Source organism: Macrococcus sp. CoH-51_TC_04 (genome assembly GCF_058188655.1).
This window is the reverse complement of the sequence record NZ_JBVGOY010000005.1, coordinates 57,672-142,807: the sequence shown is the minus strand read 5'-3', so window position 1 is coordinate 142,807 and position 85,136 is coordinate 57,672. Positions and strand designations below refer to the sequence as shown.

Sequence of the window (85,136 nt, the reverse complement as noted above, 5' to 3'; positions counted from 1 at the left end):
ACCTCCGTATAAATTCATTTTAATATGAATTCAACGAAAGTGTTTTTATTTTACTCCCATATCATGGGGTTAGCGCATATACAATAGCTGGTTTTTGTTAAACTATTTATCATCTACAACGATATACGTTGCTTTAATAGGTCCGTGAACACCAACAACAAGTTTCATTTCGATATCTGCTGAATTTGATGGTCCCGTGATCAAATTAATGCATGTAGGGAAGTTTTCTTGGTCTTCCATCATAGCATTCATCTGTTGCGCAGCTTGTGTAAACCTTGGCACAATTGTAGATTTAGGGACAATGGCTATATAAGTCGCAGGAAGTAAACTTACACTACGCCCTTTACCTTTATCCGCATATAATACAACCGTTCCACTCTCTGCAAGTGTTGCATCACTGAAAGTAATCCCGACATTCGCACGTTCTGCGACTTGTAAGTTCTCAGCACCTTTTGCTTCATCCCAGATAAAGGCATCATGCGCTTCTAAATCGATTCCAAAATCAGCGAAACGTTTGTCGTTCCATGCAATAACTTCCCCGTTGCCGTATTTATCAATAACTTGTTTCAATGTTTCATTAATATTATCTGTCGTCGTTTCAACGAGATCAGTATGAATGAAGTTACATTGCTGTCTTAAAACTTCTAATAGTTCGTCTTGCGTAAGACCTGTAAGCGTCTTATCTTGAGGACGATATTGCCATTCTGGACGTTCTACATGCTGCGGCATTTCACGCTGTAGATTTTTAGAGATGTTACTTAAGAATGAACCTTTATTATGAATTGTGCCTCTTTCCATTATTTCGCACCTCTTTTCAATCTTTTTTGCATCCAATCGCGGAAGTTTTCATCATCCGGCATTGGGAAATCACGAGAATTTGTCCATGCTTGTAAAGGCTTAGGACCTTTAGTAATCATACCTTTATCTTTGTTTTCAAACGGAGACATTAATGCTGGTGCTGCTTTAGTACCGTATTTAAATAAAGTTGAATGACTAGCTCCTTGTGCAAAACCTTTCATGACAAGACGTTCTGCAACTGGTGACATATGTTCTTCCTCAACAATAACACGTCTGTGTTCAAGCAATAAGTCATGTAACGGGATCTTAACAGGACATGCTTCAGTACAAGCACCACATAATGTAGAAGCATATGGTAATTCTTTGTACGTGTCATATCCACCAAGTAATGGCGATAATACCGCTCCAACTGGTCCTGGATAAATCGAACCATATGAATGACCACCTGTTTGACGATAAACAGGACAAACATTTACACAAGCAGCACAACGAATACATTGTAGAATAGATTGGAATTGCGTTCCTAAAATTTTAGAGCGTCCATTATCAACAATAATTAAATGGAACTCTTCCGGACCATCAATTTCATCTTCCGCACGTGGGCCTGTTAAAGTTGTCACATAACTTGTTAATTTTTGTCCTACAGCCGAACGCGTAAGCATTGATACTAATACTTCCAGTTCTTCATGTGTAGGAACTAAACGTTCCATACCCATAACTGTAATCTGAGTTTTAGGTAATGTTGTTACCATACGTGCGTTACCTTCATTTGTAACTAGGCTGAATGAACCACTTTCTGCAACACCGAAGTTACATCCTGTAATCCCGACATCAGCAGAAAGAAACTCTTCACGTAACTTTTGACGCGCAAATAACGCAAGTTCTTCCGGCTGACTTGATTTATCATATCCAAGTTTTTCTTTGAAGACCTTTTCGATTTGCTCTTTATTAAGATGAAGTGCAGGTACAACGATATGTGAAGGTGGATTATGATCATCGACTTGAAGAATATATTCTCCTAAGTCTGTCTCGATGACTTCACATCCTACCGCTTCCATCGCTTCATTCAGACCAATTTCTTCAGTTACCATTGATTTTGATTTTGCTACTTTTTTAGCATTTTTGTCACGTAGTACTTTTTGAACATATTGATTGGCTTCTTCTGCTGTTTCAGCGAAGAATACATGACCACCTTTAGCAGCGACATTCTCAGAAAGCATGTTTAAGTAATAGTCAAGGTTTGCAAGCGTATGTTGACGAATCTCTTCAGAATGGTCTCTCCACTCTTCCCAGTTTCCAAGGTCCTCTTGTGTTTTAAGCTTGCGTTCTCTTAATCTATCTTGCGCACTACTGACAGCACCACGCATAAATTCATCTTTAAGTTCAGTTTTAACTGCTTGCTTAAACGTTTCGTTACCTATTCTCATACTCATCGTGTAGTCACCGCCTCCACTTGGTTATTTAAGATTTCAATGATATGTACAGCTTTCACATCAACACCACGACGTCTTAATCTACCATCAATATTCATCAAACAACTGCAGTCTCCACCAACTAAATAATCCGCACCACTTTCAACGATGCAATCTACTTTTTCATCTACCATTTCACCTGAAACATCGCTCATTTTAACAGCAAATGTTCCACCGAAACCACAACAGTTATAGTAGTTAGGTAATTCAACAACTTCTAGTCCTTCTACTTCATTCAGAAGTTTAGCAGGCGCAGTCACATTCCCTAACAGGCGTGTCATATGGCATGATGGATGAATTGTAGCTACACCATCAAGCTTTGCGCCTACATTTGTAATACCTAGCACTTCTACAATGAACTGCGTAACTTCATACGTTTTATCTGCAAGTTCCTGTGCACGTGCTTGCCACTTTGCATCGTTTTTGAATAGATCCGGATAATGTTTAAACATCGTTACACATGATCCTGAAGGTGCAACGACAACTTCTGATTGCTCGAAAGCTTTAATCATATTCTTCGCAGCTTTCTTCGTTTCCTCGTGATACCCTGAGTTATAAGCAGGTTGTCCACAACATACTTGTGCTGCCGGGAAATCTACTTCACATCCCAGTTTCTCTAATAATTCTACTGTTGCAATACCCACACGTTTTTCGAATACATCTACTAAACATGTACTGAATAAGCTTACTTTCATAGTTATACCCCCAAATTTTTTTCAGTGTGCCCACAGCTGAAATTAACCAGTCATCATATGACTCGGTGACCAATAGTTCTATTCTATTGCAACGTTTTTCTAAAAGCAAGTGACAAAATTATATTTTATAATGCGCTATTAATACTTCTTCCACATCTTCCAGGTGTTTAAGCATTTTTTTCTCAGAAAGTTTTATATTTCTATTTTTTATAGCCAGAAAAATCTCTGTATGCTCATTAAAAAGCTTTTCAATTGATTTTTCTTCATTAAATAACCAAATCTGTCTCGTTTCTTTCATCACTGTCTTAATTTTATCTGATACTTCTACTAACATATGCTTTAACAATTTATTATTAGAAGCTTCTGCAATAGAAAGATGAAAGTTTAAGTCGCTTTCTTCGCCTATTTCCCTGTCATGCATTGCCTGTTCCATTTGTTTTAATGTATAGTGTATCGCTTCCAATTGCTGTTCGGATCTATGCATCGCAGCTGCTCTGACAGATCCAATTTCAAGCACTTTACGCACTTCAAGGAGATCCTTGATATCTTCCTTGTCATATAGCGCTATTTCAGGTGTAAATGCAGAGGTTTCAATCGCTTTAACAAATGTACCCTCACCATGCTTTATTTCCAACAGCCCAATCACACGCAATGCATTTAGCGCCTCACGAATAGAGGCCTGTCCAACACCGTATTCTTTAGACAAAGCTTGAATTGAAGGCAGCTTGTCTCCCCTACTATATTCTCCGTTTTTTATCTTCTCAGTAATTACTTCGGCAATCTCTTCGTATAATTTCTTGCGTTCTAATTTCCCCATATATATCCCTCGCTATTTTAATACCTTTATTATACCAAACTATAGAATATAAAAAATAACAGGTAACGCAATGCGTCACCTGTTTTCGATATGGTATATACGCGCCTCAAAAGGCTGAAAAGTAAATATGTCCTCAGATCTTTCTTCTTTCTGATAGTTATAGAGTACAAGGGATTCATCACTCATTTTAAGCGATTCATCTTTTTTCAACGTCACTTTGTCGTGACTCAAATTTCCAATGATTATAAACTGATCACCTTCATACGTTCTCGTATATGCAAATACTTTAGTATCTTCAGGGTAGATTAAATCAAATGTCCCATATGTTAATGTAAGATGTTTTTTCTTAAGCTGGATTAACTGCTTATAGAAATTTAAGATGGAATTTTCATCTTTCTCTTGTTTAAATACATTGATATCTTCAAAATTTGGATTTACTTTAAGCCATGGTGTTCCTTTCGTGAATCCCGCATTTTTCGTATCATCCCACTGCATCGGAGTTCTCGTATTGTCTCTTGAGATACGTCTTAGCATCTCAATCACTTCTTCTTTAGGTACACCTTTTTTGAGTTCTTGATTATAAATATTCTTTGCATGTACATCATCGAAATCTATAATATCTTCAAATGGGTAGTTCGTCATACCTATTTCTTGCCCTTGATATATAAATGGTGTTCCTTGCTGCAAGAAATATACAACAGCATGACTTGTAGAACTTTCATACCAATATTCTTCATCATCTCCCCATGTAGATGACACCCGTTGACGATCATGGTTCTCAATAAATAGCGCATTCCATCCTTTATCCTCAAGTCCTTTTTGCCAGCTATTCAGAACATCTTTATACCCTTTAATATCAAAGCTCTTACCTACGTTATGATCCCATAGATTTAAATGTTCAAATTGAAAGACCATATTGAATTTGCCGTTCTCTTCACCGACCCATTCTTCTGAGTCTTCAATCGTTACACCATTGGCTTCACCCACTGTCATAATGTCATATTTATCAAATGTATTTTCTTTAAGTTCCTGCAAGTACTCTTGAATACCTGGTTGATTCATATGTCCTTCGAAAGATTCTGCGTAGCCCAGCTTATCTGCTCCAGGCAAATCTCCCTTATCAAAACTTTTCTTAATATGACTAATCGCATCCACCCTGAATCCATCGATACCTTTGTCCAGCCACCAGTTCACCATATTATATATCGCTTGGCGCATGTTTTCATTTTCCCAGTTTAAATCTGGTTGCTTTCTGCTGAATACGTGCATGTAATATTGATTTGTCGTTGCATCGTACTCCCATGCTGATCCTTCAAATATACTAGCCCAGTTGTTAGGCTCTTTATCATCTTTGCCATCTTTCCATATGTACCAGTCACGAAATTCATTATCTTTACTCTTCTTCGCTTCTACAAACCAGCTGTGTTCGTCACTTGTATGATTAATGACAAGGTCTAGAATCAATTTCATGCCTCTTGCATGTACTTCATAAAGCAAGCGATCAAAGTCTTCCATTGTCCCGAAATCTCGCATAATCTCTTGATAATCACTAATATCATATCCATTATCATCATTAGGAGACTCAAATATCGGGCTCACCCATATGACATCGATACCTAGATCCTTTAAATAATCGAGCTTCTCCGTGATACCATTGATATCACCAATTCCATCACCATTAGAATCCTTAAAGCTTCTTGGATAGATTTGATAACAGACCGCTTCTTTCCACCATTTTCTAGTGCACAAAATGATAACCTCCTATTGTTGTTTATAAATTTTCTGTTCTTCAACAATCATGTCATCCGCAATCTGACGAATTTCATTCATATACTTACTGATAGCTTGTAATACCGGAAATGCATTGCTAATTCCAACTTCAAGCATAGATGTAACGACCATCGAAATCGGATTCACACTTTTTATTTTAAAGGAACTTCTTAAAAGCTGCACGATTTTAGTAAGCGCCATCGCTTTGCTCACCTTTTTATCCGAGTTTTGTTGTTCAAATTCATCAATTAATTCCTGAATTGTAATGCATTTTTGTGCATGTTCAATAATGTCTTCTTCCTGTATTTTAAAGTGCTCCATTATAGTGCGCTCTAATGATTTATAGTTCGCTTTCAAAAGGATAGTTTTAAAGCTTGGCGTAAACAATTTAGGAAAGGCGGATTGGGTCTTATAATTTAAATAACTTTCTTTATATTTATTGTCTTGATATCGACTAATAAATAACGCTTCTTCAGTCACAAAGATTTCGTCCAGCACGTATTTTAACGAATCAATACCCGTATGATCTACTACGCTTGTAAATGTATAAGATTGTTTTTTATGGATTATTTCTTTCATCATCACATTAAGTTCTACATCTTTATCACGAATTAACGCTTCTTTATTATCTTCACCTTGCACATCGATTAATGTATCCACTTTATTGTATATAAAAGTAATGTCTTTGCCTTGCTTCGCTAAATATTTAATTATTTCTATATCTACTGCTTTTATCTTACTCGAAAATACATATAGATAATGCTTTATATTTACATTCTGAATAATTTTTTTATATTTTTTTACCGTCATAACTTCCGTTCCAACACCTGGAAAATCAACAAGATAACCATAATCATTATAAGCATAAGCTTTAGTATCAAGCGTTGCATCAGTTTGAACAGATATATATGCTTTACTCTCACAAAGCAAGTTGATAAGCGCACTTTTTCCTGCATCAGGCTGTCCAATAACTCCTATCTTATCGTTTGACCTATTTCTCACAAAAGACGTATACGCACTTATTAATGGATGCTTATCCATCATACCCACTCCACTTCATTCTTTTAATATACATTCCCTTTTGCATAATATATTATGCATCAATATAATATTTTATACTATTGAATTAATGTGGGGGCTATAGATTTTTTCTCATCAAATAAAGAAAATATGGTGCTCCTATAATGCTTACGAGAATACCCGCCGGTATACCTGCAGGAGATATGAGAAGGCGTCCCACCATATCTGCAAAACTGAGTAATATTGCACCAATCACGATTGTCACCGGGATAAAACGTTCATGTCTTGCACCAACAAGTTGTCGTGCGATGTGGGGGCTTATCAAGCCTACAAATGCGATACTTCCACATACAGATACAGCACCTGCACATAATAAGACTGAAATAATCACCGCATTACGACGTTCTACTGATAAATTAACACCAACACCTGTCGCTACATGATCATGAGTATTCAATATATTCAGTACCGTTAATTTTTGCATAATATATGGCAGACAGATTAACAATATTACCCCTAGCATGATTACAAATGACCAACTGTCTCCCCAGATTTCCCCGCCAAGCCATTTCGATATAAACTCTACATCTTCTTTATTAAAAGTTGAAGTCAGCATCATCATCGCACCGCTAAGAGCAGTAGAAAGACCGATTCCTATAAGTATCATCTTTACCGGATTAATACCTGTTTCTTTATCATAGCTTAATTTAAGCACGACACCGATTGTAATCAAAGCGCCCATCATGCTAAAAAGAGGTAACACATAGATAAAGTTGCTACTATCTACAGGTATAAATATCATCAACAGCGCAATGAAGAAGCCACTCCCTGCATTGATTCCCATTATCCCAGGGTCCGCAAGAGGATTCTTCGTAATACTTTGCAAAATGGCACCGCTTAGAGCAAGTGCGACGCCTCCCATTATCGTAATGAGTAATCTCGGCAATCGAAACTCATAAAGAATCATAGTTTCTGTTTCATCACCAGCTCCAAATAATGTGCGTAAAAAAGTATTGGGGGCCATTTTAAAGTCGCCTGTTGTCATACTGATGATAATCACAATAAACAATAATATTATAAGTGCAATCATCACGAACCACTGTCTTGTTATCTTATTTATGTTCACATCGTCCCATCCCTTCTGACAAGATATATAAAGAATGGAACACCGATAATCGAGACAATCGCTCCAATAGGTGCCTCACCTGTCTGACGTGCAATAATATCCGCCCAAACTACGAAGATTCCACCGAGTATCGTTGTAAATGGCAATAACTTTCTATAATCAATACCTACAAGCATTCTAGCAATATGGGGAACCATTAACCCTACAAAAGCAAGGGATCCGACTAAAGCAACGGCCACACCTGCAAGTATCATCGTGAGCACTGAGAATAACACTCTCGTCTTTGATGTATTTACGCCTAATCCTGCAGCCATTTCATCTCCTACACTTAAAATTGTAAGCTGTCTACTGAAGATAAATAATAGCAACAGCGTAATCAGAATCACCGGTGCTGCATAAAATATATGTTGCCACGTTGTTCCTGTTACACCTCCGCTTGACCATAATAAATTGCTTTGGTTCGTCTTAAAATATATCGAAACTCCCTGTGCAAGTGCGGTCATCAATGTACTTACCGCTGCTCCCGCTAAAATAATTTTCATCGCGTTAAATCCTCCACGCTTTGAATTTCCCAGCATAAGTACAATTGTCCCACCGATAATCGCACCTATAAATCCTGATAACATAATCATTATAAAGTTTGCACCTGGTACTATCGCAAACATAATACTGATAAATAACAATGCCCCCGCATTCAGACCGATAAGTGCTGGATCTGCAAGTGGGTTTCTCGTTATTCCTTGCATTACTGCACCACTACAAGCAAGGCTCATTCCAACAAGCATCGCTGCAACTTCACGTGGCATTCGAATTTCGCGGATGATGTTATGGACCTCACTATTATTATAATGAAACACAGCTTGAACGACTTCGTAGAGGCTATAATTTTCTGAACCTAACATAAAAGAAAGTAACAACGTAATAACTAAAAAAATCATTGATAATAAAAGCCCTGAGTAAAAATAATTTTTGAAGAGGTAAGTTCTATTCATGATTTCGAGCTACGTCTTTCATATAATGTCTGCATAGTAAATCATAAGTCACAAGCATCGGTTTACCGTTACGCGGGTCATTAGATATCTCCGCATCAATATTAAATACTTTCGCCAATATATCTTTCGTCAGAACTTCTTCTGGCTTACCCTCTTTAATAATCTCACCTTCTCTCATTGCAATTAAATGATCAGAAAAGCGAATTGCCTGATTAATATCGTGAAGCACCATAACGATTGTGCATCCTTCTTCTCGATTCAATGTTTGTATAAGCTCCAGTATTTCAAGTTGATGTGAAATATCCAGATACGTTGTAGGTTCATCAAGAAAGATAATATCCGTCTTTTGTGCAAGCGCCATAGCAATCCATACGCGTTGTCTCTGCCCCCCTGACAAATCATTTACATTACGTGTTTTATAGTCCCATGTTCCAGTCACACGAAGTGCCCAGTCAATTTCCATCTTATCTTCAGCTGATAGACGTCCGAATCCTTTTTGATATGGGAACCTACCATAACTTACAAGTTCCTCTACACTTAGACCATCTGTTACATCGGGTGACTGAGGAAGTACTGCAATTTTCTTAGCAACTTCTTTAGTTGATTGCTCGTGAATACTTTTTCCATCAAGTATAATTTCACCTGTCTTCACGGATAATATACGCGATAAGCCTTTAAGTAATGTAGATTTACCACATCCATTTGGACCGATGATTGATGTGATCTTATGATCTGGAATGGAAATGTCCAATGATTTTACAATTTCTTTATCTCCGTAACTGATTGTTACTTTATTCCCTTGTAATCTGCTCATGATACCCAACTTTCTCTCTTATCATTAATTGATAATGATTATCAATATTGATATTTTAATGTATAATATTTATTATAGCAAGATTGAGCAGAAAGGAACTGAGAATATGAAAGATGTAACAATCATCGGCGGAGGCCCAGCTGGATTATATGCAAGTTTCTATGCAGGATTAAGAGGTCTAGATGCCCGAATAATTGAATATAATGATAAGCTTGGAGGCAAACTCAATCTCTATCCAGAAAAGATTGTATGGGATATCGGTGCCACAACACCTAAACCCGCAGCATTACTAATGACAGACTTAGTAACTCAAGGTAAAACCTTTCGTCCCGAAGTGAATCTCAACGAAAAGGTAATCAATATAAAAAAACACCACAGTCATTCATTTGAAGTGATCACTAATAAGCACTCTTATTTTTCTCGTAGTGTTATTATTGCAATTGGCTCAGGTATTATTAATCCGATAAAATTAGATATTCAAGATGCGGAAAGATTTGAAATCAATAATCTTCATTATGTCGTCCCTTCCCTCACAAGATTTAAAGATAAGGACATCTTGATATCTGGCGGAGGAAATACTGCAATTGACTGGGCGAGAGACATAGCACCTTATGCTAATAGTGTACACATCATTTGTCGCAAAGAAGATTTCAAAGGCCATGAAGAAATGGTCAATCAATTAGATCAGCTAGGTGTCATTAAGCTCAATAACCAATGGATACATTCTTTTAATGCTCAAGATGACTATATCACTTCTGCAGTCATCAAAAAACAAGATAATACTATTTATACTTTAGCTGTAGATGAAGTCATTATTAATCATGGTTTTCACATGGATTCCGAACTCCTTGATAAAAGCGATATCAATCTTCATCGTGCAGATAATTTTTATATTGCAGGTAATGCAGATGGCAGTACAAATATCGATGGTATTTATGCTATCGGTGATATATTGAAACACGATGCAAAAGTGAATTTAATCGCCGGTTGCTTTCACGATGCTGCAATAGCAGTCAACAAAATTAAATCATATATCGATCCATCTGCTGAACAGTATGGTGTCGTTTCAAGCCACAACCCCTTATTTGAAGAAGAAAATAAAAATATCAGAGATGCTTTCATTCATTCCGATACATCCTTAGGCTAAGAAATATCTCTTCTGTCAAAATAGATCATAATCACAGTAAAACCCGACTGTTGTGTTATTAACACATCAGCCGGGTTTTATATTTAGCGCATTAATCTTCTGTCATAAATCCGTTACCAAGTACATCACGTACATCATGTACGACTACGAATGCCTGCTCATCAATTTTTTTAATCATACGTTTCGTACGTGTTAACTGCAGCTTATTGATTACACAATAAAGTACATCTGTTTCTCTTTTAGAATAATAACCACGGCCATTCAAAATTGTAACACCTCGCCCGATATCTTCATCCAGCATCTTCGCTATCGGATCTGGGTTTTGAGAGATGATTGTAATGGCTTTCTTAGGGTTCAATCCTTCGATCATTACATCCATCGCCTTTGTGCCGATATATAAACTTAGCACAGTTAGTAACGCACGTTCTACCGAAATAACAGTTAGTGATAAAGCTACAACAATCAAATCAAAGAACAGTAGCGCATATGAAGTGTTTACATCCAGATATTTATGTGCAATTCTCGCTAAAATCGTAGTTCCTGCAGTTGTACCACCAACGAGAACAATCATTCCAATACCTACACCAATGAGAAACCCTCCAAAGATGGTACTTACAAGCACTTCTTTAAGATGAAGTTGTAACGGCTCTGTAAGCTTCAAAAATACAGAAAGCGAAATAATAGAAATAATCGTTAAAATCATCGAACGTTTAGATAAAAATTTAAATCCCACAATAAGCAAGACTACATTCATAATTAACGTCGTAATTGCGGGTGACCAACCAAACTTATAAAGGAAAATCAATGACATCCCAGTTACGCCGCCTTCACCCAAATTTGCAGGAATAATAAATACATTCACTGCAAGTGAGAAAATTAATGAACCTAATATAACGAAGAAAATCGATTTTGCTGAGATTTTCATATATATCCTCCTTTTTGTCATAATCACTGTTAATAAGCTTAACTAAAATTTAAGTCACTTTCAACAGTGATACAATAATTCTCTCCTTATAAAAACCCCAAACAGTAATAGAAGGAGAAATTTCCTCATACCGTCCAGGGTTTATCCATTGCATTCAATTAATCATTGATTAAATTATTTAGCTGAAAAATGGTGTTTGAATCGCTTTTAAAGTTTCTACTGATTTTGCAAATTTTTCTTTTTCTTCTGTATTTAATGGTGTTTCTAATACTTCTCTGATGCCGTTTCTGTTAATAATCGCAGGGACACCGATATATACATCGTCATGGCCATACTCACCATTTAATTTCGCAGATACTGTCAGTACAACGTTCTCATTATTTAAGATTGCTTTAGAAATACGCATTAAGCCCATTGCAACACCGTAATAAGTGGCACCTTTAGCTTTAATAATTTCGTAAGCCGCATCACGCGTATTGACAAATATTTCTTCTATCAGTTTCTGTTTTTCAGGATTTTCATTTAAAATATCATAAAGTGAATTACCTGCAATATTTGTACCGCTCCATACCGCTAATTCTGAATCTCCATGTTCACCGATAATATAACCGTGAACACTGTTAGGAGAAACGTTAAACTCTTGACTTAATAAATGTCTAAAACGTGCAGTATCAAGTATTGTACCAGATCCTATAACTTGATTTTCTGGTAATCCAGAGAACTTTTGGACAGCATATGTTAATACATCTACAGGATTCGTTGCAATTAAGAAGATACCGTCAAATCCACTTTTCATAATCTCATCGACAATGGATTTAAAGATTTTCATATTCTTACCAACTAAATCTAGTCGTGTTTCTCCAGGTTTTTGTGCTGCTCCCGCACAAATAACAATTAAAGATGCATCATGACAATCTTCATACGTACCATATTTAACTTGCATTGGACTCGGTGCATAAACGACACCGTGATTCAAGTCCATCGCATCACCTTTAGCTTTATCTTCATTAAGATCGATGATCACAAATTCATCACAAGCACCTTGGTTTAACATCGCAAATGCATAACTAGATCCTACTGCACCATTACCAACAAGAACTACTTTATTGCCTTTAAATTTTTCCATCTTTATCTCTCCTTTAATAATAATTGATTAAAGTACTAAACTAAGTGCGAATGTCCAAATACAAACAAATACAAGTAATGCAATACTATATTTCAATGTCATACTTAATAGCTTCGATTCTTGACCAACTTCACCAACAGCTGCAGTAGCAATCGCTATAGATTGAGGAGAAATCAACTTCGCCATAACACCACCTGCTGTATTCGCTGCAACAAGCAACGCTGGATTTGTGCCAATCGTATGACCTGCTGTTGCCTGGATAGAAGCAAATAGAACATTGTTATTTACAACAGAGCCTGTCATAAATACCCCAATCCAACCGAGTACAGGTGAAAGTAGCGGGAATATTGATCCTGTTTTGGCAATGGCCTGACCCATCGCTACAGTTAAACCACCATAAGTTGTTAACTTCGCAATCGCTAAAATTGCACAAATTGTAATAACTGGTATCCATAGTTCTTTAATTGTTAATCCAAGTAATTCAAATGCTTTACCAAAATTGATTTTAGGTGAAGTGACGATGGTAATTAGAACTGCAAGCAAGATCGCTGTCCCTGTCGCTCCGATTAAATCTAGTTTCAGCATTACACCTTTTTGCAATGTTTCATTGAACGTTCCTGGCATCTGGAATGTCAGAATCGATTTCTGTAATATGCCACCTTCTGCAAACAGTGCTTTAAATGCAGGTAAGCTCCATAAAAGTACAAGTGCTGTCAAGAAGATGAAGGGGCTCCAGGCTGAGATAATCTCCTTAATAGGATGATGTGCTGTTTCAACTTGATCATCTGATAATCGGAATATATTCTTCGGCTGCCATTTGTTACAGAATATCGCCAATGCTGCCATCGCAAGTAAAGATGGAATAATATCTGCAAGTTCAGGTCCCATAAAGATTGTAATCAACACTTGTGTAACTGCATAAGTTAAACCTGAAACTAAAATTGCCGGTAAAGTTTCTTTAATTCCTTTCATACCATTTAATACAAATACGAGGATAAATGGAATAGCAATATTTGTTATAGGGAGTGTATACACGGTCATCTGTGACACGTCCATTGCCGTAACGCCACCTTTTAAGCCTAGTGTATTCACTATTCCTACCGGGATACCGATTGCTCCAAAAGCTCCAGAAGCGGCATTAGCAATCAAACAGAACATCGCAGCTTGAAGTGGCTTAAATCCAAGTTGTACAAGTAACACTGCACAAATTGCGATAGGCACTCCAAACCCAGCTGCACCTTCAAGGAAAGAATTAAAACAAAATCCAATAAGCAATAACTGAATGCGCTGGTCAGGTGAAATTCCAGAAATAGAATCTTGAATAATCTTAAACTTACCACTTTCTACTGACACTTTATAAAGCCATACTGCCATAATAATGATGTAACCAATCGGGAACAATCCTTGAACAACACCTTCAGTTACGCCTCCTGCAGCGACTGCTCCAGGCAATTTAAAAACGAATAAAGCAATAACTGCTGTTACTACAAGCGTAATCAATGCTGCATTTATCCCCTTCATTTTAAAGACGGTTAAACATAACAAAAACAAGATAATCGGTACTGCTGCAACGATAGCTGATATTGCTAAGTTACCGAATGGATCAAACGAACTGACAAACATAAGACATTCTCCTCTTCCTTTAATATAAAATAATCATAATATCATGAAATGAACTGTTGTATTTTATTTAAATATTTTTTATCACAGTTTTATAATACTACCTGTATAGAGGGATTGCAATAGTTTTGTGATTATTTTCACAAATAATACAGAGAAAGCGATTCCAATCAGATTAGAGATTTTACTTTATATATTTACGATAATCAGCTACTTAAACATAAAGAAATAAATAAAGAGGACTGAGACTTAATGTCTCAGTCCTAAATTTTCTTACCAAGTAAATAATCCAACAAATGCTGCAGACAGTAATGATACTAAAATACCTGATAGTAACATCATCGGTACATATTTACTTACGAAATCAGAAGTTTTCTCATTAACAATACCTTTTAAGGTTCCAATGATCATACCAATAGTTGAGAAGTTAGCGAATGAAATCAAGAATGTTACAAGTACTGCTGTCATATGCGGTGAAAAAGATTTTAGTTGATCTTTAACCCCTAACATAACAACAAATTCATTAGTGATAATCTTTGTGGCCATATGACCACCGACAACTTTCGCTTCTGCCCAAGGTAGACCTAAAAGCATCGCAAACGGCGCCATAATCCATCCTAAAATAATACTTAATGTTAAATTACCTGGGAATAATCCTAATAGCATATCAATAAAATGCGCTAATGATACAAATGCGATTAAGAATGCGATAATAATTAATATTAATTTTCCTGCTCCAAGTACTGAATCCCCTAAGAAGGAGAAGAACGGCTGACGTTTTTCAGCTTTAATTTCAACAACATAATCTTCTTCAGGAGTTAATTTAACTGGATTTAAGATTGTCGCTATGATGATTGCATTGATTATATTTAAAGGAATTGCAGTTAATACTAATTCTCCAGGCACCATAGAGATATATGCACCAACGATAGAACCTGAAATACAGCTCATAGACATCAATGCAATGGTAAGGACACGTGCTTCGTTCATTTGTCTTAATTGTGTATTAGATACCGCTAAAGCTTCTGTATTTCCTAAAACCATCATCTCAATAGAATAAAATGATTCAAATCTCGGTTGCCCTGTAACCTTACCGATTACCCAACCCATCCATTTAATGATAAATGGTAATACCCCGATATACATTAAAATATCAAAAAGCGGTACTACGAAAAGAATAGGCAGCAAAGCTGAAACAGCCATATCCATCTTACCAGGACCAGGTGCAGTAAAGCTTGCAAATGGCATTCCGATACCAAAATACGCTGCTTGTAACATCCAACTAAACGCATCTGCTACTTTTTGAACACCGATTCTGCCGTATGGGAATTGTGTAAAGAACCACGCTAAAAATAAATTAAGCACTAACATGATTATGATTGATTTCCAGTCGATGTTCTTTTTATCACGAGAGAACAAGAATGCAACAAGAATAAAAACTAAGATACCAACAATGTTCAATATTAAATAAGTATTCATCTTTTCCACCTTTAATTTAATTTTACTTTCATGATTATAACATTGTTTTTTTGATTTAAGCACACTTTTTCACAATAAAAAACGAACTTTTGTTCGTTTATATAAGCTTTTTAGTCTAAAAATCGAATATTGAGGCATTTTGGCTAGCGATAGTATAAGTAACATTTGCTTTTTTATTTTTATAATATAAAATTTATAGTCTTCAATAATTATGATAGAATAAATCTATATTTTTAATAAATAAATCGAGGTCAAAGAATGAAAGTTTTAAACCGTGTCTTATCATTTTTAATAATTTTTTTATTTTTATTTTCATACCCAGCACTCGCTAAAGAACCTTATGAAATTGCAAATGATGCTGGAAATTATATTGATGCATCATATAACCCTAAAGGAACTATTGTAATAGCACAAAAAAATGGTCAAGTACTCTATTCAGATGATATCGATACGAAATGGCCCCTTGCTTCAATGTCCAAATTGATGACACTATATCTATTATTGCAGGAAATGGATAAGGGTGAGATCACTTACAGTACTAAAGTTAAAGTAACGGATAAATTTTATAATATTTCAAAGTTACCCGCATTAAGTAATAACAAACTGAGATTAAATGCAGTTTATACCGTTGATGAACTTATGCCAATCATGCTGACAAATTCAAGTAACGCAGCTACATATATGTTATCCAGTCTCGTAACAGAAAATGATTCTGAATTCATTGATATGATGAATCAAGAAGCTAAAAGACTCGGTATGAACAGTACGAAGTTCTATAATCCTGTAGGTGCACCTAATAACTTGCTGAATGAATATAAAGCAAAGAAATATCCGCAAAATGAAGATAATATATCGAGTGCTAAAGATTATGCGATACTATGCCAGCACCTCGTGAGTGAATATCCAGAAATACTGAAATATACGAAGAGCGTCAATGTTACTGTAAAAAAAGGTACCATCGATGAAGAAACCTTTCATACATACAATCATTCATTAGAAGGCGCTAAACTTGGGTATAAAGGGGTTGACGGTCTTAAAACAGGTTCGAGTGATACGGCCGGCTTCAATACCGCAATAACAGGTACGAAAAATGATATGCGTATCATACAAGTGATGATGGGTGTCGAAAGCTGGTACGACCCACCAGCAGAATTTAATAGAAATATTATGGCCAATGCAATAATGGACAAAGTATATAATGAATATGCATATAAGAAAGTACTCGCTAAAGGCGTACATACAATTAATGGTCAAGAATTATATGTGCACTCAGACTTATATGACATTGTTAAGAACGATACAAAAGGATCATTCCAGTTTAAGGATGGCAAACTTTCTTATCACTACAAACGTGCATTTGTCTCAAATGAATACCATGCTCCAACTGTTAAAGCTGAGGATAACAAGAAGTATGAACAACGTCTATTCTTCCAGGAAAATATGTGGTGGATTGTTTTAGTAAGTACTGTATCCATTATTACTGGACTATTGTTACTGTTGTATTATTACAAGCCACATCTCTTTAGAAATTTATGGGATGAGTAATAGGACACTGTCAACTTAAATAAGAAAGCATTATAATCCGTATCTAAAAGATGCATCTCAAGTATGATGAGATGCATCTTTTTCATGATATTCTTTTGAAAAGGGAGATTTATAATGAGGCAGCTCTAAGTATAATAAAAAGAGGTTTCTTTTATTTGTCGTATATTGCATTAAATTTCAATATTTTCCACCCAAATAGCTCTAATACTTTGCGCAAGAACGGTACATGTAATAATGATAACGATAAATGGAATAATCGAACTTTCCCCCATCACACCAACTAGGGGTGATAGTATACCACCAATTAAGAACTGCATTAGTCCCAATATTGCCGATGCACTGCCAGCACCCTGATTCTGTACTTGCATTGCGATAGAAAATCCAGTCGTTCCTATCATACTAACCGGTGTAATCATCAGGAAGAATGCAGCACATAGCATCCATACCGGAAGATGGAGCACCAACACTATTACTGTAAGTATCATGCCAACGAACTGAATATTTTGTCCTAGCTTCAATATCTTCAGTTCATCCATTTTATTTACAAGTTTAGCGGTTAACTGACTGAATACAATTAAGCCTATGCCATTCAATGCAAATAAATAACTGAATTGCTGTGCATTCATATCATATATTTTCTGGGTAATAAATGGAGACCCAGCAATATAGCTGAACAATACACCATATGTTAGTGATTGAAGCATCAACATCGTCACAAATGCTTTATTTGTCAGCAATAATTTAAAGTCTTTCCAAATTGATTTCAATGCGCCTTCATTCCTGTTATATTTCGGTAAGCTCTCCTCTAAAGTAAGTGCTAAGAGTACCATCAATACACCATAAATTGCTAAAATATAAAAAACAGTATGCCATGTAGATATGCTCAATATAACGCCACCAAGTACGGGAGCAAGAACAGGTGCAAGTCCATTAACAAGCATCAGCACTGCTAAAAACTTCGTTAAATCTTTCCCTTTATATAGATCACTTGATATCGCTCGTGACAGTACAGCTCCTGCACCACCACAAAATCCTTGAATAAATCTAAAGAAAATAAGCCATTCTATCGTAGCTGCACGCGCAGCAAAGTAAGAAAATAAAGCATATCCAATAAGTGCGATAAACAACGGTTTCTTTCTCCCTGTAACATCACTGATGGGTCCTACTATAATCTGACCTACTGCTAAACCTATCATACATGCAGTCAGACTGAGCTGAGCATAGGAAGCGCTTGTGCTAAGATCATCTGCTACACGTGGTAAAGCAGGCAAATACATATCTAATGATAATGGTCCAAAAGCTGCTAGTAATCCTAATGTTAATATGAGTATGAGCTTATTATCTTTCTTCATATACTTCCTCCAATGTTTAATATAAATTACTATACTAGATTTCCTACAGTAAGCATATGATTTGTTTAATCATCCATAAAAAGGGTAAATATAGATATAACCAATTTATTGAAAGAAGGTATATTATGACGAACGTAATCAATGAATTACACACAGATTTATATATAAATGGAGAATGGGTAACAACCCAGGACAAGAAAGATGTCATAAATCCGGCAACTGGTGAAACAATTGCACAAATCGCACAAGCTAACGAAGCACAAGTAGAAGAAGCGATTCAAACAGCTCATGAAGCTTTCTCTGGCTGGAAAGCACTTGAACTTAAAGAACGTGTTACTTATCTCCATAAAATTGCTGACTTATTAGAAGAAAATGCAGATCGTCTTGCTGAAATTATGACGTTAGAACAAGGAAAACCTTTGAAAGAATCTAAATTAGAAGTACTTTCAGGAGCTGAAAGCTTTAGATGGAATGCCGAAGAGTCACGTCGTCTCTACGGTGAGCTTATCCCTGCACCAAACAATCATAAATATGAAATTATTTATGAACCAATTGGAGTCGTTGCGGCGATTACACCATGGAATTTCCCATCTGGTATGATTACACGTAAAATTGCACCAGCACTTGCAGCAGGAAATACAATTGTTCTTAAACCTTCAGGAGATACTCCTTTATCAGCGCTCGCGATATTTGAATTATTCGAACAAGCAGAGCTTCCTAAAGGTGTAGCAAATATTGTTATGGGCAGTTCTAAAGAAATCGGTCAGGCATTTACTGATTCTAATAAAGTAAATAAGATTACTTTTACCGGTTCTACACCTATTGGTAAAGCATTATACGAGCAGTCAGGCCAGACTTTAAAGAAAATGTCTCTTGAGCTTGGAGGCCATGCTCCATTTATCGTTCATGAAGATGCTGATATCGAGGCAGCTGTAAAAGGTCTAATAGCTGCAAAATTCCGTAATAATGGACAAGTTTGTATTGCACCTAACCGAATATTTGTTCATAGTTCTATTAAAGATAAATTTATGGATAAGCTTGTTCCTGAAGTGGAAGCACTTAAAGTTGGCAATGGCTTAAATGAGGAAAGTGATATCGGACCATTAATTCGTGAAGATGCTATTGATAAAATCAAGCAGCAGATCGTGAATGCTACAGATAAAGGGGCAACACTTGTCACAGGTGGTCATAGACTTACTGAGGGTGAGTATTCAAACGGTTTCTTTATACAACCTACTATATTAGATCATGTTAATAAAACAATGGATATTTTCTATGAAGAGACTTTTGGACCTGTAATTCCTATCATTACATTCGATACGATCGAAGAGGCTCTCGCTATGGCTAATGATACAGAGTATGGTCTTGCAAGCTATGCATATGCAAGTGATAGTTCTATTATTCAGCAAATTTCTAGAACTCTAGAATATGGTATGGTCGGAATTAATGAAGTTGCAATCTCAAATCCAGAAACGCCATTCGGTGGTGTAAAACATTCAGGATTTGGTCGAGAGAATTCTCATCTCGGTATTAAAGAGTATGTAACAGCAAAATTTGTAAATACACAATTTCTATAAAAAAAAGATGGCTTCTATGCCATCTTTTTTTATTTACAAAAGCTCTGTATTCTTTTATACTTATATAGTTAGTTAGGCTAACTATATAAAAGAGGTGGTGACTTCCTATGACAAGAGCACTACAGCAAATGCAATTATTTGATCACATCCTTGCTCTAAGGAAAGCATATGTTGATCATATGAACAAATCGTTAATTCAGTTCGGTCTGTCCTCCGCTCAATGGCTTGTCCTAAAAATTATTGTGCTCAAACAATCTACGACACTAGTAGAAATCGCTAAGCTACGTAATATAGAAAAGCCCACAGCAACAAAAATAATTCAGTTTCTTATTCAATACGAATTTATTGAGAGTACAGTTGGACAAGATAAGAGGTCCAGATTACTTACCCCTACCGCTAAAGGACACACAACTTATGAAGAGGTCATGATAATGATAGAGACTGTTCAAACCAATTATTTAAAGAATATCGATTCTGACACATTACTCATTATTAACGAGGCACTCTCGTCAATTGAAATTACTGAAGAATAGAAAGGATTTGTTATATTGGAAGAAAAATTATGGACTAAACCATTTATCATGGTTTCTTTGATCAATTTTATATTAATGTTATCAATGTTTTTATTACTTGTTACAATCGGTGGATACGCAGTTGACGAGTATCATGTCTCTACGAGTACTGCCGGCCTCGTATCTGGAATCTTTATTGTCGGGAGCTTATTCGGAAGATTCTGGGCTGGGAAAAATATTGACATTTTAGGTCAAAAGAAAGTGCTCGTAATTGGCGTACTCATATTTACGATTACAACTGCCCTCTACTTCGCATCGTTCAACTTACCATTACTTCTTGCAATACGTTTTTTAAATGGGATGGGCAATGGCATTGCCTCTACAGCTACAGGGACCATTGCTGCATTTATCACGCCAATAAAGCGCCGTGGCGAAGGTATCAGTTACTTTAGTATGAGTACAGTGATGGCAACTGCTATTGGACCGTTTTTGGGATTATCATTACTTCAGGTTATTTCCTTTAGACAACTCTTTATTTTCTGTTTAGTCCTTGCAGTTATCGGACTATTAATGGTGCCTCAAGTTAAAGTGAACCACGAAGTAAAATCTATGAACTCACACGCGCCGAAAGGCTTCCATGTTTCAGATTATATCGATCGTAATGCAATCCCTATTTCAATTGTTGTTCTTATTTGCTGTACAGCATATTCAAGTGTACTCAGCTTTATTTCATTTTTCACAAAAGAGAACAATTTGATTACTGCAGGAAGTTTCTTCTTCCTTACTTATGCACTAGTTGTACTGATATCCCGTCCAATCACAGGTAAACTTATGGATAGAAAGGGTACGAATATCGTGATGTACCCATCACTCATCTCCTTTTTCCTTGGATTATTGTGTTTAAGTATCACGCATGCTTCCTGGACTTTAATATTAAGCGCTGCATTGCTAGGATTTGGATACGGCAACTTTCAGTCTATTGCACAAGCAACAGCAGTTAAAGTTACAGATCATGAAAAGATGGGTCTTGCAACGAGTACATACTTTATCTTTTTAGACTTTGCGCTTGGATTCGGCCCTTATATATTAGGACTATTTATCCCGATGCTTGGGTTGCATGGCTTGTATCGTTACATGAGCATCCTAGTAATTATCGGAATGGTTGCATATTATATGCTGCATGGCAGGAAGGCACATCTTTATTCTTAAGTTTTTTCATATCTCTTTACTCTAGTTGCAAATTACTGCACAATATAATTTAGGATTAAATTTATGGATGTGAACAATTTGAATATATTTTTAACGGGTGCAACCGGTTTTGTCGGAGCACAACTAATCAATAAGCTGCTACAGAATAATAATCATCATTTGTATATTCTATATCGTGATGAAGCACGTAAGAATAAATTAATTACTAAGGAAAATGAAAGTCGCCTCCACTTTGTTCAAGGTGATATCACCTCGCCTAATTGTGGTCTTGACAAGGATGTTATAAAGCTTCTTCCAGAAATGGATTACTTTTATCATCTTGCAGCATTAGTGAAATTTGATGAAGAACTGCGCAACGATCTATTTAATATCAATTATCATGGAACATTACACGCACTTAACTTGGCAAAGGATTTAAATACAAAGCATTTCTTATACGTATCGACAGCATATACTGTCGGCACAAACGAGTATGCTAAGGAAATACTACATCCAATTGGTACACCAGTAAATAACCCATATGAAGAGAGTAAGATTAAAGCTGAACACGCAGTCGCTGAAAGCGGATTGACATATTCAATTTTACGACCTGCGATTATTATCGGAGATTCTGTGACTGGTGAAGCGGACTCTAAGTTCACGCTTTATGGCTTTATGAAAGCTTTGAAAGTATTTAAACGTAAGATGGACCGTAAAGGATTAATTGGCAAACAGCCATTTCGCTTATTCGCAGATGATAATTGTACATCGAACTTAGTTCCAGTTGATTATGTCGTTAAGGTACTGGCGCATGCTATCTTACATGCACAGCATGAAACAATTTATCACATAACGAATAATAATCCCCCAGAAAATTTAAAGGTGCTTGCAATGATTAAAAATCATTTAGAATTTGACACATTGACTGTCGCACCAACATCAGCACGTTCTACAATGAATGCTGAGGAAGCTGTGCTTAATGGCTTCATCCATGTATTTGAACCATATTTCAAGAAATCTATCGTATTTGAAGAAAATAATACAAAAATGTTGTTAAGCGAAGTAAATGAAACGACACTACAACTTACAGACGAGAATCTAGATTACATTATCGAAGTTTTCTTCAAATAAAAACAAGAATGGAATTAGTTTCCATTCTTGTTTTTTAAATTGTTCTTTTCTTTGCATAATTACGATAATAATCTTTAAATGTGATAAATACCTTTCTTTTCTCATCGTAAAGTTTATATTTAATTGTCTCCAGACTTTGTTTAAATGTGATTGTCGTTGCATACTGCAGTGGTTTAACTTCTTCGTGTGCAGTTTCGAGATAGTAATTTGGAATTCTCGGACTTAAATGATGCACATGGTGGAACCCAATGTTCCCTGTTAACCACTGCAATAATTTTGGTAATTTGTAATACGAACTCCCTTCAACTGCAGCTTTAACATAATCCCACTCTGAATTCTCTTCGAAGTACGATTCTTCAAATGTATGCTGAATATAGAACATCCATATACCAAGCATTGACCCGATAAACATAATCGGTAGAAATACCGCTGCAAAGAATGCAAATCCAAAGTACCAGATAATAGATCCATACACGACCAAGATTGCAATATTATGAAAATACGTATTTAATTTTTCTTTCTGCTTAGCACCTTTACTATTAATTCTGTTTGTAACGAACAATAAATATATCGGCCCTAAAACAAACATAACAAATGGATTACGATACATACGATAACCACGTTGCTTCCACTTACTTGCCGCTTCATATTCATCAATGGTCATCATCCATATATCACCGATCCCCTTCTTATCAAGGTTGCCGCTTGTTGCATGATGAATATTGTGTTCTCTGCGCCATTGCTGATACGGAAACATCGTCAAAAATCCAGTAAAATTTCCCATTGCATCGTTCCACTTCTTATTCTTAAAGAACGAACCATGACAACAGTCATGAAATATAATAAACGTTCGAACTAGGAAGAATGCTGCCACAATACTAACAGCTACTGATATCCATGGAGAAACACTGTAACTTAACATACTTATCGCTACAAGTACTAAATAAGGAACCAGTGTATTTAGCACCTGGACTAAACTTATTTGTAGTGCGGATTTCTCATAAGGCTTAACCATCTTTCTTAACATTAACTTTTTGTCTCTTTCCATAAGTCACCTCTAAATAAAATAATAATGAAACCACGATACCGAAAAGGATTGTCAGTTAATATTATTACCTAGTACTAATTTTATTACTACTCTATTATAACGTTTATTTTGAATAATAAAAGTAAAAAATAGCATATCATCGATTTTTTCGATGATATGCTATTTTAAAATTGTTATATGAATATATATATACTTACACATAGTTTATATCTAATAAAATTATTATATTAAAATAATAATTTTAGCCACCAATATAATTCATATTTATTTTCTTTTTCTTTCTTTGCCTCACAGTTTCGGCAGTACGTTCATCAGAATAACGATCCTGACGCACAGACCATAGTGCAATAAGCTTGTCCTTCAACTCCTGATCTGTCGCACCGCTTCTAATAAATTCTTTCAAGTCATAACCATCTGTTGCAAATAAACAACCAAATATCTTACCATCTGAACTTAAGCGTGTTCTTGTACACGTTGAACAAAATGATTCTGACACGCTTGTAATAAATCCGAGTTTTGCGCCATTATCATGAACATAATATTTCGCAACTTCGCCAAAGTATTTCGGTGGTTCATGCTTAATATTAAAATGCTCTGAAATATGCGTTATCATTTCCTGTTTCGTAATTACTTTATCAAAATTCCAGCCATTGTCATTACCAACATCCATAAATTCAATAAAGCGCAATGTTATTTTTTTATCTTTGAAATACTTGACCATCGGAATCATCTGATGGTCATTCATACCTTTTTGTATCACCATGTTCACTTTAACTTGTAAACCAATAGATACAGCGTGATCAATTTGTTCTAATATTTGATCCGCACTGATACCACGTCCATTTACCGCTTCAAATGTTTCATCAAGCGCGTCTAAACTGACATTTATGCGACGTAATCCAGCATCATATAATGCTTGTCCGTGCTTTTTCAGCAACAAACCATTCGTCGTTAAACCGATATCTTCTATACCTTCTATCGCTTGGATTTCGCGTATTAAGTCCGGTAAATCTCTACGCAATAGCGGCTCCCCACCTGTAATCCTTACTTTCTTGACACCGAGCTGTGCATATACTTTTGCAATACGCGTCAACTCTTCAAAGGACAGTAATTCATCTTTCGGCAGAAAAACATAGTCATCACCAAATATTTCTTTCGGCATGCAATATGTACAACGGAAGTTACAGCGATCTGTTACAGAAATACGCAGATCTCTAATCGGGCGCCCTAATTTATCTGTTATTTGTTTCATTTGTCACCCTCCTTACGTTCTGTAAATCAGTCTTTGTATTAATATTAGCATACCATTCGCTTTCGTCGCTTACTTCTGAAACAGGAACAAACTGTGCCTCAACCGTCAATTGTTTTAATGCATAACGCTTTTGTTTCATACTCTCTTGTATAACAGGTAGTAACGAACGATGATAAATCGCAATTGTGCGATGTACTTGTAAGTCATCCTTATAACACAGCGCATTTACATTTCGTGTATTAAAACAACTAATAAGATAGTCTATTGCTTCTGTTGTTATAAACGGTGTATCAACAGAGACGACGAAGTAACTTTCTGAAATACACGTTTCCATTACAGTGTATATGCCTGACATCGGGCCACAATCCGCTTCGATATCCGTTACTACGTGCATATCGAGTTGCTTCTCTTTAATTTCCTCTTCAAAGTATGAAGTCCTCTGTTTATTCGTGCTCAGAACAATGCACGATACGGTACTTTCTTTAAATGCTTCATATACATGCTCGTAAAATGGCTTACCATCGATTTTGTGAAGGGCTTTATTGCTGCCAAAGCGTGTAGAAGCACCTCCTGCTAATATAACACCGATCATTTAGCCACCACTAACAGGTGGAATTAATGCGACAACATCATCATTATGAATTACATCTTCGTCGCGTACAAACTCTTCATTAACAGCGATTTGAAATTGCTCATCACGTATTACCGGATACGTTTCATATAAATGCTTTCTAAACTGACTTACTTTAACAGGCTCAGCAAACGAAAACTGATCTTCTGTGCGATCCAGTTTTGCTTTAATATGTGCAAAATATAATACTTTCATCATATCACCCCTTATAATTCGGATGGTAACCTCTTTGGCCACCAATCCACTGTTCTCCGTCTTCCCATATTTCTTTTTTCCATATCGGAACAATCTCTTTAATGCGTTCAATCGCATATTCATTTGCTGCATAACTATCTTTGCGATGCGGACTCGATACACAAATCACCACTGCTATCTCTGATACTTCAAGATTACCGATACGGTGAGCAATACTTACTATCGTCTCCGGCCATTTCACGTTTATTTCCTGACCGATCTGTTCTAATTTTTTCTCTGCCATTGGAATGTATGCTTCATATTCCAGATACTCTGTTTTAACACCTTGTGTCCATTCTCTTACGATACCGGTAAACACACATACTGCACCTTGATGTGGCGTTACCGTCATCTTTCTATAATGTTCAACATCAATCGGCATCGTTACGACCTCAAATTGTTTCACGTGTATCACCTACCCAACTTTGTATGAATTTCTTTATCACTTGTTCACTATCAACGGATGTATCTACCATCAGTTTAATATTTTGTAACTGAGATAGCATCTCTTTATCTTCAGCATTGTTGTAAAGCACAATTTTATCGTAATGTGCCTGCTTATAACCTTCTACTAGCACAATATCCTTACACGTTACTTCTTCATCGATAATAGTCTGGAGTTCAATCGATTCATTCTTTCTTAGCTTATGAATATACGCATATCCCTGGACGATGCTTTCATCTGCTCCGTTCTCTATATATGTTATATGATCACGAGTTCTTGGAATATCTATTTCCTGTCCACCAATTTCACCGTGATGTTTAATAACAGACACTTCATAATCGAGTGTTTTCAATTGCTTAATAATACGATTCATCGTTGTTGTTTTTCCAGACTTTTTAAATCCAACGACTTGCAATACTTTTACCATGATGAATCCTCACAAGAAAGTTCTGTTAACAGGACATCTACAGTGTCACCTTGTTTAAACCCTCTCGTTCCCCCAGGTAAAACAATCATGCTATTGCTTTTTGCGATGCCGATCACTGCATTACTCTTATTAAATCCACTCGGCGCTACCGTCATATTACGGTAATCTAAATCCGCTCTTATAAATCTTGTAAATGGATTTGCTTTCGTGAAGTCTTCTGCAAGCGTTGCTTTAACCACAGTCGGATATACTTCGCTCTGACCCATCATTTTACGCAGTACAGGCTTCGTATATAGCTCAAACCCCGTGTAACAAGCGCTCGGGTTACCTGATAATCCAAAAAGAAATTTGTCATGACTTACCGCTACAGTTGTTACACTGCCTGGTCGCATCGCAACTTTGTTGAATAACACTTCTGCTGAAAGTTTGTTATATATTTCAGGCATGAAATCGAAGTCACCGACACTCACACCACCCGTAGTAATTACGATGTCATGTGCATCCAGGGCATCACGCACTACTTCGTATAGCGCATCGAAGTTGTCACCATGAACACGATAGTCTTTCACTTTAATACCCATCGCTTTACAAAGTGATGCAATCATCGGTCCATTTGAATTTCTAATTTTCCCTGGTGCAAGTGATTCATTCATTTCTACAAGTTCTGATCCAGTAGCAATTAGTGCAACAGTCGGCTTATGGTAAACGTTCACGTACTCATACGAGAAGGTCGCCAATACTGCGATTACACCTGCAGTAATTTGCGTTCCTTTCGGAATAACAACTTCACCTTGCTTACATTCTTCACCCTGCCTTGAAATATTTTCACCAGGTGTAAATGGTTTTCTAAGCGTAAAACCCTTTTCTATGAGCGACGTTTGTTCAAGCATAACGACAGCATCTGCACCCTCTGGAATTGGCGCACCAGTCATGATACGTACTGCTTCGTTGTCTTTTAGTTGTGCGTCACTTACATGTCCGGCACCGATATGATCGATAACTTTAAATGCCTTACGCGCATCACCACTTGCACCTTCTGACGCTTCACTTACAATCGCAAAGCCGTCATATGGCGACTTATCAAACATCGGTATATCATATGTTGCAATAATATCTTCAGCTAATGTATAGCCTAAACTATCGGTGTAATACTTATTCGTTACTATTTTATATTTAGCATGCTGTAAACATTTATCTATCGCTTCTGTAACTGGAATGGGTGTACGTTTTTCAAGCATCGTTATCCTACTTTCTCTAAATGTAGTATGATAGTTATAGTATACAAAAAGGAAGTGAAATGATGAACAATTTAACACACTTTAATGAACAAGGACGCGCTAAGATGGTAGATGTATCAGATAAACCTACCTCAACACGCACTGCTGTTGCTAAAACTTCGATTAAAGTAAACGCAGTCATTTATGAGCAAATCATCAACCACAAGAATAAAAAGGGCGATGTGCTTGGCGTGGCACAGGTGGCAGGTATTATGGCTGCAAAGAACACCGCACAAATTATCCCGATGTGTCACCCACTAAATTTAAGTGGTATCGATATTGCCTTTGAATGGGATACGATTGACGGTTATGAAATATTAATCACTTGCACCGTTAAAACGACCGGACAAACAGGTGTTGAAATGGAAGCTTTAACGGGTGCAAGCGCGACGGCACTTACAATATATGATATGACCAAAGCAGTTGATAAAGGTATGATTATCGGTCCAACTTATCTCGAACATAAATCTGGTGGCAAAAACGGCGATTTTAACCGTTAATTACTTATTAAGCTCATGCACAATGTGATGAATCTCTTGTGTAATGAGCTTTTTCATTGCGAGATTTACAGCACCAACTGATCCTGGTATCGAGAAAATTACGGTATTATCTTTCGTACCACATAACGCACGTGAGAGCATCGCTCGTGTACCTACATCTTCTGTATAGCTTAAATAACGAAATATTTCACCGAAACCTTCCAGTTCTTTATCGATAACAGACTTCACTACTTCAATCGTAACATCACGTTTTGCAATACCTGTTCCACCTGTCGTAATAATGACATCCACTTTATCATGCAGTAATTTCATAATGCTCGCTCGAATATCAGCCTGGTCGTCTTTAGCGATCAAGTAATGTTCACGTGAAACATCGATTTCAATACTTTTTAAATGTTCAACAATTGCCTTTCCGCCCTTATCCGTAGCATAATCTCTCGTATCACTTACTGTAATGACACCTACATTTAATTGTTTACGCACATCATTTGAATGTTCCATACTAATCGCTCCTAACCAAATAGTTGATGATAAACTGTCTTGCCTTCCGCCATCGATTGAACTTCATGAATAAGCATACGACCACCTTTAAACCGTACAATCGGATAGCCGTTAAAGTTAAACCGAATAAAATAAGGTGTTTCCTGGACGGTAATAGACAATGATTCTAAATGTTTTAACAATTCTTCATCACTAAACTGTGTGGTAATTTGAACAGTATCTCTCCCGCATAACATCGTTTCATGTGTACGTTTATGCAGTTCTGGATATGTTGCTTGTCCTCCGCACGTCATACACTCATCATCATACATACGAGAAAATTTAAGGGCTGTATGATCCATCTGCCATACATCACCAAACACTAATTTCGCATCAAACGGTGTCCCTGTTAATAACTTTAACGCATACGCCATCTGAAAGCTCGTTGCCATACTTACTGCAGGTTCTATAACACCTACTGTATCACAGGTTCTATTCATGATTGGTAACATACCCATCACACAATTAAAACACGGTGTTTCACCTGGAATGAACGGACATGCCACATAAGTCGACTCTACACACGCACCATAAATCCATGGGATATTATATTTATAAGCGAAATCGTTAATTAACAATCGCGTTTCAAAGTTATCTGTTGCATCTAATATACAATCACATTGCAAAAACGCCGCTTCTAGAAGCGGCGCATCAAGATGATCGATGTAAGTTTCGATTTGTATATCACTTCGGATTGCTTTTAATTCTCTTTCACAAGCAATCACTTTAGGTGTCGAATCAACTGCATCTTGTTCCTTAAATAGTGATTGTCGTTGTAAATTAGAAAGCTCAACATAGTCGCGATCAACAATCACAATTTTATTTACACCGCACCTCGCCATGGATTCTGCAAGATGTGTACCAAGTGCACCGCACCCTACAATCCCGACAGTCTTTTGAGATAATCTCTCCTGACCCTCCTGGCCGATACCATAAAATTTTATTTGTCTGTCATACCGCATATGTCATCCCCTAATTTCTGCCTTCTTTTTTGTCCATCCAGAACATTGTTATTAATGCAATTATACCAAACACTGCAAGGAAGGCAAAAGCTGGCTTGTTTGTACCGAAGTTTGCTGCACAAGCGGCAATAACTAGTGGCGGAAAGAATCCACCTAATCCACCCATCATCGAAACAATACCGTTAACAATACCTGCTTGTTTAGAGTAATATGTCGGAGCCAATTTAAAGATTAAGCCATTTCCTAACCCCGCACATGCTGAAATAACTAAACATCCGGCAGTAAAGAAAGAGATTTGATGGTTAATCGAAAGCATTGCTGCACCAATAATAAGACCAACAAACACAACTTTAAGGACATCCATAGCACGTAACTTGTCACCCAGCACGCCACCAATTGGGCGTAGTAATGTGGCAATCGCGATAAATATACCTGTACGTATTCCTGCATCAACTTTATCTAATCCAAAGTTATTAACCAAGAAGTTCGGCAAGAACAATCCAAATGCTACAAATGAACCGAATGTAATGAAGTACCAGAAGCTCAGTAAATACAGTTTATACTCTGGTAATACACCTTTAATTTGATCCATTAATGGTTGTTTTACTTTCGGCTCATCTTTATCTCCTAATAAGAAGTTCAGTAGCGCAAATAATGCCATAACTACTAAATAAGATTTAACAGTGTTGCTCCAGCCAATTGCATTCGCAAGCGGTGGTGCTGCGAACGCTGATACAGCAGTTCCGATATTCCCCATTCCATAAATACCATTCGCTAAACCATGTTTTTCTTTCGGGAAGTATTTCGGTACACTCGTAACACCTACAGAGAAGATTGCGCCCCCAACACCTAAGAAAAGGCCTGAAATCATCAGCATCGTAGTAGACTGTGCTAAACTAAGTAAAAATACTGGAATCAATAAGAATATAAACGAGAATAAGAATACCTTTCTTGCACCGATTAAGTTGGCATAATAACCAAGTGGGATACGCAAAACTGAGCCAAGAATAACTGGTATCGCTAAAATAATTGCTTTCTGACTTTCTGGAATGGTAAATTCTTGTGACATAAATGGCATAAGCGGTGCAATGATTGTCCATGCCATAAACCCTGCAACTAAACTTAACGTCTGTAAGGGTAACTGTACTTTACTTGTTGATTTGTCCATTTCTTTCACCTTTTTCATTAGTTTGTGATTTACTATACAAAACTATTGTAAGGCGATTGTGATACATTTAACATTGGGGAATTCCCCCTATAACTGAGTCATTTCCCTATATAAAGAGAGAACTAGAACTCTTTCAAGTTTTAGTTCTCTCTTTATATAATCTTTGTATTCAATACCTCTAGAAGCGTTTCTTCATCTTTTATCTTAAATACCTTTTCCGCCATTGTGAACAGTACACTCTCTTCCTTATACATGTGCACCATACAAATTTCGTAACCTTCGTTCAAATCATTCAACAGGAGATTAATATCTTCTACACTCAGTTCCATCATATTTGTAACACCGTTAAAGTGATTAAAATATTGTGCCATCTCATCATGCTCAGCTTCAATTGTCAGTATTGGACCTTGATCTGTTCCAATATAACTTCCTAGAACAGGAAAGAAAAACTGCTCTTCTTTTGCCTGGTGCTTATCAAGTACCGGTAAAAACTCCGACACTTTTTCTTTTAATAACTTTAGTTTATGATATTTTGAAAGCATCGCTTCTGTAGCTTTCACATCCATCATGATTTGATACCATTCATGTAATAGTGAACGCATCAATATGTGTTCATTCTCTAAAATACGCAGTGCTTTCATCTTTGTTTGAAATTGCATCGTGTCACTACCTTTTTTAAAATTCAAGTAATTTTTTCTTAAGTGCGTATTCTACAAGTTCCGGTTTACTTTTAAGCTCTAGCTTATCCATGATTCTTGCTTTATGTGCTTCTACAGTTTTTACTGAAACATATAACATTTCAGCTATTTCTTTTTTACCATAGCCTTTCGCAATTAAAGGTAATATCTCTAATTCTCGTTTTGTTAATATTTTTAAATGATCATTTTTCGCTGAGTACTCTGTATCATGGTGTATTAATTCATGCACGAGTGACGTTGCCATCTTAGGATCGATATAAGTTCCCTCTTGATAGACCGTTCGCACTGCTTTAATCAATTCTTCGTCTGGAGCATTTTTCAGAATATAGCCGTTTGCACCATTTTTGAGAACATGAAACAAATACTCTTCATCATCATACATCGTCAATATCAGTATCTTTGTCTCAGGAAATGCCTCTTTTATTTTACCTGTAGCAATTAATCCTGATTCTCCTGGCGGCATACTTAAGTCCATAATCAGTACATCTGGTTTATATTGCGAGACCATTTGGAAAGCTTCCATACCATCTGCTGCTGTTGCAACAACTTCCATATTGTCTTGATAGTTCAAAATCATCGAGAATCCCGTACGCACAACTGCATGATCATCTGCAATTACAATCTTCATATTTATCCCCCTAGAGTGGGATGGTTAACGTTACAAACGTACCTTTTCCTGTTTCGCTATTAATCTCAACATACCCATTGACGATAGCCGCACGTTCTTGCATACCAAAGAATCCGAGTCCGGATCCTTTTGGTGTATCTCCTGGTGTAAACCCATCTCCACTGTCGCTAATTTCTACTGTTAATTCGGTTTCATCTTTTTGTATAAATACATTTACTTCATCGACATTCGCATATTTTAAGGCATTCAGTATTGCTTCTTGTGTAATTCTGTATACTGCTGTTTCTATCTCATTAGAAAAACGAATGTTGCCTATATTCTCATCCATATTAACTTCAAGACCATAGCTCTTTTCAAGTTGCTTAAAATGAGAGTTAAATGCTGCTACTAAACCAAGATCATCTAAAGAAGAAGGCCTCAACTCTAAGGATAGATTGCGTATATCATCCATTAGTCGTGCGATTGAACCTTCCATCATCTGAAGATGCTTCTCTTTCTCTTCTTCAGTCTTATATTTCATCAAACGAATGTCAACTGATACATTAAGCAACTCTTGAATCACACTATCGTGCAATTCTCGTGAGATTCTTTTTCTTTCATTTTCCTGCGCACTAATAATTTTTTGTGTAATTGTTTTCTGATGAAGAATTTCCTGCGTTTTTATTTGCTGGGAAATATTTTGCAATGTCAGTACTTTAGTGCCGTTATTTTCTTTTAGCACGACGTAAGATGCTGAATACGGTTTAGGCTCCCCATTTTCATCTTTTAGAAATAATTGAAACGACTGATTATTTTGTTCACGTTTAATAAAACAGTCTTTGCACTCCATTATTGCATTTTCACTTGTAACTCCTAAACATGTGCGACAAAGATTTCTTGTCAGACCATCAATATTGTCATGTAAATCAATCACTTTTTGAGCGGCTTGATTCATTGTGAGTATATTGTTCTTTTCATCTATAAATATGATGAGTTCATCGGTATCGTTATAAAAGGCATCAACCAATCCATCATCATTTATTTCACGCTCAAGTTTCGACACTATTGATCACATCCTTACAATAAAAAGTACCGAGTCCTTGCTCAAGACTTTTTTTGAGCTGTTCATGCATCGTTAAAGTAAACGGACGTTTACTTCTATTCCCAATAAGAAGTACAGCTGCAACTTTATTGTATTTCCATAATGGTACAGCGATAAAACTCGTTAACTTTTCAAAACGAATAATTGGAAAATCAAATAGGTGTGCATTCAAACTACTGGATTCAATATCAAGCTCAATCCAGTCTCGCCCTGTTTTAATTACGATACCGGCGACACCCTTACCTTTTTTTAGTTCAATCTTCTTGTAACGTTCATTTGTTTCACCCGAAACATGGCGCCAGTGAATATCTGTCTGTAAAATTAAATCAGAAGGCATCGCGAGTCCGATAAAATCTACATTCAGTGATTCTCTAAGCTGGTCTATCATCGCTTGATAATCATGCATCATTTACACTCCTTTGCCTTCTGATTATAACTTATTATTTATGTTTACGATATATAATGTGACTGCGTCCGACATAGTTTACAGGTACACTCCATACATGGACAAGACGAGTAAATGGCCACAATGCTGTAATTAAGAATCCTGTGATTACGTGAATCTTGAAAGATAATGGAACACCTTCCATATATCCTGCTTCAGGTCTTAATATTAATAATCCGCGGAACCATTCAGAGATTGTATTACGATAATCAAAGTCTGGTAATGTAGCATTCGTTACGATTGTTGAATAACAGCCGATAAATACGATGAATAGTAATAGAAAGTTAACAAGAATGTCTGATAACGAGCTTAGCTTTCTTACGTTTTCATTTGTTACACGACGTGCTGTCAACAATAACATACCAATAAGCGTGACGATTCCGAAGATGCTTCCGATATATACGGCACCGATATGATATAAATGATCACTCACACCAATTGCACGCAACCAGCTTGCAGGAATACCTAGACCTACGACATGCCCTAATATAACCGGGATAATTCCTAAGTGGAATAAAATACTCCCCCACATCAACGACTTCTTCTCTACAAACTCACTTGACTTTGCCGTCCATGAAAACTGATCATATTTAAACCTAAAAATATGACCAATAATAAAAATCGCAATACACGCATAGGGGAATATTACCCACAATAATTGATTACCCATTTAACGTCACCTCATTCTCATCTTTAATCAAACATGCCTTACATGTTTCTCTTATCGCCAAGATTAAATGATAATATGGGCTCTTAATATGTTCTAATGCTTGCAGCAGATTATACGTACCATCTTCAATGACCATTAATAACAACCCCATGCTTTCCTCTGCACGTTCATCTCCGCGCCAATCCGCTGCATAAATAAATTCACACATTAATGGCAAGAAGTCTGACAGTTCTGATGAAGGCATTTCAAGTCCAAACATTTCATACAATACTTTAAGTCGTGCAAGCATTTGTCCGCGTTCTTTCTTATCCTGGAATTTAACATATGTCATGTATAACGTCGTCTTCTTTTCAAAGTCAAATGTCGACGTATACACTTCCTGAATTTCAGACAAGCTAATTTCATGCATATTATTCCAGTACTGATTGATTGCTTCATAAGCAGGATGATCCTCTGCAAACACCCCGTCGAATTCTCTTGGATGAAAATTTAATTTTTCTGGGTAAATGAGCTGGTGACTAAAGAATCCAAATGCACGTTTATAATCATAAAGTTTATTTAAATCAATCACGCCAAATACCTCCATAGAAGTTATCTTCATAAACTTCTTTACCAGACTTACCAGCAGGTACTGGACCACAACCGTCACAATCTGCGCCGAAGTTATCGCTTGTATAACCCTCGCCACCTTGAGCGCTATACGTATTCATGTATCCTTCTTTATGTGATGTCGGGATGACAAAGCGGTCTTCATGCTTTGCAATTGCAAGTAATCGATACATTTGTTTCACTTGATGCGCTGTCATGCCGATACGGTCTAAACGTGACGCGTCGAAGTCTTTACCACTTGAAACGGCTCTCATGTAACTACGCATCATCGCCATACGTTGCAACGCTTCTTTTACAGTTTGTGCATCTCCTGCGGTTAACATGTTTGCTAAGTATTGAATTGGTAAACGCATCTCTTCAATTGCAGGGAAGATCATATCTGGGTTCTTGATAGAATCTTTACCTTCAAAGTAGTTCATAATCGGACTAAGTGGCGGGCAGTACCATACCATTGGTAATGTACGATATTCAGGGTGTAATGGAAATGCGAGTTTGTATTCAATTGCAAGTTTATATACTGGTGAGTTTTGTGCTGCTTCAATCCAGTCTTGTGCAATACCATCACGCTCTGCCTGAGCAATCACTTCTGGGTCATGAGGATCTAAGAATAAATCGAGTTGTGCTTGATATAGATCTTGCGGATCCTTTACAGTCGCTGCTTCTAATACACGGTCAGCATCATACAGTAATACACCTAAATAACGCATACGTCCCGTACATGTTTCAGAACATACTGTCGGAAGTCCTGCTTCAACACGCGGGAAACAGAAGGTACATTTCTCAGCTTTGTTCGTTTTCCAGTTGAAGTAAACTTTTTTATAAGGACAGCCAGTCATACAATAACGCCACCCACGACAAGCATCTTGGTCTACAAGTACGATACCATCTTCATCACGTTTATACATTGCACCGCTCGGACAACTTGCCACACAAGATGGATTTAAACAATGTTCACATAGACGTGGTAAGTACATCATAAACGACTGTTCAAAATTGAACTTAATTTCTTCTTCAATCTTTTGAATGTTTGGATCTGTTGGTCCTGTGATGTGCGCACCAGCTAAGTCATCTTCCCAGTTCGGGCCCCACTGTAAGTCCATTTTTTTACCTGATACTAATGATTCAGCCGTTGCGACTGGTGAATGCTTTTGTTCTTTCGCGTTCGTAAGATTAGCATAATTGTAAGTCCATGGCTCATAATAGTCTTTCATTTCAGGCATATCTGGGTTATAGAAGATTTTCCCTAAAGCAATTTTAGAAAGTTTAGAACCTGATTTAAGCTCTAATTTTCCTTTGCTGTTTAACTGCCAGCCACCTTTATATACTTCCTGGTCTTCCCAGCGCTTCGGATAGCCGATACCTGGTTTTGTCTCTACGTTGTTAAACCACATGTATTCAGCACCTGGACGATTCGTCCAGGTACTTTTACATGTAATACTACATGTATGACACCCGATACATTTATCTAAATTCATTACCATTGCGACTTGTGCTTTAATCTTCAAGCCAATCAACCTCCTTCATCTTACGTACAGCAACGTAAACATCACGTTGGTTACCAATTGGACCATAATAGTTAAATCCGTAACTAATTTGTGCATAACCCCCAACAAGTTGCGTTGGCTTCAAGTGAATACGTGTTGGCGCATTATGTGAACCACCACGCGTATCTGTAATTTCAGACCCTGGTGTTTGAATATGTTTATCTTGTGCATGATACATGAACATCGTACCGCGTGGCATACGGTGAGAAACCACAGCACGAGCTGTAACAAGTCCATTACGGTTATATACTTCCAACCAGTCGTTATCGTTAATGTTATGCTGTGCTGCATCTTCATTGTTGATCCATACTGTTGGACCACCGCGGAATAATGTTAACATGTGTTGATTATCCTGGTATGTTGAGTGAATATTCCATTTACCGTGTGGTGTTAAGTAACGTAAAACCAAACTATCTACGCCACCTTTAATCTTCTTATCTTTCGTGCCAAATACCATTGGTGGTAATGTCGGTTTGTATACAGGCAGTGATTCACCAAATTGCTGGAATACTTCATGGTCAATATAGTAACTTTGACGCCCTGTTAACGTTCTAAATGGAACGAGTCGTTCAATGTTCGTCGTAAATGGTGAATAACGACGACCTAATTTGTTCGAACCTGGGAATACCGCAGTTGGTATCACTTCACGTGGCTGTGCTGTAATGTTCTGGAATGTAATTTTCTCAGCTGCACGTTCTGCTGAAATATCCTTTAATTCCATACCTGTTTGTCGTTCAAGATCTTCATATGATTTTTGTGATACATGGCCGTTTGTTGCCGATGAAACGTTCAGAATAACATCTGCAACGCGTTTTGCTGTATCAATTCTTGGCAATCCATTTTTCACTGTATCATCTTCATACGTACCCACCATCGAGCGTAATTCATCGTATTCTTCTTTAACGCTGAAACTTACGCCGTGCGCGCCTACTTTACCATTCTCCAGCAAAGGTCCTACTGATATATATTTGTCGTACACTTCCGTATACGTACGATCTACAATCGCAAATCCTGGCATCGTTTTACCCGGAACTGCTTCTACTTCACCTTTAGTCCAGTCACGAACAATGCCCATAGGTGTAGAAATTTCTTGCTGTGAGTCATGTGCAAGTGGTGCAGTGACAACGTCTTTGAATGTACCTTTTAAGTGACGTTCTGACATTTCAGAGAACGTCTTCGCGATAGATTTATAGATATCCCAGTCACTTCTTGATTCCCAAAGTGGATCTACGGCTGGATTAAATGGATGAACGAACGGATGCATATCTGTAGAAGATATATCATGTTTCTCATACCAAGTCGCAGCTGGTAATACAATATCTGCGTAAAGTGGCGTTGTCGTCATACGGAAATCAAGTGCTATTAGTAGGTCCAGCTTACCTTCAGTATCTTCACGCCATACGACTTCTTCAGGCTTTTCTGTTTCATTAGGTTCAGCAAGTAATCCATGCTTTGTACCTAATAGATGTTTCATAAAGTATTCCTGTCCTTTTGCTGAAGAAGAAATTAAGTTAGAACGCCATACGAATAATGTTTTCGGATGGTTCTTCTTATTATCGGGATCTTCTACTGCAAATTTCGTTTCACGTGATTTCACGCTTTCAACTGCACGTTTTAATATTTCTTCATTCGTAAAGTTGCCGGCTTCACGCGCATCTTCTCCGAACAGTAAACTGTTCGTATCAAACTGCGGATATGATGGTAACCATCCCAGACGTGCAGCAAGCACGTTATAATCTGCTGGATGCTGATGTTTTACATTCTCTGCAAGTGGTGATGTTAATGCATCTACACCAGATTCTTCGTATTTCCATTGATCAGTAGCAAAGTAGAACCAGCTCGTTGCGTTTTGTAATCTTGGTGGTCCTTGCCAATCTTTTGCGAATGCAATTGTGGACCATCCTTCAATCGGACGACATTTCTCCTGACCGACATAATGTGCCCAGCCTCCGCCATTTACACCTTGTGTTGCACATAATGTAACTAAGTTTAATACTGAACGGTAAATTGTATCTGAGTTAAACCAGTGGTTTATACCCGCGCCCATAATAATCATTGAACGTCCACCAGTGTCGATTGCATTTTGTGCAAATTCACGTCCAACTTGAACAACGATGGATGGTTTTACACCTGTAATCTTCTCTTGCCAAGCTGGTGTATAGATAGAACTTTCATCATCATAATCTTTTGCTTCTAAATCTGTGTTAAAACGGTTTACACCATATTGAGACAACATTAAATCATAAATTGTAGCAACATATTGTTCTGTACCATCATCAAGCGTGACTTTCTTCGCTGCAATCGGACGTTTGAATGTTCCATTACCTGCGTTATCAAAGAACGGGAACACAACCTCAACAACTTCATGACCTTTATCTTTAATAGTCATTGCAGGATCAATTTTTGTACCGTCTGCTGTTTCTAATTTAATATTCCATTTCACATCTTTTTCCCAGCGTTGTCCCATCGTACCGTTAGGCACAACGATTGATTCCGATAAATCATCATATACGACTGGTTTCCACTCACTATGCTCAGAAGTATCTCCTAAATCACTCGAACGTAAGAAACGTCCTGCTTTCAATGTATCTTCATGTTTATCTAACATAATTAAGAACGGCATGTCTGTATATTGTTTTGCATACTCAATAAACATCGGTTCCTGACGTTTTTCATAAAACTCATCAAGTATTACATGTGTCATACCCTGTGCAAGTGCTGCGTCGGTACCAGGATTCGGTGCTAACCAGTTATCTGCAAACTTAACATTTTCAGCATAGTCTGGTGCTACTGATACAACTTTCGCACCTTTATATCTAACTTCTGTCATAAAGTGAGCATCTGGTGTACGTGTTAGTGGTACGTTAGAACCCCACATAATAATATATCCGGCATTATACCAGTCACTCGATTCTGGAACATCTGTCTGCTCACCCCAAATTTGCGGAGATGCTGGCGGTAAATCTGCGTACCAGTCATAAAACGATAACATTTCCCCACCCAGTAACGAGATGAAACGCGCACCTGATGCATATGAAATCATACTCATCGCAGGGATTGGCGTAAAACCTGCGATACGGTCTGGACCGTATTTCTTGATCGTATAAATTAATTGTGCTGCAATAAGCTGTGTTACTTCACGCCAGTTCACACGGACATGACCACCCATACCACGTGCTTGTTTATATGCCTTCGCCTTTGCTTCGTCTTCTACAATTGACTGCCAGGCACGTACGGGATCTCCAATCGTTTCTAAAGCTTCTTGCCACATGCGCCATAACACCCCGCGAACATAAGGAAACTTAATACGTAACGGACTATACTCATACCATGAAAATGAAGCACCACGTGGACAGCCACGAGGCTCGAATTCAGGCATGTCCGGACCACATGATGGATAGTCGATTTGTTGATTTTCCCATGTGATAATGCCGTTTTTAACGAAGACTTTCCATGAACATGAACCTGTACAGTTTACGCCATGCGTTGTTCTTACAACTTTATCGTGACTCCAGCGCTGACGGTACATCTTTTCCCATTCGCGACTTTTCTCTTCTAATACTGACCAATTTCCATTGAATTTTTCTGTTGGTTTAAAGAAACGTAATCCTGTTCCAATTGCCATTTATAACACTCCTTTTAGACATTCGCCCTCTTACTTTAGATTATGAAACTTTTCACAAGTTAGAGCCATTGGGGAATGTCCTAAAGTGTGTAGGGGAATCCCTATAGATAACCGTTTAATAATATATTCAAAATTTTTATTTTGAAGCAATTGTCAAATACGTTATGTGCTTAATTTGATATGATATAACTAAAGGGGGAATCATAATGACGCCTGAAGTTTATGTTACAAATAATATATTGAAGTATAATCGTGACGGATTACGTGAGGAGCATGATCAGATTGCAACTGAATTCCCATTAACGATTTATATCAATAACGAAGAATTCGCAACAATAGTGTGTACACCTGATTATATGAAAGAACTTATCATAGGGTTTCTAGCCTCAGAAGGTGTGATAAGAAAGTTTAGCGATATCGAGAAATTCCATCTTGATGATTCTAAAGGACTGTGTCATATTACACTTACGCGCGAGATACATTCAATTCATGCAAATCACTCAAAACGTATGATCAGTTCTTGCTGTGGGAAAAGCAGACAGTTTTATTTTGTTAATGATATGCAAACGTCTAAAGTATCTACAACTGAGAAGACGATTACGCCAAGTGAAGTCATTCGTATGATGCAGCATCTTCAAAGTGAAAGTAAAGCATTTCAAGTAACGGGAGGCCTGCATAACGCAGCAATCAGCGATGGCGATGCCTTCCACTTACACCGCACAGATATCGGTCGACATAATGCAATGGATAAACTATATGGGCATTGCATATTAAATCGCATCCCAATTAAAGATAAAATATTAATATTCTCGGGTAGAATCTCTTCTGAGATACTGATAAAAGCCTCTAAAATTGGTGTAGGGATAATATTAAGTAAATCTGCTCCGACAGATCTTGCAATTAAGCTTGCCGATGATTTAAACATTACCGCAATTGGATTTATAAGAGAGGATAGCTTTAATGTATACAGTCACCCCGAACGCTTAATTATATAAATTTCTGCATAATAAAAAGCGCCGATTAAGCGCTTTTTATTATATATTTAAACTTCTTTTTATTTGTGGGTTCTTTCTTAAAGATACAGCAAGTAGTGCTGCAAGTAATGCTTTAATAAAATCTCCTGGCAAGAAAACCAATACAGAAGTATAAGCTTTCATTAGATCCATTTTTAAGTTTTGCGCCATGAATGCCCCACCAATTAAATTACATAAAATTGCACCGATAAGCGCATTAACAATAAATACTTTCCACACTGAAAAGTGTCTCATCTTATCTGTAAATAAGCCGATTAAATAGGCAACAATAATATATGATAATAAATAGCCACCTGTCGGACCGAAAAATAATGCGAATCCTCCGCGGCCACCAGATAATACAGGTGCACCCACTGCTGCAAGCAACAAGAATAATAATACAGCAAACGTACCTTTCTTACGTCCTAACAAACAGCCTGCCAGCATTATGCTTAAATTTTGAAGAACAATCGGAACAGGCAAACCAGGCACAGGAATCGGAGGGATAATACCCATCGCAGAGATTAAAGCTGCAAACATTGCGATAATCACTAAATCTTTCAATTTCATTTCTTAAACCTCATTTCAACAGAATAAACTTATTCTACACTATTCGTTAACCTTTTAGTACAAAAAGTTAACAATGGATATAAAAAAATAGCTGGAATATCCAGCTATTCATCATTTCAAATTCATTAACTTGTCTTTCAGAACTTTTCTTTGATGTTCTAAAGAAATTGGATCATTAAACCAGAAATCTTCAGAATCATATTCAACGAGGCGGTTATTTTTAACTGCATCCATGTTCTTCCACAAATTAGATTCAGTTACTGTATTTGTAGCAGACCCTGCATCACTTGACACGAGTACAATATCTCCTGCATAACTACTCAAACTTTCAGAAGAAACTTTCTTCCATCCTGTCGGTTTAACATCTTTAACAATTTTATCCTGCATCTTCAAGTCAAACGCTTGATAAATAATTTCTGATCCACGGCCCCAGTTATCGCCATACACATAGATTTCTTTTTGGAAGAACTGGAAGATAGAATAAGTTTTATCTTCACCAAGATGTTTTTTAATTTCTTTACCATCTTTTTTCGTCTCTTTATTCCATTTATCCACAAATGCTTTTGCTTCTTTTTCTTTACCAACAATTTTTCCTAATAATTCGTGTACTTCTAAATAATCATGCTTTGTATATGTAAAAGGAATTGTTGGTGCAATTTTTTCATACTTCTTATTATCTTTATCAGTATCAAATGAAATAATTAAATCTGGTTTTAGTTTAGCGACTTTCTCAACATCGCCTGGATTTAACTGTTCTACACCCTTAAGCTTCGGTTTTAATATATCAGATTGGAATGCATATTGATCTGCTCCAACCGGAGTAACACCTAAATCAATTAAATTCCCAACATAGCTTGCACCCATAACAACGATACGTTTTGGTTCTTTTGGAATTTTTATTGTTTTGCCGCTATCTGTTTTAAATTCTACTGTTGTTTCTTTTTGCTCTTTCTTGCTATCTTTATTCCCGCATGCTGCGAGCATGATAATACATACGATGAATAATACTAATATTTTTTTCATTACTTTCCCTCCAATTGATATTGATTATCATTACCAATTAATTATATGAACAATCATTGACAAAAGCAATATCTTTTTTATATCTTTTATTACATTGAATTTCATATATTCTATCTCTATAATCGAGGTAATATGCAATTTAAGGAGGGCTATCATGAATAATACGACAAAAGGCATCATTCTTGTTACATTAGGGGCAATATTCTGGGGTGTAGGCGGGACAGTATCACAACAAATGTTCCAGACTTTTAAACTTCCTCTTGATTGGTTTATTACTGTAAGATTAATATTCAGTGGATTATTCTTATTGCTACTTGCTGTTATTAGAAAACAAAATATTTTCAACCTCTTTAAAGATCGCTATACTATGATACATCTCATTATATATTCAATATTTGGAATGCTTGCAGTACAGTATACTTTTCTTGCCTCAATAGAAGACGGAAATGCTGCTGTCGCTACTTTACTACAGTATTTAGCACCTATTGTCATTTTAATTTATTTGCTTAGCACACGTAAAATTAATTTTAGGTTGATTGATTTTATCGTCATCGCTGTATCTACATTCGGGACTTTTCTACTTCTTACAAGTGGTAATATTAATAACGTTGTCGTCCCACCCAAAGCCATCATCTGGGGATTGCTCAGCGCAGTGGCAGCTGCATTTTACACAATGTATGCTGGACGACTATTTGTTCATAATAAACCATTAGTTATTATTGGATGGGCAATGCTCTTTGCAGGAATATTTATCAGTCTTTTCAATAGACATTGGTATATTAACCCTTTTGCGATGGGAAGTGTGGCCATCGGATATTTAATCTTTGTGATTATCGTAGGAACTGCACTTGCATTCTTCTTATATTTATTAAGCGTGAAATATATCGATCCACAACTTACTGCATTACTTGGATGTATAGAACCACTTACCGCTATTATCGTGAGTATCCTTTGGCTGAAACAGCCATTTAATTTTATTCAGATTATTGGAATGATTATTATATTAGGTGTCGTCCTCTTTATATCCATCATTAATTCTAAAGAAAAAAAAGTACAAAAAAACACATGAAATCAATGCGTTAATGCGCATTGATTTCATGTGTTTTTAATAATTGAGTCACAATATTGCGTTCAACAGCATCATCCATCGGTGGATTATGCAGGCCTGCTCTCATCGACCTTAATATTCTTTCTAATATTCTTGTACGTTCCAGGCTCTTTGCCCCTAATACGCGCATTGCTAAATCAATAATTTCAAGTCCATTATTGACAATGATATGTTTTGACAGCTGGAATGTAAGTCCGAGATGTTCTGTCTTACCTTCCAAGTGCATATCGCATGCATGATAAATGAAATGACGAGACTGCATCATCAGCATCTCCATTTTAGCGAGTTTATCCTGAATATGAGGAAGTTCACTGATGGTCGTCTGCAAAGAGTTTGGTTGATACGTTTTACTGAATTGTACTGCTTCATCTAGCGCACGTTGTGCAAGACCGAGATAAACTGCCGGAATATGCATCAACCATGGATTCGCAAGCTTTTCTTTATTAATTTCAACTCTGTTGCGTTCATTGATGTTCACATCATTAAAAATGACATCATGGCTAGCCGTTGCACGCATCCCTAACGTATCCCATGTCTCAACGATTTCAATACCAGCACTATCAGCTGGGACATAATAGAACCCCATAGCAGACGCTTCAGTATCGTAAGCTCCTACAAGCATGTGCGTCAGACGATGACTCATGGATGCAAAGGTCTTAGTGCCATTAATTACATACTTCTCTCCAGCATGTACCGCATTCGTAGATGGACGACCTCCTCGCGTCGGGCTTCCCATCTCGCTTTCGGATACAACGCGATTCGTGATTGCACCCTTTTTTACGTCTTCAGCAAATTGCAACATCATCTCTTCCGACCAGAGGTTTAACTCAAATACTTCTCCCACAACACCAAGATGCCAACCAATGGATAAGGCTGTTGATTCATCATAATATCCAAGTAAAGACTGAATCACGATAAGTTCTTTAATATTACACCCAGCACCACCATGTTCAACAGGCAAAGTTAGCATGTGATACTCATGTTTAATCAACCAATCGATAAGCTGATTGTTAAGCACTCCTTTTTTATCAGCTTCTGCGGCCGTTCGTTCTAACCACTCTCTGTTTGCTTCGAATAATGCTTTCCATTTTAATTCGATGCTGCTTTCAAGAAATAATTCATTTTCCATTGCTGTCATTCTCCTCTCATTGAAATTGTAACACTTTTATTTACAACTATCATTTTCGATAAGCGTGTATTCATATAATCATATATAATGATATTAACAAATTAACAATTAGGACGAAAAATATGACTTTATCCAGTTTATTAAATGACGAAAACTTTATATCACCCATAATCATCTCGCTCAAAGTCGCAGTGAGTGCAACAATATTAAGTTTCGTATTGGCACTTTTATTACATTATTTATTATCCAGGAAATATTTTAAAGGAAAGACGATTTTAGAAGCTATCATTATGATGCCAATGGTACTTCCTCCAACCGTTGTAGGATTTTTACTGCTCATCTTATTTGGTAAACAAAGCGTAATGGGGAGATTTATAGACCTACTCTTTCACCAGCCAATTATCTTTACAATTTATGCCGCTATTACCGCATCTACTCTTGTCGCTTTACCATTAATGTATCAATCAATAAAAATAGGTATAGAACAGATTCCGGAAAATTTATATCATGTTGCCCAGCTTGATGGCGCTTCAAAGTTTCGCATGTTTACACATATTACTTTACCTTTATCGAGAGCGGCCTTGCTAACTGGAACTTTGTTAGCCTTTGCACGCGCAATCGGAGAGTTCGGTGCAACACTTATATTCGCCGGCAATATACCTGGTGTTACCGAGACGATGCCGACAGCAATATATGTAGCAATTGAAAATAATGATTTGCATCTTGCATACGCCTGGGTTTTCATAATGATTGTGATGTCATTCTTCATGATGATCGCCACACAACGATTAAGAAAATAATAAATCTCTATAACCCTACACTTTATAATACCTTTGCTTGAAAGAAGATAGCATTGTAAGGTAGACTGAAAGTGTTCAAATATATTTATTAAAGGAGAAAATATAATGTCTAAATCAACACCACACATTAAACCAGAAAACAATCCAATCGCAGAAACAATTCTCTTACCTGGAGATCCACTTCGCGCTAAGTTTATTGCAGACACATATTTAGAAGACGTTGTTCAATTTAATGAAGTACGTAATATGTTCGGATACACTGGAACTTATAAAGGAAAGCGTATCTCAGTTATGGGTACTGGTATGGGGATTCCGTCTATCGGCATCTATTCTTATGAATTGATTCATACCTTTGGTGTGAAAAATTTAATTCGTGTAGGTTCTTGTGGCGCAATGCAAGAAGATATTAACGTATACGATATTATCATTGCTCAAGGTGCATCAACGGACTCTAACTACGTGGCGCAATACGGACTACCTGGTCACTTCGCACCAATCGCTAACTTCGATTTACTTGCACGTGCGAAACAATTAGCTGATGAAAAAGGTGCTGTCAGTCACGTTGGTAACGTATTATCATCAGATATCTTCTACAATGCGAATGAAGACGCAACTGATAAATGGCGTTCAATGGGCATCTTAGCTGTTGAAATGGAATCTGCAGGATTATACATGAATGCTGCTTATGCTGGTGGAGACGTTCGTGCACTTGGAATCTTCACAGTAAGCGACCACTTACTAACACACGAAGAAACGACACCTGAAGAGCGTCAAACATCATTCACTAATATGATGGAAATCGCATTAGAAATCGTAGAGTAATACAATAGATCAATAAGCCGATACTTCTAAGAAGTATCGGCTTATTAATTAGAGTTTCTGTTTTAGTTCGTATAATTTATAAAACGGGCTAAGGGGTAAAATAAAGTCTCCAATATATTCTTCAATATGTGCATTGAAGCCTTTCTTAAATTTAAGTACACCATAATCTTCAGCATCTTCAGTGAATACACCCGTTACACCATAAAAATTATAAGTTTTTAAATTCAGGCTCTTGGCATACTTAATCATTTCAAACATCATATTATAGGGCCCCATAAATTGATTATACTTAGGATTAGAACCACTTGATAAATAATATAATTCATGTTCATTATGAATATACAATGCACTTGCTAAGTGAAGAATTCTGCCATCTGTCTGCTTTAAAGATTCAATTTCTGCAACTTTCTTCTTCTCTTTATCAACTGCTTTGGAAAGCTGATCAACTTTATTACGTAATTTTCTGAAGCCAGGGTTTTCATCCAACTTCAATTTCTCTTTATTATATTCGTTTTCTTTCTGTTTTAAATCTTTATGCAGAATATCAAGATGCTCATCTAAATCAATGTAACTTAATACAAGCCTACATTGATCTTTGTATATCTTTTGCATCTTAACGAAGTAATCAAAGTCTCTGAACGAGAAACCATGTTTATCTTCAGCCATCTGAAATAATTCAAAGAATTTATCTGTTTCTTCAACCGATAAATCTCTTAAACGAACACCCATCTCATACGTTTTCTTAATGTTACGTCTCGTTTTATATTCCATTTCCTTTAATAATTCATCTTCAGATTTACCTTCAAGATTAAGCACTGATAAGAATCTGGCTTGTGAATCATTAGAATACCCAACTGGGAATCCACGATGGTGGTACCCTAAACCTTCCATCTGTCCAATAAAGCCTTCCACATCATTTGACTCCGTAATATTACCGTCGTGATCTCTATAGTTCATAATAATATGTGGATCTATCAATGCAAATAAACCATTATGTGATTTTAAATACTTTCTTAGCTCTGTGTAGAATAAATCAACAAGCACCTTATTTGAATAATCCATCACAGGACCACGATGCGAGTAGAAATAGTTAAAGTACTTAAAAGCGCGTGCACTCGTTAATAGACATGCAGCAAGTACTTCATCTCCCTCTTTAACCCCAACAATATGTACAGGTTCATTATGCTCAACTTTATAATCGTAATGAATTCTTGATTGTGTGTAATGACTGAAATGCTCATTCACAAAGGATTCAAATTCATCTGGTTGTAACTCGCAAAACTTCATCTTGTACTCCCTCTCTATTTAACTGTTTATTATTAATATAACATTCACCACATGAAAACGACAGAGATACCATATACTCTGCTTTGAAATCATTTATTTAATATAACTTTGTAGAAAGTCAGTAAAAACTCGCAATTCTTCAGCATTTAAATTCACCATCTTAATCGGTCCAATATCGAACGTTATAGTCAATGTATCCTCTTCACTTGCAACTCCGTGAATTTCATGCATGCCAACCACTCGTTCATAAACACGCTCTCCCATATCAACATTCATAAATAAACGTTCACTTGTTGCAATGTACGCACCCTGCAATTCACTCATACCATTAGGTGTCGGGAATAATACCGTCCCTTCGATTTCTGGTCCTAATTGTTCCGTTGGAAATAACTCTTCTTCTGATATTTTTCTAAATTGTGCCATAATATCCTCCTAAAATAATTTTTATTTGTTTTAAATATACCCTTTTCTATCCTATTTATGATATCGATTTGTTTTAAATCACTTAAAATCGTTGCCATACCTATTTGTTTTCGTTTTATAAACCTAAACATTTGGGTTATATTACTTTTATACAGAATTATATGGAGGCTATTATGCAGCAATGGATTATGGATGTCATGGAACAGTTCGGTTACTTTGGTGTGTTCTTACTCATCCTACTTGAAAATGTGTTCCCCCCGATTCCATCAGAAGTTATATTAACGTTTGGCGGATTTATGGTTGATCAGTCCCCAAAACTATCATTTGCTGGAATGCTCATCGCTTCTACGCTCGGCGCAGTTGGAGGTGCAGTCATCCTCTATTATTTAGGTCATATCCTAGGCCTCAGAAGAATAGAAAAGATTATCGATAAATATGGTTTCATCTTAAGACTCGACATCGAAGATATTCATAAAGCAAACAAATGGTTCAATAAATATGGTTATACAGCAGTATTCTTATGTCGCTTTGTTCCCCTTATCAGAAGCTTAATCTCTATCCCGGCAGGACTCAGTCAGATGTCCATCGTTCCTTTCATACTCTACACAACAGTCGGAACAATTATCTGGAATGCCGTTCTCATATACTTAGGTATGGCGCTTGGACAGAACTGGGAGAAAGTACTGCAATATTTTGATATGTACTCTAATGTACTTTATATCGTAATGGCAATACTGATAATTGCAGTCGTTATCTATCTGTATAAACGCAAAAAATAATTACCATTTCATTAACATGGTAAATTAAAAAAATATGTGCTATAGTTATATCAAATCAATCGAATATCCTAAGACTTATGTCGAAGGGGAGTAGCTAAGGGGTAACCCGATTATAATGTCGTCATTACGGAGTACACACTTCCGGCATTATAAGAATGTACATTCAGCGAGACCTTTGCCAATACTTTTTGGCATGGGTCTTTTTATATTCAAAATTTAAGGAGTGAACATATGGATCCAAGTATTTTATTAGCATATGCATGGGTAATTGTCGTATTAGTATTATTAGAGGGGTTGCTAGCAGCAGATAATGCCATCGTAATGGCAGTAATGGTAAAGCACCTACCTGAAGAACAAAGAAAGAAAGCTTTATTCTATGGTTTAGTCGGTGCATTTGTGTTTAGATTAATTGCACTATTCTTTATTACAGTACTTGCGAAGTACTGGTGGATACAAGCAGCTGGTGCAGCATACTTGCTATTTATGTCCGCGAAGAGTTTACACACATACTTTAAAAAGAAAGATCACACAGATGATCCATCCGTACCGAATATTGCTGAAGAAGAAGGTAACGAATCGAAAGGCAGCGGTTTCTGGATGACTGTACTGAAAGTTGAGTTCGCAGACATAGCTTTTGCAATCGACTCAATGCTTGCAGCAATCGCAATTGCTGTTACACTACCTCACGTTGGTCCGGATTTTATGGGACTTAATGCAGGACAATTTGCAGTAATGTTTACGGGAGGAATGTTAGGTGTTATCTTAATGCGATTCGCTGCAACATACTTCATCAAGTTGCTTGAGAAATATCCAGGACTTGAAGCAGCAGCATTCGCTATTGTAGGATGGATCGGTGTGAAACTTGTTGTACTGGTGCTCGCACATGATTCGATACACGTATTACCACATGATTTCCCACATTCATTACCATGGCAGTTAATCTTCTGGGGTGTACTACTTTCAATATTAGCAATCGGCTTTATTACGAGCGCAAGACAGAACAAGAGAAGTCATTCATAATGAAATATGATATTCTATAGGCAACAAATGATATGAGAGAATCGTACTCTATAAAGACTATGATAAAACCCCAACATTTATATGTTGGGGTTTTATCGTATCATCAAATTCTGATAATAGACTCCTTTTCTAATAGTCTTATCTGATTTTTTACATATTCAATATTTTCCTCTTCTATAATATCAAAATCAGGTTCATCCAGAATTTGAAGAAACTCTTCTAATAATTCTATATCGTTAAAAGATGTAAGCTCTAACGAACGCCAGTAATGATAATAAGCTGCATCATATGCATCAACTTCATAGTTGAAATGAAAATGGTAAATACTTGCGACCATTTCATGATATTCTACTTCATCTTTAAGATGTGCAATATTTGATAAGTATTTCATCAAATAATAATCTTGTACTTCATGTTCCATAAAATACATAAGTACATCATTTAACTTTTTGTCCATAATCATCTCCTGCACTTCTTCAGGTAAACGTTTAAGAGCTATATGGAATGTATTCATAATGTTAACCTCATTTTTACCGACTTCAATATGTGACTGTCAAAATCATCTTCAAATTCGTCCTGTACTAAAAAACCAAATTTTTTATAAAAATTATAGCCAACCTTATTTTCTTTCTCTACTACAACGTCTATAAACTTTATTCCTTCCATCTGTGAAATTCCATGCTTTATAAGCGTGCTACCTATCCTTAAATTTTGGTAGTCCGGGAGTAAGTAAATAGCAGCCAGTTCAGCTATACCATTCTCATCTGGTTTGCTGAAATTTGCAAAGCCTACAACTTGATCTTCGAATTCTGCTACATACATTTTCGTCAACGCTAACCTTTTTTCTAACATAGATGAACTGTAGGCCATCTCTAAAAAATTATCTTGTATATGAAGCGGTATTATTCCTTCATATGTATCATGCCAGCTGAGTTTTGCAATGTGTTGTATCTTTGGAATATCATCTTCAGTCATACTTCTTATTTTAGAATTCATGCTATCCTTCCTTATATCTTTATAATTATTTATAAAAGTTTATTTTATGGTTAATCTATACATATTGAGTTGTTGGAATGACAGGCATGTCTTAATCTTTCTTCTAAGTATTTGATATTATAAATTATTAATATTTATATTTTTGTAAGCAAATACAAGCCACTAATCAAGCCGCTTCTTTATTTCACTAACGCTAAAGCACATTCCCCGAGAAATGTTTTAGATACTGTAACACCTGTTTCTGTTTCGTTCAGTCGGATATATCCTGCTGATTCATAGTCTTTAAGATAATGCATCAGACTTTCTTCTGTCATCTCTGCATATTCATGTGCCATTAAATTTCTAAGTCTGTCTAGTGTAAGTTCGACGTCTTTATAGATTTCAATCGTATACATTACATATTTGAAGATATGCACTTCTTTATGTGCGATTTCGTTCTCTATATCTAGTGATTCCTGTTCATCGATTTCTCTTAATATTTCTTCAGATGTCATGCGTTCTTCTTGTAATCTACCCATCGTTACTTGTTTTAATTGTGCTTCATCTATATCATCTCGTTCACCGTTACTCATATTTTCACGCAGTTCAGCGTGTTCATCTAGCAATGCTGCTAATTGTTTTTCATTTATTTCATTCATTTTTACATCCCCTTTCTTTTTCTATTTTATCATTTAAATTTAGAAGTTTGAATTATCAGCCATTGAGTGCTATTCTTAATTACATAATCGAATATGGCTAGGGGTGCTCTTAGAGCTGAGAAGACTTTGTCTGACTCTCATAACCTGATTTGGATAATTCCAACGTAGGGAAGCAGTTATCATTTATATAATTATAAATATTTATATATTTTTTATATATTTTGACCACCCGTAGTTTGTTTGCGGGTGGTCTTTTTTTGGAGGTTGCTTATGTTTTATATGATTACACCATTCGTGGAACCGAGTGATGCTGTTATACAGTCGATTGTGGATGTAGAAGCTTTGATTGATGGTGTGATTCTACGTCTAGATGCGTGTGATGATGCGCTGGATGTATTTATTATGCAGTTGAAACGGCACATAGATCCTTCTAAGATTATTGTGCATAATACACCTCATTTGATGATAAAGCATGGTCTGACACGCATCCATTTTAAGGAGCGTGCTGGTGATGCGATAGTATTCAAGCAACAACATCCTGAATTTCGTGTCGGTATGAGTGTGCACAGTGAGGACAGCGTGCGCCTGATTGATGGCGTGCTTGATTACTGTATATTCGGTCACGTCTTCCCTACGCCTTCAAAGCCAGGTCTCACACCTCAAAGTGCGTCTGTAATTGGCACAGTACTTTCATATGATATCCCGATTGTTGCAATCGGTGGTATCGATGAACATACGATACATCAGCTTGATACTCGATTTAGTGGATTCAGTGGTATTCGTTTGTTTCAGCATAAGGCACATCTTGAGCACGTTCGAAAGGAGTGGTTATTACGAAATTCGATGTCTTAATTATCGGTGGCGGCATTATTGGCCAGAGTATATACTATCACTTAAAACAAGAAGGTATTTCGATTGCCATTATTGATGATTTTAGTAGATGCAGAGCGACGCATGCTGCTGGCGGTATGCTTGGTGCACAAAATGAATTTTATTCTGATTCCCCTCTCTTCCAGTTTTCTATGGAAGGGCAACGTATGATGAAAGATTTTGCTGATGAATTGGCACATTTAGGTTATGTAATCGATTATCAGCAGCATGGTTTATTAAAGATTGCTTCACATGGCGAGCATGAATCTTTACTTCAACAGTATGATTTTCTTAATGCACAGTTTAAGACAACAGAGTTAGTTAAAAATCGTTTGGATGAGTTTGCACATGGTTATATCCGCAATCATGACCTTGCGATGTGGATTCCGACAGATGGACAAGTCAATGCTGTTAAATACCATCAGGCACTCATGACATTAAATGAAGATGTTACGTTTATTCACGATCGCGTAATAGACGTGAAAGCAAATGATGGATTTAATGTGCGTACCAGCTCGCAAACATATGAAGCACAGCAAATCGTCGTTGCAGCAGGTATGTATTCAGGCGACATCCTTAAATCTCTTGGTATCCATCTTGAAATGCACGGTGTAAAAGGTGAAGTGATGACGATACATCACCATACATTAGATATGAAAGAGACATTGTTCCAGACAAATGGGCATTATATCGTACCGAAGTCAGATGATTTATATGTGATAGGTGCAACGACATCGATGAATGGTGACAACACAGTAAGTGAAGAAGGTATCGACTGGCTAAAAGAAATGACGCTGGACCTATTACCAGAACTCATGAATGGTGAAATTGTCGATAGCAGATGCGGCTTTCGTCCCGATAACCCACTGCAGCGACCAGTAATCGATGAGGTCCGTGATAATCTATTTGTCGCAACCGGTCATTATCGTAATGGCATCCTCTTATCGAAGATTACCGGAGCACTGATGCATAAACTTATGTTCGATAAACAGCATCCGCTTGCAATGAAATATAAAGATCATTTTAAACTGGAGGATATACATGAAACTATACTTAAATGATGAATTGTACGAAACACAAGAAACGATGCTTGTTCCATTTTTAGAAACTTTGAATATCGATTTAAAGCGTGCGGTTATCGTAATCGATGATATGCCCGTACAAAAAGACAAGTGGGATGAGACTGAAATTAGACCAGAACAACGATTAGAATTATTAGAATTTGTAGGAGGCGGTTAATATGCTAAAGATTGGACCAATAGAACTTGAATCGAGACTCATCCTTGGTACAGGAAAATTTGAAAATGGTGATATACAGCGTGAAGCGGTAGATGCAAGCGAAACGAATGCATTAACGTTCGCTGTGCGACGCATGAACCTCTATGATAAAGACTTACCGAATCCATTAGAATCTGTTGATTTAGATAAATATATTACATTCCCTAATACAGCCGGCGCTAAGACTGCAGAAGAGGCTGTAAAAATTGCTGAGATCGCCCGAGCTGCAGGGATGTGCGATATGATCAAAGTTGAAATTATCGGGGACGGTAAAACATTATTACCCGATGCGATTGAGACGTATAAAGCGTGTGAAATTCTGCTAGAGAGAGGATTTATTGTCTGTCCTTACATTCAATGTGATGTTGTACTTGCGAAGAAACTTGAAACGCTTGGTGCACATGCAATAATGCCACTCGGCTCACCTATCGGGACAGGTCTAGGTGTTAATGATGCCTTGAACTTAAGCTATATTATTGATGCCATCAGTGTACCTGTTATTGTAGACGCAGGTATCGGTTCACCAAGCGATGCTGCATATGCGATGGAGCTTGGTGCAGATGCCGTGCTATTAAATACTGCCGTGAGTCACGCGAAAGACCCTGTGAAGATGGCTGAAGCGATGAAACTCGCAGTTCATGCCGGTTTCCTTGGCGCTGCTGCCGGGAGAATCCCTAAGAAATATACAGCACAAGCATCGAGCCCTACGGAAGGCCTGGAATTTCTATGAGTCGCTATGACAGACAAATAAAAGCATCACAGTTTGGTGAACAAGGTCAGGACAATCTTTCAAAGTCTAAATTTCTTATCATTGGTGCAGGTGCGCTCGGAAGTACAGTCAGTGAAATGCTTGCACGAAGCGGAGCCGCAGAAATCATTATATGTGATATGGATATTGTAAGTTTGTCTAATCTTCATCGACAAAGTTTATATGATGAAACAGATGTTCACCAATATGAATTAAAGGTGGATGCTGTAAAACGTCATCTTTCCCGTATTAATAGTGAAGTAACAGTCACCGCTATCCCCGAAGAGATTACAAGTGATAACTTGAAGCAACTGCTTGAAAAGTTTCAACCAAAGATTGTGATTGATGGTACAGATAATTTTAATACACGTTATGTCATCAATGATATTTGTCACCAACTTAGAATACCTTGGATATACGGTGCTTGTCTCGGGTCTAAGGGAACAGTCTATGCCATAGATTATTCAGTTGCATGTCTACGTTGCCTACTACCCGACCCACCGGATACAGGTCAGAACTGTTCATTAGAGGGAATACTCCCTCAAACAGCACATCTTACTGCTAGCTTACAAGTTTCAGAAGTAATGAAATATATTGCAAAGGGTCGCTTCTCTAATCACTTCATTACATTCGACAGTTTTAATATGAAATTTAAATCAACAGAGGCAACATTTTTCCGCAATAACAACTGTAAAACATGTGGAACGCATGATTATCCAGCTACTACGAGCAATACTCACTATATGACTAAGATGTGTTACGGTAAATACTCTATCAAGTTGCCTAGTAATATCTTCCATAAAGAAATACCAAACACTGTAAAATCAACACCTTTATTTAAAATAATTAAAGTAGATCATGTAACTGTACATTTGTTGAAAGATGGACGTATTATCATTTATGATGTATATAGTAAAGCAGAAGCAAAGTCAATCATTTCTAGCCTTTTCACTATATCAGTATAATTTAATAGGTAAAATTATACTCCTCCTCCTTAAGTAGATTCAATGTTTTTTAAATTTATAATAAGAATGGTCACATAATTACAAATCAATTGTATTTTACAGTGTCATTTGTTATATTAGTATATGCTATTTCAAAATTTGACAATGCCAAATGAATGATTTTTTTTACTATACTAATATAAAGAAGGAGATTAGATGAAAAACGCCTTTCAACTCTTTTTACATGATTTAAAAAACATTAAACGTACACCTTCGTTTATCATACTATTACTTGGATTATCAATCTTACCGTCGTTTTATGCGTGGTTTAATTTGAAGTCTTCTTGGGATCCATACTCCAATACAGAATATTTAAAGGTTGCTGTCATTAACCACGATACTGGCGCAGAGGTCCAAGGCAAGAAAGTAAATGTCGGTAATCAACTCGTCACCAACTTAAAAGAAAATAAAAAGTTCGGATGGGTATTTACAGAAGATTTAAAAGAAGCGAATAAACAGCTAGAATATGGGAATTACTATGCTATCATTCATATTCCAAAGCATTTCTCAGATGACGTTACGAGTATACTTCGCAAAAAGCCAAAACGTGCACATATCGATTATAAAGTGAATCAAAAAATTAATGCCATTGCACCTAAAATGACTAACGCAGGGGCAACAGCCATCACACAATCACTGAACGAAAAATTTGTAGATAGTGCAACAAAAGCGCTACTCGATGAAAGTAATCGTGTTGGAATTAAGATAGAAGATAAATTACCACTTTACCATAAAATTGAAAACTCAGTATATGAAGCAGAAAAAGCAATTCCTGAGATGCAAAAATTTAAAAAAACAGTCAATAAAATTGATAGCCATCAAGGTGATATTACAAAATACGCTGATGAGTTCTATCAACTCAGTGAGTTTGAAGGCAAAATCAATGATGGTGCGGGAAAATTAATTAAAGCAAATGAGCATGCCGCAGATATTAACGCTGCTGGGCAAATGATCATCAATATTAATAACAATATGCCCCAAATTGAAAATGCGCTACAAAAAGCAAATACTATTGAGCAAAAGTTCCCACAAATCAATGATGCTGTCGCTAAAGGCATTCAGGCTACGAGCACAGCTCAAAGTGCAATCACTGGTGCACAAGGTGCAATGCCCGGAGTACATGAAAAAATTAGTAATGCTCAAAACGTAACACAAGGTGTACAAGGTGCAGCAGGTGAAGCCGAACGATTACTAGAAAATAGTACCGAATCTAAGACTAAAAATAGCACAGAGACATCTCTACCTTCAGGTGAAGAACCTTCTTCTGAACAAGCATCTTCAGAAAATGCAACAATAGAACAACCCTCAAGCGAAAAAAATGTTAAAGAGGAAGCAAAACAGACAGAAGCTTTAAAAAAACCAGATCTATTACCTGCTAAACAAGCATTAAATGATGGGTTGCTTGCCATCAGTGAGTTAACGAAAGAAGAAGCTGCAGCGACGCAAGATACTATCAATCAGCTTGATGAACTGAGCAAACAAAGCCCAGGAAGTTCTGAGGTTCTTGCCAAAAATATTGAAGTGTATAAACATAATTTAGAACAATCTATCGCTTACTATAATGAAGTGATCAAACTGATGAATCAGGCTGAAAAGCTTGGACTTGGGGATACATCAAAGATTAATGCACAGTTAAATCAATCTATCGATGCTTTGACAAAACTTAATGCATCACTAGACACAACTTTAAATGGTGCACGAGGTAATGGTAAAGTAAGTTTTGACAATAGTGCTATCCAAAACGCTTTAAAAGCACTCTCGTCACTTGAAGCATTTGCAAGTGCTGATATGAAGCAAATTCTTACAGATGGATTAGCCTCTATTGACAGCAACCTGGATACGATAGCTGGGAAGCTATCAAACGCTAGCCAATTTGCGAATGATGTAGATCGAATACTGGCTGATGCTGTTCAAATAACAAGTAATGCACACGAGACACTGTTAACGATTAATGCTGAACTTCCGGCATTAGAACAAAAATTCAGCCGTATTAACCAGACAGCTCAGGCTAACTTCCCTACCTTTAAATCTAAAGTCGGAGAAGCATCAAATTTTGTAGAAAGCGAGCTCCCGTCTGTACTAGGAGATCTAAATCGTCTAAGTAACTTTGCTGCAAAAGATTTGCCAAGTGTAATGGCTAAGTACAATGAAGCTTCAAAGTTATTACAGAACAACTTACCAGGTGCACAAGATAAGATTCATGAACTTGCGGTATTCTCGAATGAAGAACTACCAGGTATCGAAAAAGAAATTAAACAAGCTGCTGATAAGTTTAGAGAGCTTGATAAAAATGATACGTTCAACAAATTAATCAAATTATTACGCAATGACCTTGAAGATCAATCTGATTACTTTGCTGAACCGATACAACTAGATGAAACACAAGTATTCCCTATTCCAAACTATGGGTCTGCAAGTGCTCCATTCTATACAGTACTCGCTTTATGGGTAGGTGCGCTCTTAAGTGGTAACTTATTGACGACTGAACTTAAAGATAAATCTCTCATCGGTAAATTCTCACTTAGAGAATTATATTTAGGGCGTATGATCTTATTCTTATTACTGAGCGTTGCTCAATCTACAATTGTAGTCTTAGGTAATCTCTTTATTCTGGATGCTTATGCTAAGCATCCGGTATACAATGTTCTATTCGCAATACTTGTGGGACTTGCATTTACAATAATGGTCTATACTCTTGTGAGTTTATTAGGAAATATCGGTAAAGCTATCGCAATCGTTATTATGGTATTGCAAATTGCAGGAGGCGGGGGTACATTTCCGATTCAAGTCACACCTAAATTCTTCCAGACAATCCATCCATTCTTACCATTCACCTATGCTGTAGATTTGCTACGTGAAGCGGTCGGAGGAATTGTTCCTGAAATTGCATTCACTAAACTCGGTATGCTCTATTTAATTGCTGGCTTAACGTTTGCATTTGGCTTAGCACTCAAACCTAGATTTGAACCGATTAAAAAAGGGTTTTATGCAAGAAGTAAAGCAAGTAATCTTGTTGAATAAATTATATTAAAGCTCGGACAGTGAACTGCTGTTCGAGCTTTTATAGCTATATGTACTTTGTTATAATAGTAATTATTATGTAGGAAAGGGTTTTTTAATGAAGTATCAAAATCATATTCTATTTAAATTAATCATTACAATAATAGGTTCATTTCTAATTGCAGTAGCATTCAATTTGTTCTTATTACCTCACGGAGTGCTTAGTAGTGGTGTCAGTGGTATTGCATTGTTGCTGCATATATTAACAAATTTTGATGCAGGAGTCTTAAATTTACTGCTCAACATACCCCTGATATTTCTTGGGATATGGAAATTAAATCGTTCTATTATTGCTAATACTGTACTCAGCGTAATATTTATCTCTCTCTTTATGACATTTATACCTATCACTAAAGTCTCTCATGAACTTTTTGTGAATGTTATATTCGGCGGCGTCTTAGTCGGCATCGGGGTTGGTATCATATTAAAGCATTCTGGTACTACTGGCGGCATGGATATTGTTGCCATGATTATTAGCCAGCATAGTAATATGTCTATAGGGCTAGTCATGACAATATTAAATGGTATCATCATTCTTTGCTCTGGTTTCTTCTTTAACTGGAATATTGCTCTATTAACCCTATTATCTATTTATATAACGGGTAAGACCGTTGATATGATTTTCACTTCTCATATCAAGCTGACTGCTACAATTGTAACGTCTAACGTCAATGCTGTTAAACAAGGACTAATCGACGAAATTTATCGCGGTATCACCATCACTGAAGTAATAGGGGGTTACTCTAACAATAAGCAGCATATGATTACGATGGTGCTCACTCGTTATGAGTTGCCTGAAGTGATTCGTATCGCAAAAGAGAATGATCCTAAATGCTTTATTAATGTATACCAAACGACAGAAGTCCATGGCAATTTTGCGAGAAATAGTTAAATAAAATAATCCATAAGCTTAAATCGCTTATGGATTATTTTTATGGTTATTTCCTTGTCAGTTTTCCATCATTCATTTCATAAATTTCATCGAAATATTCTAATAAACGATGGTCATGTGTTACAACGATACCTGCTTTATCTTTTGATTTCACTTCTTCTCTTAATAACTTGATTACTTCTATGGCTTTCTCGCCGTCCAAACTTGCTGTCGGTTCATCTGCTAGTATAATTGAAGGGTTTGTATATAATGCTTTTAAGATTGCCACGCGCTGTCTCTGACCGCCTGAGAGTTCATTTGGTAATTGATTCAACACTTTACTTAAACCAAGATGTTCAAGCTCATGCTTTAACTCTCCCTCAGACATATGATCTTTCTTTACTTTATCCAGCAATTTAAATTGATCTTTTACTTTTAAGAAAGGTACTAAGTTAGAAGCTTGAAGAATAAATCCAATTTCGTTCAATCTTACTTTGGAGCGCTTCTTTTCACTAAAGCTTGAAACATCTTTTCCGTTGATGATTATCTCACCTTCTGTAGGACCTTGAAGCAAACCTGCAATCGTCAATAATGTGCTCTTTCCAGAACCTGATGGTCCGATAATTGCAACGAGCTTCCCTTTATCTATACTAAAATCTACTGGTTTCAACGCCTCAACATATGTTTGCTCTTTACCAAAGCTTTTACGCACTTGTTTCATTTCAAGAATCATATTATCCCTCCTACTCTATCGTCTTAAGGGGATCTACTTTTCGAATCGAGCGAATCGAGAAGAGTCCACCGATGATTGCTGTAATCATAATTGTTAATCCAAAGATTGCGATTTTATCCCATTCAAACTTGATCGGCACCACGTCAGGTATAATCATAGCTGTACCTATCGTCAGCAATAAGGCAATCAATACTGCGATAATTGATAGAATAAGTGTTTGAATCATTAATGATTTTGCGAGAAAACTGTTGCTAATGCCTTGCGCTTTAAGCAAACCAAAGACAGGCTCTTTCTGGATTGTAATGACATATAAGAATATACCGATAATAAATGCTGATATCGCAAATAAGAAATAACTCATAATATCCAGTGTCAACTTTTGTTCTGTGTATCCAGGAAGCTTTTTGATAAAATTTTCTTTCTCAATCATTTGTAGATCGTTATCGATCACTTTATCTTTAAACGCTTTATCTTTAACAAAGAATGCATTTTCTTTACCTTTTAATTTATTCATAGATAACTGGTCTAATGTAGCATCATTCGCATATAATACTGCTGCAGCATTATACTTTGAGTTTTGAGTAAAACCGACAATCTTTAAATCTTCATCGCTCCCTGCGATATCTAGCGTGTCACCAAGCTTAAATCCTTTCGTTTTAAGGGAATCATTGGCAACGACTTCAAAGTTTTTATTAAACAGTTTTCCTTCTGTCACTTTTGGTTTTAAAAACTCATTTTTCTTTATTCCAAATAGCAATGTATTCTGTTTATTATTGCCTTTAGCAATAATGACAGGTAAATTTTTTACACCTGCGACTTTATCAAATTTACCCTCTATAGCATCTTCATCCATAATCGACTGCGCAACGTTCTGATTTGATTCTTTTGTCACAATCACCGCGTCAGGATTCCATGTGTCAATAGCTTCACGGTTCATTCCCATAAGTCCATTAGAAAGACCAGAAATTAAAAACAGCAAATAGGACACAAGCACGAGTACACCGATAATCAGACTAAATTTCAATTTGTTATGTATCACTTCTTTCCACGCTAAAAACATTGCCTACCTCCTGATATATGTCTATTCATATCATACTACTTATTTTAATTTTGCATAAGAATTTCCACCTAAAAAAACCGAGACATATTTGTCTCGGTGTGTGAATTGATGATATATTTTTAATTTTTATATCTAATTGTTAAAGGAGAATACTTGTTAATATCGGAACGATAACAACCACTACAACACCTACAAGAACGAGTGCGATACTTGCCATAGACGTTTCCGTTTCTCCTAGTTCTGTTGCTGCTGACACACCTAGTGCGTGTCCGCTCGTACCAAGTGCAAGACCTCTTGCAATTGGATTAGAGATTTTGAAGAAACGCAGCATTTTATTTCCTAGGGCATAAATAATCACTGCATTTAGAATAACTGCCAATGATGTCAGTTCTGGCACCCCACCAATACCAGCAGATACTGGTAAAGCGATCGCTGTTGTTGCTGCTTGAGGTAACATTGATGCAATAATCTGTGTACCAAATCCAAATAGTTTTGCTACTCCATATATACCTAACATCGCAGCCGCTGTACCAAGTGACAAACCACCGATGATATGTAACCAATACTTTTGTAATACGTCGCGCTTTTTATAAAGAGGAATCGCGAAGCAAATCGTTGCAGGTTCTAAGAAGAAGCTAATAATACTTCCACCTTTACTATAGGTGTCATAGCTGATACCTGTTATAGATAAGAATGCAATCCCGAACACCATTCCGACAAAGAGTGGTGCAAATAAGAAAAAGCCATTTGTTTTCTTGAATAAATATTGACCTAACATAAAAGGTAATATCGTTAATAATATTCCGAAGTATACAGAGTTAATACCTAAATGGTCAAGTAATGTCATATTAGCGCACCTCTATTCCTTTTAAGTTTTTTGTTTCTTTTGGCTCTTCTACTTTTGATTCTGTCATCTTCACGATTATCTGAGAGAAGAATCCTGTACATAATAGTAATAATAAGGTTGAGATAAAGATCAGACCTAATATTAATATTGGATTTTCAGCTATTAGTCCTAATGATTTTACTACTGAGATTCCTGCTGGTACGAACAACAGTCCGATATTATCTGTAAGTGCGGTTCCAACGGTTTCTACTTGCCCGAGCTTTATAATTCCAGTACATAAACAGATGAAGAGCAGTATAAGTCCGATAACTGATGCAGGCATTGGAATTGGCATGAAGCTTTCAATCATCTTGGAAATAAGTAACACAACTGAGATTACTGATACTTGATGAAAGAAATTATATGTTTTTTCTTTTGTCATTTTAAATGACCTCCCGTGTTTTATCTTGAGTACATCATACCGCTTAAACATTGATTTGTGAGAGCTTTCACGATGAAATGCAAAAATCATATGCTGAAATGCAAAAAAATAGGACTCAAATTATTCGAGTCCTATTTCGTGCTTAAATTGCTTTATATATGATCTTGAAACCTGTAATTTTATGTCTTTCGTCAACTTCACTTGATAGGTGTAATTAAACCATTGTTCTGCTGACTTAATATGATGCTTGTTAATAATACTAGATCGATGTATGCGCATAAATACATTCTCTGGAAGCTTCTTTTCAAATGCACTTAATGGTTCATGAATCGCATATTCTGAGTTTACAGTGACGATATTTAATTGCCCTTCTTCTACATACAAGGCGATAATATCCTGTATATTAATGACATAGATTTTGTCATCGATCTGTATCGATAAGGTTGGCAATTTCGACTCTTGATTTGTGTTTATAGATGAGACTTTTGCTTTATTAAGTGCTGCCTCAATACGCTTTTGTTCGAATGGTTTTAATATATAATCTAATGCATTCAATTCAAACGCCTTCACAGCAAAACTATCATGTGCTGTAGCAAAGACAATCTTAGGCGGATGCTTCATCTTGTTAATCTTTTCAGCAAGTTCAAGGCCACTTTCATCAATCAAATTGATATCCAAAAACAACAATTCATACGTTTCTGATAATAATGAGGTCAATGTTTCTTCTATAGAATCCGCTTCATCAATAACTAATGTACCATCAATGTTATTGAGTAAGTAACGCAATTCATTTCTTGCCAGGGGTTCATCATCTACAACTAATATTCTCATGCATCTTCCTCCCTCTCTAAAGGTATAGATGTATAAAATTTAGTACCTGTATCACTTGTCGTGAAATTCAGTCGCGCATTGCTATTATACAATCCAATAAGACGTTTATTTAAGTTCTCAAGTGCGCTCCCGGTCCCGGAAGTAGACGCAACTTCATTGTGTCCGATATGCACGCGTTTTTCTTCCGGAATACCAAATCCATTATCTTCTACTGATATTTCAATTGTCTGATGTCCTTCTTTCACCTTTACGTAAACATCGTTACCAGACTTTCTATTATGAAACGCATGTTTAAATGCGTTTTCAACTAATATTTGAATGATAAATGGCGGCACTTTTGCATACTTTAACCCTTCATCTATATCAAAATGAATGTTAAAACGTTCGGGAAATCGTGCTTGTTCCAGCGATAAATAAGCTTCTACTTGTTGAATTTCTTTTTCAATTGTGATGCTCGTGCTTTTTGCGCCTTGTAAATTCGAACGGAAAAAGTTACTTAAATTAAGCAGAAGTTCTCTTGCTTTCTCGCTATCTACACGGATAAGCGCTGATATTGTATTCATCGCATTAAAGAAAAAATGTGGATTCACTTGTGCTTGTAATGATTTAATTTCCGCGTCTTTCAATAATTTAGATTGCGTTTCTATTTCACCGAGTTCAATCTGACTTGAGAATATATTCGCTAATCCTTCAGCAAGGCGTCGTTCGACATAAGTTAATTTATTGCTATCGGTAAAGTACAGTTTTAATGTGCCTGTTACTTCGTTATGTACGTATAAAGGGATAACAATCGCACCTTCAAGCGGGCATCCAGGATGCGTACAACCAATTTCATGCCTATTATGTGCTTCTTTAATTTCACCGGATTTAATAACTTGTTTCGACAGGTCAGTAATAATTTTCTTGCGCGGCACATGATGATCACTTGCTGCTCCGACGTGCGCTAATATATCCGTCTTATTAGTGATTGATACAGCCGATACTTTCATTAAGTCTTTTATAATTTGCGCTGCCTGTGTCGCAGATACTTCATTCAATCCAGCTCTGAAATAAGGTAATGTTTGATTCGCCAGGTTCAATACATCATGCGTCTGTACAGCACGCATACGTTGTTCCTGCTGAATTGTAGAAATAATAATGGACAAGAATATAGCAACACCCAAACTATTAATCAGTATCATCGGTAAAGCAATGAGTTTCACAATATCTAAGGCATATTCTGTATTCGAAGCAAAAACAATGATACAGATCATCTGAATAACTTCCATAATTGCACCGAGTATTACTCCAGTAAAGACATTAGGATAACGATTATTTTTCATCGCACGATAACCGAAATACCCCGAAGCAAGACCAATAAGTGCCGATGATACAACATATGTATATGCATCTATCCCACCAATTAGATAACGAGTAATTCCTGATACAATCCCAACTCCGATACCGACAATAGGTCCACCTATTAAGCCCGCAACACTTATTGTAAGTACGCGTGTATTCGCAATAACTGCATCGTCTGATATCCTACTGAATATCTGGCTTGATAATATTTCATTATTACGTATTTCAACACCTGTAAAGTTGGATACAGCTGCAAATAAACCAAATACGATTAATAATTGTATTTGAGAAGATAACTTTGAGCGTTCAGACATCATCTTCTTAAAGTAAGGGACGTTCATCAATAAATATGCGACAATAATAATCAATCCAACACGCTCTAACAATAGAATAAACAAACTAAACATAATATACCTCCACCATCATTATAACGTGAACAATTAGAGCTTGTCAGAAAAAGAAATATTATTCCCTATTTTCTTCGAAGTTAATAAGTGCTTCATATATGAGCGACACCATACGTTTACTCCCTGGATACTCAAGATGTATACCATCAGGTGCAAAGTATTCTGTATGGCCCTGTGAAGTTTCATACCAATCAATAATATGGACGTTCTTATATAAACGAGCAGCTTTATACATCTCTTCATTAACGTGTGCTTCATAATCTTTTGGAACTCTGGAAGTCACAAGAAATACTTGCGCTTTATCAAATTTAGATAACAAAATGTTCATCTGAACATCCTCAAAATCTCCATTTGTTCCGATAAATAGGATGACGACTCCATCCTTATGATTAAATGAGTGATATTTATCGGCAACATTCAATGCTTTATATATATTTCGCCCTACTTCGCCGTCTACAGTAGCATTCGGCAATACTTCTTTCAATTGATTATTTATATCAACAAGTACAGAATCACCGATAAGTAACGGCGTAGCATTCTTCACTAATTGTTCGGTCGTTTCATCCGGTGTCAATGGGCTAATACGTTTTATATCAGGAATATTAGATAGTGTCTTCGTAATTTCATGATGCATTTGCGGTTGTTCGGCTTTAACGACAGATAATAAGTAAGGTGTAGAAATACATAAATACAAAGTTACAATAACTGTAATAAAATATTTAATAGACATTATTGTAAATACTTTAAAACCATTTAATCGATATGGACGTTCAATTAACTTATAGCTCAATACTGCCAGCACGATTGTGAGCATCACAGATGAAATATGGATATAAATAGGAATTTGCCCTTGAACAAAATGTTTTTGCATCAATACTATCACCGGATAATGCCATAAATATAAGCTATATGAATATTTCCCAATCACCGTCAGCGGCTTTATACCAAGTAGCTTGCTCATTATAGATGATGGATGAACTGCTGCCATAATAATCAATAATGTAAAGATCCCAAGTATATAGAATCCACCATTAAATAAAAATGCACTGTGCTCATTTAGCTTATAGATACTATACATTAAGACTATTAAACCTATGAAGCCTAGAAAATCAATGATGACTACTAAAATTCTCGGTGCATCTTGCTTCAATTTAAATGCCGGCCATATAAATGCACACATTACTCCTAACAGCAATGTCTGAAGACGCGTGTCCGTACCAAAGTATATACGCGACACATTTGCAGCAGGGTCATAGAGTGTTAACATCAATATCGCTGACAATATAGAAACAACAAAAAATAATAGCAGTATTTTCTTTTTAGACCATTTGTTAAGGAATAGCATCAATGTTAACGGAAATAACAAATAGAACTGTTCTTCGATGGCAAGCGACCATAAATGTTCAAGTGGTCTAGCTTCAAAACTTTCAAAATAACTAAGTCCATCAAATATATACCACCAGTTCGAAATATATAATAATGCTGCAATAACATCTTTCTTAAGTTGATATAATAACGATTGATCAAAAAATATGATATATTGAATCACGATAAGTATCATAAATAATACCGGTGGGAAAAGTCGTTTCATTCGGCGTATCCAGAATTGGAGAATATTGATTGTTCCAGTTTTTTCATATTCGTTTATCAATAACATTGCAATTAAATAACCAGATATGACAAAGAAAGTGTCAACGCCAAGAAACCCCCCGGGCAGCCATTTTGGATTTAAGTGAAATATTATAATCGCAATAACTGCAATTGCTCTAATCCCATCTAATCCAGGAAGATATTTTCGATTCATATGTCTAGCCATCCTTTTAACAATTCTGTAATATATTTGTTACACATTCTTAATAATACACGCTTTATCAATTAACAACAATATTAAAATGTTAAATTTTATTGAAAATATTGTTAAATATTCCATGAAAGGAGTACTTCATGAATTTTTTTAACTTCGATACAACCTATACGAATTTAAATGAGATTTTTTATGTGATTAATAATCCACACTCTTTTTCTCATCCTGAATATGTGCTATTTAATGATGGATTAGCTCTTGAACTAAATATATCTCTCCAACTAAAGGCACACCCTGAAATATTAACAGGAAGCACTGTTATTGATGGAACACGTCCATTTTCTACTGCCTACGCAGGACATCAATTCGGGAACTTTACGATGCTTGGAGATGGCAGACAGCATATATTAGGTGAACACATTACACCTCAAAATAAACGATACGATATTCAACTTAAAGGATCTGGTCGCACGCGCTTCTCTCGTTCTGGGGATGGAAAAGCTACGCTCGGACCGATGCTGCGTGAATATATCATCAGTGAAGCCATGCATCACTTAAATATACCTACAACAAGAAGTCTTGCAATTTGTTCAACAGGAGAAAAAGTTTTACGCGAAAACATGCTGCCTGGTGCGGTCCTTACAAGAACTGCTAACAGTAATATCCGAGTAGGAACATTTGAATATGCTGCCCGTACAGCATATGAACACTTAAAAGAACTTGCAGATTATACAATCGACAGACACTTTCCTGATTTAATACACACTAATAATAAGTATTTGAAGTTATTAGATACTGTAATCGACAAACAAGCGCAGTTGATTGCACAGTGGCAGTCTGTTGGTTTTATACATGGTGTAATGAATACTGATAATATGACAATCAGCGGGGAAACGATAGATTATGGGCCATGTGCATTTATGGACTATTATCATACACATACTGTATTTAGTTCTATCGATATGCAAGGACGTTATGCTTATATCAATCAGCCTGCAATTGGGTTATGGAATTTAACTCGATTTGCCGAGACTTTATTACCTTTAATTCATACTGATGAACATGAAGCGATTCATCTAGCCGAGTCCGCACTTGAGAAGTTTCAGCATAGCTATACGGTATATTACAGAACAATGATGGGACAGAAAATCGGTATTAAGTCACCGAGCGAAGAAGATATGGTGCTGATTGATGAGCTGTTATCGCTTATGGAGCAACATGAAATGGACTATACAAATACTTTTCTAGCTTTACAAAATGAAGAAACATCTTCACTTGAATCTTTATCATCATGGATAACGAAATGGCAAGATAGACTCAAAACCGAAAAAGATCCAATTCAATTGATGCGTAAGGTTAATCCAGTTGTGATTCCTAGAAATCATATTGTAGAAGAAGCTTTAGATGATGCCATTCACGGCGATTTATCTGCTGTAAAAGCTTTACTGCAAGTACTATCACAGCCCTTTAATCCAGATCATGCTGATAGATATAAGCAGCCCGGGCCGAAAGATAGACCCTATCAAACATATTGCGGAACATAAAAAAGCGGAGAGATTGCTACAGTCTCTCCGCTTCATTCGTTTATATTAAAATGTTTTTCCTAATGCTTCTGCACGACGTACACCGTCTGCTTTAATTTCTTCTGCTTTCTCTGGCATTTGATTATGGCCTTCGATAACTAATTCTTCAACACTTGGCACACCGAAGAATCCAAGAATTGTTTGTAAGTAACGGTTACCTAATTCCAAGTCTGCTGCTGGTCCTTCTGAATAAATACCACCACGTGATTGAATAAGTAATGCTTTTTTGTCTGTTAATAATCCTACAGCACCTTCTGCTGTGTATTTGAAAGCTTTTCCCGCTACAGCGACAGCATCGATATATGCTTTAACTACTGCTGGGAATGACAGGTTCCACATCGGCGTAACGAATACGTATTTATCTGCTGCTGCAAATTCGTCACTTAATTCATTTAAACGAGCAACTTTTTGTTGTTCTGTTTCAGATAACGCTTCGAATCCTTTACCTGATTGTAATTTACCCCAACCATCAAATACTTCTTTATCGATTAATGGAATGAATGTGTCATAAAGATCGATATGCACAACTTCGTGATCTGGATTTGATTGTTTATAGCTTTCGATAAATGATTTACCTGCTGCCATAGAATTTGAAACTGTTTCGTCATTTGGATGACCTGTAATATATAATACTTTTGTCATAATAAATTACTCCCTTTGATTTAATTAATATACTCAGTATATTTAATATACCATATAATATAATAAAATCAACCGATTAATTTCAAAGTGTAAAATTTATTATTTTCTCCAGAACGTATCGACATCTTTTTGGCTTCAATATTGAAACGAATAATCTTTTCGATTTTTTGTGCATCTTGAATACTTTCCAGATATTCACTAAATTGTTCCATTGTCATCCTCTGTTTTCAACATATTTTCAAAATGCAAGTTTGAGTCTGCGAGTACCTCTTTGTAGAAAGGATCTTTACCAATTAATTTAATTTCGTCTGCTATGGCCTCTACCTCATCCATATGATGCGTCGTCATAATCATTAAAGTGTGTTGCTTTAATTCATTAAGCAGGCGATGGATATCATATCTAGATTTCATATCTATGCCGACTGTCGGCTCATCTAAAATAATTATTTCTGGCTTCCCTAAGAGCCCGATCAGTAAGTTCACTTTACGTTTCGTCCCACCTGATAACGTATTGATTAATGCTGTCGTTTCATTAAGATTAAGTAGCTTCTTGTATCGATTAATTGTATCTTCATCTAATACTTGTTGATTCAATCCTTTGAATAAATGAATGTTGTCATCTACAGACATATGTTCAAACAATGCAATATCTTGTGGAATATAACCAAGGATTTTATGTATGTGTTTTTTATCTAATGGTTGTTCATTATAAAAGATGTATCCTTCATCTTGGTTTTCAAGCCCTGCAATCATGCGAAGTAACGTTGATTTTCCAGCACCATTCTCACCAAGTAACATGGTCAATGATTTATCACGAAACGTTGTATTCAATCCTTCGAATATAACTTTACGTTTATATTTCTTGTATAAATTGTCTATTGTTATCATAATATCACCCAAACAGTAAGAGATTTAATACCGTAATAATTGTTAAAGAAAAAGTTACCGTCATAAACATCTTATGACTTACCGTCTTAATATAAATAAGCAGTGCAGATAATACATATTCATAAATGATCACTGTAAAGAGTACAACAATATAAAAATATAAGCTCATCTGAGCATCAAGAATAATACTCGCAGCCCTGACACAAAACATAATAAGCAATGTGTGGATTAACACATATAATAAATGGTACTGTATGCGTGTATGAGGAAACATGAATATTCTCGATAATGCTGCGTGTTGTGCAATATTTCGATGTAATACAATTTGTAATGATGCACAGAGTAATAATAGACTGACTATAAAATTCATCGATACTGAATGTGATTCAACTCGATTGACTGCAAACTGTTTAATTTTGCTCTTTGGTGTTTCTTTTTTATATGTTTGCACTACATTATCTCTATTGACTTCGTGATCTTTATCGACATACTTCTTAACGATGTATGGAATCTGCATATCATATAGTGCCTTACTTACAATTTCCTGGGCAATAGATCCCGCAAAGTCATCTCTATAAAATAACGGAAGCGCATCCCTCATGTCATGTTCTGATAATCGCTTTGAAAATCCTTCTGGTATTGTAAAAGCAACAATCGCTTCTTTTCTTTTAATTACATCATCAATATAGGCTTCATCTTTCTCGATTAATTGCGTATTAATGAAAGGAGCATCCTTAACTTTATCAATCAACTTACGAGACTCTGGGGTCTCATCCATATCTTGTATTGCAATCGGCATACTAAATACTTGATTCACAGCTTGTTGCACTACTTGTGTAGTGCATATTACAGATATCAGGATTGTCAGAAGTACTATATACGCTTTCCATTGCTTTAAAAATATTAAATTAATAAGAGGTTTCATCTTCTATACCTCCATACCCAGATGATGAAGGCAGTAAGTACACTAAGGACTAAATAAAGCCATAAGTAACCTGGTTGATCAATTAAATAATTATTGAGAAGCAGTTCAACGAGTTGATTGAATATATAGCTGAATGGCTGTTCGTACAAGAAATCATTGTGCCCCTTAAAATAAACAGAAGGTATCGTAGCACCAGAGAACAATATAATAACTATTGTCAGTATTGCCTTAAATAAAATGTTTAACATCCCTGTAAAGCAGCATTCTATGAAAAATAGCAGTCCCGAAATTAATATTAAATATATGACCATTATCATTATCAACGTTTGTAAATTATAGTATTCAAACTTATAGTTCATCATCATATTAGAAATAAGTAACATAAAAACCGTAAAACTTATTGTATAAAATAATGTTACGATACTTCGTGCAAACGTTAATTTTTCGATTGAAAATCTTAAAAGACTTAAACGATCAAGCAGTGCATGCTCTTGATTCATCTTAAGCACTGAAAATAATGATAAATAGAATAAATAAATCGAAATAAATATTGCACTCACTGTATAGTATGCGTATGAATTATATAGTCTCACAGGTTGTTCATCAAATGCACCATTGCGATTCAATCCTATAAAAAGCATATCTGTCATCATTTCAAGCATTTCTTCCCTTGAGGCTTCAGGATACAGCACTTTGTAACTTTTAATGCCACCCATAGATAACATTAGCCTACTATATACTGAATCTGTAAGCTGATAAATCACGACACTTCTTACAGATGACTTATCATAAGTATAGACGGATATCGGCAATGTTCCATATTTATAGAAAGAATCTGTCATTCCTTTATCTAACACAAAATAACCATCCAGCTTATTTTGTTTTAATAATCTTTCTGCTTTATGCTCCGGCATTTGTTTAAGTTCCAGATTATTGCCGATACTCTTGCCATCTCCAATAGACTTTAAGATTAATCGTGTCTCAGAAGACTGATCATTATCGACAAGTCCAATACGAAATCGCTCATCTTTCGTTTGAGTATACGTTATAACCATCATGACACCGACAATCGTAGCAAACAGTAACAATAGATAGAGCAGCAAATACCATTTTTTATATAAAAAAGAGTGATAAATGTTAAACAACTTATAGTTCACATTTATCACTCCTTTATCATTTATTCAAAGTCTTGCGTAACATCTGAGAAAATCTCATCAAATTTATCTTCTACTTCTGTTTGCAAATCAGATAATTCGCTATCTGACATCGTATTTAAATTACGCGCATCCTTCTTAGCCACTTTAAAATCTTGTTTCAGCTTTGTATTGCTATCAAGCAGGATTTTTACTGCCTCTCCTTCAACATCAAATGATACTTCCGCTTTTTGTTTTTGTTCATTATTACCTATATCTGTATTCATCTCATTATTGAAATTCAGTACCATATCGCTACCTGCCAATTGTGTAAGGTCGACTGTCCCTTTATCATTTCGCTTTCCGCCATCTGCTGTAGACACATTTGTAAACGATACTTCCTTTTCTTCACCGTCATTAAATAACAGCTGATATGAATCTTCAAATTTCTTGTCTGATTTTTTAGATTCACCTTTTACAATTAAAATCTCCTCATCACCTGCTGAAAGATGATAGTCTAATTTAAGATTATCATTGATTTGAGAAGACCCTAGAACCTTTACATCTTTATCATCTTGCCCTTTGATTGTTAGATCACGTTTCAATATATCCTTTCCATCAACATAAATAATTGAATTGATTTCAGGATAGTTCTTCACTTCTTCTTTCTTAGCATCTTTAATTAATTTCTCTATCTCTTTCTTTACATCCTTACCTTGATTCTGAGACTTTAATAATTCTTGTAACTCTTTATCATCTTTTGCTTCTTCAAGCACTGCGAGAACAACTTTCTTAACATCCTCTCTTTTAAGATGCATTGTAAGCTTGTCTAGATCCATATTTTTACCAAAGACACTTACTTTTTCTTTGTCTTTCTTAAAGTTTTCATCTTCGACGCTATCGACAACGATCTTAATGTAACGCTCAGCAATTTTGTTAACATCTTCCTCAGAAATCGTTGCACCACTTAATATATTGTTTAAATTCAACGATTCATTCGTCATGCCTTCTTCTACCAATGTTGGATTTAATTTTTCAAGCGTATCAACAATCTTATTATTAGGAACATTTAAAGGTTTATCTAGTACAGGTGCATCCAAATATTGATTATCTTTATCTGCACTCCACGTAAATGCTCCTATATTGTTATCCGCAATTGTCGGAGTAAGACTTATCTTCGATTTTTTCTCTTTACCATTATGCGCTAAATCTAAAATAATGTTCGATGAATCGACCATAGATTTAGAAACACCTAATCCATCTGTTAAATTCTCAGGAACATCTACACCTAATTTTAAATTAGATGCATAACTTTCATCTTTTAGTTTTTGCTGAAATTTAGATTCTTCTGGAAACCTCATTTCTACATACTTCGACATGTTATCCATCGATTTTTTCTCGCTTAATAGGTAAGCATTTTTTGGTGTATTTGTCATAAAAAAGTATGCAGCTGCGCCTCCACCAATCAATACGAGTGCCGCGATAAGTCCGATGATCAAGCCTTTAGATTTCTTCATAAATGATAATCCTCCTTGGTTTGTTAACTCAATCATATCAGACTTTATTTTTATCTTAAATAGTTATCTTCAAAATAAATCCATTTATATTATTTTGTTACTCTATATATAATCCCTTGAATTTAATACAAAAATTCATAAGCGCTATATTTAACTAACTATAGACATGTAATATTATATTTTATTTAAATAATAATTATCTTATTGAACTTTTGACGTTTTAATAACTTTGAAATGAAGAATGTATGCAAATAACGCCATAATAAATAAAGATAATATCGCTATTCTACTCGCAAGCGGGCCATAGTCTTTTAACAACAGTGTGATGGTTCCATATATAAACGGCCCGATTACTGCTGACAACTTCCCGCTCATCGAAAACAAACCGAAAAATTGTCCGACGTGTTCTTCCGGTGCTAATTCAATAATTAACGTTCTGGAAATTACCCATATCGAACCCATCGCAATCCCGAACAGCACTGCACATATATAGAAGACTTCTTTAGGCAGAGGTAGGCTCGCTAGTATTAATGCAATCATCAATATGAGTCCGACGTAATGCAGCGCCTTTAATGATCCTATATGTTTTGCGATATATCCAAACACAAATGCCCCGATGATACTGAATACTGTTGCTGCCATGAATACAACTATAAACTGCTGGCTCGTAAAACCGACAACCGTTGTAGCATAAGGTTGCATCATACTAATTGCTGTTGCTAGCGCATCGTTTAAGAAGAAGTAGACAATCAAAAAGATATAAATTGCTGGCTTTGATTTCGCTAATTTAAATGTTTCTACCACTTCTTTATATCCAGATTTCAATGAAGTGTGATGCACTTCTTTTTGTCTTTTTCCGTCTTTACCGAACATAAAAATCGGCAGACTAAATACAAGAAACATTATCGCGGTTGGGATAAAAGTCTCTCCAGCTTCTTTCGTCCCTACAAACGTCATGATTGAAATTACACCAAATAATGTTCCCATATACCCCAATGCTACACCGTAACCAGAAATGACAGAGTGATTTTCTTTACTTGTTAAACTCGGCATCATTGCGTCATAAAATACAAGACTTGAGTTATACATAAACTTAGCAATAGTGAACAAGATTATAATGATTAAAAAAGTTAAGGGTACATCTAAAAAGCTGCCTTCTAAAGGATGCTTATAGACATAACCCATACCAAATGTGCATAAAAATACTATCAAAGTAAATATAATAACCCACTTCTTCTTATGATTCGTCCGATCAATATATATACCGTATATCGGGCTCAATATAATAAGCAATAAAGCCGAGATACTTGCTGAATATGCAATCCAAGTAGATGCTAATTGCTCAGTTACCGGATTTTGACCAAAGTGTTCTGTTACAAATTGAGGAAAGAATAATGTAATGATATTGGCGCTGAAAATAGTGTTGCTAAAGTCATAAAGTGCCCAGCTTAAAATTGGTAATGATAGCATTAATTTAATATCTTTTTTCATAGTTTCTCCTAAAATTATTTTATATATATAATAATATATATATTCTAGGATGATAACATTAATTTATTATAAATTCTGTAACAAGTGTAAATTTCTTTTTATTTCAATAATTTTATTTGTTGGAGTTCACTTAATAATTGTTGTAATTGATGCGAACCCTCAATTGGTTCTAGTGTTACTGAAGGAAACAAAATACCTTTTTCTAGCTGTTGCGCCACCCTTTCAAATGCTAGTAAATAATGACCTAGTACTTCGTCATCTATACATCTTGTATGTCCATCCCTTAATTGTCTGTTTAATAAAAATGTGATTTGTTCTTTTAAAAATATTATTAAATAATAATATTTTAACACCTGTTTATTAGCTGAAAATTCACCGTATTCATTTGAATACGTCATCTTTACATTAGAAAGATTTAAATATAGTTTGAACATTTCGCTTTTCGAATCTTTAATTTTGTGATTCGATGCATATCAATAATAAAAAGCTCGATAGATAGTTCTATCAAGCTTTTAAATTGACTCCATGATTCCTTTACCGATCATAATTTTATCTCGGTACTTTTTATACGATTAATTTTAATTTCTCTATTTCATCCCTTATATTATTGGATCAAAGCCATATTTCTCAAATATTTTAAGTGTATCTGGCTGTGCTACATAGTTAAAGAATTTTTGTGCCTCTTCTTTGTGATGCGTATCTTTTATAATCGCTACTGGATATATAATTTTGTCATGCAATGTATCTTTAATTGTAAATGAATACTTTATCTTCTCGCTAGATTTCAAATCTGAGGCATATACAATGCCAGCTTCTACATTCCCTGTCTCAACATAAGTCAAAACTTGTCTCACGTCTTTAGTTAATATGTATTTATTTTCTAGTTTCTGATAAAGATTAGCATTTTCAAGCATTTGCTTACCATATGCTCCTGCAGGAACTAATTCAGGGTTGCCCAGTGCAATTTTATCTATTTTATTAGATGTTAAATCATGTACATTATTGATTGGACTGTTAGAGATAAGTACGAGATGATTTTTAAGTAGTGATTTTTTCTCATCTTTATTTATTTTATTATCTTCAACGAGCATGTCTACTTTATCCTCAGCAGCAGAAATAAATATATCCACAGGCGCACCTGATTTTATTTGCTGAGCAAGTGTTCCTGAGGCACCATAGTTAAATTTTAAATTAATCGCCTGATATTTTTTTTCATATTTTTGTTCAATTTCATTCAGCGCATCTTTCAAGCTTGCTGCTGCAGATACCGTAATGATCTTTTTATCTTTTTGCTGCTTAATTTCTTCTGTTTGATTGCACGCACTTAATAATAAAACTGCTGATAGAATGATAAATAATTTTTTCATAATATTCCTCCTCATTTTATTATAAGCACAAACAAAATAAAAATACCACTTAATGTAAGTTATTACTTAAGTGGTATTGATGATAATCTTAATTTCTAATTAAATAGTCGAAGGCACTTAATGCTGCCGTTGCACCTGCACCCATAGAAATAATAATTTGTTTATATGTTTGATCCGTGCAATCCCCTGCTGCAAATATACCCGGAACATTTGTAGCACCATTGCGATCAACGATGATTTCACCACGGTTATTGCGCTCTACTAAATCTCCAACAAATTCAGTGCTTGGCACTAAACCAATTTGCACAAAGACACCTTCTAAATCAACTGTATGTTCTTCATTTGTAGTACGATCTATATAAGTTAAGGCTTGAAGCTTATCTGTACCTGTTAGCTCTTTCGTAGCTGCAGATTTAATTATCTCTGCATTTTTTAACGAAGCAAGACGGTCCTGCAATACTTTATCAGCTCTTAGTTCTTCACCAAATTCAAGTAAAGTGACATGCTCTACAATACCAGCAAGATCAATCGCAGCCTCTACACCAGAGTTTCCGCCACCGACAACTGCAACACGTTTACCTTCAAATAAAGGACCGTCACAATGCGGGCAATAAGCTACACCTTTATTTTTATATTCAGCTTCACCTGGCACGTTCATATTACGCCATTTTGCACCTGTACTAATAATCAATGTTTTACTTGAAAGCTTTCCACCGTTCTCAAGTGTGACATAACTCATATCATCAATTTTCTCAATCGATTCTACACGCACTGCATTCATCACATCAATATCATAGCTCTTAATATGATCAACTAAGTTCTGAGCAAACTCCGGACCTGTCGTTTCTTTTACAGAAATAAAGTTTTCAATTGCAGCAGTATCATTTACTTGTCCCCCGATACGTTCTGCAACAATACCAGTTCTTAAACCTTTACGCGCAGCATAGATTGAAGCTGCTGCACTTGCAGGTCCTCCACCAATAACAAGGACATCGAAAGGCTCTCTTGCATCAAATTCTGATGCATCAGCGCCTCCACCAACTTGATTAACGATCTCTTCAACCGTCATTTTGCCGCTGCCAAACTCTTCACCATCTAAGAAAATACTAGGTACTGCCATAATATCTTTCGATTCTTCTCTGAATACTGCACCATCAATCATTGTATGCGTAATGTTTGGATTAAGCACCGACATTACGTTCAATGCTTGGACAACATCAGGACACTTTGTACAAGTTAGACTTACAAACGTTTCAAAATTTAAGGGCTGATTAATCTTTTTAATTTGATTGATTACCGCTTCATCAAGTTTTGGAGCTCTGCCGCTCACTTGCAGTAAAGCAAGCACTAACGATGTAAATTCATGACCTAACGGTACACCTGCAAAAGTAACACGTGCCTCCTCTTCAGGACGCGCAACTGTGAAGCTAGGTGTTCTCTTAAGCACTGCTTCTTTAATAGATATTTTGTCCGACATTTCACTAATTTCATTTAATAATGCCATCATATCCTGTGAAGTTTTATCTTCACCTTTACTTGCTGTTAAAATAATCTCACCTTCAAGTAACTCAAGGTATTGACTTAATTGTTGTTTTAAACTACTGTCTAACATTTACTTATGCTCCTTTTATTGTATATTTATACACCTTAAAGATAATAGAGACCACAACGCAATATATACGTTGTGGCACTATAGATATTAACGCTAAGTTAAATAATTAAATTTTACCTACCAAGTCTAAACCAGGTGTTAAAGTTTCAGATCCTTCTTTCCATTTCGCCGGACATACTTCACCATCATGTGATGCTACGTATTGAGCAGCTTTCACTTTATCAATTAACACGCTTGCTTCACGACCGATACCATCGTTGTTAATTTCCATCGTTTGAATAACGCCGTCTGGATCGATTAAGAATGTAGCACGTTGTGCAAGACCAGCTTCTTCATCTAACACATCGAAGTTACGTGCAATCACATGTGATGGGTCACCAATCATAGTGTACTGTATTTTAGAGATTGCTTCTGAGTGATCATGCCAAGCTTTGTGCGTGAAGTGTGTATCACATGATACAGAGTATACGTTCACACCTAAATCTTGTAATGTTGCATATTGATCTTGTAAATCTTCTAATTCAGTTGGACATACAAAAGTGAAGTCCGCTGGATAGAAACATACGATGCTCCAAGAACCTTTCATTGACTCATTTGATACTTCTACAAATTCATCACTTTTTGGATCATACGCTTGTGCTGTAAACGGTAAAATTTCTTTGTTGATTAATGACATAAATAAATTCCTCCTGAAATTCTAATAAAATTCTTATTTAGAATAATTCTAATTTCTACATTTCTTATTATACATGATGGGTAATACAAGTCAACTAAAGACATTTAATTTTATAATTATTTTAATTAAAGTTGTCACTAGCGTTATTGAATTGTTTTATCCTATTAAATTTTATCATTTAATTCCTATAATTCTCATTTAGAGATAGTAATAATTATCCTAATTTTTTTGTCATTATTAATCCTTAAATATATTGTATAATAATTGTATTATTACTATATATAAAATTGATTGATTGTGTTAAAATTATTGTGAAATGATGCACATACATATGGAGGGGTATTATGACACTGGAACGACCTGTAAAAACACTTGAAGATACACACGCTTCAAAACCTAATATCGAAAATATTGTTGGTCAAGTAGCTACAAAAGAAATCATGGTTGACCGTGCACCGGGCAGATACGTACTGAAGTCTGTCATGTCTGGATTTTTACTTGCAATTATGACGGTGTTAATGCTCGCAGTCAAAACACAGTTTGCAGGGGCGAATCCAGGTTTAATTAATTTACTTGGTGCAATTTCATTTAGTATCGCACTCGTTATGATTGTGCTGACAAACTCGGAACTACTAACGAGTAACTTTATGTTCATGACTGTTGGTCTTTATTATAAAGTTATTTCAATGCCTAAGGTGATGAAGATTTTTACATACTGTTTTATAGGTAACATCATTGGGGGCTTCATACTATTCGGTATGATGACAGGAACTAAAGTAATGACGCCGGAGATGGTCACTGCACTTACAAAAACCGTTAACGCAAAAACGATTGATTCTACGTGGCTTACAATTTTAATAAAAGGGATTTTCGCAAACTTCTTTATCAATATCGGAATTTATATCTCACTTCAATGCAAAGAAATGTTGGCAAAAGTATTCTTTATCGGTGTCGGTGTTGTAATATTCGTATTTATGGCATACGAACACGTTGTTTACAATGCAGGGTTGTTTGCAGGAATGATGTTCTATAACATCGATGCATTATCATGGATTGATGTTCTAAAAAATATTGTTTTCGCTTATATCGGTAACTACATCGGAGGCGGCATCTTTGTAGGACTTGTTTATGCATATTTAAACGGAAGTAGAAATGAAATAGAAGGATAATAATGAACGCCGAACTAGAGTTCGGCGTTCATTATTATTTATAGTATAGTTTTTTCGCATTTTCCATACTCAAGCTTACAAGCTGATCATTTTTATTCAAATACATAATATGATTCGCTTCGTCTATAGATTGAATTACTAATGTATCATTGATCTTTATGTCATTTTCGTATAGGTATGATAACAACCTCACTTCATCACGAACTTTTGACAGTGTGAATGAATCACCAGTATTCAGTTCTGTAATAGCATGGAGTGTCTCTTCCTGTAAACTGCCTCTTGGAATTAATGCCCCATGGGGACAATATTTAGGATAGCTTAACATTTCATCGAGACGTTCTATAAATAAGTCTGATACACGGTGTTCGAGAACTTCTGCTTCAATATGTACTTCATCCCAACGATAGCCTAATGTTTCAATCAGAAAACATTCAATTAAACGATGACGTTTTACAACTCGGGCTACTTCTTTTTCTCCAACTTCTGTCAGCATTGCACCTTTATAAGGTTTAGTAGTAATATACCCCTCTTTTTCTAATCGATTCGTCATCTCAGTTACAGACGGTGGCTTGATTCCAAGATGTGTCGCAATTTTTTTATTCGAAACATAGTCATTTAAACCATTGTTATGATAAATACACTTTAAATAATCTTCTTTTTCTTCAGTTAACATACTTCTTCCTCCAAAATTTAAATTTTATGAAAAATTTCCCATTGCTTTATTATTTTTTAAGTATTATATTAAATATAGTTTAGGTTTGCCTAAACTTATTTTTAAAATTTGTAAAAGGGATGGTCTCTATGCTTTCAATTCATAATTTAAACGTTTCTATAGATGGACGTCATATTCTTCATGACATTAATTATACACAACAATTAACAGGAAAGCTTATAGGAGTTTTAGGCCCGAATGGCGCCGGAAAATCTACATTATTTAAAGGTATGCTTGGTTTTATTCGCTCAACCGGAGCAGTAAGTCTCAATAATAAGCCATTAATTAAGCAACTCACACGTTGTGCATATATCCCTCAGAAATCATCTATTGATATCGAATTTCCTATCACTGTTATTGATACAATACATTCTGGTTTATACGCTTCATCTTTAATGAAACATCGTTCTGATAATAAAAAGGTAAATGAATTAATGACTTTGATGGAATTAAATGATATTCAGCATAAACTGATCAGCGATTTAAGTGGCGGACAATTACAACGTGTATTGATTGCACGAAGCCTTATGCAGGAGAAAGATATTTACTTTCTGGATGAGCCTTTTGTTGGTATTGATTTCAAAAGTTATGAAATCATTAAAGATTGCATATTTAAATTAAAATCAAATCATAAACTTATCTTTATCGTTCATCATGATTTAAGATCAGCTTCTGATTTGTTTGATGAATGTATTCTACTGAATAAAGGGATTATTGCTGAAGGACCCACTAAAAGCATACTTACTGAAGATAATATTAAACAAACATATTTTGTACAAGGAGGTGTTTAAATGAGTTTTATTACTGAAATCTCAAACTATCCTTTCTTATCACGTGCATTAATTACAGCAGCGATTGTCGGAATCGCAGCAGGAGTAGTCGGATGTCTCATTATATTACGTGGATTAAGTTTAATGGGTGACGCGATGAGTCACGCTGTATTGCCAGGCGTTGCTCTAAGTTTTCTATTGCATATACCAATGTTTATTGGAGCATTATTCACCGGTCTATTAACAAGTTTGTTTATCGGCGCAATAACTGACCACTCTAAAACGAAAAAAGATGCTGCTATTGGTATTGCGTTCACTCTATTCTTCTCTGTTGGTGTCGTAATGATCAGCATGATGGAGACGACGACAAATTTATATCACATATTGTTCGGAGATATACTTACGGTAACGAAAGAAGCAATGTACACAACGCTCTTTGTCAGTCTCGCTGTGCTCCTCGTTATTATTGTCTGCTATAGACAACTTAAATTAACGACGTTCGATCCAATCTTCAGCAGAATGAATGGTATTAATCCATCCTTCTGGCATTATACTGTAATGATACTGTTAGCACTTATTACAGTCGTTAGCTTACAAACAATAGGCATCATACTCGTCGTTGCAATGTTGATTACACCCGCATCAAGCGCCTATTTAATTTCTAAAAGCTTACACAAGATGATGCTTTTATCTGCTGCATTTGGATTATTCAGTGCAGTTACCGGCATTTATATCAGCTATATATTGAACGTCCCAAGTGGCGCATGTATTGTTATTATTGCAACTATAATCTATCTCATTATATTTACACTCAATAAAACAACGAAAATATTTATTACGAAAGGATGAAATTTATGAACACAAAACATTTTTCTAAAATAATTGTCTTCTTTGCGCTGGCAACAATTTTATTAAGCGCATGTTCACAAGATAAAAAAGAAGGAAAATTAAAAATTGTAACATCAAACTCTATTATCTATGATATGACTAAAACGATTGCGGGTGATCATGCAATCATTACTAATATCGTACCTATTGGACAAGATCCGCACGACTATGAAGTTAAACCGAAAGATATTAAAGCAATTACTGATGCTGATTTAGTGTTATTTAATGGCTTAAACCTAGAAACTTCAAGCGGGTGGTTTCAAAAAGCATTACAACAAGGTGATAAGAAATTAGACGATGACAATGTTATCGCTGTGAGTGATGGCGTTAAGAAAATTTTCTTAAATGAGCGTCATGACGATAATGCAATTGATCCACATGCCTGGTTAAGTATTGATAATGGGATTATTTATAGCAAAAATATCGCTGAAGCAGTTGAGAAAGCAGATAAAAATCATTCAAAAGTGTACCATAATAATATGGAGCAATACACGAAAAGCTTAACTACATTAAGCGCGCAGTATAAAGATAAATTCAATGATATTTCAAAGTCAGAGCGTCATTTAATTACGAGTGAAGGCGCGTTCAAATACTTCAGTAGAGACTATGATTTGAGCCACGCTTATATATGGGAGATTAATACGGAAAAACAAGGTACACCAGAACAGATGAAACAAGCAATAAACTTTGTCAAAAAACATCAGGTTAAATCTTTATTCGTCGAAACGAGTGTCGATAAACGTAGTATGCAGTCACTCAGCGAAATGACTAAAACACCGATTTATGGCGAAGTCTATACAGATTCTATCGGTCAAAAGGGCACTGACGGAGATAGTTATTATAAAATGATGGAACATAATATAAAAACAATTCATAATGGATTGAAATAGTAGAGCGCAGCGTAATTACACGCTGTGCTCTATTAATTGATGATAAATAATATAACTTGCTGTTACACACGTCACAGGAATTGCGATTGCAACCGCAACTCCTCCAGAAATAATCATTAATATTTCCTGGGAAAATACTTTAGAGTTAATAATTTGTTCAAATGTATAACCTACATTTTTAAACCATATTATCAGTGTCATCCCTGTACCTAAGTAGGCAAAGTATAATGTATTCGTTGTCGTACATAATATGTCTTTTGCAACATTCAATCCGGAACGATACAGTTCGCTACGCGTTAAATGTGGCTCATTCAGATAAATATACTCCATACTTGATGCAATTGAAACAGACAAATCAATGATCGCACCTAACACACTGATCATAATAACAAAGAGCATGACATTGAAAAACGATACGCCTATACGTAATGAATATGTCGCAATCTCTTCCCCATCTTCCATCGGGAACCCTTGAATCATACCGAATTTTGTTGCTCCATATATAAAGATAAGAGAAATAATAAACGTAATAAATGTTGAAATCAAAGCAGAGATACTCACATTGTCATATTTATTAATGATTAATATATTAAATAATCCCATTATTATGCTGAAACATAGTGCCACCAATATGACATTTGCATTAAGCACAACACAAAGTATCGCGACTGCCAACATGAATATATTCATAAATATTGCAAGAAAAGCTTTTATTCCATTTTTACCTCCAACGATTGCCATGAGAATGAATAATATAATAATAAGTAATGTTAATGTCTTCATCGCCTCACCTCGCCTCCAAGCATCACGCTCGCGATCCATATCGTAATTGGTATTGAAAGTACGATACCGATACTGCCGGATACTGCACGAGCAAGTTCAAGCGACCAATGTAAACTAAACGTCTGCCATATCGGTGAATGATTTGCTAAATACAATATAATAATTGGCATCGCACTACTTAAATATGCGAATAATAAAATATTTGTCATCGGACCGATGATATCCTTTCCAATTTCATACCCCGATGCACGTAGTGACTTGGTATTCGATAAAGGCTGCGTTACTTTTATCTCGTGTAATGATGACGTAATTGTGAT

Annotated in this window: 86 protein-coding genes and 1 riboswitch (1 of these 87 only partly in view); of the genes, 25 read left to right on the top strand and 61 right to left on the bottom strand. The window is 36.0% G+C overall.

The genetic code is table 11. The annotated features are described in order from the left end of the window. Positions 1-102: 102 nt before the first annotated feature. The 9 genes from ACZ2V4_RS06760 to ACZ2V4_RS06720 all read right to left on the bottom strand — a co-directional run bounded on the left by ACZ2V4_RS06760 (position 103) and on the right by ACZ2V4_RS06720 (position 9,504). The gene (locus ACZ2V4_RS06760; protein WP_219493629.1) at positions 103-798 is read right to left on the bottom strand and encodes a LutC/YkgG family protein; all 696 of its coding nucleotides are present in this window, start codon (positions 796-798) and stop codon (positions 103-105) included. Then, positions 798-2,231: a LutB/LldF family L-lactate oxidation iron-sulfur protein gene (locus ACZ2V4_RS06755; RefSeq protein ID WP_219493627.1), complete on the bottom strand. Its 1,434-nt coding sequence runs from the start codon at positions 2,229-2,231 to the stop codon at positions 798-800. Before ACZ2V4_RS06755 ends, ACZ2V4_RS06760 begins: the two co-directional genes overlap by 1 nt. Then, on the bottom strand, positions 2,228-2,965 hold the full coding sequence (locus ACZ2V4_RS06750; RefSeq protein ID WP_219493625.1) for a (Fe-S)-binding protein: 738 nt from the start codon (positions 2,963-2,965) through the stop codon (positions 2,228-2,230). Before ACZ2V4_RS06750 ends, ACZ2V4_RS06755 begins: the two co-directional genes overlap by 4 nt. Positions 2,966-3,083: 118 nt before the next feature. After that, entirely contained in the window at positions 3,084-3,782 is a 699-nt protein-coding gene (locus ACZ2V4_RS06745; protein WP_219493623.1) for a FadR/GntR family transcriptional regulator, read from the bottom strand. Positions 3,783-3,857: 75 nt separating this feature from the next. Beyond that, positions 3,858-5,537: a glycoside hydrolase family 13 protein gene (locus ACZ2V4_RS06740; protein WP_305800109.1), complete on the bottom strand. Its 1,680-nt coding sequence runs from the start codon at positions 5,535-5,537 to the stop codon at positions 3,858-3,860. 6 nt (positions 5,538-5,543) lie between these two features. Then, positions 5,544-6,593, bottom strand: coding sequence for a GTPase domain-containing protein (locus ACZ2V4_RS06735; protein WP_420494086.1), 1,050 nt, complete (start codon positions 6,591-6,593; stop codon positions 5,544-5,546). A 97-nt stretch (positions 6,594-6,690) separates the two neighbouring features. Further along, entirely contained in the window at positions 6,691-7,698 is a 1,008-nt protein-coding gene (locus tag ACZ2V4_RS06730; RefSeq protein ID WP_241427468.1) for a FecCD family ABC transporter permease, read from the bottom strand. Further along, the gene (locus ACZ2V4_RS06725; protein ID WP_219493620.1) at positions 7,695-8,690 is read right to left on the bottom strand and encodes a FecCD family ABC transporter permease; all 996 of its coding nucleotides are present in this window, start codon (positions 8,688-8,690) and stop codon (positions 7,695-7,697) included. Before ACZ2V4_RS06725 ends, ACZ2V4_RS06730 begins: the two co-directional genes overlap by 4 nt. Beyond that, complete coding sequence (locus tag ACZ2V4_RS06720; RefSeq protein ID WP_219493619.1) at positions 8,683-9,504, bottom strand: ABC transporter ATP-binding protein; 822 nt, start codon at positions 9,502-9,504, stop codon at positions 8,683-8,685. The genes ACZ2V4_RS06725 and ACZ2V4_RS06720 overlap by 8 nt, the downstream gene beginning before the upstream one ends. Before the next feature lie 106 nt (positions 9,505-9,610). On the opposite strand from ACZ2V4_RS06720, the gene ACZ2V4_RS06715 reads away from it, so the two are divergent. Further along, positions 9,611-10,651, top strand: a complete 1,041-nt coding sequence (locus ACZ2V4_RS06715) for an NAD(P)/FAD-dependent oxidoreductase (protein ID WP_219494794.1) — start codon at positions 9,611-9,613, stop codon at positions 10,649-10,651. Between the two features lie 91 nt (positions 10,652-10,742). On the opposite strand, the gene ACZ2V4_RS06710 is transcribed toward ACZ2V4_RS06715, so the two are convergent. The 4 genes from ACZ2V4_RS06710 to ACZ2V4_RS06695 form a co-directional block, all read right to left on the bottom strand. Further along, the gene (locus ACZ2V4_RS06710; RefSeq protein ID WP_219493618.1) at positions 10,743-11,576 is read right to left on the bottom strand and encodes a YitT family protein; all 834 of its coding nucleotides are present in this window, start codon (positions 11,574-11,576) and stop codon (positions 10,743-10,745) included. Positions 11,577-11,754: 178 nt separating this feature from the next. After that, positions 11,755-12,702, bottom strand: coding sequence for an L-lactate dehydrogenase (locus ACZ2V4_RS06705; protein ID WP_012656074.1), 948 nt, complete (start codon positions 12,700-12,702; stop codon positions 11,755-11,757). A gap of 27 nt (positions 12,703-12,729) precedes the next feature. Further along, positions 12,730-14,325, bottom strand: a complete 1,596-nt coding sequence (locus tag ACZ2V4_RS06700; RefSeq protein WP_490514649.1) for an L-lactate permease — start codon at positions 14,323-14,325, stop codon at positions 12,730-12,732. Between the two features lie 270 nt (positions 14,326-14,595). Further along, positions 14,596-15,801 carry a NupC/NupG family nucleoside CNT transporter gene (locus ACZ2V4_RS06695; RefSeq protein ID WP_219493616.1) on the bottom strand — a complete coding sequence of 402 codons (1,206 nt, stop codon included), beginning with the start codon at positions 15,799-15,801 and terminating at the stop codon, positions 14,596-14,598. 258 nt (positions 15,802-16,059) lie between these two features. Here ACZ2V4_RS06695 and ACZ2V4_RS06690 point away from each other — a divergent pair, with 258 nt between their 5' ends. Then, positions 16,060-17,346 (top strand): D-alanyl-D-alanine carboxypeptidase, encoded by a 1,287-nt coding sequence (locus ACZ2V4_RS06690; RefSeq protein WP_420494085.1) that lies wholly within the window; start codon positions 16,060-16,062, stop codon positions 17,344-17,346. Positions 17,347-17,516: 170 nt separating this feature from the next. Here ACZ2V4_RS06690 and tcaB read toward each other — a convergent pair whose 3' ends face one another. Then, complete coding sequence (gene tcaB, locus ACZ2V4_RS06685; RefSeq protein ID WP_490514648.1) at positions 17,517-18,698, bottom strand: putative multidrug effflux MFS transporter TcaB; 1,182 nt, start codon at positions 18,696-18,698, stop codon at positions 17,517-17,519. Positions 18,699-18,823: 125 nt separating this feature from the next. Here tcaB and ACZ2V4_RS06680 point away from each other — a divergent pair, with 125 nt between their 5' ends. The 4 genes from ACZ2V4_RS06680 to ACZ2V4_RS06665 all read left to right on the top strand — a co-directional run bounded on the left by ACZ2V4_RS06680 (position 18,824) and on the right by ACZ2V4_RS06665 (position 23,106). Then, positions 18,824-20,275 carry an NAD-dependent succinate-semialdehyde dehydrogenase gene (locus tag ACZ2V4_RS06680; RefSeq protein WP_420494082.1) on the top strand — a complete coding sequence of 484 codons (1,452 nt, stop codon included), beginning with the start codon at positions 18,824-18,826 and terminating at the stop codon, positions 20,273-20,275. A gap of 107 nt (positions 20,276-20,382) precedes the next feature. Continuing rightward, a complete protein-coding gene (locus tag ACZ2V4_RS06675; protein ID WP_219493611.1) occupies positions 20,383-20,808 on the top strand; it encodes a MarR family winged helix-turn-helix transcriptional regulator in 426 nt (141 codons plus the stop codon). A 15-nt stretch (positions 20,809-20,823) separates the two neighbouring features. Continuing rightward, positions 20,824-21,996 carry an MFS transporter gene (locus ACZ2V4_RS06670; RefSeq protein WP_241427467.1) on the top strand — a complete coding sequence of 391 codons (1,173 nt, stop codon included), beginning with the start codon at positions 20,824-20,826 and terminating at the stop codon, positions 21,994-21,996. Positions 21,997-22,059: 63 nt separating this feature from the next. Further along, positions 22,060-23,106 carry an SDR family oxidoreductase gene (locus ACZ2V4_RS06665; RefSeq protein ID WP_419895269.1) on the top strand — a complete coding sequence of 349 codons (1,047 nt, stop codon included), beginning with the start codon at positions 22,060-22,062 and terminating at the stop codon, positions 23,104-23,106. 34 nt (positions 23,107-23,140) lie between these two features. Here the strand turns inward: ACZ2V4_RS06665 and desA are convergent, their stop codons facing one another. From desA to ACZ2V4_RS06630, 7 genes are all read right to left on the bottom strand, one after another. Continuing rightward, positions 23,141-24,154, bottom strand: a complete 1,014-nt coding sequence (gene desA / locus ACZ2V4_RS06660) for a Delta(5) desaturase DesA (RefSeq protein WP_219493608.1) — start codon at positions 24,152-24,154, stop codon at positions 23,141-23,143. A 241-nt stretch (positions 24,155-24,395) separates the two neighbouring features. After that, complete coding sequence (gene moaA / locus ACZ2V4_RS06655) at positions 24,396-25,406, bottom strand: GTP 3',8-cyclase MoaA (RefSeq protein WP_219493607.1); 1,011 nt, start codon at positions 25,404-25,406, stop codon at positions 24,396-24,398. Then, on the bottom strand, positions 25,387-25,998 hold the full coding sequence (gene mobA / locus ACZ2V4_RS06650; RefSeq protein WP_219493606.1) for a molybdenum cofactor guanylyltransferase MobA: 612 nt from the start codon (positions 25,996-25,998) through the stop codon (positions 25,387-25,389). Before mobA ends, moaA begins: the two co-directional genes overlap by 20 nt. After that, positions 25,999-26,232: a MoaD/ThiS family protein gene (locus ACZ2V4_RS06645; protein ID WP_219493605.1), complete on the bottom strand. Its 234-nt coding sequence runs from the start codon at positions 26,230-26,232 to the stop codon at positions 25,999-26,001. A 4-nt stretch (positions 26,233-26,236) separates the two neighbouring features. Next, positions 26,237-26,677 carry a molybdenum cofactor biosynthesis protein MoaE gene (locus ACZ2V4_RS06640; RefSeq protein ID WP_219493604.1) on the bottom strand — a complete coding sequence of 147 codons (441 nt, stop codon included), beginning with the start codon at positions 26,675-26,677 and terminating at the stop codon, positions 26,237-26,239. Next, positions 26,664-27,143 carry a molybdopterin-guanine dinucleotide biosynthesis protein B gene (gene mobB / locus ACZ2V4_RS06635; RefSeq protein ID WP_219493603.1) on the bottom strand — a complete coding sequence of 160 codons (480 nt, stop codon included), beginning with the start codon at positions 27,141-27,143 and terminating at the stop codon, positions 26,664-26,666. Before mobB ends, ACZ2V4_RS06640 begins: the two co-directional genes overlap by 14 nt. Next, a complete protein-coding gene (locus ACZ2V4_RS06630) occupies positions 27,137-28,381 on the bottom strand; it encodes a molybdopterin molybdotransferase MoeA (protein WP_219493602.1) in 1,245 nt (414 codons plus the stop codon). Before ACZ2V4_RS06630 ends, mobB begins: the two co-directional genes overlap by 7 nt. A 62-nt stretch (positions 28,382-28,443) precedes the next feature. On the opposite strand from ACZ2V4_RS06630, the gene moaC reads away from it, so the two are divergent. Continuing rightward, positions 28,444-28,920 (top strand): cyclic pyranopterin monophosphate synthase MoaC, encoded by a 477-nt coding sequence (gene moaC, locus ACZ2V4_RS06625; RefSeq protein WP_219493601.1) that lies wholly within the window; start codon positions 28,444-28,446, stop codon positions 28,918-28,920. Here the strand turns inward: moaC and ACZ2V4_RS06620 are convergent, their stop codons facing one another. The 11 genes from ACZ2V4_RS06620 to ACZ2V4_RS06570 all read right to left on the bottom strand — a co-directional run bounded on the left by ACZ2V4_RS06620 (position 28,921) and on the right by ACZ2V4_RS06570 (position 40,890). Beyond that, positions 28,921-29,421 carry a MogA/MoaB family molybdenum cofactor biosynthesis protein gene (locus tag ACZ2V4_RS06620; protein ID WP_219493600.1) on the bottom strand — a complete coding sequence of 167 codons (501 nt, stop codon included), beginning with the start codon at positions 29,419-29,421 and terminating at the stop codon, positions 28,921-28,923. Positions 29,422-29,432: 11 nt separating this feature from the next. Beyond that, positions 29,433-30,422 (bottom strand): ThiF family adenylyltransferase, encoded by a 990-nt coding sequence (locus tag ACZ2V4_RS06615; protein WP_219493599.1) that lies wholly within the window; start codon positions 30,420-30,422, stop codon positions 29,433-29,435. A 10-nt stretch (positions 30,423-30,432) separates the two neighbouring features. Next, positions 30,433-31,590, bottom strand: coding sequence for a nitrate/nitrite transporter (locus ACZ2V4_RS06610; protein WP_219493596.1), 1,158 nt, complete (start codon positions 31,588-31,590; stop codon positions 30,433-30,435). A gap of 152 nt (positions 31,591-31,742) precedes the next feature. Continuing rightward, positions 31,743-32,249 (bottom strand): hemerythrin domain-containing protein, encoded by a 507-nt coding sequence (locus tag ACZ2V4_RS06605; RefSeq protein WP_219493595.1) that lies wholly within the window; start codon positions 32,247-32,249, stop codon positions 31,743-31,745. 16 nt (positions 32,250-32,265) lie between these two features. After that, positions 32,266-32,916: a response regulator gene (locus ACZ2V4_RS06600; RefSeq protein WP_490514647.1), complete on the bottom strand. Its 651-nt coding sequence runs from the start codon at positions 32,914-32,916 to the stop codon at positions 32,266-32,268. A gap of 10 nt (positions 32,917-32,926) precedes the next feature. Beyond that, a complete protein-coding gene (locus ACZ2V4_RS06595; RefSeq protein WP_458620223.1) occupies positions 32,927-33,958 on the bottom strand; it encodes a sensor histidine kinase in 1,032 nt (343 codons plus the stop codon). Further along, positions 33,945-34,403: a GAF domain-containing protein gene (locus ACZ2V4_RS06590; protein ID WP_219493593.1), complete on the bottom strand. Its 459-nt coding sequence runs from the start codon at positions 34,401-34,403 to the stop codon at positions 33,945-33,947. Before ACZ2V4_RS06590 ends, ACZ2V4_RS06595 begins: the two co-directional genes overlap by 14 nt. 34 nt (positions 34,404-34,437) lie before the next feature. Beyond that, positions 34,438-35,112, bottom strand: a complete 675-nt coding sequence (gene narI / locus ACZ2V4_RS06585; RefSeq protein WP_099483331.1) for a respiratory nitrate reductase subunit gamma — start codon at positions 35,110-35,112, stop codon at positions 34,438-34,440. Next, a complete protein-coding gene (gene narJ, locus ACZ2V4_RS06580; RefSeq protein WP_219493592.1) occupies positions 35,105-35,683 on the bottom strand; it encodes a nitrate reductase molybdenum cofactor assembly chaperone in 579 nt (192 codons plus the stop codon). Before narJ ends, narI begins: the two co-directional genes overlap by 8 nt. Continuing rightward, positions 35,676-37,226, bottom strand: coding sequence for a nitrate reductase subunit beta (gene narH / locus ACZ2V4_RS06575; protein WP_219493591.1), 1,551 nt, complete (start codon positions 37,224-37,226; stop codon positions 35,676-35,678). The genes narJ and narH overlap by 8 nt, the downstream gene beginning before the upstream one ends. Continuing rightward, positions 37,216-40,890, bottom strand: a complete 3,675-nt coding sequence (locus tag ACZ2V4_RS06570) for a nitrate reductase subunit alpha (protein ID WP_419956627.1) — start codon at positions 40,888-40,890, stop codon at positions 37,216-37,218. Before ACZ2V4_RS06570 ends, narH begins: the two co-directional genes overlap by 11 nt. Positions 40,891-41,096: 206 nt before the next feature. Between ACZ2V4_RS06570 and fdhD the strand changes: the two genes are divergently transcribed. Beyond that, entirely contained in the window at positions 41,097-41,885 is a 789-nt protein-coding gene (gene fdhD, locus ACZ2V4_RS06565) for a formate dehydrogenase accessory sulfurtransferase FdhD (RefSeq protein ID WP_490514646.1), read from the top strand. Between the two features lie 39 nt (positions 41,886-41,924). Here the strand turns inward: fdhD and ACZ2V4_RS06560 are convergent, their stop codons facing one another. After that, on the bottom strand, positions 41,925-42,473 hold the full coding sequence (locus ACZ2V4_RS06560; protein ID WP_490514645.1) for a biotin transporter BioY: 549 nt from the start codon (positions 42,471-42,473) through the stop codon (positions 41,925-41,927). 111 nt (positions 42,474-42,584) lie between these two features. Then, positions 42,585-43,496, bottom strand: coding sequence for an ABC transporter substrate-binding protein (locus tag ACZ2V4_RS06555; protein ID WP_219493588.1), 912 nt, complete (start codon positions 43,494-43,496; stop codon positions 42,585-42,587). A gap of 154 nt (positions 43,497-43,650) precedes the next feature. On the opposite strand from ACZ2V4_RS06555, the gene ACZ2V4_RS06550 reads away from it, so the two are divergent. After that, positions 43,651-44,565, top strand: a complete 915-nt coding sequence (locus ACZ2V4_RS06550; RefSeq protein WP_490514644.1) for an EamA family transporter — start codon at positions 43,651-43,653, stop codon at positions 44,563-44,565. 10 nt (positions 44,566-44,575) lie between these two features. Here ACZ2V4_RS06550 and ACZ2V4_RS06545 read toward each other — a convergent pair whose 3' ends face one another. After that, positions 44,576-45,733, bottom strand: a complete 1,158-nt coding sequence (locus ACZ2V4_RS06545) for an acyl-CoA dehydrogenase family protein (RefSeq protein ID WP_283722089.1) — start codon at positions 45,731-45,733, stop codon at positions 44,576-44,578. Between the two features lie 122 nt (positions 45,734-45,855). On the opposite strand from ACZ2V4_RS06545, the gene modB reads away from it, so the two are divergent. Continuing rightward, on the top strand, positions 45,856-46,533 hold the full coding sequence (modB, locus tag ACZ2V4_RS06540) for a molybdate ABC transporter permease subunit (RefSeq protein WP_283722088.1): 678 nt from the start codon (positions 45,856-45,858) through the stop codon (positions 46,531-46,533). A gap of 105 nt (positions 46,534-46,638) precedes the next feature. After that, complete coding sequence (deoD, locus tag ACZ2V4_RS06535; RefSeq protein WP_120786226.1) at positions 46,639-47,355, top strand: purine-nucleoside phosphorylase; 717 nt, start codon at positions 46,639-46,641, stop codon at positions 47,353-47,355. 48 nt (positions 47,356-47,403) lie between these two features. Here the strand turns inward: deoD and ACZ2V4_RS06530 are convergent, their stop codons facing one another. Together ACZ2V4_RS06530 and ACZ2V4_RS06525 are read right to left on the bottom strand one after the other, a co-directional pair. Beyond that, complete coding sequence (locus ACZ2V4_RS06530) at positions 47,404-48,642, bottom strand: aminoacyltransferase (protein ID WP_120786227.1); 1,239 nt, start codon at positions 48,640-48,642, stop codon at positions 47,404-47,406. Between the two features lie 93 nt (positions 48,643-48,735). Beyond that, entirely contained in the window at positions 48,736-49,065 is a 330-nt protein-coding gene (locus ACZ2V4_RS06525; protein ID WP_219493582.1) for a hypothetical protein, read from the bottom strand. 173 nt (positions 49,066-49,238) lie between these two features. Between ACZ2V4_RS06525 and ACZ2V4_RS06520 the strand changes: the two genes are divergently transcribed. Next, positions 49,239-49,844 (top strand): DedA family protein, encoded by a 606-nt coding sequence (locus ACZ2V4_RS06520; RefSeq protein WP_120786229.1) that lies wholly within the window; start codon positions 49,239-49,241, stop codon positions 49,842-49,844. 231 nt (positions 49,845-50,075) lie between these two features. Further along, positions 50,076-50,864: a TerC family protein gene (locus ACZ2V4_RS06515; protein ID WP_219493581.1), complete on the top strand. Its 789-nt coding sequence runs from the start codon at positions 50,076-50,078 to the stop codon at positions 50,862-50,864. A 103-nt stretch (positions 50,865-50,967) separates the two neighbouring features. On the opposite strand, the gene ACZ2V4_RS06510 is transcribed toward ACZ2V4_RS06515, so the two are convergent. The 3 genes from ACZ2V4_RS06510 to ACZ2V4_RS06500 all read right to left on the bottom strand — a co-directional run bounded on the left by ACZ2V4_RS06510 (position 50,968) and on the right by ACZ2V4_RS06500 (position 52,498). After that, positions 50,968-51,378, bottom strand: coding sequence for a hypothetical protein (locus tag ACZ2V4_RS06510; RefSeq protein ID WP_219493579.1), 411 nt, complete (start codon positions 51,376-51,378; stop codon positions 50,968-50,970). After that, positions 51,375-51,860: a GNAT family N-acetyltransferase gene (locus tag ACZ2V4_RS06505; RefSeq protein WP_219493578.1), complete on the bottom strand. Its 486-nt coding sequence runs from the start codon at positions 51,858-51,860 to the stop codon at positions 51,375-51,377. Before ACZ2V4_RS06505 ends, ACZ2V4_RS06510 begins: the two co-directional genes overlap by 4 nt. A 179-nt stretch (positions 51,861-52,039) precedes the next feature. After that, entirely contained in the window at positions 52,040-52,498 is a 459-nt protein-coding gene (locus tag ACZ2V4_RS06500) for a hypothetical protein (RefSeq protein ID WP_219493576.1), read from the bottom strand. A gap of 89 nt (positions 52,499-52,587) precedes the next feature. After that, a riboswitch (TPP riboswitch) is annotated at positions 52,588-52,686 on the top strand. 82 nt (positions 52,687-52,768) lie between these two features. Here ACZ2V4_RS06500 and ACZ2V4_RS06495 point away from each other — a divergent pair. The 7 genes from ACZ2V4_RS06495 to ACZ2V4_RS06465 all read left to right on the top strand — a co-directional run bounded on the left by ACZ2V4_RS06495 (position 52,769) and on the right by ACZ2V4_RS06465 (position 60,350). After that, complete coding sequence (locus ACZ2V4_RS06495) at positions 52,769-53,350, top strand: thiamine phosphate synthase (RefSeq protein ID WP_219493574.1); 582 nt, start codon at positions 52,769-52,771, stop codon at positions 53,348-53,350. Then, positions 53,323-54,429, top strand: coding sequence for an NAD(P)/FAD-dependent oxidoreductase (locus tag ACZ2V4_RS06490; protein WP_219493572.1), 1,107 nt, complete (start codon positions 53,323-53,325; stop codon positions 54,427-54,429). Before ACZ2V4_RS06495 ends, ACZ2V4_RS06490 begins: the two co-directional genes overlap by 28 nt. Beyond that, positions 54,410-54,607, top strand: a complete 198-nt coding sequence (gene thiS / locus ACZ2V4_RS06485; protein ID WP_099483314.1) for a sulfur carrier protein ThiS — start codon at positions 54,410-54,412, stop codon at positions 54,605-54,607. The genes ACZ2V4_RS06490 and thiS overlap by 20 nt, the downstream gene beginning before the upstream one ends. Before the next feature lies 1 nt (position 54,608). Continuing rightward, on the top strand, positions 54,609-55,376 hold the full coding sequence (locus tag ACZ2V4_RS06480; protein ID WP_219493570.1) for a thiazole synthase: 768 nt from the start codon (positions 54,609-54,611) through the stop codon (positions 55,374-55,376). Further along, the gene (locus ACZ2V4_RS06475) at positions 55,373-56,359 is read left to right on the top strand and encodes a HesA/MoeB/ThiF family protein (RefSeq protein ID WP_219493568.1); all 987 of its coding nucleotides are present in this window, start codon (positions 55,373-55,375) and stop codon (positions 56,357-56,359) included. The genes ACZ2V4_RS06480 and ACZ2V4_RS06475 overlap by 4 nt, the downstream gene beginning before the upstream one ends. 195 nt (positions 56,360-56,554) lie before the next feature. After that, positions 56,555-59,419 carry a YhgE/Pip family protein gene (locus ACZ2V4_RS06470; protein WP_490514643.1) on the top strand — a complete coding sequence of 955 codons (2,865 nt, stop codon included), beginning with the start codon at positions 56,555-56,557 and terminating at the stop codon, positions 59,417-59,419. 97 nt (positions 59,420-59,516) lie between these two features. Further along, positions 59,517-60,350, top strand: coding sequence for a YitT family protein (locus ACZ2V4_RS06465; RefSeq protein WP_219493564.1), 834 nt, complete (start codon positions 59,517-59,519; stop codon positions 60,348-60,350). 46 nt (positions 60,351-60,396) lie between these two features. Here ACZ2V4_RS06465 and ACZ2V4_RS06460 read toward each other — a convergent pair whose 3' ends face one another. From ACZ2V4_RS06460 to ACZ2V4_RS06430, 7 genes are all read right to left on the bottom strand, one after another. Further along, the gene (locus tag ACZ2V4_RS06460) at positions 60,397-61,062 is read right to left on the bottom strand and encodes an ABC transporter ATP-binding protein (RefSeq protein ID WP_219493563.1); all 666 of its coding nucleotides are present in this window, start codon (positions 61,060-61,062) and stop codon (positions 60,397-60,399) included. A gap of 10 nt (positions 61,063-61,072) precedes the next feature. Continuing rightward, entirely contained in the window at positions 61,073-62,122 is a 1,050-nt protein-coding gene (locus ACZ2V4_RS06455) for an ABC transporter permease (RefSeq protein WP_219493561.1), read from the bottom strand. Between the two features lie 139 nt (positions 62,123-62,261). Continuing rightward, positions 62,262-62,969 carry an antiholin-like protein LrgB gene (gene lrgB, locus ACZ2V4_RS06450; RefSeq protein WP_120786239.1) on the bottom strand — a complete coding sequence of 236 codons (708 nt, stop codon included), beginning with the start codon at positions 62,967-62,969 and terminating at the stop codon, positions 62,262-62,264. Between the two features lies 1 nt (position 62,970). Beyond that, entirely contained in the window at positions 62,971-63,390 is a 420-nt protein-coding gene (gene lrgA / locus ACZ2V4_RS06445; RefSeq protein WP_219493560.1) for an antiholin-like murein hydrolase modulator LrgA, read from the bottom strand. A 120-nt stretch (positions 63,391-63,510) separates the two neighbouring features. Further along, positions 63,511-64,221, bottom strand: a complete 711-nt coding sequence (locus tag ACZ2V4_RS06440; protein ID WP_219493559.1) for a LytTR family transcriptional regulator DNA-binding domain-containing protein — start codon at positions 64,219-64,221, stop codon at positions 63,511-63,513. Further along, positions 64,218-65,969 (bottom strand): sensor histidine kinase, encoded by a 1,752-nt coding sequence (locus ACZ2V4_RS06435; RefSeq protein ID WP_219493558.1) that lies wholly within the window; start codon positions 65,967-65,969, stop codon positions 64,218-64,220. Before ACZ2V4_RS06435 ends, ACZ2V4_RS06440 begins: the two co-directional genes overlap by 4 nt. A 58-nt stretch (positions 65,970-66,027) precedes the next feature. Further along, positions 66,028-67,773, bottom strand: a complete 1,746-nt coding sequence (locus tag ACZ2V4_RS06430; protein ID WP_490514642.1) for an acyltransferase family protein — start codon at positions 67,771-67,773, stop codon at positions 66,028-66,030. A 140-nt stretch (positions 67,774-67,913) separates the two neighbouring features. Between ACZ2V4_RS06430 and ACZ2V4_RS06425 the strand changes: the two genes are divergently transcribed. Continuing rightward, a complete protein-coding gene (locus tag ACZ2V4_RS06425) occupies positions 67,914-69,317 on the top strand; it encodes a protein adenylyltransferase SelO (protein ID WP_490514641.1) in 1,404 nt (467 codons plus the stop codon). A 45-nt stretch (positions 69,318-69,362) separates the two neighbouring features. Here the strand turns inward: ACZ2V4_RS06425 and ACZ2V4_RS06420 are convergent, their stop codons facing one another. The 11 genes from ACZ2V4_RS06420 to ahpC all read right to left on the bottom strand — a co-directional run bounded on the left by ACZ2V4_RS06420 (position 69,363) and on the right by ahpC (position 79,607). Then, a complete protein-coding gene (locus ACZ2V4_RS06420) occupies positions 69,363-69,998 on the bottom strand; it encodes an FMN-dependent NADH-azoreductase (protein ID WP_283722075.1) in 636 nt (211 codons plus the stop codon). Positions 69,999-70,066: 68 nt separating this feature from the next. Further along, positions 70,067-70,210 carry a hypothetical protein gene (locus ACZ2V4_RS06415; RefSeq protein WP_219493554.1) on the bottom strand — a complete coding sequence of 48 codons (144 nt, stop codon included), beginning with the start codon at positions 70,208-70,210 and terminating at the stop codon, positions 70,067-70,069. Further along, the gene (locus tag ACZ2V4_RS06410; RefSeq protein WP_041635758.1) at positions 70,197-70,886 is read right to left on the bottom strand and encodes an ABC transporter ATP-binding protein; all 690 of its coding nucleotides are present in this window, start codon (positions 70,884-70,886) and stop codon (positions 70,197-70,199) included. The genes ACZ2V4_RS06415 and ACZ2V4_RS06410 overlap by 14 nt, the downstream gene beginning before the upstream one ends. A 4-nt stretch (positions 70,887-70,890) precedes the next feature. Beyond that, complete coding sequence (locus tag ACZ2V4_RS06405; RefSeq protein WP_490514640.1) at positions 70,891-71,811, bottom strand: ABC transporter permease; 921 nt, start codon at positions 71,809-71,811, stop codon at positions 70,891-70,893. Continuing rightward, a complete protein-coding gene (locus ACZ2V4_RS06400) occupies positions 71,808-72,968 on the bottom strand; it encodes an ABC transporter permease (protein ID WP_420494071.1) in 1,161 nt (386 codons plus the stop codon). The genes ACZ2V4_RS06405 and ACZ2V4_RS06400 overlap by 4 nt, the downstream gene beginning before the upstream one ends. Before the next feature lie 20 nt (positions 72,969-72,988). Further along, positions 72,989-74,461 (bottom strand): DUF6583 family protein, encoded by a 1,473-nt coding sequence (locus tag ACZ2V4_RS06395; protein ID WP_420496281.1) that lies wholly within the window; start codon positions 74,459-74,461, stop codon positions 72,989-72,991. A 201-nt stretch (positions 74,462-74,662) separates the two neighbouring features. Beyond that, on the bottom strand, positions 74,663-75,952 hold the full coding sequence (locus ACZ2V4_RS06390; protein WP_219493547.1) for an MFS transporter: 1,290 nt from the start codon (positions 75,950-75,952) through the stop codon (positions 74,663-74,665). Positions 75,953-76,050: 98 nt separating this feature from the next. Further along, positions 76,051-76,386 carry a hypothetical protein gene (locus ACZ2V4_RS06385; protein ID WP_419895252.1) on the bottom strand — a complete coding sequence of 112 codons (336 nt, stop codon included), beginning with the start codon at positions 76,384-76,386 and terminating at the stop codon, positions 76,051-76,053. A 165-nt stretch (positions 76,387-76,551) separates the two neighbouring features. Next, a complete protein-coding gene (gene modA / locus ACZ2V4_RS06380) occupies positions 76,552-77,319 on the bottom strand; it encodes a molybdate ABC transporter substrate-binding protein (RefSeq protein WP_490514639.1) in 768 nt (255 codons plus the stop codon). 88 nt (positions 77,320-77,407) lie between these two features. After that, positions 77,408-78,931: an alkyl hydroperoxide reductase subunit F gene (gene ahpF, locus ACZ2V4_RS06375; RefSeq protein ID WP_219493542.1), complete on the bottom strand. Its 1,524-nt coding sequence runs from the start codon at positions 78,929-78,931 to the stop codon at positions 77,408-77,410. A 106-nt stretch (positions 78,932-79,037) separates the two neighbouring features. Next, positions 79,038-79,607, bottom strand: a complete 570-nt coding sequence (gene ahpC, locus ACZ2V4_RS06370) for an alkyl hydroperoxide reductase subunit C (RefSeq protein ID WP_012656009.1) — start codon at positions 79,605-79,607, stop codon at positions 79,038-79,040. 344 nt (positions 79,608-79,951) lie between these two features. Here ahpC and ACZ2V4_RS06365 point away from each other — a divergent pair, with 344 nt between their 5' ends. After that, the gene (locus ACZ2V4_RS06365) at positions 79,952-80,776 is read left to right on the top strand and encodes a formate/nitrite transporter family protein (RefSeq protein WP_490514638.1); all 825 of its coding nucleotides are present in this window, start codon (positions 79,952-79,954) and stop codon (positions 80,774-80,776) included. A 34-nt stretch (positions 80,777-80,810) separates the two neighbouring features. Here ACZ2V4_RS06365 and ACZ2V4_RS06360 read toward each other — a convergent pair whose 3' ends face one another. Then, a complete protein-coding gene (locus ACZ2V4_RS06360; RefSeq protein WP_219493539.1) occupies positions 80,811-81,449 on the bottom strand; it encodes a metal-dependent transcriptional regulator in 639 nt (212 codons plus the stop codon). Positions 81,450-81,577: 128 nt separating this feature from the next. Here ACZ2V4_RS06360 and ACZ2V4_RS06355 point away from each other — a divergent pair, with 128 nt between their 5' ends. The 3 genes from ACZ2V4_RS06355 to ACZ2V4_RS06345 are packed head-to-tail and all read left to right on the top strand — an operon-like array spanning position 81,578 to position 84,036. Further along, positions 81,578-82,279 (top strand): metal ABC transporter ATP-binding protein, encoded by a 702-nt coding sequence (locus ACZ2V4_RS06355; RefSeq protein ID WP_283722068.1) that lies wholly within the window; start codon positions 81,578-81,580, stop codon positions 82,277-82,279. Then, the gene (locus ACZ2V4_RS06350) at positions 82,280-83,107 is read left to right on the top strand and encodes a metal ABC transporter permease (protein ID WP_219493536.1); all 828 of its coding nucleotides are present in this window, start codon (positions 82,280-82,282) and stop codon (positions 83,105-83,107) included. Positions 83,108-83,112: 5 nt separating this feature from the next. Further along, on the top strand, positions 83,113-84,036 hold the full coding sequence (locus tag ACZ2V4_RS06345) for a metal ABC transporter solute-binding protein, Zn/Mn family (protein WP_219493534.1): 924 nt from the start codon (positions 83,113-83,115) through the stop codon (positions 84,034-84,036). Between the two features lie 15 nt (positions 84,037-84,051). Here the strand turns inward: ACZ2V4_RS06345 and ACZ2V4_RS06340 are convergent, their stop codons facing one another. Next, positions 84,052-84,819, bottom strand: coding sequence for a YibE/F family protein (locus ACZ2V4_RS06340; RefSeq protein WP_219493532.1), 768 nt, complete (start codon positions 84,817-84,819; stop codon positions 84,052-84,054). After that, positions 84,816-85,136, bottom strand: partial view of a YibE/F family protein gene (locus ACZ2V4_RS06335; RefSeq protein WP_490514650.1) — the 3' end only. It continues 771 nt past the right edge of the window; the window shows 321 of its 1,092 coding nt (coding positions 772-1,092); the start codon falls outside the window, past its right edge — the gene reads right to left on this strand; its stop codon occupies positions 84,816-84,818. The genes ACZ2V4_RS06340 and ACZ2V4_RS06335 overlap by 4 nt, the downstream gene beginning before the upstream one ends.

Coding starts and splice junctions, on each gene's coding strand:
- deoD (WP_120786226.1), top strand. CDS start 46,639: ATGTCTAAATCAACACCACACATTAAACCAGAAAACAATCCAATCGCA.
- ACZ2V4_RS06470 (WP_490514643.1), top strand. CDS start 56,555: ATGAAAAACGCCTTTCAACTCTTTTTACATGATTTAAAAAACATTAAA.
- ACZ2V4_RS06605 (WP_219493595.1), bottom strand. CDS start 32,249: ATGCAATTTCAAACAAAGATGAAAGCACTGCGTATTTTAGAGAATGAA.
- ahpC (WP_012656009.1), bottom strand. CDS start 79,607: ATGTCATTAATCAACAAAGAAATTTTACCGTTTACAGCACAAGCGTAT.
- thiS (WP_099483314.1), top strand. CDS start 54,410: ATGAAACTATACTTAAATGATGAATTGTACGAAACACAAGAAACGATG.
- ACZ2V4_RS06425 (WP_490514641.1), top strand. CDS start 67,914: ATGAATTTTTTTAACTTCGATACAACCTATACGAATTTAAATGAGATT.
- ACZ2V4_RS06440 (WP_219493559.1), bottom strand. CDS start 64,221: ATGAGAATATTAGTTGTAGATGATGAACCCCTGGCAAGAAATGAATTG.
- ACZ2V4_RS06645 (WP_219493605.1), bottom strand. CDS start 26,232: ATGAAAGTATTATATTTTGCACATATTAAAGCAAAACTGGATCGCACA.
- ACZ2V4_RS06675 (WP_219493611.1), top strand. CDS start 20,383: ATGACAAGAGCACTACAGCAAATGCAATTATTTGATCACATCCTTGCT.
- modA (WP_490514639.1), bottom strand. CDS start 77,319: ATGAAAAAATTATTTATCATTCTATCAGCAGTTTTATTATTAAGTGCG.
- ACZ2V4_RS06390 (WP_219493547.1), bottom strand. CDS start 75,952: ATGAAAAAAGATATTAAATTAATGCTATCATTACCAATTTTAAGCTGG.
- lrgA (WP_219493560.1), bottom strand. CDS start 63,390: ATGACAAAAGAAAAAACATATAATTTCTTTCATCAAGTATCAGTAATC.
- ACZ2V4_RS06665 (WP_419895269.1), top strand. CDS start 22,060: ATGGATGTGAACAATTTGAATATATTTTTAACGGGTGCAACCGGTTTT.
- modB (WP_283722088.1), top strand. CDS start 45,856: ATGACTTTATCCAGTTTATTAAATGACGAAAACTTTATATCACCCATA.
- ACZ2V4_RS06695 (WP_219493616.1), bottom strand. CDS start 15,801: ATGAATACTTATTTAATATTGAACATTGTTGGTATCTTAGTTTTTATT.
- moaC (WP_219493601.1), top strand. CDS start 28,444: ATGAACAATTTAACACACTTTAATGAACAAGGACGCGCTAAGATGGTA.
- ACZ2V4_RS06385 (WP_419895252.1), bottom strand. CDS start 76,386: ATGTTCAAACTATATTTAAATCTTTCTAATGTAAAGATGACGTATTCA.
- ACZ2V4_RS06410 (WP_041635758.1), bottom strand. CDS start 70,886: ATGATAACAATAGACAATTTATACAAGAAATATAAACGTAAAGTTATA.
- lrgB (WP_120786239.1), bottom strand. CDS start 62,969: ATGACATTACTTGACCATTTAGGTATTAACTCTGTATACTTCGGAATA.
- ACZ2V4_RS06620 (WP_219493600.1), bottom strand. CDS start 29,421: ATGGAACATTCAAATGATGTGCGTAAACAATTAAATGTAGGTGTCATT.
- ACZ2V4_RS06365 (WP_490514638.1), top strand. CDS start 79,952: ATGACACTGGAACGACCTGTAAAAACACTTGAAGATACACACGCTTCA.
- ACZ2V4_RS06545 (WP_283722089.1), bottom strand. CDS start 45,733: ATGGAAAATGAATTATTTCTTGAAAGCAGCATCGAATTAAAATGGAAA.
- mobA (WP_219493606.1), bottom strand. CDS start 25,998: ATGATCGGTGTTATATTAGCAGGAGGTGCTTCTACACGCTTTGGCAGC.
- ACZ2V4_RS06725 (WP_219493620.1), bottom strand. CDS start 8,690: ATGAATAGAACTTACCTCTTCAAAAATTATTTTTACTCAGGGCTTTTA.
- ACZ2V4_RS06680 (WP_420494082.1), top strand. CDS start 18,824: ATGACGAACGTAATCAATGAATTACACACAGATTTATATATAAATGGA.
- ACZ2V4_RS06455 (WP_219493561.1), bottom strand. CDS start 62,122: ATGTTTTTAGCGTGGAAAGAAGTGATACATAACAAATTGAAATTTAGT.
- mobB (WP_219493603.1), bottom strand. CDS start 27,143: ATGGTAAAAGTATTGCAAGTCGTTGGATTTAAAAAGTCTGGAAAAACA.
- ACZ2V4_RS06630 (WP_219493602.1), bottom strand. CDS start 28,381: ATGCTTGAAAAACGTACACCCATTCCAGTTACAGAAGCGATAGATAAA.
- ACZ2V4_RS06615 (WP_219493599.1), bottom strand. CDS start 30,422: ATGCGGTATGACAGACAAATAAAATTTTATGGTATCGGCCAGGAGGGT.
- ACZ2V4_RS06525 (WP_219493582.1), bottom strand. CDS start 49,065: ATGGCACAATTTAGAAAAATATCAGAAGAAGAGTTATTTCCAACGGAA.
- ACZ2V4_RS06475 (WP_219493568.1), top strand. CDS start 55,373: ATGAGTCGCTATGACAGACAAATAAAAGCATCACAGTTTGGTGAACAA.
- ACZ2V4_RS06755 (WP_219493627.1), bottom strand. CDS start 2,231: ATGAGTATGAGAATAGGTAACGAAACGTTTAAGCAAGCAGTTAAAACT.
- ACZ2V4_RS06405 (WP_490514640.1), bottom strand. CDS start 71,811: ATGAAACCTCTTATTAATTTAATATTTTTAAAGCAATGGAAAGCGTAT.
- ACZ2V4_RS06495 (WP_219493574.1), top strand. CDS start 52,769: ATGTTTTATATGATTACACCATTCGTGGAACCGAGTGATGCTGTTATA.
- ACZ2V4_RS06715 (WP_219494794.1), top strand. CDS start 9,611: ATGAAAGATGTAACAATCATCGGCGGAGGCCCAGCTGGATTATATGCA.
- ACZ2V4_RS06415 (WP_219493554.1), bottom strand. CDS start 70,210: ATGGAACAATTTAGTGAATATCTGGAAAGTATTCAAGATGCACAAAAA.
- ACZ2V4_RS06510 (WP_219493579.1), bottom strand. CDS start 51,378: ATGAATACATTCCATATAGCTCTTAAACGTTTACCTGAAGAAGTGCAG.
- ACZ2V4_RS06360 (WP_219493539.1), bottom strand. CDS start 81,449: ATGTTAACTGAAGAAAAAGAAGATTATTTAAAGTGTATTTATCATAAC.
- ACZ2V4_RS06710 (WP_219493618.1), bottom strand. CDS start 11,576: ATGAAAATCTCAGCAAAATCGATTTTCTTCGTTATATTAGGTTCATTA.
- ACZ2V4_RS06600 (WP_490514647.1), bottom strand. CDS start 32,916: ATGAAGATTGTAATTGCAGATGATCATGCAGTTGTGCGTACGGGATTC.
- ACZ2V4_RS06705 (WP_012656074.1), bottom strand. CDS start 12,702: ATGGAAAAATTTAAAGGCAATAAAGTAGTTCTTGTTGGTAATGGTGCA.
- ACZ2V4_RS06505 (WP_219493578.1), bottom strand. CDS start 51,860: ATGAATTCTAAAATAAGAAGTATGACTGAAGATGATATTCCAAAGATA.
- ACZ2V4_RS06480 (WP_219493570.1), top strand. CDS start 54,609: ATGCTAAAGATTGGACCAATAGAACTTGAATCGAGACTCATCCTTGGT.
- ACZ2V4_RS06555 (WP_219493588.1), bottom strand. CDS start 43,496: ATGAAAAAAATATTAGTATTATTCATCGTATGTATTATCATGCTCGCA.
- ACZ2V4_RS06700 (WP_490514649.1), bottom strand. CDS start 14,325: ATGTTTGTCAGTTCGTTTGATCCATTCGGTAACTTAGCAATATCAGCT.
- fdhD (WP_490514646.1), top strand. CDS start 41,097: ATGACGCCTGAAGTTTATGTTACAAATAATATATTGAAGTATAATCGT.
- tcaB (WP_490514648.1), bottom strand. CDS start 18,698: ATGAAGAAAGATAATAAGCTCATACTCATATTAACATTAGGATTACTA.
- ACZ2V4_RS06735 (WP_420494086.1), bottom strand. CDS start 6,593: ATGGATAAGCATCCATTAATAAGTGCGTATACGTCTTTTGTGAGAAAT.
- desA (WP_219493608.1), bottom strand. CDS start 24,154: ATGGAAAGAGACAAAAAGTTAATGTTAAGAAAGATGGTTAAGCCTTAT.
- ACZ2V4_RS06420 (WP_283722075.1), bottom strand. CDS start 69,998: ATGACAAAAGTATTATATATTACAGGTCATCCAAATGACGAAACAGTT.
- ACZ2V4_RS06745 (WP_219493623.1), bottom strand. CDS start 3,782: ATGGGGAAATTAGAACGCAAGAAATTATACGAAGAGATTGCCGAAGTA.
- ACZ2V4_RS06610 (WP_219493596.1), bottom strand. CDS start 31,590: ATGGACAAATCAACAAGTAAAGTACAGTTACCCTTACAGACGTTAAGT.
- ACZ2V4_RS06750 (WP_219493625.1), bottom strand. CDS start 2,965: ATGAAAGTAAGCTTATTCAGTACATGTTTAGTAGATGTATTCGAAAAA.
- ahpF (WP_219493542.1), bottom strand. CDS start 78,931: ATGTTAGACAGTAGTTTAAAACAACAATTAAGTCAATACCTTGAGTTA.
- ACZ2V4_RS06355 (WP_283722068.1), top strand. CDS start 81,578: ATGCTTTCAATTCATAATTTAAACGTTTCTATAGATGGACGTCATATT.
- ACZ2V4_RS06550 (WP_490514644.1), top strand. CDS start 43,651: ATGAATAATACGACAAAAGGCATCATTCTTGTTACATTAGGGGCAATA.
- ACZ2V4_RS06430 (WP_490514642.1), bottom strand. CDS start 67,773: ATGAATCGAAAATATCTTCCTGGATTAGATGGGATTAGAGCAATTGCA.
- narI (WP_099483331.1), bottom strand. CDS start 35,112: ATGGGTAATCAATTATTGTGGGTAATATTCCCCTATGCGTGTATTGCG.
- ACZ2V4_RS06570 (WP_419956627.1), bottom strand. CDS start 40,890: ATGGCAATTGGAACAGGATTACGTTTCTTTAAACCAACAGAAAAATTC.
- ACZ2V4_RS06460 (WP_219493563.1), bottom strand. CDS start 61,062: ATGATTCTTGAAATGAAACAAGTGCGTAAAAGCTTTGGTAAAGAGCAA.
- ACZ2V4_RS06350 (WP_219493536.1), top strand. CDS start 82,280: ATGAGTTTTATTACTGAAATCTCAAACTATCCTTTCTTATCACGTGCA.
- ACZ2V4_RS06520 (WP_120786229.1), top strand. CDS start 49,239: ATGCAGCAATGGATTATGGATGTCATGGAACAGTTCGGTTACTTTGGT.
- ACZ2V4_RS06465 (WP_219493564.1), top strand. CDS start 59,517: ATGAAGTATCAAAATCATATTCTATTTAAATTAATCATTACAATAATA.
- moaA (WP_219493607.1), bottom strand. CDS start 25,406: ATGAAACAAATAACAGATAAATTAGGGCGCCCGATTAGAGATCTGCGT.
- ACZ2V4_RS06530 (WP_120786227.1), bottom strand. CDS start 48,642: ATGAAGTTTTGCGAGTTACAACCAGATGAATTTGAATCCTTTGTGAAT.
- ACZ2V4_RS06435 (WP_219493558.1), bottom strand. CDS start 65,969: ATGTTTAGTTTGTTTATTCTATTGTTAGAGCGTGTTGGATTGATTATT.
- ACZ2V4_RS06760 (WP_219493629.1), bottom strand. CDS start 798: ATGGAAAGAGGCACAATTCATAATAAAGGTTCATTCTTAAGTAACATC.
- ACZ2V4_RS06720 (WP_219493619.1), bottom strand. CDS start 9,504: ATGAGCAGATTACAAGGGAATAAAGTAACAATCAGTTACGGAGATAAA.
- ACZ2V4_RS06560 (WP_490514645.1), bottom strand. CDS start 42,473: ATGAAATTGAAAGATTTAGTGATTATCGCAATGTTTGCAGCTTTAATC.
- ACZ2V4_RS06340 (WP_219493532.1), bottom strand. CDS start 84,819: ATGAAGACATTAACATTACTTATTATTATATTATTCATTCTCATGGCA.
- ACZ2V4_RS06500 (WP_219493576.1), bottom strand. CDS start 52,498: ATGAATGAAATAAATGAAAAACAATTAGCAGCATTGCTAGATGAACAC.
- ACZ2V4_RS06515 (WP_219493581.1), top strand. CDS start 50,076: ATGGATCCAAGTATTTTATTAGCATATGCATGGGTAATTGTCGTATTA.
- ACZ2V4_RS06690 (WP_420494085.1), top strand. CDS start 16,060: ATGAAAGTTTTAAACCGTGTCTTATCATTTTTAATAATTTTTTTATTT.
- ACZ2V4_RS06395 (WP_420496281.1), bottom strand. CDS start 74,461: ATGAAGAAATCTAAAGGCTTGATCATCGGACTTATCGCGGCACTCGTA.
- ACZ2V4_RS06590 (WP_219493593.1), bottom strand. CDS start 34,403: ATGCATGATTATCAAGCGATGATAGACCAGCTTAGAGAATCACTGAAT.
- ACZ2V4_RS06345 (WP_219493534.1), top strand. CDS start 83,113: ATGAACACAAAACATTTTTCTAAAATAATTGTCTTCTTTGCGCTGGCA.